This is a genomic window from Methylobacterium sp. UNC300MFChir4.1, assembly GCF_900110155.1.
In the GTDB taxonomy this organism is placed as follows: Bacteria; Pseudomonadota; Alphaproteobacteria; order Rhizobiales; family Beijerinckiaceae; genus Methylobacterium.
In genome coordinates, this window is record NZ_FOCS01000004.1 from 1 (window position 1) to 111,969 (window position 111,969).

The window sequence follows — 111,969 nt, forward strand, 5'->3', positions numbered from 1 at the left end:
CCGATCTCCCAGGCCGTCACCGTCACCGGCGAGGGCGCCGCCGGCGCCCGCCTGCCGCTCTCGGGCCACGGCGACCGCATCCTCGACGTCATCGCCGCCGCCGGCGGCAACCGCGCGCCGGTCAACGAGACCTTCGTGCGGCTCTCGCGCGGGCCGGTGACCGCGACCGTGCCGCTGACCACAGTGGTGTCGAACCCCAGGGAGAACATCTACCTGCGGCCCAACGACGTGCTGACGCTCGTGCGCGACCCGCAGACCTTCATCGCGGTGGGCGCGCTGGGCAACAGCACCGAGCTGCCGTTCCAGGCCGACGGCATCACGCTGGCGCAGGCGCTGGCCAAGGCGCGCGGCCTGTCGGACTTCGCCGCCGACCCGGCCGGGACGTTCATCTTCCGGTTCGAGCCGGCCAGCGTCGTGCGCCGGCTCAGCCCCGGCTCGAAGCTTCTGGGCACGCCCCTGGTGCCGGTCGTCTACCGGATCGACATGCGCGACCCCAACAGCCTGTTCGTGTCCCAGGCGTTCCGCATGCGCAACCGCGACCTGATCTACGTGTCGAACGCCCCCTTCACCGAGGTCCAGAAGGTCCTCACCGCCTTCAACGGCGTCACCGGACCGGTCGCCTCCGCCGCGACGGCCTACGCCTACGCCAAGTAGGGACCAGGTCGTCGACAGGACCGCCGTGGAAAAAAATCGCGTTTCGCCGCGTCCTCGCGTATGGGCACTGGGTGCGGGGCGGGATCGAGGCTACGGAGCCGCATCCGCCGTCGCGCCGACGTGTCGCGCAAGGATGCCCAGAAGAGCCCGATGAAGATCGGACGTTTCGTCCCCGCCCACGGGCCGCTCCGGCCCGCACTGATCGCCCTGAGCCTGTGTCTCGCGCTCCTGCCGGCCACCCAAGCGGTGGCCGACGTGGTGGTCGGCGTCGCGGTTCCGCGGTCTGGTCCCTACGTGGCGGTCGGCGAGCAGGTCCTGCGCGGCGTCGAGGCCGCCGCCCGGGACGCCAACGCCATGGGTGGCCTCGACGGCCAGCCCGTGACCCTCGACGTGCAGGACGACGCCTGCGACTCGAACACCGCCATGGCGGTGGCCAACCACTTCGTCCGGTCGAACGTCCGTCTCGTCGTCGGCCATGTCTGCTCCAACGCCTCCATCGCGGCCTCCGACATCTACGCCCAGAACGGGGTGGTGATGATCACCGCGGCCTCGGTGGCGGCCCGGCTCACCGACCGGGGGCTGCCGAACATCTTCCGGGTCTGCGGCCGCGACGACGACCAGGCGCGCCTGTCCGCCGCCGTGCTGGCCGAGCGGTTCCGCGACCGGAAGATCGCGCTGATCCAGGACCAGACGCCGGCGGCGCGCAGCCTCGCCGCCGCCACCAAGGACAACCTCAACCGCATTGGCGTGAACGAGGCGCTGTTCCTGTCCTTCTCGCCGAGCGACGCCGACGACGCCGCCCTGGTCGACCGCCTCAAGGGCGCGGGGATCGAGGTCGTCTACTACGGCGGCGACGCCGCCGAGATGGGCCGCCTCGTGAAGATCGCGGCGGACCGGGGCTTCCGGCCGCAATGGTTCGGTACCTCGGCCATCGCCACGCCGGACTTCGCCAAGATAGCCGGATCGGCCAGCAACGGCGTGCTGATGACCTTCTACCTCGACCCGAGCCGGCAGCCCGCCGCCGCGGCCGTCGTGAAGGCCTTCAAGGCCGAGGGCGTCGATCCCACGGGCTCGACGATCTACGGGTACGCGGCCATGCAGGCGCTGGTGGCGGCCGGCAACTTCGCCCACTCCACCGAGCCGAGGCCGATCGCGCAGGCGCTGCACACCGAACGCTTCGATCTCGTGCTCGGCACCGTCGGCTTCGATGCCAAGGGCGACGTCACCGCCCAGGGCTACGTGCTCTACGTGTGGAAGGACGGGAGCTTCACGCCGGCCGGCAAGTGAGGGGCGGGCCCCGCACAGGCAACCTCACAAGGTCTCTGCGGCCTCGACCTCCGTGCCGCGGCCGAGACCGCGCAGCAACTCTGCCAGATGCGGGCGGACCCGCAATTGCAGGGCGTGCAGCCGCCGCACCGCCGCGCTGAGTTCCCCGTCCCGCCCGAGCATCGCGTCGGCGTAGCCGATCATGCGCGCGTTCGGCCAAGCCGGCTCGCGCAGGGCGTGGAGCCGCTCCACCAGGGCGGCGGCGGACGCGTCCGGCTCGGCCTGCGCGAACAGGGTCAGCAGCGCCGCGGTGGAGCGCGACAGGCCGTAATGGCAGTGGACCAGGAGATGGCCGGCCCCGTCGAGCGCCCGCCCGAAATCCAGGATCGCCGCGACGTGCTCCGGCTCGGGCGGGACGAGACCGTCACCCGGGCCGAGGCAGTCGTGGAACCGGAGGGTCGTGCGGGCGTGGGCGCCGTAGGCGGTGAAGGCCGCGGGCTCCGGCGTGCCGGGATCGAGCAGCGACAGGACGTGGCTCACGCCGCGCGCGCCGTGGCCGGCCAGTTCCTCCAGGCCGCAGACGGTGTGCAGGGTGACGGCGGGCTCGGTTCGCATCCCGGGCGCCTAGCACGGGCACGGTCCGGTTTCGAGGCGCCACGGAACTGCCCGGGCCGCCCGCGGCTTTCGAGAACCGGCACGCACGTGCTACCTGCGACCCCCGATCCGGCCCGGACGGGTCGGACCTGCTCGGACGAGATGCCGTTGGACGAACCTCACCTCGCGCGATCCCCCGCGGCCGGGACGCGGCGCCGCAGCGTGCTGACCGCCGGCCTCGGCGCCGCCGCGGCCCTGACCGGGCCGCTCGCCGCGCCGGCCCGGGCCGAGTCCGCCCCGGAGCTGCGCTGGCGCCTGTCCTCCGCCTACCCGAAGACCCTCGACATCCTGTACGGCGCCCCCGAGGCGCTCAGCCGGATCGTCGCGGAGGCCACCGACGGGCGCTTCCAGATCCAGGTCCAGGGCCCCGGCGAGCCGGTCCCGGCCGAGGGCCTGCTCGACGCCGTGGCCGCCGGCACCGTCGAGATGGGACACGGTCCTGCGACCCTCGGCATGGCCAAGGATCCGACCTTCGCGCTGGCCACCGCGGTGCCCTTCGGCCTCAACGCCCGGGGCGCCGCCGCGTGGTGGCAGGCGGGCGGCGCCGCCGAACTCTTCGCCGAGGTCTTCGCCAAGGCCGGGCTGGTCTGCCTGCCGGGCGGCAACACCGGCGCCCAGATGGGCGGCTGGTTCCGTCGCGAGATCAAGACCCTCGCGGACCTGCAGGGCCTGAAGTTCCGGATCGGCGGCATGGGCGGCCAGGTGCTCGCCAAGTTCGGCGTCCAGCCGCAGGCGGTGCCGGGCCCGGAGATCTACGCGGCCCTGGAGAGCAAGAAGCTCGACGCCGCCGAGTGGATCGGGCCCTACGACGACGAGCGGCTCGGCCTGCAGAAGGTCGCGCCGATCTACCATTATCCCGGCTTCTGGGAGGGCGGCGCCCTGCTGCACTTCTGGTTCAACGCCGAGAAGTGGAAGGCGCTGCCGAAATCCTACCAGGGGATCCTTCGGGCCGCGGCGGCCGAGGTCGGCGCCGACGTCCAGGCCAAGTACGACGCCCGCAACCCGCAGGCCCTGCGCCGGCTGGTGGCCGGGGGCGCGCAGCTGCGGCCGTTCCCCCAGGACGTCATGGAGGCCGCCCTCAAGAACGCCAATGACGTCTACGCCGAGATCGCCGCCAAGAACGCCGATTTCCGCCGCGTCTACGAGGCGATGCGGACCTTCCGCAACGAGGAGTACCTCTGGTTCCAGGTGGCAGAGTACACCTACGACAACTTCATGATCCGCGCCCGGGCGCGGGGCTGAGGCGCGCGCCGCCGCGGGAGGCCGGCGCGGCGCCCCGGGGGCGCTTCAAAGATGGGGACGTCGGGGCCGCGCCCGATTGCCACGCGATCGGGAACGGCTCTAGCGTCCGGCACGGCATCGGCGAGGGGAGGGCTGCATGTTCGGGACGCTGCGGGTCGGATTGGCTCTGCTCGGGGCGGCGCTGCCCCTCCAGGCCTTCGCACAGTCGGCCGCCAACCTGTCGGCCCTGCGCGGGCTGGTCCCGGTGGCCCGGCTGCAGACGACGCCCGACGGCAAGGCGGCGCTCGACGCGAACCTGCGGGTCACCGGCGACATCCAGAGCGGCGCGCTGAAGCAGCCGACGCTCCTGCCGTTCCCCGAGCAGCAGCAGCTCGCCCTGCAGGACTGCTTCATCACCGACGGCAACGCCGCCAACCTCGCAGACGGCCTCGGCACCACGCTCGCCCGCGCCTACCACGCCAAGGCGACCTACAGCGACTACAAGACCTTCACCAGCATCGCGCCGGCGGTCGCCAACCTGATCGGCTACACCAACAACGTGACCAAGTCGGATTCGAATTCCGGCAAGTATTTCTTCGCCAATGCCACGACCAACGGCAAGCATCCGGTCTCGGACGAGGCCGCTGCGATCCTGTCGAACGGCGCCGTCACCGACGTGTTCGGCAAGGCCTACGACCGGCCGGCCGGGAGCCCCGGCGCCGACCGCTACGGCAATTCGCGGCCGTTCCAGACCCTGCCACGCCTCCTCTCGTATCGTGGCAAGGACTATTTCGGTGACGCGTCCGACAGCCTCGACTGGCTGCGCGGCCCCTCGCAGGACCTCGTGAACAGCCCGTCCTACCCGAGCGGTCACACCACCTACGGCTACACCGAGTCCATGGTGCTCGCGCTGCTCGTACCCGAGCGCTACCAGCAGATGGTCGCCCGCGCCGCCGAGTACGGCAACGACCGGATCATCGTCGGGGCGCACTACGCCATGGACGTGCTGGGCGGCCGGGCGACCTCGCTGCACGCCCTCGCGCACCTGCTCGCCAACGATCCGGCCTATGTCGGCCAGATCCGGAAGAACCCGGCCGTCCTCGACAAGGCGTCCGCCGAGGCCGACAGGACGGTCGGCGTGACGGATTACCGGGCGCTCCTGACGGAGGCCCGCGCGGCGATGACCGAGGCGCTGAAGGCCGGCTGCGGCGACGCGGTCTCGGCCTGCGCGGCGAAGGATACCGGCCGGTTCAAGGACGCGGCCGCCAACGCCGCCTTCTACGCGGCGACCCAGACCTACGGCCTGCCCGTGGTGCATCCGGACACCGCCGGCCGGCGGGAGGACGTGGGCAAGGTCGCGCCGGAGGCCGGCCACCTGCTGACCGCGGCCTTCCCGGCGCTGACGCTCGACGAGGCCAACGCGATCCTCACCGAGACGCAGGGGCCGGGCGGCGGTTTCCTCGACGACGGCTCGGAATTCGGCGTCTACGCGCGCCTCGACCTCTACACGGCGGGCGGCAAGGCCGCCGCGCTGGCGGCGAGCCGGGCGGGGTCCAGCGCGACGCGCTGACACGCCGTGGCCGAGGGCCTGTCGGATCGCCGGTGGCGCGGATCTCCTAGAGAGGCAGGGCCGCCGGAGAGGGGGCCGTCGCGCCCCGGGCACCCCGCCTGCGCGGGAAGCGCGCTGCCCCTCACCGCGCCCGTGGAAGGGCCGGACCGGGGTCCGCGCCTGCTCCGGACAGAAAAAAGGCCACTCCCGAAGGAGCGGCCCGAAGTCTAGGGAGGAAACGCCCAAGAAGGGCTGCGGAAGGGCGACGCCATCGCCTTCCCGCGCTGCACAATCTGTGCTCCTCGACGGAAAATTCAAGAGCATCAGGACAGCAGGGCTGTCCTTTCGTGCGCTCGCGCACGCGTCGCTTCCCGCCTGTGTTGAAAATGTCGCAGGCCGTCGAGCGCGATCGAAACCTGCATCGTCGCGGTCGGGACCGATCGATCGCCGTGCAAGTCCCTGATGAGGCGGGGTTTTGGCGGCTGGAGCCGGAGTTCGGCCCGTCGCCTCGACTGCGGCTTTTCATCCGTCCGGTCCGGACGGACGAAAATCCCGCCCGCTCTACCTTCTCCGGCCAAGGTTCCGGCGCGGCGCGCCAAGCAAGGAGCAGGTGAGCATGGCGATCCAGGGCGAACGGATCCGGATCCTCAACGATGTCGAGCCGCGCGAAGACGGCGCCTACGTCCTGTATCTCCTGCAGCAGGCCAACCGGGCGACGTTCAATCCGGCTCTCGAACTCGCCATCGAGGAGGGAAACCGCCTCGATCTGCCGGTCGTCGCCTGCTTCGGCCTGCTGGACGGCGCGAGCGGCTTTCCCGAGGCCAATGCCCGGCATTACGCCTTCCTGCTCCAGGGTCTCGCGGACGCGAAGGCAGGCCTGGAGAAGCGCGGGATCGGCTTCGTCATGCGCAAGTGCTCGCCCGCCGAGATCGCCATCGCCCTCGCCGAGGAGGCCGCGCTCCTCGTGCTCGACCGCGGCTACCTCGCGATCCAGAAGGGCTGGTACCGGCAGATCGCCAAGTCGGTGAAGACGCGGATCGTCCAGGTCGAGGGCGACGTCGTCGTGCCGGTCGAGACGGCCTCGCCGAAGCACGAATACGCCGCCCGGACGCTGAGGCCGAAGCTGAACCGGCTGTGGGACCCGTTCCTCGCGGCGCTGAAACCCCGCCGGGTGAAGCGCGCGGCCGATCGCCTGACGCTGAAGAGCGTGATCGACGTCTCCGATCCGGAGGCGGTGCTCGCCGGGATGACCCTCGACCGGGAGGTCGGCCCGGTGAAGCGCTTCACGGGCGGCGAGACGCAGGCCCGCAAGCGCCTGAAGGCGTTCCTGAAGGACGGGTTCTCGGGCTACGGCGCGGGGCGCAACATGCCGGAGGCGGCCGCCGCCTCGCACATGAGCCCCTACCTGCATTTCGGGCAGATCTCGCCGGTGGAGATCGCCCTGGCGGTGCGGGAGGCCAAGGTCGGCGATGCCGACGACCGCAGCGCCTACTTGGAGGAGCTGATCGTCCGACGCGAGCTCGCCATGAACCACGTCTTCTACACGGAGGGCTACGACGCCTACGACAGGGCCGTGCCGGACTGGGCGCGCAAGACCCTGGCCGAGCACGCGAAGGACGAGCGTCCCCACGCCTACTCGGAGGCGCAGCTCGCCGCCGGCGAGACCCACGACCGCTACTGGAACGCCGCGATGCGCGAGATGCGCGAGACCGGCTACATGCACAACCAGCTGCGGATGTACTGGGGCAAGAAGATCCTCGAATGGTCCCCGTCGCCCGAGGAGGGCTTCGCGCGGACGCTCCGCCTGAACAACCGCTACTTCCTCGACGGGCGCGATCCGAACTCCTTCACCAACGTCGCCTGGGTGTACGGCCTGCACGACCGGCCCTGGCAGAGGCGCGAGATCTTCGGCACGGTCCGCTATCAGAGCGAGAACTCGCTCAAGAAGTTCGACGCCAAGGCTTATGTGCGGGCGGTGGAGAAGCTCTGCGCCGCCGAGGGCTGAGGCGGGACGGCCGCGCGGCCGCTGGGGCGCTTCGGTATCCTCGCAATCGTCGCACGATGATCGGACCGGGCGGCAGCGTATTGCGACGCTTGTCTCCGCGGAGGCTCAGTCGTCTCGCGCGCACAGGTTCGTGAAGAAACGCTTTCCCGGCCTCGGATGTTTCGAGCCCACTTCCGGCCCGTCGCGGACCGCCGGACATGATCCGGCGACAACTCGGTCGGACCGGGGTCGGATCATCGCGCTGCTCGAAGCTGAACGGAGGACGACGATGCGGATGAAGCTGGCAGGCGCAGCACTCCTCGCGCTCGGAACCTTGGCCGCCACGGCCGGTACGGCGGAGGCTGCCCAGGGCTGCGGCCCGGGCTTCCACCGGGGCTGGTCAGGCTGGTGCAAGCCGAACTGGCGCCCCTACGCGTACCGCCCGGTCTACTATGCCCGACCGGTGGCCTACGGCTGGGGCCGTCCCTGGGGCTGGCACCATCGGTGGGGCTGGCGCCACGCGGGCTGGCATCGCCCCTGGGGCTGGCACCATCACGGCGGCTGGCATCGGGCGGCTTGGCACCACAGGTGGTGATCGGCTGAGCGGCGGGGCCGGCACGCCGGTGCCGGCCCTCGGCCGTCCCGCGCAGGGGGCCTTTCCTTGACCATTGCGCTATAGCGTCCGCTCTCACTGCGCGGACGAGGTGCTCTTTCATGGTCGAGAAGCGGGACGAGGTGCCGGACACGACGGAGGCTCCGCCCCCGCAACGGTCGCGCTACCGCCGCTCGATCATGCGCCTGCGGTCGGCCTCGATGGAGGCCTATCCGCTCTGGCGCGGGCGGCTGCTCTTCCTCGTGGGCGGCATCGGCGTGGGCCTCGCCGCCGTGCTGATGGCCAAGGGCGCCGACCTCGCGCAGGACGGGTTCCGGCGGCTCACCGCGCCGTCGCCGCTGATCGCCCTGGTGCTGACGCCCGCGGGCTTCGCTCTCGCGGCGCTGCTCGCCCTCACGGTCTTCCCGAACTCGCAGGGCTCGGGCATCCCGCAGGTGATCGCCGCCCGCCACGCCCGGGATACCGGCTTCCGCTACTCGCTGATCTCGCCGCGCGTGGCCTTCGGCAAGGTGCTGGTCCTGTTCCTGGGCCTGTTCTGTGGCGCCTCGGCGGGCCGCGAGGGGCCGACCGTGCAGGTCGGCGCCGCGATCATGGCCGCCTTCGGCCGCCTGACCCCGGAGCGCCTGCCCGGGCTCCTCCTGGCGGGCGGCGCCGCCGGCGTCGCGGCGGCGTTCAACACGCCGCTCGCCGGCATCGTGTTCGGCATCGAGGAGCTGGGACGCGCCTACGAGGCGCGCTCCTCCGGCCTGATCGTGGCCGGGATCGTGGCCGCGGGCCTGACCTCGCTCGGGCTCCTCGGCAACTATACCTATTTCGGCACGACCGACGCCGCCCTGCCGCTGGCGGCCGGCTGGGTGGTCCCGCTCGTCGCCGTGGTCGGCGGCCTCGCGGGCGGCCTGTTCAGCCGCCTCGTGATCCTGTTCGCCCGCGGCCTGCCCGGCGCGGCCGGGCGGATGATCCGGAAGCGGCCCGTGATCTTCGCGGCGGCCTGCGGGCTGTGCGTCGCCCTGTGCGGCCTCGCCTCCGGGGGCGCGGCCTACGGGACCGGCTACGAGGAGGCCAAGGCCATCCTCCACGGCGACGCGGCGGCGGGATGGACCTACGCGCCCCTGAAATTCGCCGCCACCGTGCTGAGCTCGATCAGCGGCATCCCGGGCGGCCTGTTCGCGCCGTCCCTGGCGGTCGGGGCCGGCCTCGGTGGCACGGTCCACGGATTCCTGCCGGGCATGCCCGTCGGCGCCGTCGTGCTGATCGGGATGGTGGCCTACCTGACGGGCGTGCTGCAGGCGCCGATCACCAGCTTCGTCATCGTCACCGAGATGACCCAGAACCACGCGATGGTGATCCCCCTGATGGTCGCGGCGCTCCTGGCCGACGCGGCCTCGAAGGCGATCTGCCGCGGCGGCCTCTACCACACGCTGGCGGAGATCATGCTGGAACGGGCCGACGTGCCGGCGCAGCCCGTGGCGAAGACCGGCTGACCGCGTCCCCGACCGAGCGGCCGGACGCGGGTAAGAATAAAAGCGGACCGGTCCGGAATCCGCGGAACGGTCTCGCTTGGCGTCGGTTGAGGCAGCAGCATCAGGCCCCGCGCCGGGGCGCAGCCGGAGTGACGCCATGACCCTTCTGAAATGGGCCCTCATCTGCTTCGTGATCTCGCTGATCGCCGGCGGTCTCGGCTTCACCGGCATCGCCTCCGGCGCCGGCTCGCTGGCCCGCATCCTGTTCGGCCTGTTCCTGCTCATCGCCATCGTGATCGTGGTCATCGCCTTCGCGGTCGGCCAGGCGGTGTTCTGAGGCAGGCGCGGTGCGCGGCGCGGTCTGCCTCGTCACCGGGGCGACCGGCGGCATCGGCTACGAGACGGCCCTCGGTCTCGCGCGCCTCGGCGCGCGGGTCGCCATGGTCGGCCGGGACAGCGGGAAGCTGCAGGCCTGCGCCGACAGGATCCGCGCCGCGGTGCCCGGCGCCGCCGTGGAGCCGCACCGCGCGGACCTGTCCGCGCAGGCCGAGATCCGCCGGCTCGCCGGGACCCTGCGGGCGGCCTATCCGCGCCTCGACGTGCTGGTGAACAATGCCGGCGCGATCTTCGACCGGCGCACGCTGACCGTCGACGGGATCGAGCGGACCTGGGCGCTCGACCATCTGGGCTACGTGCTCCTGACCCTCGAACTCCTCGACACGCTGAAGGACGCGGCGGCGGCGGGCGGGAAGCCGCGGATCGTCAACGTCGCCTCGGCGGCCCATTACCGGGGGCACATCGATTTCGACGACGTCGAGGGCGCCCGGCGCTACCGGGCGATGGGCGCGTATGCCCAGGCCAAGCTCGCCAACGTGCTGTTCACCTACGCGCTCGCCCGGCGCCTGCGCGACAGCGGCATCACGGCGAACGCCGTCCATCCGGGGGTGGTCAATACCGGCTTCGCCAAGAACACCGGCGGCCTGCTCGGCGCGGCCTGGGCGCTGATGCGGCCGTTGCTGATCACGCCCGAGAAGGGCGCGCGGACCTCCCTCCGCGTGGCCAGCGACCCGGGCCTGGACGGGGTCACGGGCCGATACTTCTCCCACGGTCGGCCGAAGGTCTCCTCGGCCGAGAGCCGCGACGAGGCCGTCCAGGAGCGGCTCTGGGCGCTGAGCCTCCGGCAGGTAAGCCGGAGCGACTGAAGTCGGATCGTTCGGCGGTGGCGGTCTCAGGCAGCCGGCGGGTCGAGCAGCACCCAGAGTCGCGCGATCCTGCCGTCCACGATCTCGGCAACGTCCGTCCCGGTGACCGCGACCGGGCCGCCCTCCGGACCGGCTTCCCAGCGCAGCGATCCCACGCCGTGGTGTCCGGCGGCCGTGCCGACGGGCACGAAGCGGAAGGTCGGCCCGAACCGGTCCAGGAGCGCCCCGGCGACCGCGGCGATCGCGGTCCGCCCGCGCACGACGTTGTCCGGCTCGAACAGGGTCGGCTCGGCCACGTAGAGCTCGGCCCGGGCGGCCGCCCGCGCGCCGGCGTCCCGCGCGTTGAAGATCCGCGCGAGATTGGCGCGCAGCAGCCGGTCGTAGTCGGGCTCTGCCGCCGGCGCGGCCTCCGTGCCGTCGGACATCGCGCATCTCCTTCGAAGGGGGTTGTCGGGCGTGCCGCGCGGCGGCCGGCGGCTCATATCAGGCGGCCGCCGCCGTCGATGTGCAGGGTCTCGCCGTTCATGAAGCCGTTGCTCATCAGGAAGACGACGGCGGCACCGGCCTCCTCGGCGGTGCCGAGGCGTCTCTGCGGCAGCCTCTCGGTCAGCCCGGCCACGTAGGCGTCGCGGTGGGCGCCGAGTGTGCGGGCCAGGAGCGGGGTGTCGGTGGTGCCGGGCGAGAGCGCGTTCACCCGCACCGGTGCCAGTTCGAGCGCGAGGCCGCGGGCGAAGGCCTCCATCGCGGCCGACGCCGCCGCCAGCACGGCGGTCCCCTGCGCGCTCGGGCGGTCCGCCAGGGCGCCGGAGATGAGGGTGACCGAGCCGTCCCCGGCGAGCCGGCCGCCGAGGGCGCGCAGGGCATGAATGGCAGCCCAGATTCGCTCGTCGAAGGCCCGCGCGAGGTGCTCGACCTCGGCCTCGAGGACCCTGCCGGCCACGAAGGTCCCGGCCAGCAGCGCGAGGTGGTCGACGCGGGGGATGTCGGCCAGAGCGGTCGCGATCGTCTCGGGCCGCGTCACGTCGGCGGCGCGCCAGCCGGCGAAGCCGTTCTCCGCCGCGGCGCGCTCGGCGCCCGCCGCGTGGCGGCCGACGACGACGACCTCCGCGCCCGCCGCCCTGGCTTGGCGGGCGGCCGCGAGGCCTATGCCCGAGGTGCCGCCGAAGACCACGACGGTGCGATCCTGAAGGGTGCTGCTCATGGCGGGAAACCTGGCCGGTCGTCGCCAGCGCGGCGCCGATGGACGGGAGATTGGGCCAGCGACCCTTCCTTGATAATCGGTCCGCTCTTCGCTTCAGTCGTGCCGTCATGGAACAGATCGGCCTCGACCGGTTCACGGGCATCGTCGCCTTCGCCCGCTCCGCCTCCCTCGGCAGCTACTCGGCGGCCGCCCGCTCCCTCGGCATCTCGCCCTCGGCGGTGAGCAAGAGCGTGCAGCGGCTGGAGGCGCGGCTCGGCGTGAGCCTCTTCACCCGGACCACCCGCTCGCTGACCCTGACGCCGGAGGGGCGCGACCTGCAGGAGCGCGCGCTGCGGCTCCTCCGCGAGGCCGAGGCGATCGAGCAGGCGGCGGTCGCGGCACGCTCCGAGCCCGCCGGCACCCTGAAGGTGGCGGCGTCGATCCCGGTCGGCGTCCACCTGCTCGCGCCGGCCCTGCCGCGCTTCCGCGCGCGCCATCCGAAGCTGTCGGTCGACCTGCGCCTGAGCGACCGCTTCGTGGACCTGATCGAGGAGGGCATCGACGTCGCGATCCGGGTCGGCGACCTCGCGGATTCCCGGCTGGTCTCGCGCCGCCTCGCGCCGCACCGGGTCTGCGCCTTCGCGGCCCCGGCCTATCTGGCGCGGCGCGGCACGCCGCGGCATCCAGACGATCTGGTCCACCACGACTGCGTGAACTTCCGCTTCCAGAGCACGGGGCAGGCCCTGCGCTGGCCGTTCCACGTGGGCGGCCGCAGGGTCGAGATCACGCCGGATACCGGCATCGTCGCGGATTTCAGCGACGCGGTGACGGCAGTGCTGGTGGCCGGTGGCGGTATCGGCATCTCGCCGACCTACATCGCCGCACCGCATGTCGGGCGGGGCGCGCTCATCCCGATCCTGCAGGACTTCGCGGTCGAGCGCTCGGTCTTCACGGCGCTCTGGCCGGAGAGCCGGCGCGGCAGCCCGAACGTGCGGGCGTTCCTCGCTTTCCTCGACGAGGTCTTCCCGTCGCCTGTCCCCTGGGACGGCGTGCTCGCGCCGGCCCCGACGCCCGGTGCGGCCGCCTGACAGAGGTCCGTGCGCGCCGGCGAGGCGGCACCCCTCAGGCCGCCGCCCGGACCTTGTGGTCGCCCTGCTGCTGGATCTCGATGAAGACCCGGGTCACGTCGGGGCTGCGCGCCTTCAGCGCCCGGTCGAGGCGCGTGACGAGGCTCTCGACCTCGCCGGCGCTGAGATCGTCGGTCATGTCGATGCTGAGATTGACCAGGATGTCGGACGGGCCGAGGTGCTGGGTCAGCACCTCGTTGACGTGGACCACGCCCGGCTCGCCGCGGACCAGCTCCGCGATCGCCGCCACGACCTCGGGATCGGCCGCCTCGCCGATCAGCAGACCGTGCGTCTCGACCATCAGGAACGCCGCCATGCCGATCAGCACGAGGCCGATGCCGACCGACGCCCAGCCGTCGAGGCTCGGCATCTCCAGGAGGTGGGACAGGGCCACGCCGGCGAGCGCGATCAGCAGGCCGATCAGGGCGGCGGTGTCCTCCGCGAGCACCGTGAACAGGGTCGGGTCCTTGCTGCGCCGGATCGCCCGCACGGCCGAGTGCTTGCCCTTCTCGGCCCAGAACTGGCGCATCGCAACGAAGAACGACGTGCCCTCCGCCGCGATGGCGAAGCCCAGGATCGCGACGTTCACCCAGAGGCCGGGCAGGCGGTAGCCGAACAGCTCGGCATCGACGTCCGGCTCGGGATGGCGGACCCGCTCGATCCCCTCGTAGACGGCGAACAGTCCGCCGCCGAGGAAGATCATCAGCGCGACCACGAAGGCGTAGAAGTAGATCTCGCGCCCGTAGCCGAACGGGTGGCGGGCGTCGGCCGGGCGCTCGGCCCGCTTCATGCCGACGAGGAGCAGCACCTGGTTCGCCGTGTCGACCACCGAGTGTACGCCCTCGGCGAGCATGGCGGTCGAGCCGGTCAGCGCCCCGCCCACGAACTTCGCCGCCGCGATGGCGAGGTTGGCGCCCGCCGCCGCGTAGATCGCTCCCGTGCTTTCGTGCGCCATCCGGAACTCCCTGCGCGGTCTGGGGGACACCGGGCTCTTGGACCCCGGCACGGCGTCGCCGCCGCGGCGATGCAAGCGTCGCGGCGCGCAGGTTGTTCCCGTGTGGACGCGGGCCGGTGCCCCGTGCAACCTGCGGCCGCTCAACGAGTCCCGGAGGCAGCATGGCCGATGCCCGCTACGATCCCGACAACATCTTCGCCAAGATCCTGCGGGGCGAGATCCCCTGCCACCGCGTCTACGAGGACGCCCACACCCTGGCCTTCATGGACGTGATGCCCCAGGGCGAGGGCCACACGCTGGTGATCCCGAAGGCGCCGGCCCGGGGCCTGCTCGACGCCGACCCGGACTCGCTCGGCGCCCTGATGGCGAGCGTCCAGAAGGTCGCCCGCGCCGTGAAGGCGGCGTTCCGGGCCGAGGGTCTGACCGTGTTCCAGTTCAACGAGCCGGCCGGCGGCCAGACCGTCTTCCACCTGCACGTCCACGTCATCCCGCGGCGCGAGGGCGTGCCGCTGAAGCGCCACGAGGGCGGGATGGCCGATAACGGGGTCCTCGCCGAGCACGCCGCCCGCATCCGCGCGGCGCTCGAGGCACAGGCCTGACGCCCAGGCCTTACGATCAGGCCGCGCTCGCCGAGTCGCCCGACTGGGCCATGCTGGCGAGCAGCCGGCGCAGGGCGGCGTTCTCGGTCTCGAGCTCGCTGATGCGCTTCAGCAGCAGGGTCACGGAGGCGTCCGTCGCGGCCGGATCGGGCGAAGCGGGCGCGGTGCCGGCCCGGGCCGGCGCCTCGAAGGTCACGCCGATGCCGTCCTCCCGGCGCCAGCGCAGGGTGGCCCGGTAGGTCCGGTCCTTCTGCGGGATGTAGAGATCGAACGCGTCCGGAAGCGTGGTGGCCTCGCTCATCACGAGGCGCGCGCCGGTGGGGGACATGTCGCGCACCAGGCAGTCGAGGCTCGACGACCCGTTGTTGAAGACGATGCGGCCCTTGAGGAAGACCCTCTGGCGCGCCTCTCTGCGATGCTCCGACATGCGGGCGGCTCCGGACAGCTGACGGTTCCGCGAAACCTGCACGCGAGCCCTTAAGGAATCTTGGTCGCGATCGCCGAGTCGAGGCCCGCTATAGGGCTCGATACCGGTAACGAGCTGCCGCCAAGGCTCCGGAAGAGCGAGTCGGCGCCCCGGGCCGGTCCGATTTACGCGCGACGACTTCGGTTCGTCGTTCCGTGGCCGGAGCGGCGACCCGGCAGGACCGCGCCGATCGTCCCGACGCCGTCCTGCTCGCCGTGACGGACGGGGCCCGCTCAGGCGATGAAGCGCCGGTCCACGGTCTGGAACAGGTAGAAGCCGTTGAAGCGCACCGCGGTGTCGGCGGCCCGCCCGTCGAAGTCGAGGGGCTGCCGGCCGCCGTCGCCCAGCTTGCCGCCGAAGGTCCAGCGACCCGCGCCGATGAAGGGCGGGACCGTGCTGGCCTCCGGCACCGCGCAGCAGAGGCCCTCCTCGCCTTTGAGCTGGAACAGGTTGTAGCTTCGCATCCGAAGTCCTCCGCCTGGCCGCCCTCGAAGCCAATTTTCCCAATACAAGATTTCGCATTGCGAAGAATCGGCTTGACCGTGCTCATAATGGCACAATCGGTCGAGTTTGTGACGGTCAAGTTTCAGGGACGTTTCGGTTCAACTCGTCGATCCAGATCCGCGCCGACCCGTCGGAGGGCGCGCGCCAGTCCCCCCGGGGCGACAGCGAGCCCCCCGCCGAGACCTTCGGCCCGTTCGGGAGCGCCGAGCGCTTGAACTGGCTGAAGCCGAAGTAGCGGCTCAGGAAGACGCCGAGCCAGCGGCGGATCTCCGGGAGGTCGTAGGCGACCCGCTTGCTCTCCGGGAAGTCCGGCGCCCAGGTGCCGCGCTCCCTGTCGCCCCAGGCGTGGAGCGCCAGGAAGGCGATCTTCGAGGGCCGGAACCCGTAGCGGAGCGTGTAGAACAGGTTGAAATCCTGCAGCGCGTAGGGGCCGATCGTGCCCTCCGTGCTCTGCGGGCTGTCGTCCTGATCCACCGGCACCAGCTCGGGGGAGATCTCGGTGTCGAGGACAGCCTGGAGGGTGCGGGCCTCGTCCGGGCCGACCTCGCCGTTGCCGATCACCCAGCGGATCAGGTGCTGGATCAGCGTCTTGGGCACGCCGGCATTGACCGCGTAGTGGCTCATCTGGTCGCCGACGCCGTAGGTGCACCAGCCGAGCGCCAGCTCGGAGAGGTCGCCGGTGCCGACCACGATGCCGCCGGCGTGGTTCGCCAGCCGGAACAGGTAGTCGGTGCGCAGGCCCGCCTGCACGTTCTCGAAGGTCACGTCGTAGACCGCCTCGCCCTTGGCGAAGGGGTGGTCCATGTCGGCGAGCATCTGCTTGGCGGCCGGGCGGATGTCGATCTCGGCGGCCGAGCAGCCCAGCGCCTTCATGAGCGCGTGGGCGTTGGTCTTGGTGGCGTTCGAGGTGGCGAACCCCGGCAGCGTGTAGGCCAGGATGTCCGAGCGCGGGTATCCCAGGCGGTCGAACGCCTTGGCGATCACGATCAGCGCGTGGGTCGAATCGAGGCCGCCCGAGACGCCGATGACGGCCTTGCGGGTGCCGGTGGCCTCCAGGCGCTTGGCGAGGCCGGCGACCTGGATGTTGTAGGCCTCGTAGCAATCCTGCGCGAGGCGCGACGGGTCGGCCGGCACGAACGGGAACCGCTCGATCCGCCGGATCAGGCCGAGATCGGCCTCGGGCGGGTTGAGCCGGAACGGCACCCGGCGATAGGGCAGGGCGCGGCCGCGCGCGTCGTCGTCGAAGCTGCCCGCCTGCAGGCGCTCCTGGGCGATCAGGTCGAGGTCGATGTCGGCCAGCGTCGTCACCGGCTTCTCGGGGAAGCGCTCGCCCTCGGCGAGGCGCACGCCGAGCTCGTCGACGCTGGTCTGGCCGTCCCAGGACAGGTCGGTGGTCGATTCGCCCTGGCCGGCCGCCGCGTAGACGTACGCGCAGGCGCCCCGCATCGAGGCCGCCCGGGACAGGAGCGCCCGCGACTCGGCACGGCCCACCGTGATCGGGCTGCCCGAGAGGTTCGCCAGCACGGTGGCGCCGGCGAGCGCGGCGCGCATGCCGGGGGGCTCGGGCACCCACAGGTCCTCGCAGATCTCCACCCCGACCACGAGGCCCGGCAGGTCCTCGGCCGGGAACAGCAGGTCGGTGCCGAACGGCGCGTCCTGACCGGCGACCCGGACGGTCTCGCCGACGATCCCGGCGCCGGAGGCGAAGTGGCGCTTCTCGTAGAACTCCCGGTAGTTCGGCAGGAAGGTCTTCGGGACGACGCCGAGCAGGCGGCCGCCCTGGATGGCGAGCGCGCAATTGTAGACGCGGTGCCGCCAGCGCAGGGGCGCGCCGACGATCAGCAGCGGCCGGAGACGGGCCGAGTCGGCGATCACGCGGGCGGCAGCGACCTCGACCGCGTCGAGCAGGGTCTGCTGGAGCAGCAGGTCCTCGATCGCGTAGGCCGAGAGGCCGAGCTCGGTGAAGACCGCCAGCACCGCGCCCAAATCGTGGCAGGTCCGGGCGAGGTCGAGGACGACGTCGGCGTTGCGCTCGGGCTCGGCCGGATGGCTCCGGCCGGTGCAGGCCGCGACCCGGGCGAAGCCGTGGCGGTAGAGGGAGCGGAAGCGGGCCGGCGATTCGGAGGTGGCTGGAGACACGGGCACCTGTCTGGGTGAGGGGTGGCTGCGGGTTACTATAGCGGACGCGGGCGGGGGGCGGCGCGGAGCCTGTTCGCGCCCTGGCCGGTTCCCGACGTCATCGCGAGAGACTGCGCTGCGGCGGACCGGGACGGGGCCCAGATCGCGATTTCCAATCCATAGGGCGTCGTTACCTCGAGATTCCGCGTTCGAATCGGTCGCCGGTGGCCGTGACGGCCCGGCCGCGGCGATGCGGGGCCCTGCCGGAGCGCCGGGCCGATCGTCCCGCATGGTTTCCGCACCGCGGCCGACGGCAAGCCTCCATTAACGACGAATGGCCTAACTCAGGAACAGCCGCCGCGCGTCGGCGGATCCCTGTTTCGAGTATCGTCTGAGAACCCATGCGCGCATCGGGACGGCCTCCGTACTCCCACCGTGACCCCGCCCGCCCTGTTCGCGGCGGCGACCGCTCGGGCCTCTCCCTGGGAGCCCTGGCGCACCGGCTGATGGCGCTCCGCGCGAGCCTCACCCGCCGCCTCTCCGGCTCTCCCGCGGGCCTGCCCGCCCGCCCGTCCTACGGCGCGCCCGGGCGCCGGGCCGAGCCGAGCTGGCTCACCCCGCCGGGCGCGATGGTCGGCCGCGAGGGCTCCGAGCGCGCCCCGCGCGCCGCGGCGCCCGAGCCGCACTGGCCGGCCCAGGTCTTCGACGACCGGGCGAGCCTCGACGCCCTGGAATCCCCGATCTTCGAGAGCCGGATCGACCGCAGCGCCTCCTCGCCGGGCGTGCTGGTGCGCCAGCCGCGCCGCCCCGCCGCCATCGCCCCCGACTACGCGCCGGCCGCGGCTCCGCTCGCGGGCCATGCGGCCGGCCATGTGGCCCACCAAGTGACCGACCACGTCGCGACGCCGGCCGCCGCGCCGGCGCCGGCCGCGCCCTCGGCGGTCCGCTACACCCGCACCCCTGATTCGGTTCTGCAGGAGCGCCGCCAGCGCGCCCTCGAGGCCGAGCGCGTCGCCCTGGAGCGCGCCCGTGCCGAGGCGCAGGCCGCTGCCCTCGCCCTGGAGACCGAGCGGGCCGCCCGCGAAGAGGCCGAGCAGGAGCGGGTCGAGCGCGCGCGGATCGCGGCCGAGGCGGCCGAGCGCGCCGCAGCCGTGCCGGCCCTGCCCGAAGCCGCCGCGCCGGACGCGGAGCCGGTGCCGCTGTGGCGCCAGCCCTTCGTCGCGCCGCCGGGCGTCCGCTTCTTCCGCACGCCGGACCGCCGCCCGGTCCGGCCCGCGGTCGAGCTGGCCGCCTCCACGGCGGCGATCGCCCCGGTCGCGGCCGCGTTGGTCGCCGCCGCGCCGGTCGAGACGGTCGCCGAGGCCCCGGCCCGCGACTGGTCGGACCTGCCGGACTGGTCCGAGGTCCAGCCCTGGTTCGACGGCGGCGACTGGTCGTCCGTCGATGCCTGGTCGGCCCTGGAGGCGCAGCCCGCCGAGGTCGCGCCGACCCCGGCCGCCGTCTCGGCGCCGGCGGCGTCCGACGAGCGCTTCGTCTCCATGCCCCTCGACATCTCGCACCTGCGGTCGCTGCCGCCGCGGCCGGTCTACGTGCTCGACCGGCTCGTCCGGTTCGACCAGCCGCCGCGTCCCGCCGACGGGCAGGATAACGGGACGGAGACCGGCCAGCGGATGGACGAGGCCGCCTCGATCCGGAGCGCCTTCCTGCCGCCCGTCGCGCCGCCGGCCGCGTCCGGCCTGTCGCTGGTCTTCGGCCCCGGCAGCGCCGCGGCCGAGCCTCCGGCCGCCCCCGCGTCCGAGGCGCCCCGCCGCGCGCCGGCTCTCAGCGCCATGGCGGCCCGGGCTGCGATTCGCGCGGCCGGCCAGCCGACCGCCGTCCCGCCAGCACCCCCGGCCGTGCCCGAAGCCGGTCCCGCCCCGGTCGTTGCCGCGCCGGTCGTTGCCGCGCCGGTCGCCGCGCGCGCCGAGGCGGAGCGCGTTGTGATCCCGATGACGCCGCGCCCGGTCCTGCTCCGCGGCAAGCTGGCGCCGCAGCCGGAGCCGGTCGAGACGGAGATCGAGGCGGAGATCGAGGCTGAGGCCGAGCCGGTCGCCGCTGCCGTCGAGGCGATCGAGGTCGCGGCCCTGCCGGCCCCCGCGCCGGCGTCGGTCCCCCTGGTGGCGCCGCGGGCACACCTGATCCCGGCCGGCCGCCACCTCGAGATCGCGCCGATCGAGAACGCCGATTACGAGCTGCCGTCCCTCGAACTGCTCGCCCTGCCGGCCCCCGGCGGCAGCGAGGAGGTCGACGCCGACGTGCTGGAGCAGAACGCCCTCAACCTGCAGCAGACGGTCCAGGATTTCGGCGTGCGCGGCGACATCCTGGCGGTGCGGCCGGGCCCGGTCGTCACCCTCTACGAACTCGAGCCCGCGCCCGGCACCAAGTCCAGCCGCGTGATCGGCCTGTCGGACGACATCGCCCGGTCGATGTCGGCGGTCTCGGCCCGCGTCGCGGTCGTGCCCGGCCGGAACGTCATCGGCATCGAGCTGCCGAACGAGACCCGCGAGACCGTGTTCCTGCGCGAGCTGCTCTCGTCGGCCGACTTCGCCGAGAGCAAGCACAAGCTGGCGCTGTGCCTGGGCAAGAACATCGGCGGCGAGCCGATCATCGCCGACCTCGCGCGCATGCCGCACCTCCTGGTCGCCGGCACGACCGGCTCGGGCAAGTCGGTGGCGATCAACACCATGATCCTGTCGCTGCTCTACCGGCTCAAGCCCGAGGAGTGCCGCCTGATCATGGTCGACCCGAAGATGCTGGAGCTGTCGGTCTACGACGGCATCCCGCACCTGCTCTCCCCGGTCGTCATCGACCCCAAGAAGGCGGTCATCGCCCTCAAGTGGGCCGTGCGCGAGATGGAGGAGCGCTACAAGAAGATGGCCAAGATCGCGGTGCGCAACATCGACGGCTACAACGCCCGCATGAAGGAGGCCCGCGATAAGGGCGAGACCATCACGCGCACGGTCCAGACCGGCTTCGATCGCCACACCGGCGAGGCCGTGTACGAGGACGAGGCGATGGATCTGGCGCCGCTGCCGTACATCGTGATCGTGGTCGACGAGATGGCCGACCTGATGATGGTGGCCGGCAAGGACATCGAGGGGGCGATCCAGCGCCTGGCGCAGATGGCGCGCGCGGCGGGCATTCACCTGATCATGGCCACCCAGCGCCCGTCGGTGGACGTGATCACCGGGACGATCAAGGCGAACTTCCCGACCCGGATCAGCTTCCAGGTGACGAGCAAGATCGACAGCCGCACGATCCTGGGCGAGATGGGCGCCGAGCAGCTTCTGGGCCAGGGCGACATGCTGTTCATGGCCGGGGGCGGGCGCACGACGCGGGTGCACGGGCCGTTCTGCTCGGACAGCGAGGTCGAGAGCGTGGTCGCCCACCTCAAGCGCCAGGGCCGTCCCAGCTACCTCGACGCCGTCACCGCCGACGATTCGCCCGAGGAGCCCGCCAAGGAGGGCGGCCGGTCCGGCCGGGGCAAGGCGGCCGCGGCCGACAAGGCCGAGCGGTCCGACGAGCCCGAGGAGGAGGCCCCCGTCTTCGACATCGGCGCCTTCGCGGCGGCGAGCGGCGGCGACTCCGACGACCTCTACAAGCAGGCGATCGAGGTGGTGCTGCGCGACCAGAAGGCGTCGACGAGCTACATCCAGCGCCGGCTGCAGATCGGCTACAACCGCGCCGCCTCCATCATGGAGCGGATGGAGATCGAGGGCATCGTCGGCCCGGCCAACCACGCCGGCAAGCGCGAGATCCTGGTCGCCGGGGCGACGCACAGCTCGGCCGGGATGTACGACGACGAGTGAGACGCTGTCCGGGCCGCCTCGCCACGGGGCGGCCCGGACGTCGCATCTTCGCCACAGGGCGAGGTTCTAAAAGGGGGCTGCGAAACCCGCCCCGTCTCTGCGAGCGGAGCGAAGCAACCCAGAGTAGCGCGACCTCCGGTATCGTGGCGCACCTGGATTGCCTCGCTCCGCTCGCGAAGACGAGGGGACGGCAAGGCGTCCGCAGCGGCCCGCCCACCTCTGTTTCGCCGCCGGAGCTTGCCCGCGGCTCCTCAGGAGACTCTGCCGATGATCGGCCGCCGCACCCGCACAGCCGGCTCCGTGATCGCCGCCGGGCTGTGGCTCGCGACAGCCAACCCGGCCCACGCGCAGGTCGGCGCCTTCATCGACAGCCTGTTCGGCCACAAGGAGGAGCCCGCCCCGCAGCCGGAGGCCGCCCCGGCGGCCCCCGCGCCGGCCAAGAAGGCCGCGCCCAAGGCCAAGGAGGCGAGCAAGGAGACGAAGCCCGGCACGGCCAAGTCCGGCAAGGGCGGCGACAAGGCCGCCGACAAGGCGGACCACAAGGCGCCCGAGCCGAAGGTCGCGGCGGTGGGCGCGCCGACGGCGATCGTCACCGCCGACTCGGCCGATCCCGCCGCGCTGCTGGCGCAGGCCAACGCCTACTTCAACGGCATCAACACCCTGACGGGCAATTTCGTGCAGATCGGCGCCGACGGCCGCCGGATCGGCGGCAAGCTGACGCTCGTCAAGCCCGGCCGCCTGCGCTTCGACTACGACCAGCCCTCGCCGCTAGAGGTGGTCGCCGACGGGACCTCGGTGGCGGTGCGCGACCGCAAGCTGAACACCCAGGACCTCTACTTCATCGCACAGACGCCGCTGAAATTCCTCCTGCGCGAGAAGATCGACCTCGCCCGCGACCTCACCGTCACCGACGTGGCGAGCGATCCAGGCAGCGTCCGCATCAGCCTGGAGGACCGCGCCACCCTCGGCGGCACCTCGAAGATCCAGCTGTTCTTCGACGCCGAGATGAAGACCCTGTCGCAGTGGCGGATCACCGACCCGCAGGGCTACGTCACCACGGTGACGCTCTCGAACCTGCAGAAGGGCAAGAGCGTCGACGGCAGCCTGTTCTTCATCAATTACGGACGGTCCGAGGACAAGGCGATGCAGCAGCAGATCCAGCAATCGCAGAAGTGACGGGGTCGCCCCTCAGGGGGCGCCGAGCCCGGCCGCGGCGCCGGGCCGCCACCGGTTCAACTCCCGATCGATCGCGCCCTCCGTCCCGTGCAGGAACTCCGCGGTCGACAGGCCGGGGGCCAGGGCCGCGAGGTAGCTCACCACCACCGTGCCGGACCGGGTCGCCGCGCCCCCGGGCCAGAACAGGCCGGAATTGAGCGCCACCGGCACCACCGGCAGGCCGAGACGGCCGTAGAGCAGCTCGACGCCGCGCTTGAAGCGGAGCGGCTCGCCGATCGCGCCGCGGGTACCCTCGGGGAAGATCAGGACCGACCGCCCCGCCGCGACCGCCTCCCGACCGCCGTCGATCATGGTGCGCAGGGCCTGGGTGCCCTTGGCCCGGTCGATGACGATCATCGGCGAGCGCCGGAGGAACCAGCCGACCACCGGGATCGCCAGCAGCTCCCGCTTCGCGACGATCGCCACGTCCGGCACCAGGACCAGGAAGGCCAGCGTCTCCCAGGTCGACTGGTGGTTGGCGACGATCAGGCAGGGCTCGTCCGGCAGGTGCTGGCGGCCCTCCTCGACGTAGCGCAGCCCCACGATGCGCCTGAGCCCGCCCAGGATCCCGCGCGCCCAGAGCCGCGTCGCCCTGCGGATCGGCCGCTGGGGCGATCCGGACAGGAGGAAGATCGCCAGCGGCGCGAGGAACAGGGTTGTCCAGGCGGCCCAGTAGACGGCGAACAGGAGCGAGCGGGCGTGCGCCATGGCGGGCCTCGACGAGGGGCCCGGGTACAGGGCAGGGCCCGGACATAGCGCCTGCCGGCCGGGCGCGCACGGCCTTTCGCCGGGCGGGCGGTGAGCGGACTGTCGCGGGCCGCGAAATCGGCTATCGGAGCGCAACGCCGTCAGAACCCCCGCGCCGCCCGTGCAATTCACCGTCACCACCTGGAACATCAACTCGGTGCGCCTGCGCATCGACCTCGTGCTGCGCTTCCTCGCCGAGCACAGGCCGGACGTGCTCTGCCTCCAGGAGACCAAGTGCCCGGACGACGCCTTCCCGCTGAAGGCCCTGCGCGGTTCGGGCTACGAGCACGTGATGTTCGCCGGCCAGAAGGGCTACAACGGCGTCGCGATCCTCTCCCGCTTCCCCCTGCACACCCGCGCCGTGATGGGCTTCTGCGAGCGTCAGGACGCCCGCCACATCTCGGCGGTGCTGGGGCCGGAGGCCGGGGCGGCCTCGGGCATCGTGCTGCACGATTTCTACGTCCCGGCCGGCGGCGACGTGCCGGACCGCGACCTGAACCCGAAATTCGCCCACAAGCTCGACTTCCTGTCCGAACTGCGCGCCTGGGGCGGCAGGCGCGTCTCCGGGCCGGCGATCCTCGTGGGCGACCTCAACGTCGCGCCCCTGGAGCACGACGTCTGGTCGCACAAGCAGCTCCTCGACGTGGTCAGCCACACGCCGGTGGAGACCGAGGCGCTGGAGGTGCTGCGCGGGGAGGCGGGCTGGATCGACGCGGCGCGCCACCTCACCCCGGAGCCGGAGAAGATCTACACGTGGTGGAGCTACCGCTCCCCCGACTGGTCGGCCGCCAACAAGGGGCGGCGCCTGGACCACGCCTGGGTGTCGCCCGACCTCGCCGGGACCGTCCGCAAGGTCGAGGTGCTGCGCGAGGCCCGCGCCTGGGAGCGCCCCTCCGACCACGCCCCGGTGACCCTCACGCTGGAGCTGTGACCGGGCGCGGAACTGCGGCGCGGTCCGAGCATTGCCCGCTCACGAACCCGTGACGTGAGCGAGCCCCGATGCGCAAGATCCTGATCGCTTTTCTGCTTCCCAAGGTCGTGTCCTACCTCCGTCGCCGCTACGGCGGCCCGCACGCCAACCGCAACCGGGCCTTCTGAGACGGCCCGGTCGCGGCCACCGCCTGTGACCCCCGGGCGCAGGCGGTGGCCGCGGCGACGGCCCTAGATCCTGCGGGTCCCAAGCCGAGGAGCCGCACCCGATGACCCAGGACCCGCGCGAGGCCGGCCCCCGGCCGCCGTTCCCCGGTGACCAGCAGCAGACCCGCCCGGGCCTCACCACGAAGATGACGCCGCGCCCCGACCACGGCGAGGAGAGCTACGTCGGCAAAGGCCTGCTCACGGGTCAGGCGGCGCTGATCACCGGCGGCGATTCCGGCATCGGCCGGGCGGTGGCCATCGCCTACGCCCGCGAGGGCGCCGACGTGGCGATCTCCTATCTCGAGGTCGAGCAGGAGGATGCTGAGGACACGAAGGCCTGGGTCGAGAAGGCCGGCCGCCGCTGCCTGCTGCTCCCCGGCGACATCCGCGACGAGGCCCGGTGCCGGGATCTCGTGGGGCGCACCGTCGCGGCCTTCGGGCGCCTCGACATCCTCGTGAACAACGCCGCCGCCCAGGTGGTGAACGAGGGCCTCGACGATCTGGCGGCGTCCGACATCGAGGGCTCGTTCCGCGCCAACGTCTTCGCCATGTACTACCTCACCCAGGCGGCGGTGCCACACATGAAGCCGGGCGGCGCGATCGTGAACAGCACCAGCGTGCAGGCCAAGGTCGCCGACCCCAGCATGCTGATCTACGCCGCCACCAAGGGCGCGATCGCGAGCCTGACCATCGGCCTGTCGAACCTGCTGGCGCCGCAGGGCATCCGGGTGAACTGCGTCGCCCCCGGGCCGGTCTGGACGCCGATCCAGCCGATCGTGAAGAACCCCGATCAGATCGAGCAGCTCGGTGCGCAGACGCCGCTCGGCCGCGCCGGCCAGCCCGCGGAGCTGGCCCCGGCCTACGTGCTGCTCGCCTCCCGCGAGGGCAGCTACATGTCCGGGGCGCTAGTGCCGGTCACCGGCGGGATGCCGATGCTCTGATCCCGCATCCGTCGCCGCTCTTTGCGGCGGCACCACGCCGTCGTCTCGAGCGCAGCGACGCGACCCGGACCCGCGGGACATCCGCCGGGCGTGGCGCTCCCGGGTCGCTTCGCTGACGCGGGTCATCGCCGGGCGGATGTTCGGGCAGACCCTCGACGGCGCGCGCGCGATCCATCAGACGTTGCGGGCGGATCGGTTCACAACGGCGGGACGGCCCGGAAGGCCGCCCGGGTCCGGCGCGCGGTGATGGCACCGCCGCGGACCCGAACGCTGACCCGCGCCATCCGGGCGCCGCCGATCCCGACGGAGACGACCATGAGCGACGCCCAGGCCCGGACCGCGCTGGTGACGGGGGCCGCCCGCGGCATCGGCCTCGCCACCGCGACCCGCTTCCTCGCCGACGGCTGGAACGTCGCCCTTCTCGACATCGACGGCCCGGGCGCGGCGGCGGCGGCCGAGCGGCTCGGCCGTCCGGAAGCCACGCTCGCGGTGACGGCCGACGTCTCCGACCCCGAGGCGGTGGCGGCGGCGATCCAGCAGGTCGCCGACCGGTTCGGCCGCCTCGACGCCCTGGTCAACAATGCCGGCATCGCGATCTTCAAGCCGCTGACCGAGACCACCTTCGCCGACTGGTCGCGGGTGCTCGCCGTCAACTTGTCCGGCCCGTTCCTGTGCACGCAGGCGGCCGTCCCGCTCCTGTCCGAGCGCGGCGGCGCTATCGTGAACATCACCTCGATCTCGGGCCTGCGCGCCTCGACGCTCCGCACCGCCTACGGCACCAGCAAGGCGGGGCTCGCGCAGCTCACCAAGCAGCAGGCCGCCGAGCTGGCGCAGTACGGGATCCGCGTGAACGCCGTCGCCCCCGGTCCGGTGGACACCGCGATGGCCAAGGCGGTGCACAGCCCCGAGATCCGGGCGGATTACCACGACGCCGTCCCGCTCGGCCGTTACGGGCTGGAGACGGAGCTCGCGGAGGCGATCGTGTTCCTCTGCTCGGAGCGCGCCTCCTACATCACCGGTCAGCAGCTCGCCGTCGACGGCGGCTTCGAGTCGACGGGAATCGGCCTCAAGACGCTGCGCGGCGCGCGCAACATCTGAACGCGTCGGCCCGATCCGCCGAGTTCGGACAGGGTTCGGACAGGGTTCGTTAACCCTGCCGCCGTAGCCCGGAGGCTTGGTCAACAGGCGCGGGCACCATGCCGAGACTCGGCTCCATGATCGTCGACGGTCTAGCGTTCCTCCTCGTGGCGATCGCCCTCGCGGCGGTCGTCGCCGGCTACGAGCGGAACCTGCCGGATCCGTCCGCGTCACCCGCGCTGGTCGCCGCGGGCGCCCCCGTCTGGACCGACCCCGAGACGACGGGCTCGATCGCGCCGGCCGCGGGCCCGGTCGCCCGCTGGGCGGACGCGCGACCCCCGTTCGCGGCGCCGGAGTCGGATCGCGCCGCCGGCGGAACCTGGGTGAGCCCGCCCCGCCGCTGAGGCGCCGCGGGGCGGTTCACCGGGGCTCCCGCCGCGATCACAACTGATCGTTAACTATGGTTGCCGAACCTTCCACCGCACAGCGAAGCGGAGAGGCACCCATGGCGCGCGACGGCAACCGACCCCACCCGAGCGCCCTGGCGCGGTATCCGGTTCCGATCGAGCTGATCTCGGCCCTGTTCCGCGCCGACGACGCGGAGCGCGACCGGCTGCTCGCGCCGATGCCGGCCTACGGCCGCGCCCGGATCGCCGCCTACTGCGCCGAGCACGCGCGGCTCGAGGCGCTCGGCCTGAAGGTCGCGCGCTCCTGCGACGAGGCCACGCTGGTCAGGGCTGCGGGCGAAACGGTCGGCGCCGACCTCTTCGCGCGCTCGCGGGCGCCCGCGCCGGCGCCGATCCAGCTCCAGGCAGCCTGACCGACCCGCCGCGCGGAAGCCCGGCCGGCCGAGAGTGTCGGCTCGATGAATGCCCGAGCCTGTCCGGGTTCACAGCGGACGGCGCATCCTCCTGTCATCGGCCCGGCGCGTCCGGGCCGCAGGTTCAGGAGATCGTGTCATGATGCGCGCCAAGGTGATCGGCCTCGTCGCGGTGGCCGCCGCGGCTCTCGCGACCGCCACGACGGCCAACGCGGCGCCGTTCGGCTACGGGCCGCCCGACGCCGGATCGGTGATCGAGCGCGTGGCCGGAGGCTGCGGTCCGGGCTTCCATCCCAATCCCTGGGGCCATTGCCGACCGAACGATCGCGGCTGGGGCTGGGGCGGACCGCGGGGACCCTACGGCGGCCGGCCCGGCTACGGCGGCTACGACCGCGGCTACGGCGGCTACGGCGGCTACGAGGGCCCGCGCCGGTCCTACGGCGGCTGGTGATCCGCGTCGGCGACCCGAGTTCGGGTCGCCGCGTCCAGAGCTCGGCCCGCCGCGCGCGATCCGGATCCGCGACCGGCCGGTGCCGGGTCAGTGCTCGGCCACCGTGTTGTCCCCCTGGAACGGACAAACCCATATTCACGACGGCATAGAGCCGTATTAATCTCTTTCGGGACGCAACATAGTGTCCCGGAGATTCTTCGTCATGAGTCGCTATGTATTTGCATCCCTGATGATCGCCGGCCTCGTGGCCGGCGCCGCGCCGGCCGCCGCGCTCTCCGCGAAGGATTGCTCGGTCAAGTATCAGGCCGCCAAGCAGGCCGGCACGCTCAACGGCCAGAAGTGGAACGACTTCCGCAAGGCCGAGTGCGGTGCGGCGGCCGACAACGCCCCGACGACCGCGCCGAACCCTGTCTCGCCGACCGCGACGACCGCTCCGGCCGCGCCGCCGGCCGCCCCGCGCGCCGGGACGACGTCCGCCGCCGCGGCGTCGGCCACGTTCCCCCGCGCCGTCGATCCGAAATACGCCAAGGAATCGGCCGGCAAGGCCCGGATGCACACCTGCCTCGACAGCTACAACGCCGCGAAGGCTGCCGGCACGCTGGGCGGCATGAAGTGGATCGAGAAGGGCGGCGGCTACTACTCGGCCTGCAACCGGCAGCTCAAGGGCTGAGCGGCGGCGCTCCGGGGCGCCGAAGGCGGGCGGCCCGAGACCTGCGCCGGCGGATCTGGATCCCGGGCACCGCCGCGCGGTCCCGGGATGCTGCCTTGAAACGGCTGCGCTGACGCAGCCCAGATGTCCGCGTCACCCGGGTCGGGCAGGCCGACTCGGGTGACGGTACAGGGCTTCCGTATCGCGGGCGGTCCTAGAAGGGGATGTCGTCGTCGAGGTCGTAGCCGCCGCGGCTGCCACCGCCACCGCCGCCGCCACCCGAGGAGGCCGGAGCCGGCCGCCGCTCGCCGCCCTGGGCCCGACCGCCGCCGAAATCGCCGCCGCGATCACCACCCCGGCCACCGCCGAAGTCGCCGCCGCGGCTGATCTGGCCGCCGCCCTCGTCCTCGCCGGCGAAGTCGCCGCCCCCGCCGCCGCGCCCGTCGAGGATCGTCATCTCGCCGCGGAAGCGCTGGAGCACCACCTCGGTCGTGTACTTCTCGACGCCGGAATTGTCGGTCCACTTCCGGGTCTGGAGCTGGCCCTCGATGTAGACCTTCGAGCCCTTGCGCAGGTACTGCTCGGCCACCCGGGCGAGGTTGTCGTTGTAGATCACGACCGAGTGCCACTCGGTCTTCTCCTTGCGCTCGCCGGTCGCCTTGTCCTTCCACGACTCCGACGTCGCGAGCCGCAGGTTGCAGACCGGGTCGCCCGAACCGAGGCGGCGCATCTCGGGATCGCGCCCGAGATTGCCCACCAGAATCACCTTGTTGACGCTGCCCGCCATCGCTCTCTCCTAGTCGTACGGATCTCACAGGGCATCTGCCCGGCGGCGCGCGAACCATGCGCCCGGGCCTCCGGAGCGGCAACCGGCGGGGCGGGCTTGTGCCCGCTTTCCGCAGCGCCGACGGATCGATTTGTTCTATATCCGTTCCGTTTGGGCAGCAAGCCGCTCTCAGGCGACGCGGACGACGAGCTTGCCGAAATTCCGACCTTTCAACAGGCCGATGAACGCGTCCGGGGCGTTCTCCAGCCCCTCGACCACGTCCTCGCGGTAGCGGACGCGCCCGTCCTGGATCCAGCCGGCGACCTCCTTGCGGAACGTGTCCGCCTGCTCGGCGAAGTCCCACACGATGAAGCCCTGGATGTGCAGCCGGTTGGTCAGGACCGCGCGCATCAGGCCGGGCAGGCGGTCCGGGCCGGGGGGCACCTCGGTGGCGTTGTAGGCGGAGACGAGGCCGCAGACCGGGATCCGCGCGAACGGGTTGAGCAGCGGCAGCACGGCGGCGAAGACCGCGCCGCCGACATTCTCGAAGTACACGTCGATGCCCTTCGGGCAGGCGGCCGCCAGCGCGCCCGGCAGGTCGGATCCGCGATGGTCGATCGCGGCGTCGAAGCCGAGCTCCTCGGTGAGGTAGCGGCACTTCTCGGGGCCGCCCGCGATCCCGACGGCGCGGGCGCCGTGGATCTTGGCGATCTGGCCGACCAGGGAGCCCACGGGGCCAGCGGCGGCGGCCACCACGACGGTCTCGCCGAATTTCGGCCGGCCGATGTTGAGGAGGCCGGTATAGGCGGTCATGCCCGGCATCCCGAGCACGCCCAGCGCCGTGGAGGGCGGGGCGGCATCGGGGTCGACCTTGCGCGAGCCCTTGGCGTCGGTGACGAAGTACTCCTGCCAGCCCGCGAAGGCTGTCAGCAGGTCGCCCACGGCGTGATCCGGGTGGTTGGAGGCGACCACCTCGCCCACCGTCTCAGCGGTGATCGGCGCGCCGATCTCGACGGGCGCCGCGTAGGATTTTGCGTCGCTCATCCGGCCGCGCATGTAGGGGTCCAGCGACAGCCAGCGGGTGCGCAGGAGGACCTGGCCGGGTCCGGGCTGCGGCACCGGCACCTCCTCCAGGCGGAAATTCTCGGGCCGCGGCTCGCCGTGCGGGCGCGAGGCCAGGACGATGCGGCGGTTCATGGCGGTGGTCATTCCGGACTCCGGGACACGGGCTTCCGCCCCGATCTGGGGCGCCGGGCCCGCGAGGCAAACGCGCCGCCGCGATCGCGCGGCCGAGTCGCGCGTTGTCCCGACTCGAGAGCGCGGAGCGGTGGCATGTGGGAGACGGCACTGGGACTCGGGCTGGCAGCCCTGACGGCGGGGGCCGCCCTGGCCGGTCCCCTCGACGGCTATCGCGACCAGGCGCGGGTGCTGGTGCTGTCGGCGCCCGAGGCCGGGGACGCGCAGCTCCGGGCGCAGCGGGCGGCGCTGGCCTCGGTCCGCACCGGCGTCGCCGAGCGCGACCTCGTGGTGCTCGAAGCGGTCGGCGCGGGGGCCGAGGCGCGGGCCCTGCGCGAGCGCCTCGGCCTGCCCGCGGATCGCTTCCGCGCGGTCCTGATCGGGAAGGACGGGGGTGCCAAGATCACCGAAGCGGCGCCGATCGCGCCGCAGAGGCTGTTCGCCACCATCGACGCGATGCCGATGCGCCGCAGCGAGATGCGCGAGCGCCGCTAGGGCCCGATCCCCTGTGAACGGTGGGGCCGCGGACACCATCGGTTAAGCCTACCGGCCTATCACCGAAACGTGTCGACGGCCGCGCACCGGCCGTCCGTTGAGGCCCGCCAGGACGCTCGGACGAGACGCTCGAATCGATGACCCGACAACAAGTCGCCACCGCCATCCGCCGCCTCGTCGACCTGCAGGTCGAGGATATCGAGCGCGCGGTCCGCGACGGCCACAAGACCATCGCGCTGAACGAGCTGGCGGACCTGAACCGCCAGCTCAAGGCCTTCGCGGCCGCCCTCAGGAAGGCGCCGGCCCGCATCTGAGCCGGATTCCCGCGCTACCAGCGCGGCCCGCCCCAGCGACGGGGCGGGATGTCCTCCGGCGGCGGGGGAGGCGGCGGCGGTCCGCGGTCGACGACCGGCTCGTCGCAGACCCGCACCCGTCGCAGCACCGGCTCCCCGTCCGGACCGAAGCGCCGCCGCACGAATTCCCGGCACGCCTCGGGGGACGCCTCCGGGGACGCTTCTGGGGGCGCCGCCGTGAAGCGGGGGCCGCGGATTTCGGGTTCGGGCCGCGGTCCCGGAGGGGGCGGGGGCGGCGGTGGCCGGCGCTCCGGCTCGTCGTCCTGAGCGGGCCCGCCGTAGCCGTGCGGCGGGTAGGGGCCGTCGAAATCGGCGGCCAGGGCCGGGCCGGCGGCGAGGATCATGGCGCAGAAGCCGGTTCGTAAGAGGGGACGACGAGCGGGCACGGTGGCCTCGGCGTGAGCGGGCGCGCGGGGATCGCGGCCATCATCGCCGGAGGATGCGACCGGGTGCCTGAACCGCCTCCGCGCCGCGGTGTCGGCCGCCGTTCAGCCGGCTACTTCTGCATCGCGTTCACTTCGCACTGGGCGTAGTCCGCGCTCGCCTTCACGTAGGCATTGAGCTTCTGCAGGTAGGCCTCGGCGATCGGCCGGAAGGCCTGCGCCTGCAGGTTATAGGCCTTGATCGCGTCGTTGTAGCTGTAGGCCTCCCAGCCCGGGCAGCCCTCCTTGGCGTCGAGGCAGGCGGGCTTCGGCGGCAGCTCCGGCTTGGCCGGGCGCGCGGAGGCCGGCGGCGGCGCGGGCGGCGTGCAGGCCGCGGCTGCCGGTGCGGCGGCGGCCGGCGGCGGCGCGGCGGGCGCCGCCTTGGCGGCCGGCTTCGCGGCCTGGGTCGCGGGGGGCGTCGCGAAGGCGAGGGTCGGCGCGAGCAAGCCCGCGATCAGGAGAGGCGTGCCGCGCATGGCGTCTCGAAAGCTCCGCTGGGCCCGGGGCCGCCGGCGGCGGAGGACCGGGAGCGGGTTCTGCGGCATCAGGCCGACGGCGACAAGGGCTCCCGGATAGGCTCCCGGCGGGCCGCCTGGGCCGGTCGCCTGCCCGGTGCCGGGGCCTTCGGGCCGCGCACGAGCGCCACGAGCGGGAGCGACAGGCCGACGGCCAGCACCCACCAGGCCGGCCGGATCGGCCCGGAGAAGTCCAGGTTGGCGGCGAGGACGAGGTTGGCCGGCACACCGCTGGCGAGGCCGTACCACGCGGCCTCCAGCCCGGCGGTCGCGAGCCCGGCGACGATCGCCAGGAGGAGGAGCGACCAGGGCCGCTCCGGCCACTGGAAGCGCCGCATCACCCGCCAGCCCATCAGCAGCAGGAACAGGCCCGCCGAGAAGACCGGGTCGGTGACGTCGATCTTCGACTGCAGGAAGTAGTGGACCAGGGCCGCCACGGCGATCGTGTAGGTGAGGCGGTGCAGGCGGTTCCAGTTCGGGCCGAGGTTGCGGATCGCCGCGTCCGTGGACGTCAACCCTAAGGCGATCAGGCCGATCAGGGCCACGAAGCCGATCGTCAGGTAGAGCCGGAGCGCGATCTCGGAGATCACCTTGGTGAGGATCAGGTTCTGGTCGACGGCGTAGAGGGTCAGATGGGCCACCGCGTAGGCCATCACGGTGACGCCGAGCATGCGCCGCACGACGAGGACCTTCGGCCAGTCCGCGAGGCGGCGCAGCGGCGAGATCGCCAGCGAGAAGAGCAGGAAGCGCACCGCCCACTCGCCGGTGGCGTGGATCAGCGCGGTGATCGGCTTCGCCCCGAGGGCGTCGAGCCGGTAGGCGGCCGCGAGGTAGAGCGCGGGCGCGACGCAGCACGCGAACACCGCGAGCTTCAGCCAGGAGAGGCGGCCGGCCCGGTCGAGCCAGGGGAGGGGGATGCCGAGGGCGGCGGCCGAGCGATCGATCATGGGTCCGAACGGAAGCTTCGCGGTGGACGACGGCGCCGCGCCGATGGCCCGGGCCACCGGCGGGAACGGCTGCCCGGGCCATCGGTGCCGTCACGGGTCGGTTCGCCGCGGGCGTTCGCGGGTTACAGGGCGGCGTTGACCTGTGTTGTGGTTGACCGCGCCGTTCCCGCGGCGAGATAGCGGGACGACGGACGTTGGAGGGATCCCATGCAGTATCGCACGCTCGGCCGCTCGGGCCTCAAGGTCTCGCCGATCTGCCTCGGCACGATGATGTTCGGCGGCCCCACCGACGAGGCCACGGCCGGCCGCGTCGTCGCCAGCGCCCGGGAGGCCGGGATCAACTTCATCGACACGGCCAACGTCTACACGGAGGGCCGCTCGGAGGAGATCACCGGCCGGGCGATCCGGGCGGAGCGCGACGCCTGGGTCCTGGCCACCAAGGTCGCCAACCCGACCGGGCCGGGCGTCAACGACCGCGGCCTCTCGCGGGTCCACGTGATGAAGGCCGCCGAGGACAGCCTGCGCCGCCTCGGCACGGATTTCATCGACATCTACTACCTCCACAAGGAGGACCACGACACGCCGCTGGCCGAGACGGTCCGGGCGATCGCCGACCTCGTGCGGGTGGGCAAGATCCGCCATTTCGGCGTCTCGAATCACCGCTCGTGGCGGGTCGCCGAGATCTGCCGGCTCTGCGACGAGGCCGGGATCGACCGGCCGGTGGTGAGCCAGCCCTACTACAACGCCTTCAACCGGATGCCCGAGACCGAGCACCTGCCCGCCTGCGCGCATTTCGGGCTCGGCGTGGTGCCGTACTCGCCGCTCGCGCGCGGCGTGCTCACCGGCAAGTACGACCCCGACGCGCCGCCGCCGACCGAGTCGCGCGCCGGCCGCCAGGACGCCCGGATGATGCAGACCGAGTGGCGCCCGGAATCCCTGCGCATCGCCCGGACCTTGAGGGAGCACGCCGAGGCCCGCGGCATCACGGCCGGCCAGTTCGCCACCGCGTGGGTGCTGAACAACCGCCTCGTCACCGGCGTCATCGCCGGGCCGCGGACGGAGGCGCAGTGGCAGGAATATCTCGGCGCCCTCGACTACGCCTTCACCCCGGAGGACGAGGCGCTGGTCGACGGGTTCGTGGCCGCGGGGCATCCGACGACGCCGGGCTACAACGATCCGGCCTATCCGCTGGAGGGGCGGGTGCCGCGCAGCGGCTGAGCAAAGGCGATCTCCGACCGAACCCCTCGTCCCGGGGTGCGAGCGCGGCGAGCCTCGAAGGAGGGCTCCTTCGAGGCCTCCGCGACGCTCCGGCACCGCGGGATAAGGCCGAGGGCGGGACGAGCGGGCTCGCGCGGCGCGGCGGATCCACCTTGCGCTCCGGGCCGAGGGCCGCTATCTAGCTCTCAACAGTTCTGATGGCAGTCGAGAGGCTGCGGTTCGGGAGTGGGCCCCACCGGGTCCGCTCTTTTTTTTCGCCGCACACCCTCTCGCCGCACGAGGCCCCACGCCGCGGGCGGCCACGCAGAACGCCGCGAAGGTTGCGCGCTGAACATCCATGTCGTCCGAGATTGAAGCGGATCTGTCCGAGAAGCGCCTCGTCCGCGAGGCCGGAGTCGCCGCGCGCGTCGCGCAGGCGATCGAGGGGCCGCTCGCGGGCCTCGGCTTCCGGCTGGTCCGGGTGCGGATGTCCAACGTCAACGGCTGCACCGTGCAGATCATGGCGGAGCGGCCGGACGGCACCTTCACGATCGACGATTGCGAGGCGGTGAGCCGCGCGATCTCGCCGATCCTCGACGTCGACGATCCGGTGGGCGGCGCCTACAACCTCGAAGTGTCCTCGCCGGGGATCGACCGGCCGCTGGTGCGGGTCTCGGACTTCGCCCGCTGGGCCGGCTACGAGGCCAAGGTCGAGCTGAACCCGCCGCTGGACGGGCGCAAGCGCTTCCGCGGCATCCTCGGCGCGCCGGACCCGACGGGCGCGACCGTCCCGATCGACCTGCCCGACGTGAAGGAAGGGCTGCCGAGCCGCATCGACCTGCCGCTGAAGGACCTCGCCGAGGCCCATCTCGTCCTCACCGACGAGCTGATCCGCGAGTCGCTGCGCCGCGGCGGGCCGCCCGCCACGGACGAGGCCGACGAGGCCGAGGACGAGGAGGACGCCGCGGAGAGCGCGCCGCCGGCGCGCGCGCCCTTCCAGCCGAAGGGCCCCCGCAAGGCCAGCCCCGCGGCCAAGCCCCAGAAACAGGCCCGGACCGGCCCGAAAAAGCCGGTCGTGACCAAGGCGTCCCGGCTCAAGGACCGCGACTCCCTGCACTGAGACCCCCGCGTCGGCCGCCCGGCGGCCGGCCCGAAGATTTGACGGAAGAGAAGGACCGACACCGATGGCCGTCGTCAGCGCCAACAGGCTCGAACTCCTCCAGATCGCCGACGCGGTCGCCCGCGAGAAGGTGATCGACCGCTCCATCGTGATCGACGCGATGGAGGAGGCGATCGCCAAGGCCGCCCGCTCGCGCTACGGCGCCGAGACCGACGTTCACGCCGAGATCGACCCGAAGACCGGGGCGCTGCGCCTCTCGCGCCACCTCCTGGTCGTCGATCAGGTGGAGAACGACGCCCGCGAGATCACCCTCGACCAGGCCCGCCGCTACAACCCGGGCGCGCTGGTCGGCGACGTCATCTCCGACACCCTGCCGCCCTTCGATTTCGGCCGCGTGGCCGCGCAGTCGGCCAAGCAGGTCATCGTCCAGAAGGTGCGCGACGCCGAGCGCGCCCGCCAGTTCGACGAGTACAAGGACCGCATCGGCGAGATCCTCAACGGCATCGTGAAGCGGGTCGAGTACGGCAACGTGATCGTCGACCTCGGCCGCGGCGAGGGCATCGTGCGCCGGGACGAGATGATCCCGCGCGAGACCTTCCGGCCGGGCGACCGCATCCGCTCCTACCTGTTCGACGTGCGCTCGGAAGTGCGCGGCCCGCAGATCTTCCTGTCGCGCTCGCACCCGCAGTTCATGGCCAAGCTGTTCGGCCAGGAAGTGCCGGAGATCTACGACGGCATCGTCGAGGTGAAGGCGGTCGCGCGCGATCCGGGCTCGCGCGCCAAGATCGCGGTGATCTCGCGCGACGGCAGCATCGATCCCGTGGGCGCCTGCGTGGGTATGCGGGGATCTCGCGTGCAGGCCGTCGTCGGCGAGCTGCAGGGCGAGAAGATCGACATCATCCCGTGGTCCGAGGACGAGGCGACCTTCATCGTCAACGCCCTCCAGCCCGCCGAGGTGGTGAAGGTGGTGCTCGACGAGGAGGCCGACCGCATCGAGGTGGTGGTGCCGGACGACCAGCTGTCGCTGGCGATCGGCCGCCGCGGCCAGAACGTGCGCCTCGCCTCGCAGCTCACCGGCTGGGACATCGACATCCTGACCGAGGCCGAGGAATCGGAGCGCCGCCAGAAGGAGTTCGCCGAGCGGACCCAGGTGTTCATGGAGGCGCTCGACGTCGACGAGACCGTCGGCCAGCTGCTCGCCGCGGAAGGCTTCCGCAACGTCGAGGAGATCGCCTACGTCGACATCCAGGAGCTCTCCGGTATCCAGGGTCTCGACGAGGAGACCGGCACGGAGATCCAGGCCCGCGCACAGGACCACCTCGCCCGGATCGAGCAGGCGCACGACGCCCGCCGCACCGAGCTCGGCGTCGCCGACGAGCTGCGCGAGATCGAGGGCATCACCACGCCCATGATGGTTGCCCTCGGCGAGAACGACGTGAAGACCGTCGAGGATCTGGCGGGCTGCGCCACCGACGACCTCGTCGGCTACACGGAGGGCCGCGGTCCCGAGGCCGTGCGCCACGCCGGCTACCTCGACGGGTTCGACCTGTCCCGCGCCGAGGCGGAGGCGCTGATCATGGCCGCCCGCCTGAAGGCCGGCTGGATCGAGGCCCTGCCGGAGCCGGAGGCCGAGGAGGGTGCCGAGGCGGCCGAGGGCGACGAGGCCGCCCCCGCGCAGGCCGAGGCCTGAGGCGGGCGGCGGAGGCGCGATGGTCGCGGTCGACACGACCCTGCCCGAGGACGGGCTGGATGCCGGGGGGCTAGATGCCGGCCCCGGCCGCCGCTCGCCCGAGCGGACCTGCATCGTCACGCGCGTCGTCCAGGCGCCGGACGCGATGATCCGGTTCGTGCGCGGGCCGGACGGCAGCGTCGTGCCCGACCTGCGCGCCAAGCTTCCGGGCCGCGGCGCCTGGATCAGCGCCCGGCGCGAGGCTGTCGCGACCGCGGTGCGGAAGAACCTGTTCTCGCGGGCGTTCAAGGGGCCGACCCCGGCCGCCCCCGACCTGCCGGACAGGATCGCCGCCGGGCTGCGGGACGACCTGCGGCAGGCCATCGCCATGGCCAACAAGGCGGGCTGCGTGGTCGCGGGCTTCTCGAAGGTCGAGGCCGCGATCGGCGGGCAGCCGGGCGCCATTGCGGTGATTCATGCCGCCGAGGCGAGCCCGGACGGCCGGCGGAAGATCGCGTCGGCCTTGCACAGGCGCCACGGCGGGGCCATGTCAAGGATCCCGATCATCGATGACCTGTCCGAGGACGAATTGGACATGGCCTTAGGTCGGGATCATGTGATACACGCTGCGCTCGTCGCAGGAGCCGGAGCCGCCGGCTGCCTGTCGCGTTGGCGTCGGCTACGCTCCTTCGAGGGCGCCGCCGCGGCGACCGGGGAGCCCGATCCAGCCCGAATCGGCGGGATCGACGAAGCCTCACGTTGACGACGCAGGACTATTTTGACCGGCGCCACCGGGTGTCGGTTCACGGGACGATGGAAACCCTCAGGGTTCAGGCTGAATGAGCGATACGAACAACCCGGGCGACAAGACTCTGAACCGGACTTCCCCGAAGCCGCTCGGCCTCAAGCGGCCGATCGAGGCGGGCACCGTGCGTCAGAGCTTCTCCCATGGCCGCTCCAAGCAGGTCGTGGTCGAGACGGTGAAGCGCCGCGTCATCGGTGCGGCGCCGGCCGCCCCTGCCCGTGAACCCGCGCCGGCCCCACGCCCGGCGGCCCCCGCGCCGACGGCGCCGGCCCCGCGTCCGGCGCAGCGCGCCGCTTCGGGGGTCGTCCTGCGCACCCTGAGCGAGCAGGAGAGTGCGGCCCGCGCCGCCGCCCTCGCCGACGCGCAGCGCCGCGAGGCCGAGGCCCGCCGCAAGGTGGAGGCCGAGGCCGAGGCGCGCCGTCGCGAGGCCGAGGAGCAGGCCCGCCGCGAGCGCGAGGCCGCCGAGGCCCGCCGTCGCGAGGACGAGGAGCGCAAGGCCGCGGCTGCGGCCGCAGCTGCGGCGGCGGCTGACGCTGCCAAGGCCGCCGAGGCTCAGGCCGCCGCCCCCGCACCCGCGGCCGACGCCCCCGCCGCGACACCGGCCCGTCCGGCCGAGGCGCCGGCCCAGCCGGCCGCTGCCCGTCCCGCCGCCGCGGCGCCGGCGCGCCCCGCGGCAGCGCCGGCCCGTCAGCCCGAGGCGGCCCGTCCGGCCGCCGCGCGCCCGGCTGCCTCCGCCGCGGCTCCGGCCGCTCCGCGCCCGCCGCTGACGCCGCGCCCCTCCACGGGCGAGCCGCGCAAGACCATCACGGCCGACTCGCGCAAGCCGCGCGACCTCAACTTCATGGCCCGTCCGGCTCCGGCGCCCGAGCCCGAGAAGAGCGCGACGCCGGCGACCGCCGCGCGTCCCGCCGGCGCGGGGGCCGCGGCGCGCCCCGCCGGTCGCGGTGCCCAGACCAACGAGGACGAGTCCGAGACCAAGCGGGTGATCCGCCGTCCCGGCATGCCGCTCAAGATCATCGCGCCGCCGAAGACCCCGAAATCCCCGGGCGGCGACCGCAACCGCGGCCGCCTGACCATCGCCAACGCCACCTCGGGCGAGGACGAGCGCACGCGTTCGGTCGCCTCGTTCCGCCGCCGCCAGCAGCGCATGAGCGGCCGCGGCCACGTGGAGCAGAAGGAGAAGCTGTCCCGCGAGGTGACGATCCCCGAGACGATCACCATCCAGGAACTCGCCAACCGCATGTCGGAGCGGGCCGTGGACGTGATCCGTCTGCTGATGAAGCAGGGCCAGATCCACAAGATCACCGACGTGATCGACTCGGACACCGCCCAGCTCATCGCCGAGGAACTCGGCCACACGGTGCGCCGCGTCGCCGAGTCCGACGTCGAGGAGGGCCTCTCCTCCGACGAGCCGGATCTGGAGGAGGATCTCGATCCCCGTCCGCCGGTGGTCACCATCATGGGTCACGTCGACCACGGCAAGACGTCGCTGCTCGACGCGATCCGCAAGGAGAACGTGGTCGAGGGCGAGGCCGGCGGCATCACCCAGCACATCGGCGCCTATCAGGTCGCGTCGCCCTCCGGCGACATGATCACCTTCATCGACACCCCGGGCCACGCGGCGTTCACGTCGATGCGCGCCCGCGGCGCCAAGGTCACCGACATCGTGGTGATCGTGGTGGCGGCCGATGACGGCGTCATGCCCCAGACCATCGAGGCCATCCAGCACGCCAAGGCGGCCGGTGTCCCGATGATCATCGCGGTCAACAAGATCGACAAGCCGGATGCCAAGCCGGAGCGGGTCCGCACGGAACTGCTGCAGCACGACATCCAGGTCGAGTCGATGGGCGGTGAGACCCTCGAGTTCGAGGTCTCGGCCAAGACCGGCGCCGGCCTGCCGCAGCTCCTGGAGGGCATCCAGATCCAGGCCGAGATCATGAACCTGCGCGCGAACGAGAAGCGCGACGGCGAGGGCACGGTCATCGAGGCCCAGCTCGACCGCGGCCGCGGCCCCGTGGCCACGGTCCTGGTCCAGCGCGGCACCCTGTTCACCGGCGACATCGTCGTCGCGGGCGCCGAGTGGGGCCGCGTGCGCGCCCTGATCGACGATCTCGGCGAGAACGTGCAGTACGCCGGGCCGTCGGTGCCGGTGGAGGTGCTGGGCTTCAACGGCACGCCGGATGCCGGCGACCGCGTGATCGTGGTGCCGAACGAGGCCCGCGCCCGCGAGGTCACCGAGTACCGCGCCCGTCAGAAGCGGGAGCGCCAGAACGCGCGGACCGGCGGTGCCAACCGCTCGCTGGTCGACATGATGCGCGACCTCAAGGAAGGCGCCGGCCGCAAGGAGCTGCCGGTCGTCATCAAGGGCGACGTGCAGGGCTCGGTCGAGGCGATCTCGGGCGCCCTGGAGAAGCTCGGCAACGACGAAGTCGCGGCCCGCATCCTCCTGGCCGGCGTCGGCGGCATCACCGAGTCGGACATCACCCTGGCGCAGGCGTCGAAGGCCGTCGTCATCGGCTTCAACGTGCGCGCCCACAAGGAGGCCCGCGAGGCCGCCGAGCGGGCGGGCATCGAGATCCGCTACTACAACATCATCTACGACCTCGTGGACGACATCAAAGCCACGCTGTCGGGGATGCTGCCGCCGACGCTCCGCGAGGAGCGCCTGGGCGAGGCGACGATCCAGGAGGTCTTCGAGGTCTCCAAGGTCGGCAAGGTCGCGGGTTGCCGCGTCACCGACGGCATCGTGGAGCGCGGCGCGCATGTCCGCCTCATCCGCGACAGCGTCGTGATCCACGAGGGCAAGCTCAAGACGCTCAAGCGCTTCAAGGACGACGCGAAGGAAGTCACTTCCGGTCAGGAGTGCGGCATGGCCTTCGAGAACTTCGAGAACATGCGCGCGGGCGACGTGATCGAGTGCTACCGGGTCGAGGAGATCCGCCGCACCCTCTGACGCTCCGGACTCATCCGGACAGGGCGGCCGCGGCACCTGCCGCGGCCGTCTTTTCTTTTTTCAGGACGTGCGCCGTCCGCTCCGGCGGGCCGGCCCGAGACAGAATGGCCCAGAAACCGACCTCCACCGGCCCCTCGCAGCGCCAGCAGCGCGTGGCCGAACTCGTGCGCCACGCGCTGGCCGAGGTGCTGCAGCGCGGCGATATCCAGGATCCGGTGCTCGGCACGCATGTCGTGACCGTGCCGGAGGTGCGGATGTCGCCGGACCTGAAGCTCGCCACGGCCTACGTGATGCCGCTTGGCGGCCTCGACGAGGCGCCGGTGATCGCCGCCCTGGAGCGCCACCGGAAGGTGCTGCGCCAGGAGGTGGCCCGGCGGGTGAACCTGAAATTCGCGCCGGAACTGCGGTTCCGGCGGGACGAGACCTTCGACGAGGCTGCGCGCATCGACCGGCTGCTGCGGGACGAGCGGGTCCAGCGCGACCTCGAGTCCGGGCCCGAGGACGACGAACCGGAGACCGGGACGGGGCATTGAGTCCCGATACCAAGCAGAAAGGGACGGGGCATCGACCCCGGGGGACACGCGGACATGACGGTTTCCATGGAAGATTTTCCGCCGGCCGAGCGCCAGGCTCCCCCGCCGAGCGCTGAGCGCCGCGGGCCGGAGGGGCGCCGTCCGCAGCGCGGGCCGCGTCCGGACCGGCCGAAGCGCCGGGACGTCTCGGGCTGGGTGATCCTCGACAAGCATGTCGGCATGACCTCGACCCACGCGGTCGCGGTGGTGAAGCGCGCCTTCAACGCCAAGAAGGCCGGCCACGCCGGCACCCTCGACCCGCTGGCCTCCGGCATCCTGCCGATCGCCCTCGGCGAGGCGACCAAGACCGTCCCGTTCGTGATGGACGGCCGCAAGGCCTACCGGTTCACCGTCCAGTGGGGCATCGAGACCGACACCGACGATGCCGAGGGGCGTCCCGTCGCGACGAGCGACGCCCGCCCGGACCGGGCGGCGGTCGAGGCGGCGCTGCCGGCCTTCGTGGGCGCGATCGAGCAGGTGCCGCCGCGCTACTCGGCCATCAAGATCCAGGGTGAGCGCGCCTACGACCTCGCCCGCGAGGGCGAGACCGTGGAGCTGGTCGCCCGGCCGGTGCAGATCGACCGGCTCGCCATCGTCGAGCACGACGGCGAGCGCACCGTGATCGAGGCCGAGTGCGGCAAGGGCACCTACGTGCGGGCCCTGGCCCGCGATCTCGGCCGGATGCTCGGCTGCTACGGCCACGTGGCCGCCCTGCGCCGGACCCGCGTCGGACCCTTCTCGGAAGCCGAGGCCTGCTCGGTCTCGGCCCTGACCGACGGCAGCCCCGAGGCGGCCCTCGCCTACCTGCGACCGGTGGAGACGGCCCTCGACGCCATCCCGGAGGTCGCGGTGTCGCGCGATCTGGGCCTGCGCCTGATGCGGGGGCAGTCGGTCATCCTGCGGGGCCGCGACGCCCCGGTGGAGGGCAAGGCCTTCGCGACCTGCGCCGGGATCCTGGTCGCCGTGGGCGACGTGGAGCGCGGCGAGCTGGTCCCGCACCGGGTGTTCCATCTCGGCGGCACGGCCCCTGGCCGCAGCGCCTGACACGCCGGCTCCGCGCCGCCGGAGCGCGCGGAGCCCCGGCCGGTCCAGGCCGGGCTGAGACGAGAGCGCGCAGGCGGAACGAACCTGGGCCGTGACGCTTTGGCCCCGGCGGACGGTCCGGAATGCTGATGCGTGAACTCGACTACGACGTGGCGGTGATCGGTGCCGGGACCGCCGGAATCGCGGCCCATCGCGCCGCGACGGCGGCGGGGGCGCGGTCGGTCCTGATCGAGCGCGGCCCCGGCGGCACGACCTGCGCGCGGGTCGGCTGCATGCCCTCGAAACTCCTGATTGCCGCGGGCACCGCCGCCCACGCGGCCCGCACCGCCGGCCTGTTCGGCATCCGGGTTCCGGACGTCGCGGTGGACGGGCCCGCCGTGCTGCGGCGCCTCCGCGAAGAGCGCGACCGGTTCGTCGGCAGCGTCCTCGAAGGTCTCGACGATCTCCCCGAAGACGAGCGCCTCGGCGGCACGGCGCGGTTCGAGAGCGACCGCACCCTGCTGATCGACGACGCGATCCGGATCCGCTTCCGGGCCGCGGTCATCGCCACGGGCTCGAGCCCGATCGTCCCGGAGCCTCTGCGGGGCCTCGGCGCGGACGTCCTCACCACCGACACGCTCTTCGAGATCCCCGATCTCCCGGCCTCGCTGGCCGTTCTCGGGGCCGGTGCCGTCGGGATCGAGATCGCCCAGGCCATGGCCCGGCTCGGCGTCGCCGTCACGGTCATCGACGCGGGCGACACCGTCGCCGGCCTGACCGAGCCCGATCTCGCCCGGCAGGCCGCCGCGATCTTCGGTTCGGAGATGGATCTTCACCTCGGTGCCGAGGTTCGGGACGCCGTTGCGGACAGCGACGGCGTGCGTCTCGGCTGGGTCGACCGCCACGGTCGCGACCAGGTCACGCGGGCGGCGCGGGTGCTGGCCGCCACCGGCCGTTCTCCGAACCTGGAGCCCCTCGGGCTGGAGGCGACCGGCCTTCGAATCGGCGAGACGGGCGTGCCGGACTTCGACCGGCGCAGCCTCGTCTGCGCCGGGGCACCGATCCTGATCGCCGGCGACGTCGACGGCTGGCGACCGGTGCTGCACGAGGCGAGCCGCCAGGGCACGATCGCGGGCGCCAACGCGGCCGCCCTCGTGGCGGGTCGCCCAGTCGCGACGCCGGAGCCGTGGACGAGCCTCGCGATGGTCTTCACCCATCCCCAGGCGGCGGTGATCGGCGCGCCCTACGACCCGGAGGACGATCGACGGATCGTCGGCGCCCTGGATTTCTCCGACCAGGGGCGCGCCCGCGTGGAGGGACTGAACCGCGGCGGCATGCGGATCTGGGCCGATCGGTCCGGGCGACTGCTCGGGGGCGAGATGCTCGGGCCGGCCGTGGAACACCTCGCACACCTGCTCACGTACGCCGTCGCCGACAAGCAGACGGCCCAGGCCGTGCATGATCGCCCGGTGTACCATCCTACGGTTGAAGAAGGGCTTATCAGTATTATGTCTAAGATCATACAGAGGAGCTGAGGCGTTGATCTTGCTGACATCACTAGCATTGCGCTCGGCCATTTCGGTCGCCATACCGGTCTGAATGAGCCGGTTTCGCTCCTGATGCCGCCCAGCCAGGCCCCCGATACGGACGTCGATCTCGACGTCATCGCGCCGGACGCGCTCGACCGCCTAGACCAGGGCGTGATCGGGCTCGATGCGGCCGGCACCGTCGTGGCCTTCAGCGAGGGCGCGAGCGCGATCTCCGGGCTGTCGCGCGAGGCCGTCCTCGGGCGCGACTATTTCCGCGACGTGATGCCGGGCACCAACGTGCCGAGCTTCCGCGGCCGGTTCCTCGCGGGTGCGCGCCGCGGCGCCCTGGACGAGACCTTCGACTACGTCTTCGGCCGGCTACCGCAGCCGCTCCGGGCTCGGATCCACATGCGACACGGCCAGATCGGCGGCACGCGCCCGGTGACGTGGCTGACCATCGATCCCGTCGAGAGCCTCGGCGCCGACCTGTCGCGCGAGGCCGTGATGGCGGCGATCGGCCGGCGGGTGCGCGCCGAGCCGGTGGATGCCAGCCTCTGCGAGCGCGAGCCGATCCACATCCCGGGCTCGATCCAGCCCAACGCCGTGATGCTCGCGGCCGATGCCGGAACCCTCCTGGTCGCGGCCTACTCGGCCAATGTCGGCGAGATCATCGACCCGATCGAGCCGCCGCTGGCGGGCCGGCCCCTGGCGGACGTGCTTCCGGCGGAGGTCGTCGCGGCGATCCGCGCGCGGCTGGCGAGCGGGACTCTCGAGGATGGCGCCTCCATGCGCCGGACCCTGACCTTCCCGGATCGCGGCGCCTATCACGCCGTCGTCCACGCCCATGCCGGCCGCGTCATCGTCGAGATGGAGCTGGAGCCGGATTCGGCCGACGATTTCGCCACGGCAAGTCAGGTCGATACCGAGCTGGCCGTCGGTCGCCTGCGCGAGGCCGCGACCCTGGCCGAGGCCGCCCGGATCGCGGCTCTCGAGATCCGGGCCCTGACCGGCTTCGAGGCCGTGCTGGTCTACCGCTTCGACCCGGACTGGAACGGCGAGGCCGTGGCCGAGGACAAGGTGCCGGGCTGGTCGCGCAGCCTGCTGGGCCTGCGTTTCCCCGCCTCCGACATTCCCGCCCAGGCCCGGGCCCTCTACACCAAGGCCAAGAGCCGCTTCGTCATCGACCGTGACAGCGTCCCGGTCGGGCTGGTCTCGGCCCCTGGCGCCGGCAACGGCCCGATCGACCTGACTTTCGCCCAGCACCGCACGCTCTCGCCGATCCACCTGGAGTACCAGCGCAACCTCGGCGTGAACGGGTCCATGTCGATCTCGATCATGGTCGAGGGACGGCTGTGGGGCCTGATGATCGGCCACCACCGCCGCCCGCACTACGTCACGCCGGAGACGCGCGCGGCCGCCACGGTGCTCACGGACGCCTTCGCCATGCGGGTGCAGGAGATCGAGTCGCGCCGCCTCTGGGCCGAGCGGCAGGCGCATCTCGACGTCGAGGGGCGCCTCGTGCGCGGCCTGACGCGATCCGACGACTTCGTGGCCGCCCTGACGGCCGGGACGACGACGCTGCTCGACCTGTTCAGCGCCACCGGCGCCGGCATCGTCTCGGGCGAGCGGGTCACGCTGATCGGCCGGACGCCGCCGGCCGAGACGGTGGCGGCGATCGCCAGCTGGCTGCGGGCGCGCGTGCCGGAGGGCGAGGTCGTCTACAGCAGCGACAGCTTCGGCGCCGACTTTCCGGAGGCCGGGCCGCATCGCGAGATCGCCAGCGGCCTGCTCGCGGCCTTCGTGGACGATTCGCGCGAGAACCTGCTGGTGTGGTTCCGGCCCGAGGTGCCCAGCACGGTCACGTGGGGTGGCGACCCGCGCAAGCCCGTGCTTGCCGGAAGCGGTCCCGTGGCGGTGCTGCCCCGCCGCTCGTTCGAGCGCTGGGTCGAGGAGCGCACCGGCTTCGCCGCGCCGTTCGCGGAATGGCAGGTCCAGCTCGCCGGCTCCCTGGCCGAGGCGGTCGAGGGCGTGGTGCTGCGCCAGCGGCGCAAGATCGACGAGCTCACCGGCCTGCTCGCCGAGAAGGAGCGTCTGCTCGAGCAGAAGGACCTGCTCACGCGGGAGATCGACCACCGGGTCAAGAACTCCCTGCAGATCGTCTCGGCCTTCCTGCAGATGCAGCGGCGCCAGATCGCCGACGGCGAGGCCCGGCAGGCCTTCGCCGACACCTCCGCGCGGGTGATGAGCGTCGCGCGGGTGCACGACAGCCTGTACCAGGCGGATCGGTTCGACGAGGTCGATCTCGGCCAGACCATCGAGAGCCTGTGCAACGACCTCGCGGGGCTGGCCGGCGACGGGCACGCGGTCGACCTGTCGGCGGAGCCCGGCCTGATGGTGCCCTACCGCAAGGCCGTGGCGCTCTCGCTGATCGCCACGGAACTCGTCACCAACGCCTTCAAATACGCGGCCAACCCGGCGGGCATCGGCCGCGTCGAGGTCAGAGTCTCGGCCTCCGGCCCCGGCGAGATCCAGCTGCGCGTCTGCGACGACGGGGCCGGCCTGCCCGACGACTGGGCGGACGCCAAGGCGCGGAGCAAGGGCTCCGGCCTGGGCATGAAGCTGATCCGGGCGATGCTCGACCAGATCAACGCCAAGCTCACCGTCGCCAACACTCCCGGCGCCTGCTTCACGATCACCGCGTGAGATCCCGCGACGGCCTGCACGCGCGGCTGCGCGCCGCGACCGATCCGGCCCACCGGGCTCTGGAGGCGTCCCTCGACTGGCAGGCGCGGGTGGCGACGCTCGGCGGCTACCGGGAGCTGCTGGGACGCCTCTACGGCTTCCACGCAGTCTGGGAATCGGCCATCGGGTCCGGGCTCGCCGACGAGCCGTTCCTGGCGCCGCGCCGCCGACTCGCGCTCCTCGCGGCCGACCTCGTCCATCTCGGCCTCCAGCCCGGCGCGGTCGCGGCGCTCCCGAGACCGGCCGCTCCGGTTCTCCGCGGGCCGGCCGCCGCCACGGGCGCGCTCTACGTGCTGGAGGGATCGACCCTCGGCGGGCAGCTGATCGGCCGCCACATCGCCGGCCTGCACGGCTTCTCCGACGCGGGGCTCGCCTATTACCGGGCGCACGGGCCCGCCGCGGGGGCGATGTGGGCCGCCTTCCGCACGCGCCTGGACGCGTTCGGCGACGACCCGGCCGCGGAGGCCGCGCTCACCGGCGCGGCCGTGTCGACCTTCGCGGCGATGCGCGCGTGGCTCTGCCCGGTCCCGGAGCTGCCGGCCGCCGCCTGAGCCGCTCAGGCGGCGCCGAGGGCGTCGCGCTCCGCCGCCAGATGGAGCATCAGCCGCTCGACGAGCCGCCCCGGTGGCCGGCCCGCCGGCCGGAGCAGCAGCGTCTCGATGGGAATCTCGGGCCGGAACGGCCGCAGCACGATGGGCAGCCCGCCGAGCGCCCGTGCCGGGACCGGATCGACGATGGCGGCGCCGAGTCCCTCGGCGACGAGGCCGCAGCGGGCCGCCGTGTACTCGGCCATCAGGGCGAAGCGCGGCGTCGCGCCGGCGCTCGCGAAGGCCGCCTCGGTGGCCGCCTGCACGGGGCTCGACCCGGCCGCGATCAGCGGCACCCCGGCGAGATCCGCCGCCGTGACGGCGCGCCGGCGGGCCAGGGCGTGCCCGCGGGGCAGCGCGCACACGGCCGCGACCCGCAGGAACGGCTCGGCGCTCACCCCGGCATGGCCGGAGCGCGGCCGGGCGAGGCCGAGGTCACACTGGCCTGAGGCGGTCCACGACCAGATCGTGTCGGGGCTGGGGACGTGGACCGAGATGCGCAGATCCGGGCATTCCGCGTCGAGGCGGCGAATGGCGCGCGGCAGCAATCCGGCGGCCAGGGAGGGCTGGCAGGCGACGCGCAATCCGCCGGTGCCGCGCTCGCGGATCCGGCGCGCGGCCTGCTGCAGGTGATCGAGGCCCGCGTAGGTCTGCGCGACCTCCTGGGCGAAGGCCTCGCCCTCCGGGGTCGGGAACGCGTTGCCGTGCCCGCGCACGAACAGCGCGAAGCCGAGGGCCGCCTCCAGCTGCGCGATGGCGCGGCTGATATGGGGCTGCCCGATGCCCAGGACCTCTGCGGCCCGCGTCATGCCGCCGTGGCGCATCACGGCGCGGAAGAGGTCGAGATGTGCGGGGTTCATCATGCCGAAACTGCATGGACGCGGGTCAGCGCGGCATTTGACGGCATCGGCCGGGATGGTTGTCAATGCCGCCCGCCGTCCCGACCCCGAGGCCCGTCCCGCAATGCTCGCCTTCGCGCTCTCCGCCCTGCTCGCCGTGCTGGCGGGCGCCGGCCTCGTCCTGCAGCAGATCCTGAACGCGAATCTCCGCGCGGGCCTCGACTCGGCGTCCTGGGCCGGGGTCTCCAGCTACGCGGTCGGGCTCGCCTGCATGGCGCTCCTCGCCGCCGCCCTGCGCGACCCGGTGCCGACTGTCGGCGTGGCGGAGCGCATCCCGTGGTGGACCTGGAGCGGCGGCCTGTTCGGCGCGGTGTTCATCGGCCTCGCGATCCTGCTGGTCCCGAAGCTCGGCGCCGCGACCTTCTTCGCGCTCCTCGTCACGGGCCAGATGGTCGCCTCGGTGCTGTTCGACCACGCCGGCCTGCTCGGCCTCGCGCAGCGGCCCGTCGACCTGCCGCGCCTCCTGGGGATCGCGCTCCTGATCGGCGGCGTCGTGCTGATCCGCCGCTAGAGCCGTGCCCGATCGCGCTGCAATCGGGCACGGCTCCAAGCCTTTGTCTTGACACGCTCTCTTGCGCCGGACCGGTATCCACTTCGGCGGAGAGCGCTCCAGGGTCGGATCAGGGCGTCTCGGCCAGCAGTCCCTCGACGAAGGGGGCGAGTCCGGTGCGGCGCGCCCGCCGGAGACGCTCGGCCGCCAGGATCCCCTGGAGGGCCCGGAAGGCGTTCTGCAGGTCGTCGTTGACGATGACGTAGTCGTACTCGACCCAGCGCTGGATCTCGGTCCGGGCGTTGGCGAGACGCTTCTCGATCGTCTCGGCGGAATCCTCCGCCCGGCGCTCCAGGCGCTGGCGCAGCTCGGCCATGCTGGGCGGCAGGATGAAGACCGTCACCACGTCCTGGGCGAGCTTGGAGCGCACCTGCCGCGTGCCCTGGTAGTCGATGTCGAAGATCATGTCCCGGCCGGAGCCCAGCACCTTCTCCACCGGCCGACGGGGCGTGCCGTAGAAGTTGCCGTGCACCTCGGCCCATTCGAGCAGATCGTCGCGCTCGCGCAGGTCGTCGAACGCCTCGCGATCGATGAAATGGTAGTGCCGCCCGTCGATCTCCGAGGGGCGCCGCCCCCGCGTGGTCACCGAGATCGACAGGTCGAGCGCCCAGCTCGGATCCTGCGCGATCGCCCGCGTCAGGGTGGTCTTCCCCGCTCCCGAGGGCGAGGAGAGGATCAGGATCAACCCGCGCCGCGCGATCGAGTCGGAGACGCTCCCGGCCGGCTCGGTCATGCGCGTGGCTCCCCGACGTTTCGCATCCGTATCCTCACGTCCCGATCCGGCATCGTGCCCAGCATCGTGCCCAGCATCGTGCCCGGCATCATTCGATGTTCTGCACCTGCTCGCGGAACTGCTCGACCACGGCCTTCAGGTCGAGTCCGATCCGCGACAGGCTGATATCGTTGGCCTTGGCGCACAGGGTGTTGGCCTCGCGGCCGAATTCCTGGGCCAGGAAGTCCAGCCGCCGGCCGATCGCGCCACCGGCCGCCAGCAGGTCCCGGGCGCTCGCCACGTGGGCGCGGAGCCGGTCCAGCTCCTCGCGGACATCCGCCTTGCCGGCGAGCAGCATCGCCTCCTGGTGCAGGCGGTCCGGGTCGAGGCCGCTGCCGCCGAGGGCCGCGACGGCCGCTTCCAGCCGTGCCCGCACGGCCTCGGGCTGGCGGGCCGGGCTCTCCTCGGCCGCCTGGGTCAGCGCGGCGATCCGGTCGACCTGGGCGGTGACGACCTGCTCGAGCTGGCGCCCCTCGGCGCGGCGCGCCTCGACGAGATCCGCGACCAGCTGGACCACGCCCGCGGCCAGGTCCCGGGCGAGGGTGTCGGTGTCGGCCGCCTCGTCCTCGACCTCGATCACGCCGCGCACGCCGAGCAGCCCGTCCATCGTGGCGGGGGCCACGCCCTCGGGGACCGGCACCCGGGCCACCGCCTGGGCGAGGCTCGCCAGGAGCGTCTCGTTGATCCGCACCCGCGCGGTCGTCTCCGGCTTGGTGAGGGTCAGCGTCAACTGGCACTGCCCGCGGGTGAGTGTCTTCTGGAGCGCGGTGCGCGCGGTCTCGCCGAGCCCGTCATAGCCGGCCGGCACGCGGGTGCGCACGTCGAGGCCGCGCCCGTTGACGCTGCGGACCTCCCAGGCCCAGTGCACCGGTCCGGCACTGCCCGCCGTCCGGGCGAAACCGGTCATGCTCGCGATCTGGGTCACGCCGACCCCCGTCCCCGTGAAGATCGGGGCCTGTAGCACGGATCACTCCGGTGGGAAGAGGCCGGTCGCCGCCGTCGCCGCGTCGCGAGGCGCGTCGGGCGCGCGTCGGACGCGCCGCGCGCCCGGCCATCTCGGGCGGCGCCGTGCAGTCGAGCGGCACCCGGCACGCTGTTGGGACCGGTAGGGCCGCCCGCCCGCGAAGCGGGCCCCGTCCGCCGTCGCCCGCGCGGTCGCGGTGGTCACGTTTTCACTTTCGTGTCGCGCGACCGACGTTGCATTCCGCAGTGAAGGTGTGCTCGAAATCCCGCTCGTCTGCACATGAACTCGGATGGCGCATGCCGCGATCAGTATTGGGGAGGACCGCGCTCACGCCGTTCGGGATGTCCGCGCTGGGCGTCGGCATCTGGGAGGATGCGCCGCACACGGGATGCGTGCGCGGGGACGCGACGATGGCGCGGATCTTCGGCCTGACCGAGGCCGAGGCGGCGGACGGCATCACCTGGGAGCAGCTCTCCGCGCTCTTCCACCCGGAGGACCTCGCCCGGGACCAGAGCGAGCGCCGTCGCGTCCGCGAGGAGGGCGGTCTCTTCGCCTGGGAGCACCGCATCGTGCCCGCGCCGGGCGTCGTGCGCTGGGTCCTGGCGCGGGGCCGGTTCGAGCGCCGCGCGGACGGGCACATCTACGGTCGGGGCATCGTGATCGACATCACCGACAGCCGGGTCGACGGCCCGTACGAGCCGCCGGTCGGTTTTCTCGGGGCTCCGACCGAGCCGGGGACCGCCGTCGAGCGGATGGCCGATTACGCGATGCGCCTGTGGGAGCTGGTCGGCGATCTCGGGCCCGGCGAGGCGACGCGGGTGCAGCCGCTGCTCGAAGCGCTGCTCTACGAGCTGGGACGGCAGATCGCGGCCTCGCTGTCGGGCGAGCCGCCAGAGGCGCCGCGGCGCCCGCGGAACCCGCGGGCGCATTGAGGGCGACCCCGACGGCGCCGAAGCCGGCGGCGCGGACCGGCGCCGCTGCCTAGCGGCGGCCCCGCGGCGCCGGTGCCGGCTCGCTCAGGGTCGGGACCGTCTTGGGCGAGCCCAGATCGTAGCTGCGGTTCTTGAGGGGATCGAGGCGGGTGCCCTCGGAGGCGTCGAAGGCGCGCGTGCCCGGCGTGCCGGTATCCAGGGCGAAGGCCGCGTTGGTGTTGATCCCGTTGCCCGCGGGGGCGCCGCCCGGCGCGTAGGCCGAGGCGCGGCCCGGCGTGGTCGAGTCAGGGCTCGGCTCGACCTTGTCGACGGCGTCCGGCGGCGCCTGCCGGCTCTTCTCGACCGCCCGCCAGCGGGCGACGTTGCGCTGGTGCGCCTCGAGGGAATCGGCGAAGGCGTGGCCGCCGGTGCCGTCCGCGACGAAGTACAGGTCCTTGGTCCGGGAGGGGTTGGCCACCGCCTCCAGGGCGGCGCGGCCGGGATTGGCGATCGGCCCCGGCGGCAGGCCCTCGATCACGTAGGTGTTGTAGGGGGTCGGCCGGTCGATCTCGGAGCGCAGGATCCCGCGGCCGAGGGTGCCGCGCCCGCCCACGAGGCCGTAGACGATTGTGGGGTCGGATTGCAGCTTCATCCGCTTGTTGAGGCGGTTGATGAAGACCCCGGCCACCCGGGGCCGCTCATCGGCGCGGCCGGTCTCCTTCTCGACGATGGAGGCGAGGGTCACCATCTCGGCCGGGGTCCGCACCGGCACGTCGGCGCTGCGCCGCAGCCAGATCTGGTTCAGGACCTCGCGCTGCTTGGCCTTCATCAGGTTGACGATCTGCTGCCGGGTGGCGCCGCGCTCGAACTTGTAGGTGTCCGGCAGGAGCGAGCCTTCCGGGGGGATCTCGTTGATCTCGCCGGCGAGCACGTCGTTGTCGTTGAGGCGGGTGACGATCTGCTCGGAGGTCAGGCCCTCCGGGAAGGTGATGGCGTGCTGGACCTGCCGGCCCGTGGCGATTGTGTCGAGCGCGTCGGAGATGCTCGCGTGCGCCTTGAAGACGTACTCGCCCGCCCGCAGCGCCGGCCGGCCGCCGAAGCGGGCGGCGAACTCGAACAGGCCGGTATGGTCGATCACGCCCTCGCGCTTGAGGGTCTCGGCGATCTCGGCCGTCCCGCTGTGGGTCGGGATGACCACGACCTTGTCGGCCGCGAGCGGGCCCGGCTCGCGCACCTGCCGCTGGAACAGCGTGATCCCGATCATCGCCGCGATGGCGATGACGACCGCGAAGGTCAGGGCGCCGCTGATCAGGCCCACGAGGCCGCTCCGCTCGCGCTCGGGCTTCTCCGGCGGCGGGGGCGCGACGGTCGGCTTGATCGCCTCGCCGGGCGAGCGCGGCGACAGCCGCTGCGGCAGGGCGGGCTCGTCCGTCGGATCCTGCGCGGCGGTCTCGGGCGCGGGCGTCTTTGAGCGGCGGAAGAACATCGGGATCCTGTCTGGGCCCGCGCGACCCGTCACGCGTCGCGGGCCGGGATCGGCTGCCCGCAACCGGGTGCGCACGTCGAGGGGCTTAACCCTAGTCGGGTTTGTGGCGAAATTGCCGTTCCGCGGCGCGATAGGCGCCGATCGGCGCGCTCAGCCCGGGGGCTGGCAGGTGGCGCAGTAGAAGGTCGAGCGGTTCGCCTGCACGATGCGGGTGATCGCGCCGGCGCATCCGGGCCGGCTGCAGGGCAGGCCGACCCGGTCGTAGACCCGGAAGGCGTGCTGGAACGCGCCCGCGCTGCCGTCCGTGTGGGCGTAGTCGCGCAGGGTCGAGCCGCCGGCCTTCACGGCCTCCTCGAGGACCTGCACGATCGCCTTGGCCAGGGCGTTGGCTTTGGGCGTCGGGCGCCCGTCCGGCCGGGCGAGGCTCCCGGCCGGCGCCTCCGGATGCAGGCGCGCCCGGTGCAGCGCCTCGCACACGTAGATGTTGCCGAGGCCCGCGATCAGGCGCTGGTCGAGCAGGGCGGCCTTCAGCGGCGCGGTCTTGTGGCGGAAGAGCTGCGCGATCACAGCCCCGGTCAGCCCGTCGAGGGGCTCCACGCCCATCCGGGCGAAGTGGCGGCAGGCCGCGAGCTCCGCGCTCGGGACCAGATCCATGAAGCCGAAGCGGCGGGCGTCGTTGTAGGTCACCGTGGCGCCGGTGCTCATCGCCATGACCACGTGGTCGTGCCGGGGCGTGCCCTGGGCGCCTTCGAGGTAGAAGTCTCCCGGCGACAGGTTGCTGCCGTCGGGCAGAGCCACGTCGAACCGCCCGCTCATGCCGAGATGCATGACCAGCGTCTCGCCCGAGTCGAGGGCGGCGGTGAGGTACTTCGCCCGGCGCGCGAGGCTCGTGACGGTCCGCCCCTCGAGGCGGGCGGCGAAGCGCTCGGGGAACGGGAAGCGCAGGTTGGGCCGGCGCAGGGTGACGCGGCTGAACCGCGCGCCGACCAGGGCGGGCGCCAATCCCCGCCGCACGGTCTCGACCTCGGGAAGCTCCGGCATCGCTCTCGCAGCATCTCCGTGCGCGGCGCTCCGTGCGCCGGATCCGGATATCGGCGGGATCGGTCCGGGCCGCAACCGCGGGGAACCGGCGCGGTTTGCCGCGCGTCCCGCGCCGAGGCCCGCCCTAGCGGCGGCGCAGGCGGACGTAGAGGGCGCCGCCGCCGCCATGGTGGCGGGCGGCCTCCTCGAAGCCGAGGACGATGCCGCGCAGATCCGGCCCCCGCAGCCAGTGCGGCACGCTGCGGCGGAGGACGCCCCGCTCGGAGAAGGCGTCCGCGTGGCCCGGGCCGCCCTTGCCGGTGACGACCAGCACGTAGGAATGCCCGGCGGCCCGGGCGCGGAGCAGGAAGCCCGTCAGCGCGGCATGCGCCTCGGCCTGCACCATCCCGTGCAGGTCGATCCGCGCCTCGATCGCGAGCCGCCCCCGGCGCAGGCCGAGCTTGGCGTTCCGCTCCAGCCCGGCACTCGGCGCGTGCCGCTGGGGCGGCGCCTGGTAGGGAGCGGCGGTGGCCGGGCGCGCCGGCTCCGAGGCCGGCTTCGGCGGGTGCTTCGCCCGCGGCCTCTTGGCGACCGGCGGCGCGCTGGGCTTCAGGATCGGCGCCGAGAGAGCCGGCATGGTGGCGGTCGGGCCCGGCGGCGGAGGTGTCTCGGGCACCGGGGCGGCGCGGCCCGGCAGCGGCGTGACCAGCTTGGCGATCGCGTCCCAGAGGCGGGTCTCTCCCGCGGTGAGGCGGCGCCCGCGGCGCGGGGCCCTCACGGCGCGGCTCCGGGCACCGCCGCGCGGCGCGGCAGCAGGACCACGAAGCCGATCGCGTCGCGGAGGTTGCCGGCGGCTACGCCGGCCTCCGCACCGGTACCGACGAAGAGGTCGCCGCGGGCAGGGCCGACGATCGCCGAGCCGGTATCGGCGGCGATGACGAGGCGCCCGGCCTCACCTGGAGTCGCGCCGGGGAGGGGGCCGGCGAGCCAGAACGGCAGGCCGTAGCGCCAGAGGGTCGAATCCACCGCCAGGCTGCGGCCCGGGCTGAGCGGGGCGTTCGCGGCGCCCGGCGGCCCGAGGGCCGGATCCGCGACCGGAGCGAGGCGGAAGAAGATGTAGGAGGCGTTGGCGCGGATCAGGCGCTTGGCGGTCTCGGGATGGGCGCGCAGCCAGCCGGTCCAGCGGGCGAGCGTCAGGCCCTCCAGGGGCAGGTGGCCCTCCTGGACGATCAGCTTGGCCACCGCCGTGTAGGGGCGGCCGTTGCGGCCGTCGTAGAGCACCCGCACCGCGCGCCCGTCCGGCAGCCGGACGCGCCCAGAACCCTGGACCTGCAGGACCAGCAGGTCGACCGCGTCGCGCAGCCACAGGATCGGCTTCGCCCGCGCGCCCAGGGCACCGTCGTCGATCGCGGCGCGGTCGGGGTAGGGGGCGAAGCCGTCCGCGGTGGCGCGGGCGGCGCGCAGGCCCGGGTCGAGCCCCGGGCGGGTCTCGCCGGGGCCGAGGGAGATCAGGTCATCGGGGCGGGCCAGGACCGGCGTCGGGAAATCCGGGCCGGGCTCCAGGGAGCCGGTGAGTTCCGGCTCGAAATAGCCGGTCAGGAAGCCGGGCCGGTCCGCACCGGGCCGCACGACGCGGAACGCCTCGAACCGCTCGCGGAAGAAGGCGGCGGCGTCGGGCACGGGGCCGGCGGCGGCCGCGCAGGCCTCGGCGAGGGCGGCCGGATCTCCCACGACGCCGTCGGGCTGGGGCAGGGCGGGCGGCGGGGCCGTGCAGACGCGGCGGAAGGCGTCGAGCGCCGCCTCCGTCCCCGCGCCGGGGAAGCCCGGCAGGTCGGCCGCGGCCACGGGGGTCAGCACCGCACCGCCGACCGCCGTCGGCGCGGCGGACACGGCCTGACTCAGGAGGGACGCGAGGAGGGCGGCCGGGACTGCTCCGGACCGGGCGCGGGACATCGGCACGGCAAGATCGTCACGGAACGCCGGTCACGGACTCAGGCGCCGGCCTCGGTGGCCACGAGCTGCCAGTTCGGGTCCCGCGAGCCGAGCGTGCGGGCGAAGGTCCAGACATCCGGCACCTCGACCACCGTCTCGGCGCTGCCGTCCACCACCTTGCCGTCGGCGTCGCGGGTGGCGGTGATCAGGTTCGACAGGAAGCGGACGGTGACGTGCGCCACGCGGTTGCGCACCTCGACGGCGACGATCTCGGCCTTGTCGATCGACACGAAGGTGGTCTCGAGCGTCTGCCGGTTGCGCTCGCGCTCGGCGATCGCCCGCTCGAACGCCTCGCCGACCTCTTTCGAGAGGAGGCCGCGCAGGGTCTTCCGGTCACCCTTGGCGAAGGCGATCATGATGGCTTCGTAGGCCGACTTGGCGCCCTCGATGAAAGCGCGGGGGTCGAAGCTTGGCTCCGCCTGGATGCAGGCCTCCAAGCCGCGCGCGACCTCGGATCCCGGCTCGGCGATCCCGCGCCAGTCCCGCGGGGCGGCGGCGGGCTGAGGCGCGGCCTGGACCCGGTCGGCGCCGGGCAAGCGCACGACGTTGTCGCCGTCGGAGCGCGCCTGGGGCTCAGTCCGGCTGCGGTCGACAGGCTTGAACGGCGAGCGCTCGGCCCCCGTCTTCTGACCGAGCACCGAGCGCAGACGCCAGATCACGAAGACGGCCAGCGCGAGGAAGATGATCGTCGTAACGTCGAAACTGTCCTGCATCACCGATCCGATGGTGGCCGCGGCGAGACCCTGTGCCCCTTGCTCAGGTCGCGCGCGGTGCGGCGCCGGCTAAGCGCGCAGAGGTCTGGCCGACTCATATCCGACCAACGCGTCGGGAGCGAGCCGGTTGTGTCGGCCGGTTGATCGAACCCACGCGTCAATTGCGATTCGGTCGATATGGGTCGTGGGGGCCGCCGGCGCCAGCGCCGCGCCCCCTCGCTTGTCCAGGCTCGGCCCGCGTGTTAGCGGCCCTGCCGTTTGGGCAGTTCCGCGGCGTGATCCAGCCGCTCCCGCCGCGACAACAACCCGCGCCGGCCCTGCCGGTCGATCGAGAAGGATGATCCGCATGGCCGATTCCCCGGCAGCGAACGGCAACGGCGGCGGCATGCCGCAGGGCGATGCGCCGACCATCAACGCCCTGGCGCAGTACACGAAGGACCTCTCCTTCGAGAATCCGAACGCACCGCGCTCGCTCCAGCCCAAGGAGGGCCAGGGGCCGCAGATCAACATCCAGGTGAACGTCAACGCGCAGCAGCTCTCCGAGACCGATTTCGAGGTCGAGCTGAAGCTCGAGGGCGACGCCAAGATCCAGAACGAGGTGCTGTTCGCCTTCGAGGTGACCTATGCCGGCGTGTTCCGGCTCCTCAACATCCCGGCCGACCAGATCCATCCGGCGGTGATGATCGAGTGCCCGCGCCTGCTCTTCCCCTTCGCCCGCCAGATCGTGGCCGAGGCGGTGCGCAACGGCGGCTTCCCGCCGCTGTACATCGACCCGATCGACTTCGTCGGCCTCTACCGGCAGAAGGTGATGGAGCAGCAGGGCGCCCAGGGCCCGCTCGCCTCCTGAGGACCGGACGAGCCGGCGGTCGGTCAGCGGCCGCCGGGACCGCGATAGGCCGCCGCCAGCGCGCGCAGCGCCTCGGCGGGGCGCCCGGCCAGGCGGCGGGCGCGCAGGACCACGAAGGTGCGCGGCAGTTCGGGCAGCCCGAACCGGCCGCCGACCTCCACGGCGCCGGCCGGTGCCGTGCTCGGCGCCAGGGCCGCCACCGCCAGCCCCGCCATCACGGCCGCCCCCACCGCCAGCACGCCGCCGCCGACGAAAACCTCGGTCCAGGGGAGCCCGGCCGCGTCGAGAACCCGCATCGCCGCGCCCCGGACCGTGCAGGGACCCGCGAGTCCCGCCAGCCGCAGCGTCTCGCCCGGCCGGGGCGCCGGGAAATCCGGTGCGGCGAACCAGCCCAGCCGCTCCTCCGCCAGGACCGCGCCGCCGTGGCCGGCCTCGTCCTCCGTCCGGAAGATCACCGCGTCGTAGCCGCCCTCGCCGGAGGATCCGAACGCGGCCGCGAGATCGCGCGACGGGACGATCCGCACCTCCGTGATCAGCCCGGCCCGATCCAGGCCCAGGCGCCGCAGCAGCACCGGCAGGTCGGGGCCGGCGACGTGGTCGCTGATCCCGAGGCTGAGCCGGGCGGGCTGCGCCGTCGCCGCGTCGGCCACGGCGCTGTCATGGGCGTCCAGGAGGCGCCGAGCGGCCGGCAGGAACAGGGCGCCCTGGCGCGTCAGGTCCACGTGCCGCGGGGTCCGGTCCAGGAGGCGCGTGCCGAGCCGGTCCTCGAGCCGCTTCAGCCGCAGGCTGATCGCCGCCTGCGACGTGGCGAGCGCCTCGGCGGCACGGGTGAAGCTGCCGAGATCGACCACGCGCACGAAGGCCAGAACGCCTTCGAGGTCGAGGGGACGGTCGGCAACCATAACGCACTCTTATCTTAGATATCGGTGTCGATATGTCGCCGTTATCGAGGCGGCGTGCAAGCCTGTGGGCCTCTTCGGGAGTGCCCCATGCTGATCACCCGCTACCGGCATCGTCTGCCGACCGACTACGCCATGGACAGGATCCGCGCGCGCGTCGCCGCCCGCGCACCGGCCTGGGACGCGGTGCCCGGCCTCGTCTTCAAGGCCTTCACGGTCGAGGATCGGGCGCGCGGGGCCGCCGCCAACGCCTACAGCTCTCTCTATCTCTGGCAGGATGCCGACGCCGCCGCCGCGTTCCTGGCCGGGGCCGGGTTCGGCGCCGTGATCGCGAGTTTCGGCCGGCCGCGCATCGAGACGTGGCTGGCGGTCGCCGCCGCGTTCGGGCCGGGCGACGCCGCGGGCGCCCTCTCGGAGGAGACGCGTCTCGTCGGGCCCGCGGAGGATCTCTCCGCCCTGCGCGACGACGAGCGGGGACGCGGGCACGACATCGCGGCCGGGCGCGACGTCCTCGCCACCGTGGCCGGGCTCGATCCCGACGGATGGCGCCTCACCCGCTTCACCCTCCGCGCCGAGCCGGCCGCCGGGCTGTCCGGAACCGCGATCGCCCACCTCGCCGCGCCCGGCCTCGCCGCGGCGCGCGGCCGCTGATCTCGGACCGATCGAGGAGTGAGACCATGCCTCTGACCCGCATCTCCCTGCGTGCCGGGACGACCGAATCCTACAGGGCCGCTCTCGTCGCGGGTGTCTACGACGCCATGCGCGAGACCTTCGCGGTGCCGGAGGGCGACCTGTTCGCCCTGGTGCACCAGCACGACGCGTCGGACTTCGTCTACGGTCCCGAGTATCTCGGGATCCGGCGCAGCGACCGCCTCGTGATCGTCCAGATCACCGCCAACGCGACGCGCGGCACCGCGCAGAAGCGCGCTCTCTACGCCGCCGTGACCCGCAACCTCGCTCGCGATCCCGGCGTGGCGCCGGGGGACGTCTTCATCAACCTCGTCGAGGTCAACCCGGAGAACTGGTCGTTCGGGGAGGGACTGATGCAGTACGGGCCGCCGGAACCGTGAGGTCGGAGCCGTGAGGCCGGTGCAGCGAGTCCGCCGCGGGAGCGGTGCGGCGATGATGGCGGCGATCCGGGCTTGACCGTTCCGGGGGGGGAGTACAGGTCCGGGTCCCGAAACGGCTCCAGGATCGCATGGCCCCCACCGCAAACCTCGCCCTGATCAACCTGTTCATCGGGGACATCCAGGGCGGCCTCGGACCCTTTCTCGGGACCTGGCTGGCAGAATCGGCCTCGTGGAGCCCCGCGCGGGTCGGGTTCGTCATCACGCTGGTCGGCATCGGCACGCTGTTCCTGAGCGGACCGTTCGGTGCCCTGGTCGACCGGTTCCCGCGCCCGCGCCTGCTGATCGCGCTGGCCTGCGGGGCGATCCTGGTGGGGACGCTGCTGCTCCTGCCGGCCCGCAGCTTCCCGGCGGTGCTGTGCGCGCAGCTCTTCGCAGCGGCCGGAGGCACTCTGCTGCTGCCGGCCGTCGCGGCGCTGACCCTAGGTATCGTCGGGAAGGACCGGTTCCCCGCGCAGCAGGGGCGCAACCAGGCCTTCAATCACGTCGGTATCCTGATCGCGGCGGGCGCCATCAGCCTCGGCACCGGCTATTTCGGCCCGGCGATCGCCTTCTGGGTGCTCGGCGGCATGGCGCTGGCGGCGATCGCCGCGACGGCGACGATGCCGGCCAAGGCGTGGAGCCGCCGCCGCGCCGTCGGCTGGAAGGAGGACGACTCGGACGAGCCGGAGCGCAGCGGCCTCCGCCAGGTCCTGGGGAACCGTCGCCTGCTGGTGCTGACCGTGGCGCTGACCCTGTTCAATCTCGGGAACGGCGGCATGCTCTCGCTGCTCGGCCAGAAGCTGGTCGCGACCGCAGCCGACGCCACGACCTGGACGGCCCGCTACGTCATGGTGGCCCAGCTGGTGATGGTCCCGGTGGCGCTGTTCGCCGGATCGCTCGCCGACAAGCGCGGCCGCCGCCAACTCCTGATGGTCGCTTTCGCGGTCCTGCCGGTGCGGGCGCTCCTGTCCGGCCTCATCGACGATCCGGTCTGGCTGATCGCCGCCGAGGTGCTGGACGGCGTCGCCTCTGGCATCGTCGGGGTGGCGGTGCCGGTCATCGTCGCCGACCTGACCTGGGGATCCGGCCGGACCCAGACGGCCATCGGCAGCGTCAACGCCGTGCAGGGCGTCGGCGGCGCGCTGTCGGGCTGGTACGGCGGCCTGTCCTACGGCCTGTTCGGCTGGACCGGCGCCTTCCTGGCCCTCGGCCTGCCGGCGCTCGTCGCCCTCGCGCTGGTAATCTGGCTCGACGCGACGCCCGAGCCCGGCCGGCGCAGCCGCCGGCGGGAGCGGCGCAGCACCGCCGCTCAGGGAGCCTGAACCGGCCGCGCGACCGAAGCCCGCGTCGACCCACTATATGACCGGATCGGGGCCGCCCCCGCGCGTTGCGGTGCCGCCGGACGCGGGGCCCTCTGAAACGCGAAAACCCGGCCTCGGGGCCGGGCTTCGCGTCGGTGTCGCTGCCGCGTGGGCTCAGCCGATATGCGGGCTGCCGGTCGCGGCGGGGAAGCGGTCGGCCAGGGCGCGGCGCAGCTTCTCCAGGGCCCGGTTCTCGATCTGGCGGACGCGCTCCTTGGAGATGCCGAGCCGCTGGCCCAGGGCCTCCAGGGTTGCCTGATCCTCGGCGAGGCGGCGCTCGCGCAGGATGCGCAGCTCGCGCTCCGACAGCACGGTCAGGGCCTGCTGGAGCCAGCTCAACCGACGCTCGCCGTCGACCGTGGCGCTCACGGTCTCGTCCGGCAGGTCGGCGCCATCGACGAGGAAGTCCATCCGCTCCGACGAGGCGTCGCTGTCCTCGCCCACGGGGGCGTTGAGCGACATGTCGGGACCGGAGAGGCGCGCGTCCATCAAGGCGACGTCGTCCCGCGACACGCCGATGGCGCTGGCGATGCGGCGGTGGATCTCGTCGCCGACATGCTCCTCGGTGGATTGCATCAGCCGGGCGCGCAGCCGCCGCAGGTTGAAGAACAGGGCCTTCTGCGCGGAGGACGTGCCGCCGCGCACGATCGACCAGTTGCGCAGGATGTAATCCTGGATCGACGCGCGGATCCACCACGTCGCGTACGTTGAGAAGCGGACGTCCCGCTCGGGCTCGAACCGGGCCGCGGCCTCCATCAGGCCGACATGCCCTTCTTGGACGAGATCGGCCATGGGTAGGCCATAGTGACGAAAACGCCCCGCCAGGGCGATGACGAGGCGCATATGGGCGGAGATCAGTCGGTGGAGGGCCCGCTCGTCGCGCTCGTCCTTCCAGCGGACGGCGAGGCCGCGCTCTTCTTCCCGGGCCAGGAAGGGTGCCTCCATGGCAGTCCGTATGAACTGCCGTCGAATTCCCGCGATCTCAGCCATCCGCCTGCCTCTTGTTGTCGAGTGCTGTTGCGGCGTCGAGCCGATAGCCCGACGCGCAGGCGCCACCGGGAGGCGACGCCAGGCAACCGACAACGGAAGGCAAAACGCGAAAGTTCCGTCCCGATGCCCCACAATGCGACAACCGGGCGGCCACGAAATCGTGTTCCGTTCCGATCAGATGGGATCCGGCCGCGCGCCGTCCAGCCCGGATGTCCCGAAACGACCGGGCCGGCGCGCCGGGTCGGAACGGTCCGGGCACAAAAAACCCGGCCACAGGGGCCGGGTTCGATGTCGTCCGCGGGGGGGGGGGGGAAGCGCGCCTCAGGCGGCCTCCTCCTGAATGTCGTCGCCCTCGCTGTCACCGTCGGCCTCGGCCTCGGGCTCCGCCTCGTTCTTCGCCCGACGGGGCGACTTGGCGAGGCTCTGCTCGATCAGCTTCAGGGCCTCGGTCTCGGTGATGCGGTTCACCGACGAGATCTCGCGCACGATCCGGTCCAGGGCAGCTTCGTAGAGCTGGCGCTCGGAGTAGGACTGCTCCGGCTGAGCCTCGGACCGGAAGAGGTCGCGCACGACCTCGGTGACGGCGAGCAGGTCGCCCGAGTTGATCTTGGCCTCGTATTCCTGCGCGCGGCGCGACCACATGGTGCGCTTGATCCGGGCGCGGCCGGTCAGCAGGTCGAGCGCCTTCTTGACCAGTTCCGGCTCGGCGAGCTTGCGCATGCCCACGCTGTTGGCCTTCGCGGTGGGGACGCGCAGGACCATCTTGTCCTTCTCGAACGATACGACGAACAGCTCAAGCTTGTAGCCGGCGATCTCCTGCTCCTCGATCGCGGTGATGCGACCGACGCCGTGGGCCGGATACACGACAGCCTCGCCGGTCTTGAAGCCCTGCCGGCCTGCGGTCGTCGTCTTCTTGGCTGTGGTCATGCGAGAAGGGCCTCCACTGGCGCGCAGCGTTCGGCGCCGCGCGAAACCGTGTTCTTCCGGGCGGGACACCCGGTCTGCCTCGCCGCTCCCGGACCCGGCGCCTAGCGCACGAATCCGGGCGTTCCCCGGCGCGGCCGTGCGAACGCCTGGCCCGCCCGCCGAAGTCGCCTCCAGCGGTCGAGCGCGTACTACTCCTAACCCACGAAAAGCGAAGGCGTTTCAGCCGGAGGGAGCACGTCAGGCGCGAGCGACGGCAGGCGGATTGTCTACCACAATCCGGCGCGCAGATCAAAGCATCCCTGAAGACGCACGCGCGGACCAAGCGCGGCGCCAAAGAGTTTTACACTGGTGCGGCGGGACAGGAATGACCTGGCCGCGTATCAGGCCCTCGTATGACGCAGCCCCGCCGCGGGGTTCAGCGGCGGCGCGGGCCCGACAGATCTTCCCGCAATCTGGGAAGCGGGCCGCGGGCCGGCGTCAGAACCTGCGGGGCCGGCGCGGGGTCAGTCGCCCGAGCCAGGGTTGGGCGAGAAATGCGCCTCGAGCTTCCCGCTCTTGCCGTCCCAATCCTTGGCGTCGGCCGGGGCTTCCTTCTTCTGCGTGATGTTGGGCCAGGACTTGGCGTAGTCGGCGTTCAGCTTCAGCCACGTGTCGAGATTCGACTCGGTGTCGGGCTTGATCGCCTCGGCGGGGCATTCCGGCTCGCAGACGCCGCAATCGATGCACTCGTCCGGATGGATGACGAGCATGTTCTCGCCTTCGTAGAAGCAGTCCACCGGACAGACCTCGACGCAGTCCGTGTACTTGCACTTGATGCAATTGTCGGTGACGACGTAGGTCATCGGATGTCTTCGTCCTAAAACTCGACTTGGCCCGGGCGGAGCCTGGAGACGGCCCGCGCGCCCGGAGGGTGCTGCGAGGGGAACGCCGGTGAGACCCGACACGGGGACGGATCTCGGAGGCCCACGGCTCTAGACGCTGCCTCCCGGACTGACAAGCGTGCGGGCGCCGCAAGGGTTCGCGTCGGGTCGCTCGCGCGGACGCTGTGGCGCGACCTCATCACTCGGACGGCCCGTCCGGACCGTCCTCGACCGACAGGGTGCCGCCCGACAGGTCGTCGTAGAGGAGCCGCGCCTCCGACGCCGGGCCGCGGCGCAGGCCGAGACCGAGGACCCGCACGGCCAGGGTCGCGTGGGGCGCCGCCACCGTGACCACGTCACCGATGCCGATGGCCTTCGCGGGGTTCTCGGCCCGGCTGCCGTTCACCCGCACGAAGCCGTCGGAGGCCAGCCGCGCCGCGAGCGACCGAGTCCGCGCGAAGCGCGCGAACCACAGCCACTTGTCGAGGCGCTGCCGGTCCTCGCGCATCCGCCGCGGATCAGCGCTTCCCGCCGTCGCCGGCCTCGAGCTGCGCCTTCAGGGCCGCGAGCTTGGCGAAGGGCGAGTCCGGATCGGGCGCCCGCTCGCGCCGCGGCGGCCGCTGGTCGGGCCGCGGGCCGGAATGGCGCTGCTCGGCGCCGCGCTGGTCGTCGCGGCGTTCCGGACGGCCGCCCTCGAAGCGGTCGCGGCGCGGGCCGCGGTCCCGGCCGGGGCGCGGGCCACCGTCGCCCTCGGCCCGGCGCTGCTCCGGCCGGCCACCGTCGGGACGCCCCTGTCCCGAATGCTGGCCCTGCTGGCCGCCGTCGCGCCCCCGACCGGCCCCGCGGGGACGGTTCTGCGGGCGCTGGTGGGCCGGGCGCTGGTGGCGCTGCAGGCGCCAGACCTCGATCTGCGGGATCTCGGCTGCACCCTCGCCCTCGGCACCAACGGCCTCGGCCGTCTCGGCTGTCTCGGCCGCGTCGGGCTCCGCCTCGGCGGCCGCGGTCTCCTCGGCGATGGGTTCGGCCGCCGGCGCGGCGTCCGCCTCGGCCGGCTGCTCCGCCTCGGCGTGGGGCGACTCGGTCGCGAGCGCCTCGGTCGCGGGCGCCTCGGTGGCCGCGTCGACCGGCGTGCCGGCCGACTCGTCCGCAGTCTCGCCCGGTTCCGCCTCGGGGGCGGCCGGGGCTTCCTCGGCCGCGTCAGCGTGATCGGCGGTGGTCTCGACACCCTCGGCGGCCGGGGCCTCGTCGCCCACCGGCTCGGCGGCATCAGCCTGCGCGGCGACAGCCTCCTCGGAGGACGCCTCGGCGGCGGTCGGCGCCGCCGGTGCGGTGGCGGCAGTGGGGACGAGCGGCACCGTGATGGCCGGGCCGGGGCGCGCCTCGGAATTGTAGCCGAGCGACTTCAGGATCGAGGCGAAATCCTCGCCCGAGCATCCGACCAGCGAGGTCATGCCGACGGTGGCCACGAAGCCGTCGCCGTCGGCGGTGCCGTCCGGCGGGGCGCCCGGGGTGGTACCCGGCCGGTAGGCGATCGCCGGGCGGATCAGGTCGGCGAGCCGCTCCAGGATGTCGACCCGCACCGCCCGCTCGCCGCTGACCCGGAAGCCGGCCGCGCGGTAGAGGCCCTTGGCGATCTCGCGGTCGACCTTGATCGAGGTGCGGCCGGAGCCGGCGAGATGCGCGATCTCGTCGAGGCCGCGCTGGTCGAGGCCGCCGTTGCGCAGGGCCCAGAGCTGGGCCGCGAGCGTGCGGGGCGCCGGCTTCAGCAGCGCCGGCAGGAAGATGTGGTAGGCGCCGAACCGGACGCCGTGGCGGCGCAGGGCGCCGCGGCCCTCCTGGTCGAGGCTGCGCATCTCGTGCGCCACCTTCGAGCGCTCCAGCACGCCGAGCGCCTCGACGACTTGGTAGCCGATTCCCTTGGCGAGGCCGGTGAGGTCGGCCGCGGTCTCGATCTCCATCAACGGCCCGAGCAGCCGCACGATGTAGGCCTTCAGCCACGCGTCGAGGCGGCCCTCGACCTTCTCGCGATGCGCGCCGGTCAGGCTGTCGTCCGCCAGCAGACGGATCTGCGGGGCGAACAGCTTCTCGCCGGGGGTGAGCTTGGCGACGGGCGCGCCGGTCCAGCGGATCGTGCCGTCGTGCGAGAGCACGAGGGTCGAATCGGCCGTTGCCGAGAACCGCTCGGCCCGGGACTCGATCTCCCCGGCGAGCGCCTTCTCGGCGGCGCTCCTCAGGGTTTTGGCCTCGTGCCCCTCGGCGCTGGCATCGGGAACGAACAGGAATCCGTGAAGGTGGCCGACATGCTGACCCTCGACGGTGACGTCACCGTCGGCGGTGATCTGGGCTTCGAGCATCGTGTTCTCTCTCAGGCGCCGCATCAGGACGCTTGTGCGCCGGTCGACGAAGCGGCTCGCGAGGCGTTCGTGCAGGGCGTCGGACAGCCTGTCCTCTACCCGACGCGTCTCGCCCTGCCAATGTTCTGGGTCGCGCAGCCAGTCGGGACGGTTCGCCACGAAGGTCCAGGTGCGTCCCTGGGCAATCCGGCGGGACAGCGTGTCGATGTCGCCGTCGGTCCGGTCGATCATCGCGACCTGCTCGGCGAACCACGTGTCGGGGATGCGGCCCGCCATGCCCTTCATGAGGAACCGGTAGAGCTGCGCCACGAGATCGGCGTGCACCTGCGGGTGGACCTTGCGGTAATCCGGCACGCCGCAGACGTCCCACAGGCGGCGCACCGTGGCGGCGCTCCGCGCCATGTCGCGGATGTCGTCCTCCTTCATGAGGATCTCGAGGGCCTGCTGGTCCTCCCCCATGGGCGCGCGCGTCAGGCCCGATTCGCGCGGGTGCTCGTCGAGGCTCGCCTGCAGGCCCTCCAGGCTGCCGAAGCTGAGATCCGGATTGCGCCACTGCAGGATGCGCAGGGGATCGAAGTCGTGGCTCTCCAGCCGCTCCACCAGCTCGGCCTCGAAGGGCGGGCAGCGTCCGGTCGAGCCGAAGGTACCGTCCGCGAGGTGGCGGCCGGCGCGCCCCGCGATCTGGCCCATCTCGGCGGGGGTGAGCTTGCGGAAGCGGGTGCCGTCGTACTTCCAGTTGGCCGCGAACGCGACGTGATCGACGTCGAGGTTGAGGCCCATCCCGACCGCGTCGGTGGCCACGAGGTAGTCGACGTCGCCCGCCTGGTACATCTCGACCTGGGCGTTGCGGGTCCGCGGCGAGAGCGCGCCCAGCACCACCGCGGCGCCCCCGCGCTGGCGGCGGATCAGCTCGGCGATCGCGTAGACCTCCTCGGCCGAGAACGCCACGATGGCGGTGCGCCGGGGCAGGCGCGACAGCCGCTTCTCCCCCGCGAAGGTGAGCTGCGAGAGCCGCGGCCGGGTCGTGGTGTGAACGTTCGGAATCAGGTCCTGGACCAGCGGCAGCATGGTCGAGGAACCGATCAGCAGGGTCTCCTCCCGGCCGCGCACGTAGAGCAGGCGGTCGGTGAAGACGTGGCCGCGATCCATGTCGGCGGCGAGTTGGATCTCGTCGATGGCGACGTACGCCACGTCGAGGTCACGCGGCATCGCCTCGATGGTGCAGATCCAGTAGCGAGGCCGGTCCGGCTTTATCTTCTCTTCCCCGGTCACCAGCGCGACCTTCTCGGGGCCCACCTTCGCGACGACGCGCAGGTAGACTTCCCGAGCGAGCAGCCGCAGGGGCAACCCGATCATGCCGGTCGGGTGGGCGAGCATCCGCTCGATGGCGAGATGCGTCTTGCCGGTGTTGGTCGGCCCGAGGACCGCGGTGACGCCGCGGGCGCGGGCCTCGCGGGACAGCGAGCGGCTGGGCGTGGGGCGGAGCAGCGCGTCGATGGTCGGCGGTTCCTTCGAGCGGGAAGGCCGTCGCGGCGCCGTCGCGGCGCGGGCGGGGAGGCGGGTTCGACCGGCCGACCGCGTCAGGGACGCTAGGGCCGGTACGGTCCTCCCCCATATGGGATGCCGCCGCCGCCAGGTCCAATCTGCGGCGTGATCATCGGGTAGACGTCGATCTGCGTCGTCGGCGTGCCCGGCTGTGGCGCGAGGTCGGCGCAGAGCGTGTCGGGGGTCGCGACGAGGGAGCCGCGGCGGGGCGGCCTGTTCTCGACGACCTCGGCCGACGAGAAGGCGTCACCGCCGCACCCCGGATCGGCGGACCCGGCACTGAGGGACTGCGCCGCGGCCGGCCCCGCGAGCGCGGCCAGGGCGAGGGCGATTCGGAGGGCGGGCGAGCACATCCGGGCATTATCGCCGGGAACGTGAAGATTCCCTCCACCCGCGCGGCCGCGGTCCCCGCCGCGATCGCGCCCGCCGGCACGGAATGCGGGGCACCGCGGGCGCGCGACTCTGTCCGTCCCCGCGCCTTTGCCGGGTCATTTCGCGGCTTGGGCGCGGAAGGCGCGGACCGCGTCAGGTCCGGTTGTGACCGGGCCGGCGATCAGTCGACGCCCTCGACGAGCACCACCTCGCCGATGCCCGCGGGCCGGCGCTTGGCTACGGCAGCCTGGTACTCGGGCGAGAAGTAGTAGGTGCGCGCCGCCTCGTAGGACTCGAATTCCAGCACGACGTTGCGCGGACGGCCCTCGCCCTCCAGCGCCTCGCAGCGGCCGCCGCGCACCAGCGGCTTGCAGCCGTACTTGCGCATCGCCTCGGAGGCCATGGCGGCGTAGTCCTTGTAGGTGTCCGGGTCGGTGACCGTCATCCGGACGATGATGTAGCCCTTCGGCACTGCTGACCTCCCCGCGCGGCTGCCGCGCCGCGCCGAGGTGCCGGGAAACCGGCCGCCGGTCAAACGCTCCCTGCGCAGCCCTCTGCGCCGCCGCTACTGCCCGGACAGGCTCGCCTGCGCGACACTGTTGCCGGCGGCGCCGGCCGTGCCGGTGGTCGTCGGCGTGCCGCTCTGGCTCCAGCGGGTGGCCTCGATGATGTTGGTGCCGATCGTGGTGAGCACCGAGATGCGCAGCGGAATCAGGACGCGCGTCCCCTCGACGGGGGCGAGCCAGACCGACATCTCGCGGTTCTCCTCCATGAACTTGACGCCCGGCCGGTCCGGCCGGTGGCCGGCGACCGCCTGGTAGCGGGCGTTGCATACGAGGACTTGCCCCGCATAGCCGGGCTTCTGCACCGGGCGGGTCTCGGCGTAGCTCAGCACCACGTTGAAGCGGGTGGCGCCGTCGAAGACCGGCAGGGTCCGGTTGCAATTCTCCGGGTCGAGCGGCTCGCCGCGCCCCTGGGTCGGCATCAGCAGCGCGCTCACCGGGTCGATGATGCCGCGCTTGTTGGCCGGGGTGACCGGCACGCGGTCCTGCATGTCGACGAGCGGCGGCGTGATCTCGGCCTGGACGACGTTGCCGCGCGCCAGGGCCATGCGCACCGCGATGCCGGAACTCGCCGTCTGGGTCGCGATGGCGAAGGCGCCGGGCTGCGGCGCGGCCGAGAAGCTTCCCGAGGCCCGGGCGGAGCCCTTGCCGCCGGTGATCGCGCCGACGAGGCCGGTGAGCACGGCCGACACGTCCATCATGTAGCGGTCGCGGTCGAAGGAGCCGGCGAGGCGCGCCGTGCCGATCGGGAGACCGGCGAGGTTGATACCGTAATCGACCGCCACGGTCGCGGCGGCGGGCGCGGCCCGCTTGGCCCGCGACGTCCGCGCGCCGGCATCGGTCGGAGCCGCGAGGACCGCGACCGCGAGGAGGCTGCCCGCGAGGCGCCCGGCAGCGTGCTTCTTCGACGGCTTGATCATTCGACGGATTGGCGTGGCGCTCATGATCCGGATCGCATCCCAGGGCGGGCGGGCCAAGACACTCGCTCGAACGCACCCTCTCGAACACACCCGCTCGCCGACGTCCTCTGCGACGCACGGAGCGGGGAGAGGCGCCTTCCTGCAGGTGGAAGAAGGCTATATCCCGGCATCGTGGTTAACAGACCGTTGGTCGTCCGGCGCGATGCTGAACCCCGCCGGCACCTTGACGCACCGCGCCTTCGTCGCCTATAGGCTCGCGCCTTCAACAGGACTCCGCCGGACCTGGAACACGCAATGGGCGCCGCCCGCTGCGACGATGATCGCGCCGGCCGCGATCGGGTCTTCACCGGGCGGAACGAGACGGGATCGTTTTTTATCATGGCGCGCCGCTGCGAACTCACCGGCAAGGCCGTTCAGGTCGGCCACCTCGTGAGCCACTCGAACCGCAAGACCAAGTGCCGGTTCCTGCCGAACCTGTGCAACGTCACCCTCCAGTCCGACGCGCTGGGCAAGCGCGTCCGCCTGCGGGTCACGGCGCACGCCCTGCGCTCGGTGGAGCACCGCGGCGGCCTCGACGCCTTCCTGATCAAGGCCGGCGAGGGTGACCTGTCGCAGACTGCCCGCCTCCTGAAGCGCGAGATCCATAAGAAGCTCGCCGAGACCCCGGCCGCCGCGGCCTGAGTCGTCGGGCTTCACGCCCCTATCGGACGGTTTGAACCGCCGTGGCCGTCGAGGCCGCGGCGGTTTCCGCTTGTTTGCGGCTGACATGCCACTCCACACAAGCCAGAGCTCGGCCGCAGGCTGCCGTCAATGTCCGGCCGATGCCCCTGCGCCGTCTTTGCGAGCGGAGCGAAGCAATCCAGGCGACGCCACGTGGACAAGCCCCGCGTCGCCCTAGGTCACTTCGCTGCGCTCGTGATGACGGAGGGGGCTTCGCCGTCCAAGTTGCGAACATGAACCGTGTCGAGGTTCGGTCCGGATCTGCCAGCTTCCTCGACGCGGATCGTCTGTTGCGCGCGGCAGCGCGGGGCGTGATTACCGCCGCCCGCCCGCTGCGCGCAGCATCCGCCCCGTCGGCGCCGCGCCGTCCTCCTCGAACAGCTCGGCGAGCTTCTCGGTCATCGCCCCGCCGAGCTCCTCGGCGTCGATGATCGTCACGGCGCGGCGATAGTACCGGGTCACGTCGTGGCCGATGCCGATGGCCAGCAGTTCCACCGGCGAGCGCGTCTCGATCTCCTCGATCATCCAGCGCAGGTGCCGCTCCAGGTAGTTGCCGGCATTCACCGACAGGGTCGAATCGTCCACCGGCGCACCGTCGGAGATCACCATCAGGATCTTGCGCTGCTCCGGCCGTCCGAGCAGGCGCTTGTGCGCCCAGTCCAGGGCCTCGCCGTCGATGTTCTCCTTGAGCAGCCCCTCGCGCATCATCAGCCCGAGGTTCTTCCGCGCGCGCCGCCAGGGCGCGTCGGCCGACTTGTAGACGATGTGGCGCAGGTCGTTCAGGCGACCGGGATTCGGCGGCTTGCCGGCGGCGAGCCACGCCTCGCGGCTCTGGCCGCCCTTCCAGGCCCGGGTGGTGAAGCCCAGGATCTCCACCTTCACGCCGCAGCGCTCCAGCGTCCGCGCCAGGATGTCGGCGCAGGTCGCCGCCACGGTGATCGGCCGGCCGCGCATCGAGCCCGAATTGTCGAGGAGCAGCGTGACCACCGTGTCGCGGAAATTGGTGTCCTTCTCCTGCTTGAAGGAGAGCGGCTGGTACGGGTCGATGACCACGCGCACGAGCCGCGCCGGGTCGAGCTGGCCCTCCTCCAGGTCGAACTCCCAGGCGCGGTTCTGCTGGGCGAGAAGGCGGCGCTGGAGCCGGTTGGCGAGGCGGCCGACCACGCCCTGCAGGTGCGAGAGCTGCTTGTCGAGATAGGAGCGCAGGCGCGACAGCTCGTCGGCGTCGCACAGCTCCTCCGCGTGGATGACCTCGTCGAACCGCGGATTGAACACTTTGTACTCGGGCCCGCGCGCCTCGTTGCCCTGCCGCTGCGGCGGGCGCGAGGCCTCCGAGGCCTCCTCCGACTCCGCGTCCTCGGCCTCTTCGGGCAACTCACCCGACGGTGCGTCGGCGGATTCCTGGGCGCCCTCCTCGATCTCGTCGGAGGCCTCCTCGGAGGTCTCGATCTCGGCGCGCTCGCCCTGGCTCTTCTCCTCCGAATCGCCCTCGCTGGGGTTCTGCTCGTCGTCCTGGGCGTCGTTCTCGTCGTCGTTCTCGTCGTCCTCCGCGTCGAACGGCGTCTCGTCCGACATGTCGAGGGAGGTGAGGAGGTCGCGCACCGAGCGGGCGAACTTGCGCTGATCCTCGATCGAGCCGAGCAGCCCGTCGAGGTTCGGGCCGGCCTTGGCCTCGATATGCTCGCGCCACAGCTCGACGATCTTGGTGGCGGCCTCGGGCGGCTTCTGGCCGGTGAGGCGCTCGCGCACCATCAGGGCGACGGCATCCTCCATCGGAGCGTCGGCCCGGTCGGTGATGGACTCGTACTTGCCGCCGCGATGGTAGCGGTCCTCCAGCATCGCCGAGATGTTGCTGGCCACGCCCGCCATCCGGCGCGACCCGATCGCCTCGACCCGGGCCTGCTCGACCGCGTCGTACACGGCGCGCGCGGGTGCGTTCTCGGGGGCGAGACGGCGGTGGACGGCCACGTCGTGGCAGCCCAGCCGCAGCGCCATGGCGTCGGCATTGCCGCGCAGCACCGCGACGTCCTGCGCCGAGAGCTTGCGCGGGGGCTCAGGGAGGCGGGCCTTGTCGCCGGTGAGCGCCGGCCGGTCGGTCGCGTAGGTGACCTCGACCTCGGAGCGCCGGGCGATGGCGCGCAGGCACCCGGCCACCGAGCGCTTCAGGGGCTCGGCCACGGGTTCGCGGCGCTCGCCGGGCTTGCGGTTGGAGATAGACATCAGCGCTACCGGTCGTCCTCGAACGCGAAGGGGCGGTTCAGGATCTCGTCCCAGCTGTAGGGACAGTCCGCGGGCAGGGTTTCGGGCGATCGCTTCATCTCGCGAGCGGCTCGGATCCGACCGATCCGGTAGCCTTCGCTGGCGGCTTCGGCGATGCGCGGCTTGAGACCTGGATTTTTGCGCACCTGCCTGTCGATCCGCACGCGCTGTTCCGCAATCGTCAGCGACCAGCTTCGGCTGCGCCGCTCGGGCTGGTGATCCCATTTGAGGGCGTGGGCGAGAAGCACCTCGATCGCGCTCTCGAGCTTATCGTACTGCTCCGAACCCACGTCGCTCAGCTCCTCGGCGATGTTGTCGAGGTCGAGCGCGTCCACCCGGCCGGCGCGGAGCAGTGCCACCTGCTCCTGAACCCAGGTGTAGAGATCGTCCGCGTGGCGGGTCCGTCCCCGCGCGTGCGCAGTCGCCGGGGCGTCCTCGCGCGTCGGGGCCGGATGCGCCATCGCGTCCTCCATGCGGGTCAGCTCAGCGCGACGTTCACCGCGCTCTCGGGCAGCTCCTTGCCGAAGGCGCGCTGGTAGAACTCGGCCACCAGCGTCCGCTCCAGCTCGTCGCACTTGTTGAGGAACGTCACCCGGAAGGCGAAGCCGATATCCTTGAAGATGTCGGCGTTCTCGGCCCAGGTGATCACCGTGCGCGGGCTCATGACGGTGGAGAGGTCGCCGTTCATGAAGGCGTTGCGGGTGAGATCCGCCACGCGCACCATCCGGTTGACGATGTCGCGGCCCTGGTCGCCCCGGTAATGCGTCGCCTTCGAGAGCACGATGTCGACCTCGCGGTCGTGCGGCAGGTAGTTCAGCGTGGTGACGATCGACCAGCGGTCCATCTGACCCTGATTGATCTGCTGCGTGCCGTGATAGAGGCCCGACGTGTCGCCGAGGCCCACCGTGTTGGCGGTGGCGAACAGCCGGAAGGCCGGGTGCGGGCGGATCACGCGCTTCTGGTCGAGGAGCGTCAGCCGGCCCGAGAGCTCCAGCACGCGCTGGATCACGAACATCACGTCCGGGCGGCCGGCGTCGTACTCGTCGAACACGAGCGCGACGTTGTTCTGCAGCGCCCAGGGCAGGATCCCGTCCTGGAAGGCGGTGACCTGCTTGCCGTCCTGCAGGACGATGGCGTCCTTGCCGACGAGGTCGATGCGCGAGACGTGGCTGTCGAGGTTGATCCGGATGCACGGCCAGTTCAGCCGGGCGGCGACCTGCTCGATATGGGTCGACTTGCCGGTGCCGTGATAGCCGGTGACCATCACGCGGCGGTTGCGGGCGAAGCCGGCCAGGATCGCGAGCGTCGTCTCCCGGTCGAAGATGTAGTCCGGGTCGACATCCGGCACGTGCTCCTCGGGCTCGGCGAAGGCCGGCACCTTGAGGTCGAGGTCGATGCCGAAGACATCGCGGACGGAGACGGTGCGGTCGGGCAGCGCGGCGGGCGTAGCGTCAGAGAGCATTCGGAACCTCGTGAGGCGCGGGCGCTCCACTCCCAAACAGTGAAGCATCCGCGCGGAAGGACGTCGAGCCGGGCCTCCGCGGCGGGGCGGAGCCATCCTTAGACGGCGGCGCGCTCGCGCGCCACCGACCGGCATGGATCCCATATAGGGCCGCCCCGCGCGGTTTGCCCTATCCTGGGTGCGAACCGGCGTGCATCGTTCGTGCCGCTCAGCAGAGACCGGCCGCGCGGAGCACGTCGTGGGCGCGGATGATGTCGCGCAGGCGCTCCTCGAAGGAGCGGTCGCCGCCGTTGGCGTCCGGGTGGAAGCGCTTCACCAGCACCTTGTACTGCGCCTTGATGGCGGCCGTATCCGCGCCCTCCTCGAGGCCCATCACGTCGAGGGCGCGGCGCACCGCCGCCGAGTGCTTGGGCTTGCGCGGCTCCTCGGGCTGGCGGGCACGCCGGCGCGCGTCGCCGACGCCCTCGCCGCGCAGGATGCCGAGGGGATCGACGTAGGCCCAGTCCCGAACCGGCTCGTCCGCCGGCTTGGCCTCGCCGGTCCGGTTCACGCCCATCGCCCAGGTTGGGCGATGACCGATGATCGCGTCCTTCTGGTAGGCCTGAACGGCGGCGTCGTTCATGCCATCGAAGTAATTGTAGGTGGCGTTGTAGGCGCGGACATGGTCGATGCAGAAGCGCCAGTACTGGCCCTCCGCCTTCCGCCCCTTCGGCGCCCGGTACAGGCCCGGATGGGTGCAGCCGGGGCTCTCGCAGCCGGCTTCCGCGGCGGGCTTCGGCTCGTCGCAGGTCGGCTTGATCCGGATGCTGTCGAACAGGCGCGAGTTGAGATCCATGACGGGCCGATTATGAGGGGGCGGACCTGAGACACAAGGGCACCGGGCCTGATGACGCATGCGCGGGATCGGGCTTGACGGCGCCCACGGACACGACGCGAGGGCACGATGACGGACGGTGCGGGCGCGGGCGGCACCCTGCGGGACTGGATGGAGGCGCGGCTGCGGGAGCAACTCGCGCCGGCGCGGCTCGACGTGATCGACGAGTCGCATCTGCATGCCGGCCACGCCGGAGCGCGGCCGGGGGGCGAGACCCATTACCGGCTCGACATCGTCGCGTCGGCGTTCGAGGGCAAGAGCCGCGTCGAGCGGCACCGCTTGGTGAACGCGCTGCTCGACGACGCGTTCAAGCGGGGTTTGCACGCCCTCGCGCTCCGCGCCCGCACGCCGGCCGAGGCGGCCTGAATCGGGGCTCCGCGCGGGACGAGGGCGGGATCGCTCCGACGGGGCGCGGTGTACGGGACGGGAGGCACGAGACAGATATGGTGACGGGGCCGCCGATCCGCATCCGCCCGCTCGCGGACTGCGCACCCGACGCGGGGGCGCGGCGCGCCGTCGTCGCGCAGCCGGGGAGGGCGCCATGGCCCTGCGGGTAACGCCGCGCATCGCCATCGACGAAGACGAGATCGAGCTGTCCTTCATGCGCGCCTCGGGCGCCGGCGGACAGAACGTCAACAAGGTCGAGACCGCGGTCCAGCTGCGCTGGGCGGCGCTGGCCTCGCCCGCCCTCGACGAGCGGGTGCGGGCCAATCTGGTGCGGCTCGCCGGACGGCGGATGACCAAGGACGGCGTTCTCGTCCTCGCCGGGCAGCGGCACCGGACGCAGGAGCGCAACCGGGCCGACGTGCTGCAGCGGCTCGTCGATCTGGTGGCGGAGGCGGCCAAGCCGCCGCCGCCGATCCGCCGGCCCACGAAGCCGACCCGGGGCTCGCAGGAGCGGCGCATCGGCGCGAAGAAGAGCCGCGCCGCGATCAAGCAGGGCCGGGGCAGCGTCCGGGATTCGGACGGCTGACCCCGATCCCGCCGCCGCGGCCGGGTCTCAGTGGATCGCGTCGATGACCTCGGCCTTCGGGCTGGCGTCGGGCGCCGGGGAGGAGCCCGCCACCAGGGTGCTGCCCGGCTTGGCGATGGTCAGGACGATCGCGATCATCGCCAGGATGGCGGCCAGCGCCGCCGGGAAGAGGAAGGCCGATTCGCCGTAGCGCATGTCGAGCAGGCCGCCGACGACGGCGCCGGTGCTGAGCCCGGCCCAGAGCGGCGCCTGGATCCAGAAGGACGGCGCCACCGTGCCGAGCAGCAGGTTGGCGCAGCCCGTGCCGAAACGCACCACGGCGCCCGTGACGTAGGTGAGCGCCAGGGAGCGGCCGCCCTCGTCCTGCAGCGTCGCGTTCTGGAGGCCCAGCGCCAGGACGATCGGGTAGGCGTGGAGCGGGTAGGCGAAGGTGCCCCAGGGCATCAGCAGGCCGCCGGCGAGCAGCAGGGCCTGGAGCGTCAGCAGGACGGCGAGACGCCAGCGCCCGACCCAGGCGGCGATCAGCGTCCCCAGGAAGGCGCCGAAGCAGAACATGCAGATGGTGCTGGCGACGCGGCTGACGTTCTCCCAGTCGGCGTTGGCCACCGCCACGCCGAAGCGGGTGGTGTTGCCTGACATGAACGACATGAAGAGCTGCGAGAATTCCAGGAAGCCGATGGAATCGGCGCAGCCCGCGAGCGCCGCGAGGGCGATCGCGAAAGGGATGCGGGTTCGCGGATCGGCGGGAAACGACTTGTCGGCCGGTGGCTCAGATTTCCGCTCCGGTGCTGCACCACCTGTCCGACTTCCGTATTCCGCCATGCTGATCCCCCGATCGAGCCGCCGCGCCTAGTCGCGGTCGACTGACAATGGACGAATAGCGGAGCGGTTTCATGCCGATGTGCGCCGCAACACAACGACGCGCCCCGGCACCGGTCGTCCGCCCTCGCGCCGGACTTCCGCGGGGCGCGCCGTCAGCATCTCCAGGCCGCGAGACGCGGCCGTCGCCGCGATGTGGGCCTCCGCGTGGGCGTAGCGGCCGTCCTCGCCCAGGACGGAACCGGGGCCGTCGTGGGATTGCACCGTGACGGCGCCGAGCCCGCCCGGCCGCAGGACCCGCCCCACCCGCGCCAGGAACGTCGCGAGGTCCGCGACGTAGATCAGGACATCCGCGGCGAGGCAGAGGTCGGCCGAGGCCTCCGGCAGGTCGGCCAGGACGGCGCCGAGGTCGCCCTCGACGAGGCGCTCGTAGAGCGGCCGACCCCGCGCCGTCTTGGCCCGCGCCACCGCCAGCATCCCGGGGGAGAGGTCGATTCCGGTGAGATGGTCGACCCGGTCGCGCACGACCTCGCCCATCAGCCCCGTGCCGCAGCCGAGATCGAGACCGACCGCGAAGCGCTCCGGAACACACGGCAGGGCGTCGCGGACGAGCTGCGGGCCGACATAGCCGAGGCCGTCCACGAGGTGGCGCTCGAAGCGCGGCGCGTAGCCGTCGAACAGGGCGCGGACATAGGCCGGCGACAGGACCGGGAGGGTGTCGCCGCCGCCCAGGCGGACGAGATGCGCGCGCACGCCCAGCCGGTCCTCGGGATCGATGTCGAGGGCGCGGGAAAAGGCCTGCGCCGCCGCGTCGCGCAGGGCCGGATCGGGGCCGGCGGCGGCCAGACCCGCGCGCGCCCGGCCCAGCAGGAGCCAGGCCGGCGCGTAGCGCGGGGCGCGTTCCAGGACCTGCTCGGCGAGGTCGGCGGCGGCCGCGTGGTCGCCGTCGGCGAGGCAGGCCTCGGCGTAGCGGTAGCGGCGATCGGCGAGGAGGTCGCCGGAACTGAGCTGCGAGGCCATGCGTCTGCCGGGTCGGGGGCGCCTATATACCGGGGCCACCGGCGGACTCCACCGGCAGCACGGACCCGATGCCGATACGCGCCAGCGATCTCCTCACCCTGACCCGCGAGGGTCTCTACTGCCCCCTCGGACGCTTTCACGTTGATCCGACCTGGCCCGTGGAGCGCGCGCTGATCACGCACGGGCACGCCGACCACGCCCGCGCGGGCCACGGCCAGGTGCTGGCGACGCCCGAGACCCTGCGGATCATGGCGGTCCGCTACGGGACGGATTTCTGCCGCCAGCGGCAGGAGGCGCAGCTCGGCGCGGCGCTCCGCGTCGGCGACGTCACCGTGCGCTTCGCCCCGGCCGGCCACGTCCTCGGGTCGGCGCAGATCGCCATCGAGCGGGACGGCGTCCGGGTCGTGGTGTCGGGCGACTACAAGCGCGCGCCGGACCCGACCTGCCTGCCCTTCGAGGTCGTGCCCTGCGACGTGTTCATCACCGAGGCGACCTTCGGACTGCCGGTCTTCACCCATCCCGATACGCGGGGCGAGGTCCGCAAGCTCCTCGAATCGGTGAAGCTGTTCCCGGAGCGCGCCCACATCGTGGGCGCCTACGCGCTCGGCAAGGCGCAGCGGGTGATGGCGCTCCTGCGCGAGGAGGGCTGGGACCGCCCGATCCACCTGCACGGCGCCATGGAGAAGCTGACGACGCTCTACAAGGAGGAGGGCGTGCCGCTCGGCGACACGCCCAAGGTCGTGGCCGCCGAGCGGAAGGACCTGCACGGGGCGATCGTGCTCTGCCCGCCCTCGTCGATCCAGGACCTGTGGTCCCGCAAGTTCCCCGACCCGGTGACCTGCTTCGCCTCGGGCTGGATGCGGGTGCGCGCCCGCGCCCGCCAGAAGGGCGTCGAGCTGCCGCTGGTGATCTCCGACCATTCCGACTGGCCGGACCTGTGCCGCACCATCCGCGACACCGGCGCCGGGGAGGTCTGGGTGACGCACGGCCAAGAGGACGCGCTGGTCCACTGGTGCGGGACCCAGGGGATCCGGGCGAAGCCGCTCCACCTGCTCGGCTACGGCGATGACGGCGAGGTCGAGGGGACCTCGGAGGCGGGCTCCGGGGCGGAGGCGGCGGCGTGAACGACTTCGCCCACCTGCTCGACCGCCTCGCCTACGAGCCGCGCCGCAACGCCAAGCTGCGCATGCTCCAGGACTACTTCGCGCGCACGCCCGATCCCGAGCGCGGCTACGCGCTCGGCGCCATGACCGGCACGCTGAGCTTCCGCGAGGCCAAGCCGGCCCTGATCCGGGGACTGGTCGAGGAGCGGATCGACCCGGTGCTGTTCCGGCTGTCGCACAATTACGTGGGCGACCTCGCGGAGACGACGGCGCTGATCTGGCCGGGACCGGCGGAGGCGCCGCGGGAACCGGGGCCCGGCCACAACAACCCGCCGCCGCATGTCCCGACCCTGGCCGAGGTCGTGGAGACCCTCGCGACCATCCCCAAGCGCGAGCTGTCCCGCCATCTCGCCGACTGGCTCGACGCCCTCGACGAGACCGGGCGCTGGGCGCTCCTGAAGCTCGTCACCGGCAACCTGCGGGTCGGTGTCTCGGCGCGTCTCGCCAAGACGGCGGTCGGCGCGCTGGGCGGCCACGACGCCGACGCCGTCGAGGAGGTCTGGCACGGGCTGACCCCGCCCTTCGAGACCCTGTTCGCCTGGGTCGAGGGCCGGGCCGAGCGGCCCGAGACCCTGAACCCCGCGCCGTTCCGGCCGCCGATGCTGTCGCACCCGATCGAGGAGGAGGCCGACCTCGAGAAGCTGGAGGCCGAGGCATTCTCGGCCGAGTGGAAGTGGGACGGCATCCGCGTCCAGCTCGTCGGCGGCCTTGACCGGAGCGGCCAGCAGGTCGGGAAGGTCTACTCCCGCACCGGCGAGGACATCACCGGGGCGTTCCCGGACCTCGCCGAAGCCATCACCTTCGCGGGCGCCCTCGACGGCGAGCTGCTGATCCTCCGCGAGCGGCGGGTGCAGAGCTTCAACGTGCTGCAGCAGCGCCTGAACCGGAAGGCCGTGACGGGCAAGCTGCTGGAGGAGTTCCCGGCCCACGTGCGGGCCTACGACCTCCTCACCCTGGAGGGCGACGACCTTCGGGCAGAACCCTTCGCGGAGCGGCGGCAGAAGCTGGAGGCGCTGGTCACGCGCCTCGACCACGCGCGGATCGACATCTCGCCGCTCGTGCCCTTCGCGGACTGGGAGGCCCTGGCGGCCGCCCGGGCGGACCCGGCCTCGGTGGGCGCCGGCGCGGACGCCGACGCGATCGAGGGCGTGATGCTCAAGCGCCTCAACAGCCCCTACCTGCCGGGTCGCCCCAAGGGACCCTGGTGGAAGTGGAAGCGTGAGCCGCACATCGTCGACGCCGTGATGATGTACGCCCAGCGCGGGCACGGGAAGCGCTCGTCCTTCTACTCGGACTACACGTTCGGCGTCTGGCGGGAGGCCCCCGAGGGCGGCGACGAGCTGGTGCCGGTGGGCAAGGCCTATCACGGCTTCACCGACGCCGAGCTCGCCAAGCTCGACCGCTACGTCCGCAACAACACCACCAAGCGCTTCGGCCCGGTGCGCGAGGTCGCCCACGGCCGCGAGGCCGGGCTCGTCCTCGAGATCGCCTTCGAGGGCGTGCAGCGCTCGACCCGGCACAAGTCGGGCGTGGCCATGCGCTTCCCCCGGGTCAGCCGCATCCGCTGGGACAAGCCGCCCGCGGAGGCCGACCGGATCGACGTGCTGGAACGGATCCTCGCCCGGGGCGAGCGCGAGATCGCGCCGGGCGCGACGCTGATGGAGAAGTCCGCATGAGGCAGGGACACGGACGGGAGGGCAGGATCGGGCCGGTCGAGGCGCTGGCCTCCGGTCCGGTGGAGCGTCACGCCAGCGCGCGCCTCACCGTCGCGACCCCGGGACCGGGCTTCACGGACTTCACCGCCGCGGTGGCCGCGTTCGTGCGCGGCAGCGGCGTCCGGGACGGGCTCCTCACGGTCTTCTGCCGGCACACCTCGGCCTCGCTGACCATCCAGGAGAATGCCGATCCCGACGTCCAGACCGACCTAATGACCGCGCTCGACGGCTTCGCGCCGCGCCACGCCGGCTACGTCCACGGCGCCGAGGGGCCGGACGACATGCCGGCCCATATCCGCACCCTGGTCACCGATTCGGCCCTGACCATCCCGCTGGTCGGCGGGGCGCTGTCGCTCGGCACGTGGCAGGGGATCTACCTGATCGAGCACCGCGACCGGCCGCACCGGCGGGAGATCGTGCTGAGCGTCCTCGGGGCGTGACGCGTCCGCCGGCATGGCGCGCGCGCGGCGCGGGCCGGCTCAGCAACACGCGGTCACACACCGTCGGTTAACCATAGTGGGTCCTTATCGGCCTCCGTCGGATCGGGGACCGTGCCGCTCCGGCGAACGGAGACCCCGATGGGCCTTTACACCGCGCTCTCGAACTCGATTTCCGGCGCCTCGGCGCAGTCGCTGGCCCTGAACAACATCTCGGGGAACATCGCCAACACCCAGACGGTGGGCTTCAAGTCCACCGAGACGCGGTTCGCCGACATGCTGGCCGAGACCCGGGACGGCACGCAGCTGACCGGCGGCGTGCTGCCGAGCACGCGCAACAGCCTCAACATCCAGGGCACGATGCAGTCGACCGGTGTGGCGACCAACCTCGCGATCTCGGGCAACGGCTACTTCGTCGTCAAGAAGAACACCGGGACGCCGGACAGCCCGGCCTTCGCCGGCGACACCGGCTACACGCGGCGCGGCGACTTCGCGCCGGACGCCAGCGGCTACCTCTCCAACGGCGCGGGCTACTACCTGTTCGCCGGCCCCTCGGCGACAACCCCCGTCCAGGTTCCGACCGGGGCGAGCACCCTGGCGAGCCTCGCGGTCTCGCCCGCCGGCACCCTCACGGGCACGGCCGCGGACGGCAGCACCCTGGCCCTCGGCACGCTGCAGCTGGCGCAGTTCGGCATGCAGGACAACCTCGCCTCGCTCGATGGCGGCACCTACGTGGCCACCGGCCAGTCCGGGACGCCGAGCTACGGCCTCAACGGCGCGACCATCACGGCCGGCTCGGTGGAGCAGTCCAATGCCGGGATCTCGGATCAGTTCTCGAAGATGATCGAGACCCAGCAGGCCTACACGGCCAACACCAAGGTCATGAGCACCACCGACCAGATGCTGCAGGACGCCATCGCGATGTACACCTGAGGCGGCCCCGTCAGAGGAACTTCAGCGGGTCCTTCTCGGGTGGCGGCGGTGCCACGTCGGCGCGGTTCCACCAGCCGCCGCCGAGGGCCACGAACAGCGCGGCGGTGTCGGCGTACTGGGTGGCGCGCGCCGCCGCCGAGGTCACCAGCGCCGAGAGGTAGCCCTGCTGGGCGATCAGCACCTGCGAGGAGGTGATCGCCCCGGCCGTGTACTGCTTGCGGATCAGCGCGAGGCTCTGGTTCGTGGCGCTCACCGCGGCGTCGGCGGCGGCCACGGCCTTCGCGTCGGCCTGGAGCGCGCGCAGCGCGTCCGCGACGTTCTGGAAGGCGGTGATCACCGTCGCCTTGTACTGTGCCTGCGCCTCCGTCAGCGATTCCTCGGCGGCCCGCTGGCGCCGGAACAGGGTGCCGGCATCGAAGATCGGCGCCGTCGCCTGCCCGATGATCGTGAAGAACGCCGCCCCCGGGTTGGCGATCTGGGCGATCCGCGTGGCGCTGGAGCCGCCCGTGGCGGTCAGGCTGAACTGCGGCAGGCGGTTCGCCACCGCGACGCCGACATTGGCGCTCGCCTGCTGCACCAGGGCCTCCGCCGCCTTCACGTCGGGGCGCTGCTGCACGAGCCGCGAGGGCAGGCTCACCGGGAGCCGGGTCGGCAGGCGCAGGGCGGCGAGGTCGAAGGTCTCGGAGACCTCGTCGGAGGGCAGGCGCCCCGCCAGGGCGGTCAGCAGGTTGCGCTGCTGGGCGAGCGCCTTCTCCAGCGGCGGCAGGAGCTGCTGCGACAGCGCCAGCGCGGCCTGCTGCTGCACCACGTCGGCCCCGGCAATCTGACCCAGCGAGAGCTGCTTGTTGTAGAGCTGCAGGACCTCGGTCTGCGCCTGGATCACCTTGCGGGTCGCGTCGATCTGCGCCCGCAGGGACGCTTCCTGGATCGCGGCGGCGACGACGTTGGCGGTCAGGCTCAGGTAGGCCGCCTCCAGCTGGAAGCGCTGGTTCTCGGTGGTGGCCTCCAGCGACTCGATCTGCCGGCGATTCCCGCCGAACACGTCGGGATTGTACGAGACCACCGCCTGCGGCGTGGACAGGCTGTAGAGGTACCGGCTCTGATTGTTGAGGGGCGATTGCAGGTCGAGGCCGGGCGCCAGCGCCCCCTGGACCTGCGGCGTCGCGGTCAGGCTCGGGTAGAGGGTGCCCTTCTGGGCCAGCACGTTCTGCTGCGCCACCCGCAGGGAGGCCTGCGCGGCCTCCAGCGTCGGGTTGTTGGCGAGCGCCTGCTCGACGACGCGGTTCAGGGCCTTCGAGTGGAACAGCCTCCACCACTCGCCCGGGATGTCGGCGCCGGACACGAAGCTCTGGTCGGCCGAGCCGCCCTGCCGGGTCCGGATGTTGTCGGCCGCGGAGGGGTTCTGCAGCGGTTCCCTGGTGTAGCGGCCGACCGGCGGAGCCTCGGGCGCCACGAAGTTCGGGCCGACCGCGCAGGCCGACAGGCCCAGGGAGGCCGCCAGCCACGCGGTCGCCCGTCCGCACCGTCTCGGCGCAAAGCTCACCATCCCGCCCCCGAAAACCTCACCTCGGTAGAGCGGCGCGACCCGCTGCCAAGTCAATCCGACCATCCCCGGGCGGCGCGCGCGGTGTGGCCGTTGTGGCCCCCCTGCAACGGGCCGCGCGCCGGCCCGCGGGGTCGTGAGCCGGCTCACGCGGCGTCCCGGTGCGCGGGCCGCGCCCGGGCGTCCGGGTTCGGGCGGCGGCGGGAGAACAGTGAGATCAGCACCGGGACGATCACGAGGATCAGGTTCGGCGCCAGGATGATGCCGCCCACCACCACGAGCGCCAGCGGCTTCTGCACCTGCGAGCCGATGCCGGTGGAGACGGCGGCCGGCAGCAGGCCGACGCAGGCCGCCACGCAGGTCATCATCACCGGGCGCATGCGCACCACGGCGGCGTGCCAGACCGCCTCCTGCCGCCTCCAGCCCTCGTCGAGCAGCTGGTTGTAGTAGGCGAGCAGGATCACGCCCTCCATGGTCGAGATCCCGAACAGCGCGATGAAGCCGATCGCCGCCGAGATCGAGAACGGCGTGCCGGTCAGCGCCAGGGCGAAGATGCCGCCGATCATCGCCATCGGGATGACCGACAGGGTCAGCAGCATGTCGGCCACCGACGAGAAGTTGATGTAGAGCAGCAGCGCGATCAGCAGCAGCGTGATCGGCACCACGAGGCTGAGGCGGGCGGCCGCCTCCTTTAGGTTGGTGAACTGGCCGACCCATTCCAGCCGGTAGCCTGGCGGGAGGTCGACCGCGTCGGCGACCTTGCGCTGGGCCTCGAGCACGGCGCTGCCGAGGTCGCGGCCGCGCACCGAGAACTTCACCGGGATGTAGCGCTGCTGGTCCTCGCGGTAGATGAACGAGGCGCCGGAGACGAGGTCGACGTCGGCGATCTCGGAGAGCGGCACCTGGATCACGCCGCCGTTCGGGTTCTGGGCGCCGACCGCGATGTTGCGGATGCCGGCGAGCGAGGAGCGGTACTCCTTGGCGAGCCGCACCCGCATCGGGAAGTGCCGGTCCGAGCCGTACTCGTAGAGGTCGCCCGCGGTCTGGCCGCCGATCGCCGCCTGGATCGTGGTGTTCACGTCGCCGATCGAGAGGCCGTAGCGGGCGGCCTTGTGGCGGTCGACGTCGATCCGCACCGTCGGCTGGCCGAGGGATTCGAACACCGACAGGTCGGTGACGCCGGGGACGGTGGCGAGCGCGGCCTTGACGGCGTTGGCGGTCTTGGTGAGCTGCGCGAGGTCGTTGCCGTAGATCTTGACCGAGTTCTCGCCCTTCACGCCCGAGGCGGCCTCCTGGACGTTGTCCTCGATATACTGCGAGAAGTTGAACTCGATACCGGGGAATTCGGCCTCCAGTTTCTTGCTGAGGTCCTGGATCAGGGTCTCCTTGTCGAGGCCCTTGCGCCACTGATCGATCGGCTTGAGCGGCGCCAGGATCTCGACGTTGAAGAAGCCGGTGGCGTCGGTGCCGTCGTTCGGGCGGCCCTGGTGCGACAGGACGGTGGTGACCTCCGGAACCTCCTGGAAGATCTTGCGCATGCGCTGGACGTAGCCGTTGCCGGCCTCCAGCGAGATCGAGGACGGCATCGTCCCGCGCACGTAGAGGTTGCCCTCCTCGAGACGCGGCAGGAACTCGAGGCCGAGATTGCGGGCCGTGAGGCCCGAGACCAGCAGCACCGCCAGCATCACGGCGATCGCCAGGACCCGGTTGCGCAGGCCGAAGCGCAGAGCCGCCTCGTGGCCGACGCGCAGCACCCGCACGATCAGGGTGTCGCGCTCCTCGAGCTTCTTCGGCAGCATCAGGGCCGAGAGCGCGGGCGAGACGGTGAAGGTCGCCAGCAGGCCGCCGAGCAGCGCGTACGCGTAGGTCTTGGCCATCGGGCCGAAGATGTGGCCCTCGACGCCGGTCATCGTGAACAGCGGCAGGAAGCCGACGATGATGATCGTCGCCGAGAAGAAGATCGCCCGGTTCACCTCGCGCCCGGCGATCGCGATCGTGCCGAGCCGCCCGGTGAGGCCGTCGGGCGGATCCTCGCCCTTCACGTGATCGGGCTCGGCGATGTGGCGGAAGACGTTCTCCACCATGATCACGGTCGCGTCGACGATCAGGCCGAAATCGATCGCGCCGAGCGACAGCAGGTTGGCCGAGTCGCCGCGCACCACCAGGATCAGGATCGCGAAGCCGAGCGCGAACGGGATCGTGGCCGCCACGATGATCGCGCTCGTGAGCGAGCCGAGGAATAGCCACTGCACCACGAACACCAGCACCACGCCGAAGACGAGGTTGTGCATCACCGTGTGGGTGGTGGTGTGGATCAGGCCCGAGCGGTCGTAGATCCGCTCGATCTTCACGTCGGGCGGCAGGATCGTGGAGCTGTTGATCTTGTCGATCTCGGCCTCGACCCGCTCCAGCGTCGGCAGGCTCTTGCCGCCGCGGGTCATGAGCACGATGCCCTCGACGATGTCGGGCTGATTGTCGTGCCCGACGATGCCGAGGCGCGGGGCGTTCGACACGCGCACCTCCGCCACGTCCCGAACGAGCACCGGGGTGCCGTTGACGAGGCTGATCATCGTGTCGCGAATGTCGTCCATGTCGCGGATCAGGCCGATGCCGCGCACCACCGCCGATTGCTGCCCGACGTTCAGCGTCTGGCCGCCGACGTTGATCGAGGCGTTGTTCAGCGCGTTGGTCAGCTGCACCAGGGTCAGGCCCTGGGCCTGGAGGCGGTTCAGGTCGACCGCGACCTCGTACTCCTTGGCCTTGCCGCCGAAGGCCGTGACGTCGACGACGCCGGGGATCGCCTTGAACCGGCGCTGCAGCACCCAGTCCTGCAGGGTCTTCATGTCCATGGGCGAGTAGCCCGCCGGGCCGACGAGCTTGTAGCGCATGATCTCGCCCACAGGGCTCGTCGGCGAGATCTGCGGCGTGGCGCCGTTGGGCAGGGTCGGCGCCTGCGACAGGCGGTTGAGCACCCGCTGCAGCGCCTGCTCGTACGTGTACTCGTAGTTGAACTGGACCTTCACGTCCGAGAGGCCGAACAGCGAGATCGTCCGGACCACCTGGGCGTTCGGGATGCCGGCGAGCGCCACCTCCAGGGGGATGGTGATGTAGCGCTCGATCTCGTCGGCCGACTGGCCCGGATTCTGGGTGATCACGTCGACGAGCGGCGGGACCGGATCGGGGTAGGCCTCGATGTTGAGCTGCGTGTAGGCGCCGTAGCCGACGCCGAGCATCACGACGAACAGCAGCACCACCAGCACGCGCTGGCGCAGCGAGAAGGCGATCAGGGCGTTCATCGGATCCCCGCTCAGGACGCCTTGTCGCCGGTGGCCGCCCGGTCGATGAACAGGGCCCCGCGGGTGACGACCTGCTCGCCCGCGCTCAGGCCCTGGACGACCTGGGCGTTGTCGCCGTTGATCAGGCCGAGCTTGATGTCGCGCGCCTCCACGGCGCCGTCGGGCCGCGCCACCCAGACGTGGGTGCGGTCGCCCTCGTACACGATGGCGGCCACCGGCACGCTCGGGCTCGGCTCACCCTTGCCGGTGATGATCGTGTAAGTGGCGAACATCTCCGGGCGCAGCACCCGGTCCGGGTTGTCGACCTCGCTGCGCACCGCGAGGCGCCGCGTCGCCGGGTCGAGGCTGGAGGCCATGTAGTTCACCCGGGCCTTGAACACCCGCGCGCCGAAGCCCGCCACCTTCGCCTCGACCTCCTGGCCGATGCGGATCTTGGGGATCTCGCTCTCGCGGACGTTGGCCACGAGCCAGACCGTCGACAGGTCGCCGATCACGAAGACCGGGTCGCTGGAGGCCGAGAGGTACTGCCCGATGCCGACCTTGCGCTGGACGATCGTGCCGGCGATCGGCGCCCGGATCTGCGTCTCGGCGCTCATCGTGCCGTTCTTCTCGAAGGCGGCGATCTCGGCGTCGGTCTTGCCCAGCAGGCGCAGGCGGCTCCGCACCGCGTCGAGGGCGCCCTCGGCGGTCTTCAGGTCGCTCTGGGCGGCGATGACGTCGTTCTGGGCCGACTGGTAGTCCTTCAGTGCCGTCGCGCGGGCCTGGAACAGCTCCTGCTGGCGCTGCGCGATGGTCTGGTCGAGCTTCAGGAGCGCCTGCTGCTTCTGGAGGTTGTTCACGGCCGCCTGATAGTCGTTCTGCGCCTGGACCATGTCGGTGGCCTCGAGCGTCAGCAGCACGTCGCCGGCCTTCACGTCGTCGCCGGCGCGGACCAGGACCTTCGTCACCCGGCCGGCATAGGGCGAGACCACCGGGACGTTGTCGTCCTCGTTGAGGGCGATCCGTCCCTCGGCCGAGCCCTCGGGCCGGAACACGAGGTTGGCGACCGGCAGGATCTCGAAGGCGGCGCGCTGCTCCTTGGAGGGCCGGAACACCCGCTCCACCGGGCCGGCCTTCTCCACGTCGATGCCCGGGTCGGGGTTGCCCGGGGCGAACAGCCCGGTCACGGCCGCGACGAGGTGCGCGGCGGCCTCGCGGGTCCGGTCGGGAAACGCGATGGCGGCGCCCAGGGCGGCCGCGAGCAGGACGGCGGCGATCAGCAGGCCGGGCCACCGGCGCCCGCGCGCGGGGACGGCGACGGCCTCGTCCTGGTCCAGCGGATTTCGGGCGTCCATGCGGATGATCTTCTAGGTCCGGACCGAGAGTCCGGGCTGGGTGACGAGAGTACGATACGTGCCCGGACGACGCCTACATCAATGCGGTCGCTGGTGCTTTTCTATGGCGCGCCGCGGGAAGATTCGGGCGGTACGGCGTGCCTAGAGCAAAGCTTGTCCGACAGGCAATCGATCCGGCGCCCCGGTCGCGAAACCGTGTGGCCCCGTCTTTCTTTGACGGGATTTGTTACAATATGACAACGCTCGCGGGTCCAGGCCCGCGCGATCCCGCACCCGTCACCGAGAAGCCGTCATGTCCGATACGAGCAACGCTTCCGCCCCGGCCGCTCCCGGTTCCGCCGCCGGCAAGATCCCGGTCACCGTGCTCACCGGCTACCTCGGCGCGGGCAAGACCACGCTCCTCAACCGGATCCTCACCGAGAACCACGGCAAGCGCTACGCCGTGATCGTCAACGAGTTCGGCGAGATCGGCATCGACAACGACCTCGTCGTCGGCGCGGACGAGGAGGTGTTCGAGATGAACAACGGCTGCGTCTGCTGCACGGTGCGCGGCGACCTGATCCGGATCATGGACGGGCTGGTGAAGCGCCGGGGCAAGTTCGACGCGATCATCGTCGAGACGACCGGCCTCGCCGACCCGGCCCCCGTGGCGCAGACCTTCTTCGTCGACCAGGATGTCGGCGAGGCCGCCCGCCTCGACGCCGTGGTGACGGTGGCCGACGCCAAGTGGCTGTCCGACCGCCTGAAGGACGCGCCGGAGGCGAAGAACCAGATCGCCTTCGCGGACGTGATCCTGCTCAACAAGAGCGACCTCGTGTCCCCGGCCGACCTCGACCGCGTCGAGGCCGAGATCCGCACGATCAACCCGCTGGCCAAGCTCCACCGCACGCAGAACTGCGCCGTGCCCCTCGACGCGGTCCTCGAGCGCAACGCCTTCGACCTCGACCGCATCCTCGACGTCGAGCCCGACTTCCTCGAGGCGGGGCACCACCACCATCACGATTCCGACATCCGCTCGATCTCGGCCAAGATCGAGGGCGCGGTCGACCCGGACAAGTTCATGCCGTGGATCTCGAACCTGACCCAGTCGCAGGGTCCGGACATCCTGCGGTGCAAGGGGATCGTGGCCTTCCCCGACGAGCCGAAGCGCTTCGTCTTCCAGGGCGTGCACATGATCCTCGACGGCGACGTGCAGGGCGACTGGGGCCAGGACGAGAAGCGGGTCTCGCGGGTGGTGTTCATCGGCCGCAACCTCGATCCGGCGGCGATCAAGGAGGGCTTCGAGGCCTGCCGCGCCTGAACGGGCGCCGCCTCCCCGGCGCCCCGCGCCGGGAAGGCGATTCTCAACGTTTCCGTGGCATCACGGACGGCGCGGGCCCGCGTAACCGGCCCGCGGAGCCCGCGTATCCATGGCCCACACCGCAGCGCCCGCAGGCCCGGTCCCGTCCGGGTCGGCGGGCGGAATCCCGCTCATCGCGGCCGTCGAGGGGCTGGGCAAGGCGCTGTTCGCGGCGTTCATCTTCTTCGCCTGCTTCGCCTTCTCGGAGACCTCGCCCTACGACGCGGTCGCGATCCCCACGATCCTGCTCTGGCTCTGCCTCGGCGTCCGGCTGCACCGCGGGGCGGTGCCCCTGGTGGCGCTCCTGCTCCTCTACCTCGCGGGCATCGTCACCGCGCTGCTGCCCTACCTGAACGAGGAGTTCCCGGTCACCTGGACGGTGCAGCTGGTCTATCTCTCGATCACCTGCATCTTCTTCGCGATGTTCTTCGCGGACGACACGCACGCCCGGATGGAGCTAGCGCTCAAGGCCTACACGGCGAGCTGCGTGTTCTCGGCGGCGCTGGGCATCGTCGGCTACCTGCAATGGCTCGGGATCGAGGACCTGTTCTACAAGTACGACCGGGCCTCGGGCACGTTCCAGGACCCGAACGTCTTCGGCTCGTTCCTGACGCTCGGCGCGCTCTACCTGATGCACGGCCTGCTCACCGGCTCCACGCGCCGGCCGCTCGTGTCCCTCGCCGGCCTGCTGATCATCGTGGCCGGCATCTTCCTGTCGTTCTCGCGCGGGTCCTGGGGCGGGAGCGCCGTCGCGGTGCTGCTGATGGTGGGATCGGTCTACGCCGGCAGCGACTCCCCGCGCCTGCGCCGCCGCATCGTGCTCCTGACCCTGGCGACCATCGTCCTCGGCACCGTCGCGGTGATCGGGCTGCTCTCGGTCGACCACGTCCACAAGATGTTCGAGACCCGGGCGGCCCTGACCCAGGACTACGACCAGGGCGAGACCGGCCGCTTCGGCAACCAGATCCGCGGCTTCGCCATGCTGCTGGAGCGGCCGTTCGGGATGGGGCCGATGCACTGGCGGCTGATCTTCGGGCTCGAACCGCACAATTCCTACATCGGCTCCTTCGCCAACGGCGGCTGGCTCGGCGGGGCCGTGTTCATCGGCCTCGTGGTGGCGACCGGCCTCGTCGGTTTCCGGCTCCTGGCGCGGCCGTCGCCGGTCCGGGCGCACGCCCAGATCGTCTGGCCGGCGCTGCTGATGTTCTTCCTGCAGGCCGTCCAGATCGACATCGAGAAGTGGCGCCACGTCTACATGATGCTGGGCATGGTCTGGGCGCTGGAGGCCGCGCGGTTGCGCATGGGCACGCGGCCGCAGGCGGGCGCGCTTGAAACGCGGCGCTAGGCGCGGCATCGCTCGGTCGCGGCCGATCGGCACCCGGAGACGGTACGTGAGCACACAGCCGGACAACGAGCGCGACCGGCTCGCGGCCCTCGAGGCCCTGGCGATCCTCGGGACACCGCCGGAACCGCATTTCGAGGCCGTCTGCCGGACCGCCCGGCGCCTGTTCGGCGTGCGCAGCGCGTTCGTGGCCTTCCTGGGCGACACGCACCAGTGGCTGAAGACGCCCTGTGCCGGGGTGCCGACCACGATGCGGCGGGACGAGAGCTTCTGCCAGCACACGATCCGCAGCGACGCCCTCGTGGTCGTCCCCGACGCGCGGCTCGACGCGCGCTTCCGCGACCTGCCCGTGGCCGCCGCGCCGGACGGGATCCGGTTCTACGCGGGCGTCGCCCTGAGCCTCCAGCCGGGCTTGCGGGTCGGAACCCTCTGCCTCGCCGATCCCGAGCCCCGCTCCGACTTCTCGCCCGAGGACGCGGCCGCCTTCCGCGACCTCGCCGAGATCGTCGTGGCGCATCTGCGCCTCACGGAGGCCAACGCGCGGCGCGACCGGGAGATCGCGCAGGCGGCGATCCGCGAGGCGCTGATCCGCGAGCAGCACCGGGAGATCAACGCCCGGGCCCGCGCCCAGGAGGCGGCGAACCTCCAGCTCACCATGGCCGAGCAGCTCGCCAGCGTCGGGAACTGGCGCGTGGAGCTCGCGGACGGGCAGCCGGTCTGGTCGGCGAGCCTCTACGCCATCGCGGGCCGCGACCCGGCGACGCCGCCGCCGCATCTCGACGCCTTCGCGCAGATCTACCACCCCGACGACCGCGCCCGGCTCGAGGCGATCGTCGCCGACGCGATCGCCCACGGGGGCCGGTTCGATTTCGAGGCCCGGCTGCTGCGGCCGGACGGCGCGCTGCGCGACGTGGTCGTGCGCGGCATGGCCCGGGGGGAGGGGGCGGGCGCCGGCCTGTTCGGCGTCCTGATCGACGTCACCGAGCGCCGGCGCGCCGAGGACGAGGTTCGCCGCAGCGAGCTGCGCTACCGGGGCCTCGCCGAGGCGCTGCCGCTCCTGGTCTGGACCATGCGGGTCGGGGACGGTCAGGCGACCTACGCCAACGCGCAGTTCCAGTCCTATTACGGGCCGATCGGGCCCGAGCGCGCGGAGCGCCTCGTCCGGAACCACCCCGAGGATGCCGCCGCCATGGAGGCGGCCTGGATCCGGGCGGTCGAGACCGGCACGGGCTACAGCGGCCAGTGGCGGATCCGGCGCCAGGACGGCGTCTACCGGTGGCACAAACTCTCGCTGATCCCGATCCGCCTCGACCCGGCGGACGGCGCGGTGGCGGAGTGGCTCGGGACCGCCCTCGACGTCGACGACATCGTCACGGCGCGGCTCGCCGTCGAGGAGGCGAGCGGCCTGCTCGACATCGCCCTCGACGCCGCGGAGGCCGGCACCTGGGACTGGGACATGCGCACGGGGCTCGCCGTCCTCAGCCCGGAGAGCGCGCGGATGCACGGCCTGCCGGAGACCGGCGGCGCCCACACGATCTCGGCCTCCGCGTGGACGGCGCTGATCGATCCGGACGACGTCTCCGACGTCTGGAACGAGATCCGGCGGGCGGTCGAGTCCGGCACCCCCTACGCGGCCGAGTTCCGGGTCGGCGCGCGCTGGCTCTACGCGCGGGGCCGGACGCTCGGCGGCACCGACGGGCAGCCCCAGCGGATGGTCGGCCTCCACCTCGACATCACCGAGCGCAAGGCGGTCGAGGCGGCCCTGCGCACCGCCACGCGCGACGCCGAGGCGGCCCGCACCGAGGCGGAGCGGGCGAGCGCGGCCAAGAGCGAGTTCCTGGCCGCCATGAGCCACGAGATCCGCACCCCGCTGAACGGCATCCTGGGCTACGCCGAGCTGCTCCTCGACGGCGACGCGATCCAGAACGAGGACCGGCGGCGCCTCGAGCTGATCCAGAGTTCCGGCGCGGCCCTGCTCACGGTCGTCAACGACATCCTCGACTTCTCGAAGATCGAGGCCGGCGAGCTGACCCTCGATCCGGTCACCTTCCCGCTGGCCTCGACCGTCGACAGCACGGTCTCGATCGTGCGGGGCAGCGCGCTCCGCAGCGGCCTCGCCATCGAGGCCCGGATCGACCCTGCCCTGCCGACCTTCGTGGTCGGCGATGCCGGGCGCCTGCGACAGGTGCTGCTCAATCTGCTGAACAACGCCGTGAAGTTCACGCCCGAGGGCTCGGTCACGGTGACCGCGGAGCGGGAGGGCGACGGCGTCGCCCCCGACGGCCACCCCGGCGACACGGTCCGGTTCTCCGTGGTCGATACCGGCATCGGCATCGCGCCGGCGCAGCAGGACCGGCTGTTCAAGCGGTTCAGCCAGGTCGACGGCTCGATCAGCCGGCGCTTCGGCGGCACCGGCCTCGGGCTGGCGATCTCCCGGCACCTCGTGTCGCTGATGGGCGGCGAGATCGGGGTCGAGAGCCGCGAGGGGGCGGGCTCGACCTTCTGGTTCCGGCTGGTGCTGCCCCGCGGCGAGCGGGACACCGCGGCCCCGGGCGCCGCGGCCGACGCGGGTGGGCCGTCGCGGCCGCCCCCGGCCGCGGCTCCGGCGGCCGGCGAGGTCCCGGGCGCGCCGCTGCGGCTGCTCCTCGTCGAGGACGTGCCGCTCAACCAGGAACTCGCCTGCGCGGTGCTCGAATCCCAGGGCTACGCGGTGGACGTGGCCGGGGACGGCGCCGAGGCGATCACGGCGGTCGGGTCGTCCGTCGCGGCTGGCCGGGCCTACGATCTCGTGCTGATGGACGTCCAGATGCCCCGCGTCGACGGGCTCACGGCCACGCGCCGCATCCGCGCCCTCGCGCCGCCCGCCTGCGACATCCCGATCGTCGCCATGACCGCCAACGTCCTGCCGTCGCAGATCGAGGAGCTGCGCGAGGCCGGGATGGACGACCATGTGGGCAAGCCGTTCCGGCGGGCCGACCTCTTCGCCACGATCAGCCGCTGGACGGCGCCGGGCGCGCGGCGGCCGGCGCGGGCCGAGGTGCCGCGCCGCCTGCCGCAGGTCGATTCGGCCGTGCTCGACGCGGCGGTCCTGACCGAGATGGAGGCGAGCTTCGGCACCGATCGCGTCGGGGCGCTGCTCGATCTCCTGGCGAACGAGCTGTCCGAGCGGTTCCGGCCGAGCGAGACCGACCGCCTGCAGATCGCCCACGACGCGCACGCCCTGGTGGCGGCGGCCGGGCTGCTGGGCTTCGTCGGCCTGTCGAGCCTGTGCCGGGAGGTCGAGGCCGCCGCCCACGCGGGCGCCGACCTGATGCCGCTGATCCGGCGCCTGGAGATCCAGCGGGCGACCGCGCTGCGCGCCATCCGGCAGCTGCGCGCGGCGTGAGTCCGCGCGCGGTATCGAGGACCCTTCCCGTCATCGCGGGCGGAGCGAAGTGACCCAGGGTCGGCGCGCCGCCGGTGAGCGCCGCGCTGCCCTGGATCGCCTACTCCGCTCGCAGAGACGGCGGCCCCGGAGCCGTCAGTCGGGAAGAGAGTCCCCCGGCTCCTCCGGCAGCGGGTCGCCGGTCCAGGTCGTCGCGAAGGCGGCGAGCTCCCGCGCGTCGGCGAAGGCCGCCACGGTGACCTCGCGCGCGGCCGGCTCCGCCCCCGGATAGGGGGCGAGCAGGACGCGCACCCGGGCGAGCCGGCCGCTGGGCGCCTTCTCGGCGATCCAGGCCTGCGCCTCCGGCGTGAACCGCTCCGGGCCGTCCAGGGCCCGGGCGTCCGTCCGCAGAACGACCACGTAGGTGCCGAGGCTCGGATCGGCCTCCTGCACCGCCTTGACGATGTCGATCACGGGTTTTCCGCGAAGTCGTTGATCTGCACCTGGGCCTGCGCCGCGGTGAAGTTCGGGATGTCGGCGAAGATCTCCTCGCCGTGGGCGGCGACGGCCTTCTTGAAGGCGTCGACCGACTCGAAGGTCAGGAGGGCCATCACCTGGAACGGGGCGGCGCCGCCGTCCGGGGTGCCGGCGCCCTTGACGACCTTCGCGTCGTGGAGGCCGAGGGACGACCAGCGCTCGCGCACCAGCGGCATGTGGTGGCCGAGGTAGTAGCCCATGTCGAAGCTCGGGCCGGCCGGGTACATCACGCTTACCAGGATCATGGCGTTTCCTTCCTGTGTCGCGCCCGGTCGATCCGGGCGCCCGTCCTCGGGTCGTACGGCGACGGTCAGTGCAGCTTCACCCGCGGCTCGGTGCGCCGGGTCAGCGCGCGGGCCAGGGTGTCGAGGGCGGTCTTGGCCGTGCCGTGCAGCGCCCGCTCGTGCATCTTGTAGAGCGAGCGGTACATCATCCGGGCGAACAGACCGGCGATGAGCATGTTCTTGCCGCGCACGAACCCCATCAGGCTGCCCACGGTCGAGTACTCGCCCAGCGAGACCAGCGAGCCGAAATCCTTGTACCGGAACGGCTTCAGCGGCTTGCCGTCGATCTTGGCCGGGATCTGGGCGATCAGGTGGCTCGCCTGCTGGTGGGCCGCCTGCGCGCGCGGCGGCACCGGCGTGTCGGAGCCGGCCTCGACCAGGTAGGCGCAGTCGCCGAGGGCGAAGATGTCGGGGTCGCGGGTGGTCTGCAGCGTCGGCGTCACCACCAGCTGGTTGGTCCGCGTCGTCTCCAGGCCGCCGATGCCCTGCAGGAAGGGCGGCGCCTTCACGCCCGCTGCCCAGACGACCAGCTCGGACGGGATGAAGGTGCCGTCGGCGAGCTGCACGCCGTCGGCGCGCACCTCGGTGACCCGCGCCTTCACGCGCACGTCGACGCCGATCTTGCTGAGCAGCTGCATCACCTCGGCCGAGAGGCGCTGCGGCACCGCCGGCAGGATCCGGTCGGCGGCCTCGACCAGGGTGATGCGGATGTCCTTGCCCGGGTCGATCTTGTCGAGCCCGGTCGAGACGACGTGGCGCAGGGTCCGGTGGAGCTCGGCGGCGAGTTCCGTCCCGGTCGCGCCCGCGCCGATCACCGTGACGTGGAGCTGGCCGGGCCGGACCGGGCCGGCCTGCGTGTGCGCCCGCAGCGAGGCGTTCACGAGGCGCTGGTGGAAGCGCACCGCCTGGTCCTGGGTGTCGAGGGCGATGGCGTGCTCGGCGACGCCCGGCGTGCCGAAATCGTTGGTGGTGGAGCCCACCGCCATCACCAGCGTGTCGTAGGGGACGGCGCGCTCGGGCGTGATCTCGCGCCCTTCCGCGTCGTGGCTCGCGGCGAGCTGGATCGTGCGCGCCTCCCGGTCGAGCCCGGTCATCCGCCCGATCCGGTAGCGGAAGCCGTGCATGTGGGCGTGGTGCAGGTAGTCCACCGCGTGGTGGCCGACGTCGAGGCTGCCGGCCGCCACCTCGTGGAGCAGCGGCTTCCAGATATGCGTCCGGGCGCGGTCCACGAGGGTGACGTGCGCGCGCTTGCCGCGCCCGAGCTTGTCGCCGAGCTTCGTGACCAGCTGCAGTCCGGCTGCGCCGCCGCCGACCACCACGACGCGATGAAGGCCCGACTCGTTCTCGACGGATGCCATCGACACTCTTTCTCCCCCCGGACCGGGATCAGTCGCCGGCCTCCTTACACGGCCTGGGTTGCCGAATACCACATCGCCGGCCGCGACCCCCGGTCACGAGTGCGACGTCGCGCACCGGGCGGGCGGCGCGCGGAGCCCGGTCACGCCGGCGGGGCGCCCGGCTGGCGCAGCGGATGCGCCTCCGCGACCGCCGGCAGGGCGAGGCAGGCCTCGGCGATTCGCGCGACCGTCGGGTAGGCCGCCGTGTCGATGCCGAAGATGCCCGTCCCGACCCAGAGGCTGACGAGGCAGAGGTCGGCGTGGCTCACCGAATCGCCCTGGCAGAACCGGCCCGTCCCCGGCTCGGTGGCGAGGCGCGTCTCCAGGGTCCGGAGGCCGGTCTCGAAGGCGTTGCGCAGGAAATCCAGCATGCGCTCCCGGGGCAGGCCGTAATGCTCCATCAGGAAGGTGCGCACCCGGGGCACGTAGAGCGGGTGGGTGTCGCACGCGACCACCTGCGCCAGCGAGCGGGCCCGGGCCCGGGCCCGGGACTCCTCGGGCAGGAGGCGGACGCCGCCGCGCGTCTCCTCCAGGTAGTCGAGGATCGCCAGCGACTGGGTGAGCGGCGGCCCGTCGCCGTCGAACAGCGCCGGCACCGCGCCCTGCGGGTTGATCTTCCGGAACGCCGGCTCGTGCTGGTCGCCGGCGTCGAGGTCGATGAAGGTCTCCTCGTAGGCGATGCCCTTCAGCTTCAGGGCGATCCGCACCCGGAAGGCGGCGGCCGAGCGCCAGTTGCCGTACATGTGCATGGGTCAGCGGTCTCCGACGGGGTCGAGCGAGCACAGCCGACTTCGCTGCGGCCCGCAAGGGGGCTGCGCGCGCGGCGGCCCGGGGGCGACAAGCGGTCCCGCCGGGCCCATATCGGTCTCCCGCCCCGGAGAGCCCGCACGATGGCCGATCAGACCGACGCCCGCCGCTTCATCCCCCTGAACATCGCGGTCCTAACCGTCTCCGACACCCGCCGTCCGGAGGACGACCGGTCGGGCGACACCCTGACCCAGCGCCTCACCGAGGCGGGGCACATCCTGGCGGCCCGCGCGATCGTCCCGGACGAGGTCCCGGCGATCCGCGCGCGGGTGGAGGCGTGGCTGCGCGACCCCGGCGTCGACGTGGTGATCACCACCGGCGGGACCGGCTTCACCGGCCGCGACGTCACCCCCGAGGCGCTGGAGCCGCTGTTCGAGAAGCGCATGGACGGCTTCTCGGCCGTGTTCCACCGGATCTCGTACGACAAGATCGGCACCTCGACCCTGCAATCCCGCGCCACCGCGGGGGTCGCGCGGGCGACCTACGTGTTCGTGCTGCCGGGCTCGCCCGGCGCCTGCCGCGACGCCTGGGACGGGATCCTGGCCCAGCAGCTCGACTACCGGCACCGGCCCTGCAACTTCGTGGAGATCATGCCGCGCCTCGACGAGCACCTGCGGCGCGGCGCGAGCCTCACGGTGTGAGGCGGCGTTAGGCCAGATTCCCCTCCTTGCGGCGCAGGACCGAGTGCTTGCGGCCGTAGAAGAAGTACACGACGAGGCCGAGCGCCATCCAGATCACCAGCCGCAGCCACGTGTCGAGGGGCAGGCCGATCATCAGGAGCAGGCAGGACAGGATGCCGAGGATCGGCACGACCGGCACGGCGGGCGCCCGGAACGGCCGCTTCATGGTGCGCTCGGCCCGCCGGAGGTAGAGCACCGAGCCGCAGACGAGGATGAAGGCGGCCAGCGTGCCGATGCTCACCATCTCGCCGAGGATGTGGATCGGCACCAGGGCCGCCACCACGGCGACCGCGGCGCCGATCATCGCCTGGCTGCGATACGGCGTCTGGTAGGTCGGGTGGACGTGGGAGAACATCTTCGGCAGCAGGCCGTCCTGCGCCATGGTGAAGAAGATCCGGCTCTGGCCGTAGAGCAGGACGAGGATCACCGTCGTCAGCCCGGTCAGCGCCCCGAGCTTGATCAGGAGGCTGAACCAGCCGATGCCGATCACGTCGACGCCCTTGGCGATCGGGTCCGGGACGTTCAGGTCCTTGTAGGGCACGAGACCGGTGAGCACGGCGGCGACCAGCACGTACAGGATCGTGCAGACCGCGAGCGAGCCCAGGATGCCGATGGGCATGTCCTTCTGGGGTTTGCGCGCCTCCTGGGCGGCGGTCGAGACCGCGTCGAAGCCGATGAAGGCGAAGAACACCACGCCCGCGCCGCGCAGGACGCCGCTGTAGCCGAAATGGCCGAAGGTCCCGTCGTTGTCCGGGATGAGCGGGCTCCAGTTCGCGGTGTTCACATGGCCCCAGCCCAGGGCGATGAAGGCGACCACGACGGTGAGCTTCACCGCGACCATGATGTTGTTGAAGAGCGCCGATTCCTTCGTGCCCCGCATCAGCAGGATCGTGATCAGCGCCACGATCAGGACCGCCGGCAGGTTCAGCAGCGCGGTCCCGCCGCCCTCGATCGGCGTGCCCGGCGCGTTGGCGAACTGCGCCGGGATCACGATGCCGACGCTCTTCAGGATGCTCGTCACGTAGCCCGACCAGCCGACCGCAACGGTGGCCGCGCCCATGGCGTATTCGAGGATCAGGTCCCAGCCGATCAGCCACGCGAAGAACTCGCCGAGCGTCGCGTAGGTGTAGGTGTAGCTCGATCCGGCGACCGGGATCAGGGCGGCCATCTCGGAGTAGCAGAGGCCGACGAAGGCGCAGGCGATGCCGCCGAGCACGAAGGACAGCATGATCCCCGGCCCGGCATACTGGGCCGCGGCCGTGCCGGTCAGGACGAAGATGCCGGCGCCAATGATCGCCCCGATGCCCATCGCGGTGATCGAGAGGGCGCCCAGCGACTTCGAGAGCTGCTGCTCGCCCTCGCCGCTCTCGACGATGTCCTCGACCGACTTGCGCCCCATCAGGCCCGACGAATCCATTGCACCATCCTTCCAGATCGGGGTGGCTCAGCGCGTCGACATGTCCGGAGACGGCGACGATCCTGCCGCGCTTCCAGAGTTGTAGAGGCGGATCGACCGACAACAACGTGATCGGGCGCAAGATTCTTCCGAGCAAGATTCTCCCGAGCAAGATCTTTCCGGTCAGGCGCGCTCGATCCGAGCGATCAGCGGCCTGACCTTGAGGCGACCCGTGAACGCGCCCTCGGCACGCAGGGCCTCGCGCCGGACGACGTCGCCGGCCCGGGCCTGCCGGGCGCCGACGACGGTCTCCGCCCGTCTGACGAGCCGGCCGAGCCAGCGCCCGGCCGGGCGATGCAGGCGGCCGAGCGCCGTCTCCGGCCGCGCGGTCCCGACGAAGCGGTCGAGGGTGCGGATCCAGCCCTCGGCCGGGACGTCGCCGGCCTCAAGGCACAGGATCCAGTCCCGCCGGGCCGCGGCGGCGCCCGCCGCGTAGGGATTGCCGCCCCGGTGCAGCACGAGGGTCGCGCCCGTGGCCTCCGCGACGGCCGCCACGGCCTCGCTCTCGCGGCCCGCGACGATCACCGCGTCGCCGACGAGGCCGCCGGCCACGCCGGAGACGAGCACGCTGAGCGTGTCGGCCAGGCGATCGATCGCGTCCGGATCGGCCGGTTCGGCCAGATAGGTCACGGCGGAGAGCATGAGCGCGCGCATAGACGATTCTGCGGCGCCGTAAACTGCCCCGCGGCCCGCGCGGCGACGCGCCGTCGCCCGGACGGGCTGCAGAGCCGCATTTGCCTGAAAAAAAGGCGCCCTTCGCCGTCGCGTTCGCTCTATGTTCTTGTATGGATGCGTGAGGGAGGCGAGTCGTCATGGGGGACACGCGCGACGGGACCGCATCCGGGGCCGCGCCGCGACTCGGGCCGAGCGTCGCGGAACCGGCCGCCCGGCGCGGGCGCGGCGCGACGGCCAACCCGACGGGCCGGTACGAATCCGCCCGGCGCGAGGCGTTCCACGACGAGACCTGGACGGCGGACGCTCCGGCACCCCTGCGCACGGAGGTCACTCCGGAGCGGTCCGCCCGGATCATCGCGCACAACAGCTCGCCCGACATCCCGTTCGACCGGTCGATCAACCCGTACCGGGGCTGCGAGCACGGCTGCATCTACTGCTACGCGCGCCCGACCCATGCCTGGCTCGGCCTGTCGCCGGGGCTCGACTTCGAGTCGCGGATCTTCACCAAGCCGGACGCCGCCCGCCTCCTCGCCCGCGAGATCGCCGCGCCGGGCTACCGGCCCGACACGATCGCCCTCGGCACCGCCACGGATCCCTACCAGCCGGTCGAGCGGGAGCACCGGCTCACCCGCGCAGTTCTGGAGGTGCTGCGGGAGGCCCGCCACCCCGTCAGCATCACCACCAAGTCGGACCTCGTGCTGCGCGACCTCGACCTCCTGGCCGAGATGGCGGCGGAGAACCTCGTGCTGGCGGCGATCTCGCTGCCGACGCTGGATCCGGACCTCGCCCGCCGCCTCGACCCGCGGGCGCCGCGGCCGGGCAAGCGGCTCGCGGCGATGCGGGGCCTGAGCGCGGCGGGCGTGCCCGTCATGGTCAACGTCTCGCCGATCATCCCCGGCCTGACGGACCACGAGATCGAATCGATCCTGGCCGAAGCGCGCGCGCATGGAGCGAGCCGGATCGGCCACGCGCTGCTGCGCCTCCCGGGCGAAGTCGCGGACCTCGTGGCGGACTGGTTCACCGAGCACTATCCCGAACGCAGGGCGCGGGCCTTCGCACTCCTGCGGGAAGCCCGGGGCGGGCGCGAGAACGACCCGCGCTTCGGCCACCGCTTCCGCGGGGAAGGCGCCTACGCGGCGATGATCGGCCAGCGGGTCCGGCTCGCCGGCACGCGTCTCGGTTTCGCCTTCGGGCGCATCGCGCTGAACCGCGACGCCTTCCGGAAGCCCGGCGCGCAGCTGGCGCTGTTCTGACACGCGACCGACGCGGCGGCGCGCGCGAGGCAGCGGACCTGTCCCACAGTACGGTTCAGCGAAAATTCCAGTCATTTTGGCCGGAAACGGCGTAAGAAGATAATTCCGAAGATTGAAAACGGCTCAAATGTTGCTCCCAAAGTCGATTATCGGATGTCTTAGGTGTGAGGAAAATCGCAGAACGTAAGATTGACATCTGTGTCATTGTGGTTCAAATGCCTGAGATCGCGAGGTTTACTGCGAAATTTTTGACCAAGTTTGATTGAGTTATCGAATTTCAGTTCTATATTGAGGGTCGTTCTGTGTGTAAGAGCGCGATTTTGTCCGGCGTCCGTGTCCGCAGATCCCGCCAATGGACGCTGTGCGCCGTGATCCGGTCGCGGGCGAGCCGCGCGCCGCGGCCCGGCTCGGTTCTGCCGGTCGCGACTGCCGGCCTTCCTTGAGACGGTGGAGTGTCGGGGTTTCGACCTCCGATGCCGACCGGGCGAACTCCCGGTCCGATGACCGGACCGGGAGCGCCGGTGGGACCCGGACTCGCCACGCCCTCGCCGCGCCCTTCGAGCGAACCGGGCCGGCGCCGCGTCGGGGTGCCTGTCGCGTCGCTCAGCCTTTCCGTCGACCGAGGCCGACCGGCTGCCCTGCTCGAACCGGGCAGCCCGGCGGCGGGCCGCACGCCTCGACGCACCGCGAAGAGAGATCCCGACCCTCATGCTGCGTCTTCCGCGTCCGTCCATCGGCACGATCCTGTGCGCGATCCTGTTCTCACTCAGCGCCATGCTGCTGGCCGCGGGCGCCCGGACGGCGCTGGAGGCCGGGGCGCAGGAGCGGGAGAGCCGCCGCGTCGTCGCGCTCACGGAAGGCAGCCGGATCCTCCTCGAGATCCTGCTCGCCGTGCGCCTCGAGCGGGGGCGGACCCTGCAGGCGCTGATCGCCGCGGACAGGATCCCGCCCGCCGACGCGGCCCTGATCGCCCGACAGCGCGCGACCCGGATCGATCGGCTGGCGGCGCTCCTGAGTCTGGTGCGCGCGATCGACACCGCCGCGGTGGCGAAGACGGTCGATCCGCTCCGACGGGCGCACGAGGCCGTCACCGGCCTGACGTCGCGGATCGACGCGGCCCTCGCGGTCCCGGTCGCGGAGCGCGAGGCCGCGACCGAGGAGGTCGCCGCGACCGCCTTCCGGGATCTGCTCGACGCGCTCACGGCGACCAGCGGGGCCGTCGACGTCACGATCCCGCGCCGGGACGCGGCGCTGGCCCGCGCCCTGGACATCAAGCGCGCCGCCTGGATCACGCGGGTCGCGATCGGCGGCAACGTGGCGCGGGCCGAGACGGCCGTGACACGGGGCACGGGCTGGTCCGAGGAGGAGCGCCTCGCGGAGGCCGAGGAGCGCGGCCGCGTCGCGGCGAGTTGGGCGAATCTCGTCGATCACATGGACGACACGCTGCCGCGGGCGGTCCAGGACGCCTTCGTGAGGGCGGGCGCCAGCAACTTCGAGGGTGAGGTCGCGGCGCGGCGGCAAGCCTTGCGGGCGGCCCTGAGCCGGGGCCAGCCGCCGAGCGTCGCGATCCAGGACCTGCGCGACCGCAACACGCGGGAGGTCAACACCATCGCCGACCTCGCCGAGGCGGCGCTGAACGCGATGGTGGCCCGCGCGCAGGCACTCTTCGCTGAGGCGGGGGCGACGCTGCTGCACACCGGCCTGTTCCTGGCCGCATCGGTGCTGCTCGCCGGTGCCGGCGCCGTCGTCGTCGTCCGCCGCGTGCTCGGGCCGCTCCGGGCCATGATCCAGGCGATGCGGGCGCTCGCCTCCGGCGACGTCGCCGTGGAGATCCCGGCCCGCGGGCGGCGGGACGAGATCGGCGCGATGGCGGCGGCCGTGGAGGTCTTCCGGGACAACCTCGTCCGCACCCGCGCCCTGGAGGCAGAGGCGGACGAGGCGGCGCGCGCCGCGGAGGCGCAGCGCCGGACCATGACGCACACGATGGCGCAGACCTTCGAGGCGGCGGTGGCCGGCATCGTCGGGCAGGTCTCCGCCGCCGCGGCCGAACTGCAGACCACGGCCTGGGAGATGACCACCACAGCCCAGGAGACGGCCAGCCAGTCCGATACCGTGGCCGCGGCCGCCGAGGAGGCGTCCGCCGGCGTCAGGACGGTGGCCGCCGCGGTGGAGGAACTCGGCACCTCCGTCCAGGAGATCGGGCGGCAGGTCCAGGGCTCGTCCGAGCTGGCCCGGAGCGCGGTCGGCGAGGCCGACCAGACGGCCGCCCTGGTGGCGGCGCTGAACGCGTCCGTCGCCCGGGTCGACGCCGTCGTCGAGCTGATCGCCCGCATCGCCGCGCAGACGAACCTGCTGGCGCTCAACGCCACGATCGAGGCGGCGCGGGCCGGCGAGGCCGGGCGCGGCTTCGCGGTCGTCGCAACCGAGGTCAAGGAACTGGCCGCCCAGACCGGTCGGGCCACCGACGAGGTCGGCCGGCAGATCGGCGAGATCCGGACCGTGACCGGTCAGGCGGTGCGGGCGATCGGGACGATCACCGGCCGGATCGGGGAGATCGACGCCGTGGCCGCCGCCATCGCGGCCGCGGTGGAGCAGCAGGGGGCGGCGACGCAGGAGATCGTCCGCAACGTCGCCCAGGCCAATGCCGGCACGCAGGAGGTCACCGGCAACATCGCCGGCGTGGCGCAGGCGGCCGACCGGACCGGTCGCGCGGCCGACCACGTGCTGACGGCCGCCACCGCGCTCACGCGTCAGTCGGAGGAGCTCGCCGCGGAGGTCGAGCGCTTCCTCACGGGCGTCCGGGCCGCGTGACCCGTCGCCCGGCTCAGTCGAAGCCGCGGGTGAAGCTGAGCCGGTGGTGGGGGCTGCGCCCGAGCTGCGTCAGGCCGGCGCGGTGGACGGCCGTCCCGTAGCCGACATTGCGCTCCCAGCCGTAGCCGGGATGGCGCCGGGCGAGCCGCCGCATCAGCTGGTCCCGGAGCACCTTGGCGACGATCGACGCGGCGGCGATCTGGGGCACCAAGTGGTCGCCGCCGACGACGGCGCGGCCGGGCAAGCCCGGCAGGGCGTCGCGCCCGTCGACCAGCACGGGCTCGGCGAGGCCGAGCCGCGCCACCGCCCGCGCCATGGCGTCGAGGGTCGCGCCGCGGATGTTGATCCGGTCGATCAGGGCGCGCGACCCCGCCGCCACCGCGACCCGCGCGTGGGCGCGGATCAGGGGGGCCAGCCGGTCGCGCACGGGCTCGGGGACGCGCTTGCTGTCGTCGAGGGCCGCGAGCAGGTCGGCCGGGATCGCCGCCGGATCGAACCAGACCGCGGCCACCACCACGGGTCCGCAGAGCGCGCCGCGCCCGACCTCGTCGCAGCCGATCGCCGCCGGATACGCGGCGGCCCGGGCGGGGTCGAACGGTCCGGCGACTGGGGGGCGGGCTCTGGCGGACCCGGCCGGTCCGGCGGGCGATCTGACTGGCGATCTGACTGGCGGCTTGGCTGGCGGCTTGGCGGGCGGCATCGCGCCCTCCTGCCATTCCGCGCGGACGCCGTCACGCGTCAGGCGGCGTCGCGGGTGCTCCGGGCGCCGCCATGCGCCTCGACGATGTTGCCGAAGAACTGCCGCGCGCTCACGTCCCAGCCGCGGCGCAGGGCCTCGACCCGGCACTCGGCGCGCGACAGGCGCAGGGCCGCCAGCGCGGCGACCCGCAGATCCGGGTCGAGCACGCCGACCCGCGTGCCGCCGACGACGTCGTTCGGACCCGGCACCGGGAAGGCCGCCACCGGGAGCCCGCTGGCCAGGGCCTCCAGGAGCACGATGCCGAACGTGTCGGTGAGGCTCGGGAAGACGAAGACGTCGCAGGCCGCGTAGACCGCCGAGAGGTCCGCACCGGTGCGGGTGCCGAGGAAGTGCGCCGCCGGCGCGAGCGCCTGCAGCCGCGCGCGGTCCGGCCCGTCGCCGACCACGACCTTCGTGCCGGGCAGATCGAGGGCGAGGAAGGCCGCGACGTTCTTCTCCACCGCCAGCCGCCCGACGTAGAGGAACAGCGGCCCCGGCAGGCCGGCGAGTTCCGCCGGCCGGGGCGTCCCGGGCTCGGCCGGCCGGAACCGCTCCGTGTCCACGCCCCGGGTCCAGCGCATCAGCCGGCCGAAGCCCCGCGCCGCGAGCTCGCCCTGGAGCGAGGCGGTGCTGACCATCGTCCCGCGGGCGGCGCCGTGGAACCGGCGCAGGTACGCGTAGGACCACGCCTCCGGCACCGGCGCGCGGGCGGCGAGGTATTCCGGGAAGCGCGTGTGGTAGCTCGTCGTGAAGGGCAGGTCGTGCGCGAGGCAGTGCCGGCGCGCCGCGAGGCCCACCGGCCCCTCCGTGGCGATGTGCACGTGGCTCGGCCGCTCGGCCCGCCAGCGCGCCGCCACCCGCTCGCGCCCGGCATAGGCGAGGCGGATCTCGGGGTAGCCCGGCAGCGGCAGCGAGCGGAAATCCGCCACGGACAGCAGCGTCGTGGCGAAGCCGTGCTCCGGCGCGCGCCGGACCATCTGCTCGAGGGAGCGCACGACGCCGTTCACCTGGGGGTGCCACGCGTCGCTGGCGATCAGGAGCTTCACGGCGCCGCCCTCACGCCACCGCGCGCCGGCCCGGCAGGGGCTGCGGCACGACCTCGGCCTCCCGCGCCCGCAGGAGGCTCGGGTAGTGCAGCACCTCGATGCGGCCGTCGTAGTGCTCCACGAGCCCGGTGCAGGATTCCACCCAGTCGCCGGTGTTGAGGTAGCGCAGGTCGCCGATCGGCCGGTCCGCGGCGTGGTGGATGTGGCCGCAGATCACCCCGTCGGCGCCCTGGCGGCGGGCCTCCTCGGCCAGGATCGTCTCGAAGCGGCCGATGAAGCTCACCGCGTTCTTCACGCGCAGCTTCGCCCAGGCCGACAGTGACCAGTAGGACAGGCCGAGCCGCCGGCGCACCTTGTTGATCAGCGTGTTGAGGGAGAGCGCCAGCGTGTAGGCGCCGTCGCCCAGATGGGCGAGCCACGGCGAGTGGCGCACCACCATGTCGAACTGGTCGCCGTGGATGACGAGGTAGCGCTTGCCGTCCGCCGCCTCGTGGATCGCGGTCTCGGCGAGCTCGATGCCGCCGAAGCTCGTGCCCACGTAGTCGCGCAGGAACTCGTCGTGGTTGCCGGGCAGGTAGACGATCCGCGCGCCCTTGCGGACCTTGCGCAGGAGCTTCTGCACCACGTCGTTGTGCTCCTGCGGCCAGTACCAGCCCGAGCGCAGCTGCCAGCCGTCCACGATGTCGCCGACGAGGTAGATCGTGTCGGCGTCGTAGTCCTTCAGGAACGACAGCAGCAGGCCGGCCTGGCAGCCGCGCGTGCCGAGATGCAGGTCGGACAGGAACAGCGTCCGCACGCGGACCGGCATCTCCTCAACCTCGGCCACGGCATCCTCTCCCGGCGGCTGAACGGTGCCGGGATCCAGAGCGCGATCCGATCTCAGTTTGATGACGCGGGTTCCGACGGGGCGGAAAGACTTCGGTGTGCGGTGCCGCGAAGCCTCTCAACCGGAGCACGACTTCGTTGCGCCGCACAAAAAATTTTTTTGGCAAGTTCCGGAAGTTTTTCCGGTTTTCCTTTCGAGCTTCACCGCCTCATAATACCAAGAACCGGCCGCTCGGCACGAGCACGGCCGGACCTTGACAGGAAGGCGGCGAGGACGGCCCTGGAGCCGTTGGACGGGACGGCAATTCGGAGGCGACCGGCGCGCGGGGGCGCGCCGCGACGCGAGCGGCGTGAGGCCGCCTGCCGCTCCGCGGAGACCCCCCGATCACGGCAGAGGATGGCGTTCGAGGGGGTGCGGCGCGAGCCGCTCTCGACGGCGCCGGACCGACTCCCTGAGGACGCTTGGACAACCCGGCGCGGGTTCACGCCCGCGCGCAATGGACTTTTCGGAGGAAACATCATGGCCGCAACCCGGCGCCCCGGTCGCAACCACCTCTTCATCCCGGGCCCCACCAACATCCCGGAGCGCGTCCTGCGCGCCATGCACGTGCCGTCGGAGGATCACCGCTCGCCGAGCTTCCCCGAGCTGGTGAAGCCGCTCCTGCAGGACTCCAAGATGGTGTTCGGCTCGACCGCCGGGACGGTCATCCTGTTCCCGTCCTCGGGCACCGGCATCTGGGAATCGGCCCTGTCCAACACCCTCTGCCGCGGCGACACGGTGCTGACCTCGCGCTACGGCCAGTTCAGCCACCTCTGGGTCGACATGGCCCAGCGCCTCGGCCTCGACGTGGTCGTCCAGGAGGAGGAGTGGGGCACCGGCGCCGACCCGCAGAAGATCGAGGAGGCCCTGCGCGCCGACAAGGACCATAAGATCAAGGCCGTGATGGTCGTCCACAACGAGACCGCCACGGGCGTCACCAGCGACATCGGCGCGGTGCGGAAGGCGATCGACGCCGCCGGCCACCCGGCTCTGCTGTTCGTGGACGGCATCTCGTCGATCGGCTCTCTGCCGTTCGAGATGGACGCGTGGAAGGTCGACTGCGCCATCGCGGGCTCGCAGAAGGGCTTCATGCTGCCGGCCGGCCTCGGCCTGATCTGCATCAGCCCGAAGGCGCTCAAGATCGCCGAGGGCGGCACCGGCCGCAACGACCGGCTCGGCCACGCCTACTTCGCCTGGAAGGATCAGCTGGCCGCCAACGCCACCGGCTACTTCCCCTACACCCCCGTCCTGCCGCTGCTCTACGGCCTGCGCGAGGCCCTGGCGGTCGTGAAGGAAGAGGGGCTGGAGAACGTCTACCACCGCCACCACGTCCTCGCCGAGGCGACCCGCCAGGCGGTCGCGGCCTGGGGCCTCAAGCCCTGCGCCAAGGAGCCCAAGTGGAACTCCGACACGGTCACGGCGATCGTGGTGCCGGAGGGCGCCGACGCCGCCAAGGTGATCACCCACGCCTACGAGCGCTACAACCTCTCGCTGGGCGCCGGCCTGTCGAAAGTCGCCGGCAAGGTGTTCCGCATCGGCCACCTGGGCGACCTGAACGAGCTGTCGCTGCTGGGCGCCATCGCGGGCGCCGAGATGGCCATGCTCGATTGCGGCATCAAGGTCACGCCGGGCTCGGGCGTCGCCGCCGCCTCCAGCTACCTGCGCGAGAATCCGCTGCATAAGGCGTGATCTGCGCCCGCGATCGGGGCGGGACCGGGTTGCCGGGCCCGCCCCGACGCGCAAGTAAGAACAAGACTATCGAGGAAACCGCCCGTCGTACGAGAGGGGTCCTATGACCAAGAAGATCGTGTTCCTGGATCGTGAATCCCTCGATGCCAGGGTCCGACCGTTCAATTTCCCCCACGAATACGTCGAGCACGAGTCGACTTGGACGCCGGAGGAGATCGTCTCCCGCCTCCAGGGCGCGGAGATCGCGCTGATCAACAAGGTCCCGATGCGGGCCGAGACGCTGAAGCAGCTCCCCGACCTGAAGCTGATCGCGGTCGCCGCCACCGGCACCGACGTGGTCGACAAGGCCCAGGCCAAGGCCCAGGGGGTCACGGTCGTCAACATCCGCAACTACGCGTTCAACACCGTGCCGGAGCACGTGGTCGGGCTGATGTTCGCTCTGCGCCGGGCGATCGTGCCCTACGCCAACTCGGTGCGGCGCGGCGACTGGGCGAAGTCCAAGCAGTTCTGCTACTTCGACTACCCGATCTACGACATCGCCGGCTCGACGCTCGGCATCGTCGGCTACGGGGCGCTGGGCAAGTCGATCGCCAAGCGCGCCGAGGCGCTGGGCATGAAGGTCATCGCCTACGACGTGTTCCCACAGGACGGGCTGGTCGATTTCGAGACGATCCTGACGCAGTCCGACGTGATCACGCTGCACGTGCCGCTGACCCCCGACACCAAGGGGATGATCGGCGCCGCCGAGCTCAAGAAGATGAAGAAGAGCGCAATCCTCATCAACACGGCCCGCGGCGGGCTCGTGGACGAGGCGGCGCTGCTCGAGGCGCTCAAGGACGGCACCATCGCGGGCGCCGGGTTCGACGTGGTGGCGCAGGAGCCGCCCAAGGACGGCAACATCCTGTGCGACGCCGACCTGCCGAACCTGATCGTCACGCCGCACGTCGCCTGGGCGAGCAAGGAGGCGATGCAGATCCTGGCCGACCAGCTCGTCGACAACGTCGAGGCCTTCGTGGCGGGCAAGCCGCAGAACGTGGTGGAAGCCTAAGCTCAAGATCTGCGACGGGCGTTCCCCTCCCCCCTGCGGGGAGGGGCCAGGGGTGGGGGTGGTGCAGGAGGCACCGCTCCGCGCGATTCAGCACCACCCCCACCTCCGGCTGCTCCCCGCAATGGGAGGAGAGGGGCTGCGTCCACGCACCGACCCAACCAACATCAGCGCCGGCGCCCCACGGGCGCGACGGAAAGGTCCCAAGAAAATGACGAAAAAACTGCTGTTCCTGTTCGACACCGATGCCGTGCCGAACGTGTTCGACACGGTCGTCGGCTACGACGGCGGCGCCGACCATATCACCGGCTACGGCGGCGTGAATCCCGACAATGTCGGCGCCCTGGTCGACGGCACGATCTACACCCGCGGCGGCTCCGAGAAGAAGTCGACGGCGATCTTCGTCGGCGGCGGCAGCATGGCGGCGGGCGAGGCGCTGTTCACCGCCGTCAAGAAGCGCTTCTTCGGCCCGTTCCGGGTCTCGGTGATGCTCGATTCCAACGGCTCCAACACCACGGCCGCCGCGGGCGTCGCGCTGGTGGCCAAGGCCGCGGGCTCGCTCCAGGGCAAGAAGGCCGTCGTGCTGGCGGGCACCGGCCCGGTCGGCATGCGCTCGGCCGCTCTGCTCGCCGGCGAGGGCGCCGAGGTGACGATCGCGGGCCGCGCCCTCGACAAGACCCAGGCCGCCGCGGACCAGATCAACACGCGCTTCAAGGTCAACGTGAAGGCCGCCGCGACCCCCGACGAAGCCTCCCGCGTCGCCCTGGTGAAGGGCACGAACCTCGTGTTCACGGCCGGCGCCATCGGCGTCGAGCTGCTGCCGGAAGCCGCCTGGGCGCAGGAATCGTCGATCGAGTTCGTCGCCGACTACAACGCCCAGCCCCCGACGGGCATCGGCGGCATCGACGTGATGGACAAGGGCAAGGAGCGCAACGGCAAGCAGGCCTTCGGGGCGCTGGGCATCGGCGGCCTGAAGCTCAAGCTGCACCGGGCCTGCGTCGGCCAGCTCTTCGAGAGCACCGACAAGGTGCTCGACGCCGAGGAGATCTACGCCCTCGCCAAGACGATGGCCTGAGGAGGCGCCGGTGACCGAGACGCATCGCCCCGAGACCGACAGCATCGAGAAATTCCTGACGGAGCTGGCGAGCGCTGCCCCCACCCCCGGGGGCGGCGGCGCGGCGGCGATCTCCGGCGCCATGGGCGCGGCCCTGGTGTCGATGGTCTGCAACCTCACCATCGGCAAGAAGAAGTACGTCGAGGTCGAGGCCGAGCTGAAGGAGGTCCTGGCCAAGTCCGAGGGCCTGCGGGTCGTGCTCACCGGCATGATCGGCGAGGACGTCCAGGCCTTCGACGCCGTCATGGGCGCCTACGGTCTGCCCAAGGCCACCGACGACGAGAAGGCGGCCCGCGCCGAGAAGATCCAGGCGGCGCTCAAGACCGCCTGCGACGTGCCGCTCGCCTGCTGCCGGGCCTGCCGCGCGGTGATCGACCTCGCGGCCATCACCGCCGACAAGGGCAACCTCAACGTCGTGTCGGATGCCGGCGTGGCGGTGCTCTCCGCCTATGCCGGCCTGCGCAGCGCGGCGCTGAACGTCTACGTGAACGCCAAGGGTCTCGAGGACCGCGCGTTCGCCGAAGAGCGGCTGAAGGAGCTGGAGGATCTGCTCGGCGAGGCCGGCGCACTCACCGAGAAGGTCTACGCGGTCGTCAAGGACAAGGTGAACTGAACCGGCGACTTGGGTCAGCACCGCGCGTCACAGCGCGCCCGGTCGGCCCCGTCGACGCCGCAGTCTCTGCGAGCGCAGCGAAGCAATCCAGTCGGCGCCACGATCTCAGAGGTCGCGCTGCCCTGGGTCACGTCGCTGCGCTCGCGATGACGGACAGAGCGTCCTGAACGAAGCGTTCCGACGTACTTTGTAGCGATTCAACAGTCGAGGCCGGGTGCATCGTGCTCCCGGCCTCGCTGTTTTCCTGTATGCTGCGTTGCAATATGAAATACGATCTGTGTTGCGACCGCGAAAAAGTCGCGGTCAATCAGGAGCTTAAAAAATTTGACGGGCGTAATCTTTCGACTCAACTAAAGTAGAGGGCGTCAACGGCGGCAACGAACCGCGGAGGAGGCGCCGAATGGACGTCCACGAGTATCAGGCCAAGGAGCTGCTCGCGAGCTTCGGCGTGGCCGTCCCGAAAGGCGCGATCGCCTTCAGCCCGGACCAAGCGGTCTACGCGGCCACCGAGCTCGGCGGCTCGTTCTGGGCCGTGAAGGCGCAGATCCACGCCGGCGCCCGCGGCAAGGCCGGCGGCATCAAGCTGTGCCGGACCTACAACGAGGTCCGCGACGCCGCCAAGGATCTCCTCGGCAAGCGCCTCGTCACGCACCAGACCGGCCCCGAGGGTAAGCCGGTGCAGCGGGTCTACGTCGAGACCGCCGACCCGTTCGAGCGCGAGCTCTACCTCGGCTACGTGCTGGACCGGAAGGCCGAGCGCGTGCGGGTCATCGCCAGCCAGCGCGGCGGCATGGACATCGAGGAGATCGCCGCCAAGGAGCCCGACTCGCTCATCCAGGTGGTGGTCGAGCCGGCGGTCGGCCTGCAGCAGTTCCAGGCGCGGGAGATCGCCTTCCAGCTCGGGCTCAACATCAAGCAGGTCTCGGCCGCGGTGAAGACGATC

General features: G+C 72.2%; 103 protein-coding genes and 1 pseudogene (1 of these 104 only partly in view). 56 read left to right on the top strand and 48 right to left on the bottom strand.

The features are described 5' to 3' along the window. Both BMY19_RS07530 and BMY19_RS07535 read left to right on the top strand, forming a co-directional pair. Positions 1 to 654 (top strand): annotated as a pseudogene (locus BMY19_RS07530) (sugar transporter); the annotation flags it as partial. Positions 655 to 804: 150 nt separating this feature from the next. Beyond that, positions 805 to 1,941, top strand: a complete 1,137-nt coding sequence (locus BMY19_RS07535) for a branched-chain amino acid ABC transporter substrate-binding protein (protein WP_026604861.1) — start codon at positions 805 to 807, stop codon at positions 1,939 to 1,941. A 24-nt stretch (positions 1,942 to 1,965) separates the two neighbouring features. On the opposite strand, the gene BMY19_RS07540 is transcribed toward BMY19_RS07535, so the two are convergent. Further along, positions 1,966 to 2,535, bottom strand: a complete 570-nt coding sequence (locus BMY19_RS07540) for a tyrosine phosphatase family protein (protein WP_100251334.1) — start codon at positions 2,533 to 2,535, stop codon at positions 1,966 to 1,968. A gap of 147 nt (positions 2,536 to 2,682) precedes the next feature. Here BMY19_RS07540 and BMY19_RS07545 point away from each other — a divergent pair, with 147 nt between their 5' ends. From BMY19_RS07545 to BMY19_RS07575, 7 genes are all read left to right on the top strand, one after another. Further along, on the top strand, positions 2,683 to 3,816 hold the full coding sequence (locus BMY19_RS07545; protein ID WP_244435295.1) for a TRAP transporter substrate-binding protein: 1,134 nt from the start codon (positions 2,683 to 2,685) through the stop codon (positions 3,814 to 3,816). Between the two features lie 136 nt (positions 3,817 to 3,952). Beyond that, complete coding sequence (locus BMY19_RS07550; protein ID WP_100251335.1) at positions 3,953 to 5,365, top strand: phosphatase PAP2 family protein; 1,413 nt, start codon at positions 3,953 to 3,955, stop codon at positions 5,363 to 5,365. A gap of 595 nt (positions 5,366 to 5,960) precedes the next feature. After that, positions 5,961 to 7,349 carry a deoxyribodipyrimidine photo-lyase gene (locus BMY19_RS07555; protein ID WP_100251336.1) on the top strand — a complete coding sequence of 463 codons (1,389 nt, stop codon included), beginning with the start codon at positions 5,961 to 5,963 and terminating at the stop codon, positions 7,347 to 7,349. 274 nt (positions 7,350 to 7,623) lie between these two features. Continuing rightward, positions 7,624 to 7,923, top strand: coding sequence for a GCG_CRPN prefix-to-repeats domain-containing protein (locus BMY19_RS07560; protein ID WP_091679795.1), 300 nt, complete (start codon positions 7,624 to 7,626; stop codon positions 7,921 to 7,923). A 119-nt stretch (positions 7,924 to 8,042) separates the two neighbouring features. Continuing rightward, positions 8,043 to 9,422 (top strand): chloride channel protein, encoded by a 1,380-nt coding sequence (locus BMY19_RS07565; protein WP_100251337.1) that lies wholly within the window; start codon positions 8,043 to 8,045, stop codon positions 9,420 to 9,422. A 136-nt stretch (positions 9,423 to 9,558) separates the two neighbouring features. After that, positions 9,559 to 9,738: a DUF1328 domain-containing protein gene (locus tag BMY19_RS07570; RefSeq protein WP_010685332.1), complete on the top strand. Its 180-nt coding sequence runs from the start codon at positions 9,559 to 9,561 to the stop codon at positions 9,736 to 9,738. Positions 9,739 to 9,748: 10 nt separating this feature from the next. Beyond that, on the top strand, positions 9,749 to 10,603 hold the full coding sequence (locus BMY19_RS07575; RefSeq protein ID WP_100251338.1) for an SDR family oxidoreductase: 855 nt from the start codon (positions 9,749 to 9,751) through the stop codon (positions 10,601 to 10,603). A gap of 26 nt (positions 10,604 to 10,629) precedes the next feature. Here BMY19_RS07575 and BMY19_RS07580 read toward each other — a convergent pair whose 3' ends face one another. Together BMY19_RS07580 and BMY19_RS07585 are read right to left on the bottom strand one after the other, a co-directional pair. After that, on the bottom strand, positions 10,630 to 11,028 hold the full coding sequence (locus BMY19_RS07580) for a nuclear transport factor 2 family protein (RefSeq protein WP_100251339.1): 399 nt from the start codon (positions 11,026 to 11,028) through the stop codon (positions 10,630 to 10,632). A 53-nt stretch (positions 11,029 to 11,081) separates the two neighbouring features. Continuing rightward, positions 11,082 to 11,804, bottom strand: coding sequence for an SDR family oxidoreductase (locus tag BMY19_RS07585; protein WP_091679744.1), 723 nt, complete (start codon positions 11,802 to 11,804; stop codon positions 11,082 to 11,084). Positions 11,805 to 11,911: 107 nt separating this feature from the next. On the opposite strand from BMY19_RS07585, the gene BMY19_RS07590 reads away from it, so the two are divergent. Next, positions 11,912 to 12,871 (top strand): LysR family transcriptional regulator, encoded by a 960-nt coding sequence (locus tag BMY19_RS07590; RefSeq protein WP_100251340.1) that lies wholly within the window; start codon positions 11,912 to 11,914, stop codon positions 12,869 to 12,871. Positions 12,872 to 12,905: 34 nt separating this feature from the next. Here BMY19_RS07590 and BMY19_RS07595 read toward each other — a convergent pair whose 3' ends face one another. Then, on the bottom strand, positions 12,906 to 13,865 hold the full coding sequence (locus BMY19_RS07595) for a cation diffusion facilitator family transporter (protein ID WP_020092741.1): 960 nt from the start codon (positions 13,863 to 13,865) through the stop codon (positions 12,906 to 12,908). Positions 13,866 to 14,026: 161 nt separating this feature from the next. Between BMY19_RS07595 and BMY19_RS07600 the strand changes: the two genes are divergently transcribed. Further along, on the top strand, positions 14,027 to 14,464 hold the full coding sequence (locus BMY19_RS07600; protein WP_091679740.1) for an HIT family protein: 438 nt from the start codon (positions 14,027 to 14,029) through the stop codon (positions 14,462 to 14,464). A gap of 16 nt (positions 14,465 to 14,480) precedes the next feature. On the opposite strand, the gene BMY19_RS07605 is transcribed toward BMY19_RS07600, so the two are convergent. The 3 genes from BMY19_RS07605 to BMY19_RS07615 all read right to left on the bottom strand — a co-directional run bounded on the left by BMY19_RS07605 (position 14,481) and on the right by BMY19_RS07615 (position 17,573). Beyond that, positions 14,481 to 14,891 carry a PilZ domain-containing protein gene (locus BMY19_RS07605; protein ID WP_020092739.1) on the bottom strand — a complete coding sequence of 137 codons (411 nt, stop codon included), beginning with the start codon at positions 14,889 to 14,891 and terminating at the stop codon, positions 14,481 to 14,483. 272 nt (positions 14,892 to 15,163) lie between these two features. Next, complete coding sequence (locus BMY19_RS07610) at positions 15,164 to 15,394, bottom strand: hypothetical protein (protein WP_020092738.1); 231 nt, start codon at positions 15,392 to 15,394, stop codon at positions 15,164 to 15,166. 115 nt (positions 15,395 to 15,509) lie between these two features. Continuing rightward, entirely contained in the window at positions 15,510 to 17,573 is a 2,064-nt protein-coding gene (locus BMY19_RS07615) for an NAD(+) synthase (RefSeq protein ID WP_100251341.1), read from the bottom strand. Between the two features lie 485 nt (positions 17,574 to 18,058). Between BMY19_RS07615 and BMY19_RS07620 the strand changes: the two genes are divergently transcribed. Together BMY19_RS07620 and BMY19_RS07625 are read left to right on the top strand one after the other, a co-directional pair. Beyond that, complete coding sequence (locus BMY19_RS07620; RefSeq protein WP_100251342.1) at positions 18,059 to 21,400, top strand: DNA translocase FtsK; 3,342 nt, start codon at positions 18,059 to 18,061, stop codon at positions 21,398 to 21,400. A 267-nt stretch (positions 21,401 to 21,667) separates the two neighbouring features. Then, the gene (locus BMY19_RS07625) at positions 21,668 to 22,576 is read left to right on the top strand and encodes a LolA family protein (RefSeq protein ID WP_020092735.1); all 909 of its coding nucleotides are present in this window, start codon (positions 21,668 to 21,670) and stop codon (positions 22,574 to 22,576) included. A 12-nt stretch (positions 22,577 to 22,588) separates the two neighbouring features. On the opposite strand, the gene BMY19_RS07630 is transcribed toward BMY19_RS07625, so the two are convergent. Next, on the bottom strand, positions 22,589 to 23,323 hold the full coding sequence (locus BMY19_RS07630) for a lysophospholipid acyltransferase family protein (protein WP_020092734.1): 735 nt from the start codon (positions 23,321 to 23,323) through the stop codon (positions 22,589 to 22,591). Between the two features lie 160 nt (positions 23,324 to 23,483). Here BMY19_RS07630 and xth point away from each other — a divergent pair, with 160 nt between their 5' ends. From xth to BMY19_RS07665, 7 genes are all read left to right on the top strand, one after another. Then, positions 23,484 to 24,293 (top strand): exodeoxyribonuclease III, encoded by an 810-nt coding sequence (gene xth, locus BMY19_RS07635; RefSeq protein WP_091679731.1) that lies wholly within the window; start codon positions 23,484 to 23,486, stop codon positions 24,291 to 24,293. Positions 24,294 to 24,561: 268 nt separating this feature from the next. Then, positions 24,562 to 25,440 carry an SDR family oxidoreductase gene (locus tag BMY19_RS07640; RefSeq protein ID WP_100251343.1) on the top strand — a complete coding sequence of 293 codons (879 nt, stop codon included), beginning with the start codon at positions 24,562 to 24,564 and terminating at the stop codon, positions 25,438 to 25,440. A gap of 315 nt (positions 25,441 to 25,755) precedes the next feature. Next, positions 25,756 to 26,538: an SDR family NAD(P)-dependent oxidoreductase gene (locus BMY19_RS07645; protein ID WP_026604859.1), complete on the top strand. Its 783-nt coding sequence runs from the start codon at positions 25,756 to 25,758 to the stop codon at positions 26,536 to 26,538. Between the two features lie 98 nt (positions 26,539 to 26,636). Continuing rightward, positions 26,637 to 26,921: a hypothetical protein gene (locus BMY19_RS07650; RefSeq protein ID WP_244534861.1), complete on the top strand. Its 285-nt coding sequence runs from the start codon at positions 26,637 to 26,639 to the stop codon at positions 26,919 to 26,921. 101 nt (positions 26,922 to 27,022) lie between these two features. Further along, on the top strand, positions 27,023 to 27,337 hold the full coding sequence (locus BMY19_RS07655; protein WP_100251345.1) for a hypothetical protein: 315 nt from the start codon (positions 27,023 to 27,025) through the stop codon (positions 27,335 to 27,337). Between the two features lie 139 nt (positions 27,338 to 27,476). Next, positions 27,477 to 27,788, top strand: coding sequence for a GCG_CRPN prefix-to-repeats domain-containing protein (locus BMY19_RS07660; protein ID WP_091679725.1), 312 nt, complete (start codon positions 27,477 to 27,479; stop codon positions 27,786 to 27,788). A gap of 202 nt (positions 27,789 to 27,990) precedes the next feature. Next, on the top strand, positions 27,991 to 28,458 hold the full coding sequence (locus BMY19_RS07665) for a hypothetical protein (RefSeq protein WP_091679723.1): 468 nt from the start codon (positions 27,991 to 27,993) through the stop codon (positions 28,456 to 28,458). A gap of 193 nt (positions 28,459 to 28,651) precedes the next feature. On the opposite strand, the gene ssb is transcribed toward BMY19_RS07665, so the two are convergent. Together ssb and BMY19_RS07675 are read right to left on the bottom strand one after the other, a co-directional pair. After that, on the bottom strand, positions 28,652 to 29,224 hold the full coding sequence (gene ssb / locus BMY19_RS07670; RefSeq protein WP_100251346.1) for a single-stranded DNA-binding protein: 573 nt from the start codon (positions 29,222 to 29,224) through the stop codon (positions 28,652 to 28,654). Positions 29,225 to 29,392: 168 nt separating this feature from the next. Next, on the bottom strand, positions 29,393 to 30,412 hold the full coding sequence (locus BMY19_RS07675; RefSeq protein ID WP_100251347.1) for an NADP-dependent oxidoreductase: 1,020 nt from the start codon (positions 30,410 to 30,412) through the stop codon (positions 29,393 to 29,395). A 123-nt stretch (positions 30,413 to 30,535) separates the two neighbouring features. Here BMY19_RS07675 and BMY19_RS07680 point away from each other — a divergent pair, with 123 nt between their 5' ends. Both BMY19_RS07680 and BMY19_RS30830 read left to right on the top strand, forming a co-directional pair. Next, a complete protein-coding gene (locus BMY19_RS07680; protein WP_100251348.1) occupies positions 30,536 to 30,934 on the top strand; it encodes a DUF4174 domain-containing protein in 399 nt (132 codons plus the stop codon). 137 nt (positions 30,935 to 31,071) lie between these two features. Beyond that, positions 31,072 to 31,248: a hypothetical protein gene (locus BMY19_RS30830; RefSeq protein ID WP_012320668.1), complete on the top strand. Its 177-nt coding sequence runs from the start codon at positions 31,072 to 31,074 to the stop codon at positions 31,246 to 31,248. A gap of 14 nt (positions 31,249 to 31,262) precedes the next feature. Here BMY19_RS30830 and BMY19_RS07685 read toward each other — a convergent pair whose 3' ends face one another. From BMY19_RS07685 to BMY19_RS07695, 3 genes are all read right to left on the bottom strand, one after another. Then, positions 31,263 to 31,673: a hypothetical protein gene (locus tag BMY19_RS07685; protein ID WP_139215624.1), complete on the bottom strand. Its 411-nt coding sequence runs from the start codon at positions 31,671 to 31,673 to the stop codon at positions 31,263 to 31,265. A 110-nt stretch (positions 31,674 to 31,783) separates the two neighbouring features. Further along, complete coding sequence (locus BMY19_RS07690) at positions 31,784 to 32,185, bottom strand: hypothetical protein (RefSeq protein WP_056525759.1); 402 nt, start codon at positions 32,183 to 32,185, stop codon at positions 31,784 to 31,786. A 68-nt stretch (positions 32,186 to 32,253) separates the two neighbouring features. Further along, the gene (locus tag BMY19_RS07695) at positions 32,254 to 33,171 is read right to left on the bottom strand and encodes a protein-methionine-sulfoxide reductase heme-binding subunit MsrQ (protein WP_100251470.1); all 918 of its coding nucleotides are present in this window, start codon (positions 33,169 to 33,171) and stop codon (positions 32,254 to 32,256) included. A 207-nt stretch (positions 33,172 to 33,378) separates the two neighbouring features. Here BMY19_RS07695 and BMY19_RS07700 point away from each other — a divergent pair, with 207 nt between their 5' ends. From BMY19_RS07700 to BMY19_RS07745, 10 genes are all read left to right on the top strand, one after another. After that, positions 33,379 to 34,389 carry an aldo/keto reductase gene (locus tag BMY19_RS07700; protein ID WP_100251350.1) on the top strand — a complete coding sequence of 337 codons (1,011 nt, stop codon included), beginning with the start codon at positions 33,379 to 33,381 and terminating at the stop codon, positions 34,387 to 34,389. A 337-nt stretch (positions 34,390 to 34,726) separates the two neighbouring features. After that, on the top strand, positions 34,727 to 35,488 hold the full coding sequence (gene rimP / locus BMY19_RS07705) for a ribosome maturation factor RimP (RefSeq protein WP_100251351.1): 762 nt from the start codon (positions 34,727 to 34,729) through the stop codon (positions 35,486 to 35,488). A 64-nt stretch (positions 35,489 to 35,552) separates the two neighbouring features. Further along, the gene (gene nusA / locus BMY19_RS07710) at positions 35,553 to 37,178 is read left to right on the top strand and encodes a transcription termination factor NusA (protein WP_091679718.1); all 1,626 of its coding nucleotides are present in this window, start codon (positions 35,553 to 35,555) and stop codon (positions 37,176 to 37,178) included. Positions 37,179 to 37,197: 19 nt separating this feature from the next. Further along, a complete protein-coding gene (locus BMY19_RS07715; protein ID WP_020092717.1) occupies positions 37,198 to 37,920 on the top strand; it encodes an RNA-binding protein in 723 nt (240 codons plus the stop codon). Positions 37,921 to 37,996: 76 nt separating this feature from the next. Further along, positions 37,997 to 40,915: a translation initiation factor IF-2 gene (gene infB, locus BMY19_RS07720; protein ID WP_100251352.1), complete on the top strand. Its 2,919-nt coding sequence runs from the start codon at positions 37,997 to 37,999 to the stop codon at positions 40,913 to 40,915. Positions 40,916 to 41,019: 104 nt separating this feature from the next. Continuing rightward, entirely contained in the window at positions 41,020 to 41,448 is a 429-nt protein-coding gene (gene rbfA, locus BMY19_RS07725; RefSeq protein WP_020092715.1) for a 30S ribosome-binding factor RbfA, read from the top strand. Positions 41,449 to 41,514: 66 nt separating this feature from the next. Next, a complete protein-coding gene (gene truB / locus BMY19_RS07730) occupies positions 41,515 to 42,531 on the top strand; it encodes a tRNA pseudouridine(55) synthase TruB (protein ID WP_244534862.1) in 1,017 nt (338 codons plus the stop codon). A 128-nt stretch (positions 42,532 to 42,659) separates the two neighbouring features. Next, positions 42,660 to 44,045, top strand: a complete 1,386-nt coding sequence (locus BMY19_RS07735) for a dihydrolipoyl dehydrogenase (protein ID WP_100251471.1) — start codon at positions 42,660 to 42,662, stop codon at positions 44,043 to 44,045. An 84-nt stretch (positions 44,046 to 44,129) separates the two neighbouring features. After that, complete coding sequence (locus BMY19_RS07740) at positions 44,130 to 46,742, top strand: histidine kinase dimerization/phosphoacceptor domain -containing protein (RefSeq protein ID WP_091679711.1); 2,613 nt, start codon at positions 44,130 to 44,132, stop codon at positions 46,740 to 46,742. Beyond that, positions 46,739 to 47,332, top strand: a complete 594-nt coding sequence (locus BMY19_RS07745) for a biliverdin-producing heme oxygenase (RefSeq protein ID WP_091679708.1) — start codon at positions 46,739 to 46,741, stop codon at positions 47,330 to 47,332. The genes BMY19_RS07740 and BMY19_RS07745 overlap by 4 nt, the downstream gene beginning before the upstream one ends. A 5-nt stretch (positions 47,333 to 47,337) precedes the next feature. On the opposite strand, the gene BMY19_RS07750 is transcribed toward BMY19_RS07745, so the two are convergent. Next, on the bottom strand, positions 47,338 to 48,231 hold the full coding sequence (locus BMY19_RS07750) for a LysR family transcriptional regulator (protein ID WP_100251354.1): 894 nt from the start codon (positions 48,229 to 48,231) through the stop codon (positions 47,338 to 47,340). Positions 48,232 to 48,331: 100 nt separating this feature from the next. Between BMY19_RS07750 and BMY19_RS07755 the strand changes: the two genes are divergently transcribed. Then, the gene (locus BMY19_RS07755; RefSeq protein ID WP_100251355.1) at positions 48,332 to 48,778 is read left to right on the top strand and encodes a DMT family transporter; all 447 of its coding nucleotides are present in this window, start codon (positions 48,332 to 48,334) and stop codon (positions 48,776 to 48,778) included. A 109-nt stretch (positions 48,779 to 48,887) separates the two neighbouring features. Here the strand turns inward: BMY19_RS07755 and gmk are convergent, their stop codons facing one another. Together gmk and BMY19_RS07765 are read right to left on the bottom strand one after the other, a co-directional pair. Next, a complete protein-coding gene (gene gmk, locus BMY19_RS07760; RefSeq protein WP_056525786.1) occupies positions 48,888 to 49,550 on the bottom strand; it encodes a guanylate kinase in 663 nt (220 codons plus the stop codon). An 88-nt stretch (positions 49,551 to 49,638) separates the two neighbouring features. After that, entirely contained in the window at positions 49,639 to 50,496 is an 858-nt protein-coding gene (locus tag BMY19_RS07765) for a YicC/YloC family endoribonuclease (protein ID WP_100251472.1), read from the bottom strand. A gap of 353 nt (positions 50,497 to 50,849) precedes the next feature. On the opposite strand from BMY19_RS07765, the gene BMY19_RS07770 reads away from it, so the two are divergent. Then, a complete protein-coding gene (locus BMY19_RS07770) occupies positions 50,850 to 51,485 on the top strand; it encodes a PAS domain-containing protein (protein WP_244526920.1) in 636 nt (211 codons plus the stop codon). A gap of 49 nt (positions 51,486 to 51,534) precedes the next feature. Here the strand turns inward: BMY19_RS07770 and mltG are convergent, their stop codons facing one another. The 5 genes from mltG to BMY19_RS07795 all read right to left on the bottom strand — a co-directional run bounded on the left by mltG (position 51,535) and on the right by BMY19_RS07795 (position 56,675). Then, positions 51,535 to 52,950 carry an endolytic transglycosylase MltG gene (gene mltG, locus BMY19_RS07775; RefSeq protein WP_091976715.1) on the bottom strand — a complete coding sequence of 472 codons (1,416 nt, stop codon included), beginning with the start codon at positions 52,948 to 52,950 and terminating at the stop codon, positions 51,535 to 51,537. Between the two features lie 150 nt (positions 52,951 to 53,100). Then, positions 53,101 to 53,991: a bifunctional DNA-formamidopyrimidine glycosylase/DNA-(apurinic or apyrimidinic site) lyase gene (mutM, locus tag BMY19_RS07780; RefSeq protein ID WP_100251356.1), complete on the bottom strand. Its 891-nt coding sequence runs from the start codon at positions 53,989 to 53,991 to the stop codon at positions 53,101 to 53,103. A gap of 124 nt (positions 53,992 to 54,115) precedes the next feature. Next, positions 54,116 to 54,748, bottom strand: coding sequence for a Smr/MutS family protein (locus BMY19_RS07785; protein WP_100251357.1), 633 nt, complete (start codon positions 54,746 to 54,748; stop codon positions 54,116 to 54,118). Next, entirely contained in the window at positions 54,745 to 55,923 is a 1,179-nt protein-coding gene (locus BMY19_RS07790; RefSeq protein WP_170862929.1) for a murein transglycosylase A, read from the bottom strand. Before BMY19_RS07790 ends, BMY19_RS07785 begins: the two co-directional genes overlap by 4 nt. Before the next feature lie 38 nt (positions 55,924 to 55,961). Then, positions 55,962 to 56,675, bottom strand: a complete 714-nt coding sequence (locus tag BMY19_RS07795) for a Tim44/TimA family putative adaptor protein (protein ID WP_020092701.1) — start codon at positions 56,673 to 56,675, stop codon at positions 55,962 to 55,964. Between the two features lie 346 nt (positions 56,676 to 57,021). Here BMY19_RS07795 and secB point away from each other — a divergent pair, with 346 nt between their 5' ends. Continuing rightward, a complete protein-coding gene (secB, locus tag BMY19_RS07800; protein ID WP_026604852.1) occupies positions 57,022 to 57,522 on the top strand; it encodes a protein-export chaperone SecB in 501 nt (166 codons plus the stop codon). Positions 57,523 to 57,545: 23 nt separating this feature from the next. Here the strand turns inward: secB and BMY19_RS07805 are convergent, their stop codons facing one another. Then, positions 57,546 to 58,424: a LysR family transcriptional regulator gene (locus BMY19_RS07805; RefSeq protein ID WP_091679692.1), complete on the bottom strand. Its 879-nt coding sequence runs from the start codon at positions 58,422 to 58,424 to the stop codon at positions 57,546 to 57,548. An 87-nt stretch (positions 58,425 to 58,511) separates the two neighbouring features. Between BMY19_RS07805 and BMY19_RS07810 the strand changes: the two genes are divergently transcribed. The 3 genes from BMY19_RS07810 (at position 58,512) to BMY19_RS07820 (ending at position 60,852) form a co-directional block, all read left to right on the top strand. After that, positions 58,512 to 59,072, top strand: coding sequence for a DUF4865 family protein (locus BMY19_RS07810; protein ID WP_100251358.1), 561 nt, complete (start codon positions 58,512 to 58,514; stop codon positions 59,070 to 59,072). A gap of 26 nt (positions 59,073 to 59,098) precedes the next feature. Then, positions 59,099 to 59,491, top strand: coding sequence for a tautomerase family protein (locus BMY19_RS07815; RefSeq protein ID WP_100251359.1), 393 nt, complete (start codon positions 59,099 to 59,101; stop codon positions 59,489 to 59,491). Positions 59,492 to 59,619: 128 nt separating this feature from the next. Beyond that, the gene (locus tag BMY19_RS07820; protein ID WP_100251360.1) at positions 59,620 to 60,852 is read left to right on the top strand and encodes an MFS transporter; all 1,233 of its coding nucleotides are present in this window, start codon (positions 59,620 to 59,622) and stop codon (positions 60,850 to 60,852) included. Positions 60,853 to 61,005: 153 nt separating this feature from the next. On the opposite strand, the gene BMY19_RS07825 is transcribed toward BMY19_RS07820, so the two are convergent. The 8 genes from BMY19_RS07825 to BMY19_RS07860 all read right to left on the bottom strand — a co-directional run bounded on the left by BMY19_RS07825 (position 61,006) and on the right by BMY19_RS07860 (position 69,446). Continuing rightward, the gene (locus tag BMY19_RS07825) at positions 61,006 to 61,881 is read right to left on the bottom strand and encodes an RNA polymerase factor sigma-32 (protein WP_012320644.1); all 876 of its coding nucleotides are present in this window, start codon (positions 61,879 to 61,881) and stop codon (positions 61,006 to 61,008) included. Between the two features lie 321 nt (positions 61,882 to 62,202). Then, entirely contained in the window at positions 62,203 to 62,808 is a 606-nt protein-coding gene (locus BMY19_RS07830) for a CarD family transcriptional regulator (protein WP_020092694.1), read from the bottom strand. Positions 62,809 to 63,311: 503 nt separating this feature from the next. Beyond that, a complete protein-coding gene (gene fdxA / locus BMY19_RS07835) occupies positions 63,312 to 63,650 on the bottom strand; it encodes a ferredoxin FdxA (RefSeq protein WP_020092693.1) in 339 nt (112 codons plus the stop codon). A 217-nt stretch (positions 63,651 to 63,867) separates the two neighbouring features. Beyond that, positions 63,868 to 64,176 (bottom strand): RNA-binding S4 domain-containing protein, encoded by a 309-nt coding sequence (locus tag BMY19_RS07840; protein WP_020092692.1) that lies wholly within the window; start codon positions 64,174 to 64,176, stop codon positions 63,868 to 63,870. Positions 64,177 to 64,186: 10 nt separating this feature from the next. Beyond that, positions 64,187 to 67,399: a helicase-related protein gene (locus BMY19_RS07845; protein ID WP_100251361.1), complete on the bottom strand. Its 3,213-nt coding sequence runs from the start codon at positions 67,397 to 67,399 to the stop codon at positions 64,187 to 64,189. A 212-nt stretch (positions 67,400 to 67,611) separates the two neighbouring features. Further along, positions 67,612 to 67,920, bottom strand: coding sequence for a hypothetical protein (locus tag BMY19_RS07850; protein WP_100251362.1), 309 nt, complete (start codon positions 67,918 to 67,920; stop codon positions 67,612 to 67,614). A 200-nt stretch (positions 67,921 to 68,120) separates the two neighbouring features. Further along, entirely contained in the window at positions 68,121 to 68,411 is a 291-nt protein-coding gene (locus tag BMY19_RS07855) for a DUF1330 domain-containing protein (RefSeq protein ID WP_020092689.1), read from the bottom strand. Between the two features lie 93 nt (positions 68,412 to 68,504). Further along, the gene (locus tag BMY19_RS07860) at positions 68,505 to 69,446 is read right to left on the bottom strand and encodes a DUF3108 domain-containing protein (RefSeq protein ID WP_234081223.1); all 942 of its coding nucleotides are present in this window, start codon (positions 69,444 to 69,446) and stop codon (positions 68,505 to 68,507) included. Between the two features lie 354 nt (positions 69,447 to 69,800). Here BMY19_RS07860 and rpmB point away from each other — a divergent pair, with 354 nt between their 5' ends. Further along, positions 69,801 to 70,103 (top strand): 50S ribosomal protein L28, encoded by a 303-nt coding sequence (gene rpmB, locus BMY19_RS07865; protein ID WP_012320636.1) that lies wholly within the window; start codon positions 69,801 to 69,803, stop codon positions 70,101 to 70,103. A gap of 354 nt (positions 70,104 to 70,457) precedes the next feature. Here rpmB and cobT read toward each other — a convergent pair whose 3' ends face one another. From cobT to BMY19_RS07885, 4 genes are all read right to left on the bottom strand, one after another. Continuing rightward, positions 70,458 to 72,362: a cobaltochelatase subunit CobT gene (cobT, locus tag BMY19_RS07870; protein WP_020092686.1), complete on the bottom strand. Its 1,905-nt coding sequence runs from the start codon at positions 72,360 to 72,362 to the stop codon at positions 70,458 to 70,460. A gap of 5 nt (positions 72,363 to 72,367) precedes the next feature. After that, the gene (locus BMY19_RS07875; protein WP_100251363.1) at positions 72,368 to 72,874 is read right to left on the bottom strand and encodes a DUF29 domain-containing protein; all 507 of its coding nucleotides are present in this window, start codon (positions 72,872 to 72,874) and stop codon (positions 72,368 to 72,370) included. A 5-nt stretch (positions 72,875 to 72,879) separates the two neighbouring features. Then, positions 72,880 to 73,863 (bottom strand): cobaltochelatase subunit CobS, encoded by a 984-nt coding sequence (cobS, locus tag BMY19_RS07880; RefSeq protein ID WP_012320633.1) that lies wholly within the window; start codon positions 73,861 to 73,863, stop codon positions 72,880 to 72,882. A 208-nt stretch (positions 73,864 to 74,071) separates the two neighbouring features. Then, on the bottom strand, positions 74,072 to 74,698 hold the full coding sequence (locus tag BMY19_RS07885) for a J domain-containing protein (protein ID WP_091926119.1): 627 nt from the start codon (positions 74,696 to 74,698) through the stop codon (positions 74,072 to 74,074). A gap of 108 nt (positions 74,699 to 74,806) precedes the next feature. On the opposite strand from BMY19_RS07885, the gene BMY19_RS07890 reads away from it, so the two are divergent. Together BMY19_RS07890 and arfB are read left to right on the top strand one after the other, a co-directional pair. Continuing rightward, positions 74,807 to 75,103: a BolA family protein gene (locus BMY19_RS07890; RefSeq protein WP_020092683.1), complete on the top strand. Its 297-nt coding sequence runs from the start codon at positions 74,807 to 74,809 to the stop codon at positions 75,101 to 75,103. Positions 75,104 to 75,278: 175 nt separating this feature from the next. Further along, a complete protein-coding gene (gene arfB, locus BMY19_RS07895) occupies positions 75,279 to 75,710 on the top strand; it encodes an alternative ribosome rescue aminoacyl-tRNA hydrolase ArfB (RefSeq protein ID WP_091926121.1) in 432 nt (143 codons plus the stop codon). 27 nt (positions 75,711 to 75,737) lie between these two features. On the opposite strand, the gene BMY19_RS07900 is transcribed toward arfB, so the two are convergent. Further along, a complete protein-coding gene (locus BMY19_RS07900) occupies positions 75,738 to 76,532 on the bottom strand; it encodes a YoaK family protein (RefSeq protein ID WP_100251364.1) in 795 nt (264 codons plus the stop codon). Positions 76,533 to 76,601: 69 nt separating this feature from the next. Further along, complete coding sequence (locus BMY19_RS07905; protein ID WP_100251365.1) at positions 76,602 to 77,549, bottom strand: class I SAM-dependent DNA methyltransferase; 948 nt, start codon at positions 77,547 to 77,549, stop codon at positions 76,602 to 76,604. 68 nt (positions 77,550 to 77,617) lie between these two features. Between BMY19_RS07905 and BMY19_RS07910 the strand changes: the two genes are divergently transcribed. From BMY19_RS07910 to BMY19_RS07925, 4 genes are all read left to right on the top strand, one after another. Next, positions 77,618 to 78,673 (top strand): ligase-associated DNA damage response exonuclease, encoded by a 1,056-nt coding sequence (locus BMY19_RS07910; protein ID WP_100251366.1) that lies wholly within the window; start codon positions 77,618 to 77,620, stop codon positions 78,671 to 78,673. After that, positions 78,670 to 80,388 carry a cisplatin damage response ATP-dependent DNA ligase gene (locus tag BMY19_RS07915; protein ID WP_100251367.1) on the top strand — a complete coding sequence of 573 codons (1,719 nt, stop codon included), beginning with the start codon at positions 78,670 to 78,672 and terminating at the stop codon, positions 80,386 to 80,388. The genes BMY19_RS07910 and BMY19_RS07915 overlap by 4 nt, the downstream gene beginning before the upstream one ends. Next, positions 80,385 to 80,867 (top strand): secondary thiamine-phosphate synthase enzyme YjbQ, encoded by a 483-nt coding sequence (locus tag BMY19_RS07920; protein ID WP_100251368.1) that lies wholly within the window; start codon positions 80,385 to 80,387, stop codon positions 80,865 to 80,867. The genes BMY19_RS07915 and BMY19_RS07920 overlap by 4 nt, the downstream gene beginning before the upstream one ends. Positions 80,868 to 81,005: 138 nt before the next feature. Further along, a complete protein-coding gene (locus tag BMY19_RS07925) occupies positions 81,006 to 81,797 on the top strand; it encodes a flagellar hook basal-body protein (protein ID WP_056525841.1) in 792 nt (263 codons plus the stop codon). A 10-nt stretch (positions 81,798 to 81,807) separates the two neighbouring features. Here the strand turns inward: BMY19_RS07925 and BMY19_RS07930 are convergent, their stop codons facing one another. From BMY19_RS07930 to BMY19_RS07940, 3 genes are all read right to left on the bottom strand, one after another. Next, entirely contained in the window at positions 81,808 to 83,343 is a 1,536-nt protein-coding gene (locus tag BMY19_RS07930; protein WP_100251369.1) for an efflux transporter outer membrane subunit, read from the bottom strand. A gap of 143 nt (positions 83,344 to 83,486) precedes the next feature. Beyond that, entirely contained in the window at positions 83,487 to 86,636 is a 3,150-nt protein-coding gene (locus BMY19_RS07935; RefSeq protein ID WP_100251370.1) for an efflux RND transporter permease subunit, read from the bottom strand. Positions 86,637 to 86,647: 11 nt separating this feature from the next. Further along, positions 86,648 to 87,970, bottom strand: a complete 1,323-nt coding sequence (locus BMY19_RS07940) for an efflux RND transporter periplasmic adaptor subunit (RefSeq protein WP_091679652.1) — start codon at positions 87,968 to 87,970, stop codon at positions 86,648 to 86,650. Between the two features lie 292 nt (positions 87,971 to 88,262). Between BMY19_RS07940 and BMY19_RS07945 the strand changes: the two genes are divergently transcribed. The 3 genes from BMY19_RS07945 to BMY19_RS07955 all read left to right on the top strand — a co-directional run bounded on the left by BMY19_RS07945 (position 88,263) and on the right by BMY19_RS07955 (position 94,036). Next, entirely contained in the window at positions 88,263 to 89,270 is a 1,008-nt protein-coding gene (locus tag BMY19_RS07945) for a CobW family GTP-binding protein (protein WP_056525853.1), read from the top strand. Positions 89,271 to 89,379: 109 nt separating this feature from the next. Then, positions 89,380 to 90,654 (top strand): O-antigen ligase family protein, encoded by a 1,275-nt coding sequence (locus tag BMY19_RS07950; RefSeq protein WP_100251371.1) that lies wholly within the window; start codon positions 89,380 to 89,382, stop codon positions 90,652 to 90,654. 46 nt (positions 90,655 to 90,700) lie between these two features. Next, positions 90,701 to 94,036, top strand: coding sequence for a GAF domain-containing hybrid sensor histidine kinase/response regulator (locus BMY19_RS07955; RefSeq protein WP_100251372.1), 3,336 nt, complete (start codon positions 90,701 to 90,703; stop codon positions 94,034 to 94,036). Between the two features lie 135 nt (positions 94,037 to 94,171). Here BMY19_RS07955 and BMY19_RS07960 read toward each other — a convergent pair whose 3' ends face one another. The 4 genes from BMY19_RS07960 to maiA all read right to left on the bottom strand — a co-directional run bounded on the left by BMY19_RS07960 (position 94,172) and on the right by maiA (position 96,982). Next, a complete protein-coding gene (locus BMY19_RS07960) occupies positions 94,172 to 94,489 on the bottom strand; it encodes a hypothetical protein (RefSeq protein ID WP_020092669.1) in 318 nt (105 codons plus the stop codon). After that, the gene (locus BMY19_RS07965) at positions 94,486 to 94,797 is read right to left on the bottom strand and encodes an EthD family reductase (RefSeq protein WP_020092668.1); all 312 of its coding nucleotides are present in this window, start codon (positions 94,795 to 94,797) and stop codon (positions 94,486 to 94,488) included. Before BMY19_RS07965 ends, BMY19_RS07960 begins: the two co-directional genes overlap by 4 nt. A gap of 65 nt (positions 94,798 to 94,862) precedes the next feature. Continuing rightward, positions 94,863 to 96,194: an NAD(P)/FAD-dependent oxidoreductase gene (locus BMY19_RS07970; RefSeq protein WP_100251373.1), complete on the bottom strand. Its 1,332-nt coding sequence runs from the start codon at positions 96,192 to 96,194 to the stop codon at positions 94,863 to 94,865. Between the two features lie 140 nt (positions 96,195 to 96,334). Further along, on the bottom strand, positions 96,335 to 96,982 hold the full coding sequence (gene maiA / locus BMY19_RS07975) for a maleylacetoacetate isomerase (RefSeq protein WP_100251374.1): 648 nt from the start codon (positions 96,980 to 96,982) through the stop codon (positions 96,335 to 96,337). 141 nt (positions 96,983 to 97,123) lie between these two features. Here maiA and moaB point away from each other — a divergent pair, with 141 nt between their 5' ends. After that, positions 97,124 to 97,681 carry a molybdenum cofactor biosynthesis protein B gene (gene moaB / locus BMY19_RS07980; RefSeq protein WP_100251375.1) on the top strand — a complete coding sequence of 186 codons (558 nt, stop codon included), beginning with the start codon at positions 97,124 to 97,126 and terminating at the stop codon, positions 97,679 to 97,681. A 7-nt stretch (positions 97,682 to 97,688) separates the two neighbouring features. Here the strand turns inward: moaB and BMY19_RS07985 are convergent, their stop codons facing one another. Together BMY19_RS07985 and BMY19_RS07990 are read right to left on the bottom strand one after the other, a co-directional pair. Beyond that, positions 97,689 to 99,137, bottom strand: coding sequence for an amino acid permease (locus tag BMY19_RS07985; protein WP_100251376.1), 1,449 nt, complete (start codon positions 99,135 to 99,137; stop codon positions 97,689 to 97,691). A gap of 162 nt (positions 99,138 to 99,299) precedes the next feature. Next, on the bottom strand, positions 99,300 to 99,830 hold the full coding sequence (locus BMY19_RS07990; protein WP_020092663.1) for a hypothetical protein: 531 nt from the start codon (positions 99,828 to 99,830) through the stop codon (positions 99,300 to 99,302). Positions 99,831 to 99,988: 158 nt separating this feature from the next. On the opposite strand from BMY19_RS07990, the gene BMY19_RS07995 reads away from it, so the two are divergent. Together BMY19_RS07995 and BMY19_RS08000 are read left to right on the top strand one after the other, a co-directional pair. Then, entirely contained in the window at positions 99,989 to 101,104 is a 1,116-nt protein-coding gene (locus tag BMY19_RS07995) for a PA0069 family radical SAM protein (protein WP_100251377.1), read from the top strand. A gap of 708 nt (positions 101,105 to 101,812) precedes the next feature. Beyond that, positions 101,813 to 103,915, top strand: coding sequence for a methyl-accepting chemotaxis protein (locus BMY19_RS08000; protein WP_100251378.1), 2,103 nt, complete (start codon positions 101,813 to 101,815; stop codon positions 103,913 to 103,915). A 13-nt stretch (positions 103,916 to 103,928) separates the two neighbouring features. Here BMY19_RS08000 and BMY19_RS08005 read toward each other — a convergent pair whose 3' ends face one another. Genes BMY19_RS08005 through BMY19_RS08015 form a run of 3 tightly spaced genes read right to left on the bottom strand, consistent with a single transcriptional unit; the run spans position 103,929 to position 106,526 of the window. Then, complete coding sequence (locus BMY19_RS08005; RefSeq protein WP_100251379.1) at positions 103,929 to 104,615, bottom strand: ribonuclease HII; 687 nt, start codon at positions 104,613 to 104,615, stop codon at positions 103,929 to 103,931. 38 nt (positions 104,616 to 104,653) lie between these two features. Next, complete coding sequence (locus BMY19_RS08010; RefSeq protein WP_100251380.1) at positions 104,654 to 105,700, bottom strand: glycosyltransferase family 4 protein; 1,047 nt, start codon at positions 105,698 to 105,700, stop codon at positions 104,654 to 104,656. A 10-nt stretch (positions 105,701 to 105,710) separates the two neighbouring features. Beyond that, positions 105,711 to 106,526 carry a UDP-2,3-diacylglucosamine diphosphatase gene (locus BMY19_RS08015; RefSeq protein WP_020092658.1) on the bottom strand — a complete coding sequence of 272 codons (816 nt, stop codon included), beginning with the start codon at positions 106,524 to 106,526 and terminating at the stop codon, positions 105,711 to 105,713. 519 nt (positions 106,527 to 107,045) lie between these two features. Between BMY19_RS08015 and BMY19_RS08020 the strand changes: the two genes are divergently transcribed. From BMY19_RS08020 to BMY19_RS08040, 5 genes are all read left to right on the top strand, one after another. Next, positions 107,046 to 108,254, top strand: coding sequence for an aminotransferase class V-fold PLP-dependent enzyme (locus BMY19_RS08020; protein WP_100251381.1), 1,209 nt, complete (start codon positions 107,046 to 107,048; stop codon positions 108,252 to 108,254). A 103-nt stretch (positions 108,255 to 108,357) separates the two neighbouring features. Continuing rightward, positions 108,358 to 109,302 carry a D-2-hydroxyacid dehydrogenase gene (locus tag BMY19_RS08025; RefSeq protein ID WP_020092656.1) on the top strand — a complete coding sequence of 315 codons (945 nt, stop codon included), beginning with the start codon at positions 108,358 to 108,360 and terminating at the stop codon, positions 109,300 to 109,302. A gap of 208 nt (positions 109,303 to 109,510) precedes the next feature. Further along, complete coding sequence (locus tag BMY19_RS08030) at positions 109,511 to 110,374, top strand: NADP-dependent methylenetetrahydromethanopterin/methylenetetrahydrofolate dehydrogenase (RefSeq protein ID WP_042673897.1); 864 nt, start codon at positions 109,511 to 109,513, stop codon at positions 110,372 to 110,374. A 10-nt stretch (positions 110,375 to 110,384) separates the two neighbouring features. Next, complete coding sequence (fchA, locus tag BMY19_RS08035; RefSeq protein ID WP_100251382.1) at positions 110,385 to 111,026, top strand: methenyltetrahydrofolate cyclohydrolase; 642 nt, start codon at positions 110,385 to 110,387, stop codon at positions 111,024 to 111,026. 400 nt (positions 111,027 to 111,426) lie between these two features. After that, positions 111,427 to 111,969 carry the 5' end (the start) of a malate--CoA ligase subunit beta gene (locus BMY19_RS08040; RefSeq protein ID WP_020092653.1) on the top strand. 636 nt of this gene lie beyond the right edge of the window, so only the first 543 of its 1,179 coding nucleotides appear in the window; its start codon is at positions 111,427 to 111,429; its stop codon lies beyond the right edge, outside the window.

Coding starts and splice junctions, on each gene's coding strand:
- BMY19_RS07900 (WP_100251364.1), bottom strand. CDS start 76,532: ATGGCGGAATACGGAAGTCGGACAGGTGGTGCAGCACCGGAGCGGAAA.
- BMY19_RS07610 (WP_020092738.1), bottom strand. CDS start 15,394: ATGCGAAGCTACAACCTGTTCCAGCTCAAAGGCGAGGAGGGCCTCTGC.
- BMY19_RS07715 (WP_020092717.1), top strand. CDS start 37,198: ATGGTCGCGGTCGACACGACCCTGCCCGAGGACGGGCTGGATGCCGGG.
- truB (WP_244534862.1), top strand. CDS start 41,515: ATGGAAGATTTTCCGCCGGCCGAGCGCCAGGCTCCCCCGCCGAGCGCT.
- BMY19_RS07890 (WP_020092683.1), top strand. CDS start 74,807: ATGACGGACGGTGCGGGCGCGGGCGGCACCCTGCGGGACTGGATGGAG.
- BMY19_RS07830 (WP_020092694.1), bottom strand. CDS start 62,808: ATGACCACAGCCAAGAAGACGACGACCGCAGGCCGGCAGGGCTTCAAG.
- BMY19_RS07540 (WP_100251334.1), bottom strand. CDS start 2,535: ATGCGAACCGAGCCCGCCGTCACCCTGCACACCGTCTGCGGCCTGGAG.
- BMY19_RS07840 (WP_020092692.1), bottom strand. CDS start 64,176: ATGCGCGAGGACCGGCAGCGCCTCGACAAGTGGCTGTGGTTCGCGCGC.
- BMY19_RS07630 (WP_020092734.1), bottom strand. CDS start 23,323: ATGGCGCACGCCCGCTCGCTCCTGTTCGCCGTCTACTGGGCCGCCTGG.
- BMY19_RS07950 (WP_100251371.1), top strand. CDS start 89,380: ATGGCCCACACCGCAGCGCCCGCAGGCCCGGTCCCGTCCGGGTCGGCG.
- BMY19_RS08000 (WP_100251378.1), top strand. CDS start 101,813: ATGCTGCGTCTTCCGCGTCCGTCCATCGGCACGATCCTGTGCGCGATC.
- BMY19_RS07675 (WP_100251347.1), bottom strand. CDS start 30,412: ATGACCACCGCCATGAACCGCCGCATCGTCCTGGCCTCGCGCCCGCAC.
- BMY19_RS07605 (WP_020092739.1), bottom strand. CDS start 14,891: ATGTCGGAGCATCGCAGAGAGGCGCGCCAGAGGGTCTTCCTCAAGGGC.
- BMY19_RS07560 (WP_091679795.1), top strand. CDS start 7,624: ATGAAGCTGGCAGGCGCAGCACTCCTCGCGCTCGGAACCTTGGCCGCC.
- nusA (WP_091679718.1), top strand. CDS start 35,553: ATGGCCGTCGTCAGCGCCAACAGGCTCGAACTCCTCCAGATCGCCGAC.
- BMY19_RS07585 (WP_091679744.1), bottom strand. CDS start 11,804: ATGAGCAGCACCCTTCAGGATCGCACCGTCGTGGTCTTCGGCGGCACC.
- BMY19_RS07925 (WP_056525841.1), top strand. CDS start 81,006: ATGGGCCTTTACACCGCGCTCTCGAACTCGATTTCCGGCGCCTCGGCG.
- BMY19_RS07690 (WP_056525759.1), bottom strand. CDS start 32,185: ATGCGCGGCACGCCTCTCCTGATCGCGGGCTTGCTCGCGCCGACCCTC.
- BMY19_RS07680 (WP_100251348.1), top strand. CDS start 30,536: ATGTGGGAGACGGCACTGGGACTCGGGCTGGCAGCCCTGACGGCGGGG.
- BMY19_RS07970 (WP_100251373.1), bottom strand. CDS start 96,194: ATGGCATCCGTCGAGAACGAGTCGGGCCTTCATCGCGTCGTGGTGGTC.
- BMY19_RS07765 (WP_100251472.1), bottom strand. CDS start 50,496: ATGACCGGTTTCGCCCGGACGGCGGGCAGTGCCGGACCGGTGCACTGG.
- BMY19_RS07995 (WP_100251377.1), top strand. CDS start 99,989: ATGGGGGACACGCGCGACGGGACCGCATCCGGGGCCGCGCCGCGACTC.
- infB (WP_100251352.1), top strand. CDS start 37,997: ATGAGCGATACGAACAACCCGGGCGACAAGACTCTGAACCGGACTTCC.
- mltG (WP_091976715.1), bottom strand. CDS start 52,950: ATGTTCTTCCGCCGCTCAAAGACGCCCGCGCCCGAGACCGCCGCGCAG.
- ssb (WP_100251346.1), bottom strand. CDS start 29,224: ATGGCGGGCAGCGTCAACAAGGTGATTCTGGTGGGCAATCTCGGGCGC.
- BMY19_RS08005 (WP_100251379.1), bottom strand. CDS start 104,615: ATGCCGCCCGCCAAGCCGCCAGCCAAGCCGCCAGTCAGATCGCCAGTC.
- BMY19_RS07735 (WP_100251471.1), top strand. CDS start 42,660: ATGCGTGAACTCGACTACGACGTGGCGGTGATCGGTGCCGGGACCGCC.
- cobT (WP_020092686.1), bottom strand. CDS start 72,362: ATGTCTATCTCCAACCGCAAGCCCGGCGAGCGCCGCGAACCCGTGGCC.
- BMY19_RS07940 (WP_091679652.1), bottom strand. CDS start 87,970: ATGGACGCCCGAAATCCGCTGGACCAGGACGAGGCCGTCGCCGTCCCC.
- BMY19_RS07985 (WP_100251376.1), bottom strand. CDS start 99,137: ATGGATTCGTCGGGCCTGATGGGGCGCAAGTCGGTCGAGGACATCGTC.
- BMY19_RS07930 (WP_100251369.1), bottom strand. CDS start 83,343: ATGGTGAGCTTTGCGCCGAGACGGTGCGGACGGGCGACCGCGTGGCTG.
- BMY19_RS07550 (WP_100251335.1), top strand. CDS start 3,953: ATGTTCGGGACGCTGCGGGTCGGATTGGCTCTGCTCGGGGCGGCGCTG.
- cobS (WP_012320633.1), bottom strand. CDS start 73,863: ATGCTCTCTGACGCTACGCCCGCCGCGCTGCCCGACCGCACCGTCTCC.
- BMY19_RS07665 (WP_091679723.1), top strand. CDS start 27,991: ATGAGTCGCTATGTATTTGCATCCCTGATGATCGCCGGCCTCGTGGCC.
- BMY19_RS07620 (WP_100251342.1), top strand. CDS start 18,059: ATGGCGCTCCGCGCGAGCCTCACCCGCCGCCTCTCCGGCTCTCCCGCG.
- BMY19_RS07885 (WP_091926119.1), bottom strand. CDS start 74,698: ATGGATCTCAACTCGCGCCTGTTCGACAGCATCCGGATCAAGCCGACC.
- arfB (WP_091926121.1), top strand. CDS start 75,279: ATGGCCCTGCGGGTAACGCCGCGCATCGCCATCGACGAAGACGAGATC.
- BMY19_RS07875 (WP_100251363.1), bottom strand. CDS start 72,874: ATGGAGGACGCGATGGCGCATCCGGCCCCGACGCGCGAGGACGCCCCG.
- BMY19_RS07625 (WP_020092735.1), top strand. CDS start 21,668: ATGATCGGCCGCCGCACCCGCACAGCCGGCTCCGTGATCGCCGCCGGG.
- BMY19_RS07650 (WP_244534861.1), top strand. CDS start 26,637: ATGCCGAGACTCGGCTCCATGATCGTCGACGGTCTAGCGTTCCTCCTC.
- BMY19_RS07655 (WP_100251345.1), top strand. CDS start 27,023: ATGGCGCGCGACGGCAACCGACCCCACCCGAGCGCCCTGGCGCGGTAT.
- BMY19_RS07750 (WP_100251354.1), bottom strand. CDS start 48,231: ATGATGAACCCCGCACATCTCGACCTCTTCCGCGCCGTGATGCGCCAC.
- secB (WP_026604852.1), top strand. CDS start 57,022: ATGGCCGATTCCCCGGCAGCGAACGGCAACGGCGGCGGCATGCCGCAG.
- BMY19_RS07580 (WP_100251339.1), bottom strand. CDS start 11,028: ATGTCCGACGGCACGGAGGCCGCGCCGGCGGCAGAGCCCGACTACGAC.
- BMY19_RS07565 (WP_100251337.1), top strand. CDS start 8,043: ATGGTCGAGAAGCGGGACGAGGTGCCGGACACGACGGAGGCTCCGCCC.
- fdxA (WP_020092693.1), bottom strand. CDS start 63,650: ATGACCTACGTCGTCACCGACAATTGCATCAAGTGCAAGTACACGGAC.
- BMY19_RS07945 (WP_056525853.1), top strand. CDS start 88,263: ATGTCCGATACGAGCAACGCTTCCGCCCCGGCCGCTCCCGGTTCCGCC.
- BMY19_RS07935 (WP_100251370.1), bottom strand. CDS start 86,636: ATGAACGCCCTGATCGCCTTCTCGCTGCGCCAGCGCGTGCTGGTGGTG.
- BMY19_RS07535 (WP_026604861.1), top strand. CDS start 805: ATGAAGATCGGACGTTTCGTCCCCGCCCACGGGCCGCTCCGGCCCGCA.
- BMY19_RS07820 (WP_100251360.1), top strand. CDS start 59,620: ATGGCCCCCACCGCAAACCTCGCCCTGATCAACCTGTTCATCGGGGAC.
- rbfA (WP_020092715.1), top strand. CDS start 41,020: ATGGCCCAGAAACCGACCTCCACCGGCCCCTCGCAGCGCCAGCAGCGC.
- BMY19_RS07790 (WP_170862929.1), bottom strand. CDS start 55,923: ATGTCCCGCGCCCGGTCCGGAGCAGTCCCGGCCGCCCTCCTCGCGTCC.
- mutM (WP_100251356.1), bottom strand. CDS start 53,991: ATGCCGGAGCTTCCCGAGGTCGAGACCGTGCGGCGGGGATTGGCGCCC.
- BMY19_RS07660 (WP_091679725.1), top strand. CDS start 27,477: ATGATGCGCGCCAAGGTGATCGGCCTCGTCGCGGTGGCCGCCGCGGCT.
- BMY19_RS07755 (WP_100251355.1), top strand. CDS start 48,332: ATGCTCGCCTTCGCGCTCTCCGCCCTGCTCGCCGTGCTGGCGGGCGCC.
- BMY19_RS07815 (WP_100251359.1), top strand. CDS start 59,099: ATGCCTCTGACCCGCATCTCCCTGCGTGCCGGGACGACCGAATCCTAC.
- BMY19_RS07595 (WP_020092741.1), bottom strand. CDS start 13,865: ATGGCGCACGAAAGCACGGGAGCGATCTACGCGGCGGCGGGCGCCAAC.
- BMY19_RS07695 (WP_100251470.1), bottom strand. CDS start 33,171: ATGATCGATCGCTCGGCCGCCGCCCTCGGCATCCCCCTCCCCTGGCTC.
- BMY19_RS07555 (WP_100251336.1), top strand. CDS start 5,961: ATGGCGATCCAGGGCGAACGGATCCGGATCCTCAACGATGTCGAGCCG.
- BMY19_RS07810 (WP_100251358.1), top strand. CDS start 58,512: ATGCTGATCACCCGCTACCGGCATCGTCTGCCGACCGACTACGCCATG.
- BMY19_RS07845 (WP_100251361.1), bottom strand. CDS start 67,399: ATGCTCGCCCACCCGACCGGCATGATCGGGTTGCCCCTGCGGCTGCTC.
- maiA (WP_100251374.1), bottom strand. CDS start 96,982: ATGCACATGTACGGCAACTGGCGCTCGGCCGCCGCCTTCCGGGTGCGG.
- BMY19_RS07645 (WP_026604859.1), top strand. CDS start 25,756: ATGAGCGACGCCCAGGCCCGGACCGCGCTGGTGACGGGGGCCGCCCGC.
- BMY19_RS30830 (WP_012320668.1), top strand. CDS start 31,072: ATGACCCGACAACAAGTCGCCACCGCCATCCGCCGCCTCGTCGACCTG.
- BMY19_RS07910 (WP_100251366.1), top strand. CDS start 77,618: ATGCCGATACGCGCCAGCGATCTCCTCACCCTGACCCGCGAGGGTCTC.
- BMY19_RS07825 (WP_012320644.1), bottom strand. CDS start 61,881: ATGGCTGAGATCGCGGGAATTCGACGGCAGTTCATACGGACTGCCATG.
- BMY19_RS07850 (WP_100251362.1), bottom strand. CDS start 67,920: ATGTGCTCGCCCGCCCTCCGAATCGCCCTCGCCCTGGCCGCGCTCGCG.
- BMY19_RS07640 (WP_100251343.1), top strand. CDS start 24,562: ATGACCCAGGACCCGCGCGAGGCCGGCCCCCGGCCGCCGTTCCCCGGT.
- BMY19_RS07600 (WP_091679740.1), top strand. CDS start 14,027: ATGGCCGATGCCCGCTACGATCCCGACAACATCTTCGCCAAGATCCTG.
- BMY19_RS07965 (WP_020092668.1), bottom strand. CDS start 94,797: ATGATCCTGGTAAGCGTGATGTACCCGGCCGGCCCGAGCTTCGACATG.
- BMY19_RS07740 (WP_091679711.1), top strand. CDS start 44,130: ATGCCGCCCAGCCAGGCCCCCGATACGGACGTCGATCTCGACGTCATC.
- BMY19_RS07905 (WP_100251365.1), bottom strand. CDS start 77,549: ATGGCCTCGCAGCTCAGTTCCGGCGACCTCCTCGCCGATCGCCGCTAC.
- BMY19_RS08030 (WP_042673897.1), top strand. CDS start 109,511: ATGACGAAAAAACTGCTGTTCCTGTTCGACACCGATGCCGTGCCGAAC.
- BMY19_RS07770 (WP_244526920.1), top strand. CDS start 50,850: ATGCCGCGATCAGTATTGGGGAGGACCGCGCTCACGCCGTTCGGGATG.
- BMY19_RS08025 (WP_020092656.1), top strand. CDS start 108,358: ATGACCAAGAAGATCGTGTTCCTGGATCGTGAATCCCTCGATGCCAGG.
- moaB (WP_100251375.1), top strand. CDS start 97,124: ATGGCCGATCAGACCGACGCCCGCCGCTTCATCCCCCTGAACATCGCG.
- BMY19_RS07590 (WP_100251340.1), top strand. CDS start 11,912: ATGGAACAGATCGGCCTCGACCGGTTCACGGGCATCGTCGCCTTCGCC.
- BMY19_RS07795 (WP_020092701.1), bottom strand. CDS start 56,675: ATGCAGGACAGTTTCGACGTTACGACGATCATCTTCCTCGCGCTGGCC.
- BMY19_RS07860 (WP_234081223.1), bottom strand. CDS start 69,446: ATGAGCGCCACGCCAATCCGTCGAATGATCAAGCCGTCGAAGAAGCAC.
- BMY19_RS07990 (WP_020092663.1), bottom strand. CDS start 99,830: ATGCGCGCGCTCATGCTCTCCGCCGTGACCTATCTGGCCGAACCGGCC.
- BMY19_RS07700 (WP_100251350.1), top strand. CDS start 33,379: ATGCAGTATCGCACGCTCGGCCGCTCGGGCCTCAAGGTCTCGCCGATC.
- gmk (WP_056525786.1), bottom strand. CDS start 49,550: ATGACCGAGCCGGCCGGGAGCGTCTCCGACTCGATCGCGCGGCGCGGG.
- BMY19_RS07805 (WP_091679692.1), bottom strand. CDS start 58,424: ATGGTTGCCGACCGTCCCCTCGACCTCGAAGGCGTTCTGGCCTTCGTG.
- BMY19_RS08020 (WP_100251381.1), top strand. CDS start 107,046: ATGGCCGCAACCCGGCGCCCCGGTCGCAACCACCTCTTCATCCCGGGC.
- BMY19_RS07920 (WP_100251368.1), top strand. CDS start 80,385: ATGAGGCAGGGACACGGACGGGAGGGCAGGATCGGGCCGGTCGAGGCG.
- rimP (WP_100251351.1), top strand. CDS start 34,727: ATGTCGTCCGAGATTGAAGCGGATCTGTCCGAGAAGCGCCTCGTCCGC.
- rpmB (WP_012320636.1), top strand. CDS start 69,801: ATGGCGCGCCGCTGCGAACTCACCGGCAAGGCCGTTCAGGTCGGCCAC.
- BMY19_RS07570 (WP_010685332.1), top strand. CDS start 9,559: ATGACCCTTCTGAAATGGGCCCTCATCTGCTTCGTGATCTCGCTGATC.